This is a genomic window from Capnocytophaga genosp. AHN8471 (genome assembly GCF_016806945.1).
Lineage (GTDB): Bacteria > Bacteroidota > Bacteroidia > Flavobacteriales > Flavobacteriaceae > Capnocytophaga > Capnocytophaga periodontitidis.
Genome location: NZ_JAESPJ010000007.1, coordinates 57,214 through 164,091 on the forward strand (window position 1 = coordinate 57,214; position 106,878 = coordinate 164,091).

Genomic DNA, 106,878 nt, shown 5'->3' on the forward strand with positions numbered 1-106,878 from the left:
GCTAATACTCGAGATTTAGATGGGCAAGGAGAAAAACGTAATCCTCAGGACTTTGCGCTTTGGAAAAAGGCTTCTCCAGCTCATATTATGCGCTGGGCATCGCCTTGGGGTGATGGTTTTCCTGGTTGGCACTTAGAATGTACCGTGATGAGTACTAAATATCTTGGCAATCAGTTTGATATTCACGGAGGAGGTATGGATTTGAAGTTCCCACACCACGAATGTGAAATTGCACAAGGGAAAGCAGGACACGGAGAAAGTCCCGTTCGTTATTGGATGCACGCTAATATGCTCACTATGAATGGACAACGTATGAGTAAATCTATTGGTAATTATATATTGCCAATGCAACTCATCAGTGGAGAGAATAGTTTCTTTGAAAAACCTTTTGCTCCTGCTGTGATACGCTTCTGCTTTATGCAAGCCCACTACCGCAGTGTGCTTGACATTTCTAATGAGGCAATGCTTGCTGCTGAAAAAGGCTTCTCAAGGCTTATGGAAGCTGTAAAAACATTGAATGAAATGTCTACCGATTTAGAACACCCAGGACCTCTTTCGTATGAAATTGATCAATGGAAACAAAAATGCTATGATGCCCTTTTAGACGATTTCAATTCACCTATACTTATAGCTCATCTTTTTGAAGCTGTAAAATGGATTAATGGTGATGAAAAGATTTCAGTAGCTGAACTCAATGAACTGAAAACTCTAATGAATGCTTTTGTTTTTGATGTTTTAGGTCTACAAAGTGAGCAACAAACTGCTAATAACAACGACAAACTCGATGGAGTGCTCCAATTGCTTATTAATATGCGAATGGAAGCTCGTGCTAATAAAGATTGGGCGCTTTCTGACAAGATTAGAGATGAACTTCTTGCAATGGGTATCCAACTCAAAGACGGTAAGGAAGGAACAAGTTACATTGTAAATTAAAAAGAAGAATCTTTAAGCTAACTGCTATGTACAAGTTATTCATACGTCCGTTACTTTTTAGTCTCGACCCCGAGAAGGCACATCATTTTACTTTCAAATATTTGAAGTTGATACACAAAATACCTTTTGTACCCTCTCTCATTCGGTCTATCTATCAAGTAGAGCATCCTTCTTTGCACCGAGAAGTTTTTGGATTACAGTTCAAAAACCCTGTGGGATTAGCAGCTGGGCTCGACAAGGACGCTACTTTATACCAAGAGTTATCCAACTTAGGCTTTGGTTTTATAGAAATAGGTACCATCACCCCTAAACCACAACCAGGAAACCCCAAAAAACGACTTTTTCGCCTTATAGATGATCAAGGTATTATCAATCGTATGGGGTTTAATAATGAAGGAGTAGCAGCAGCTGTAGAGAGACTCAAAAAAAACAAAGGTGTATTAATAGGAGGCAACATAGGGAAGAATAAAATTACTCCTAATGAGGAAGCTGTAAATGATTATCTCATTTGTTTTGAACAGCTTTTTAATTATGTGGATTATTTTGTAGTGAATGTGAGCTCTCCGAATACCCCTAACCTACGTTCGCTACAAGAGAAAGAACCTCTAAAGCAGTTACTAAACACCCTTCAAGAAAAGAATTCATCCAAAGAAAACCCCAAACCTATTCTCCTAAAAATTGCTCCAGATCTCACTGATGAACAGTTGTTAGACATCATAGAAATTGTAAAAGAAACACATATTGCTGGGGTAATTGCTACTAACACTACTATCAGTAGAGAAGGATTACACTCCGATAACAAGAAAGAAACTGGTGGACTTAGTGGGAAACCACTTCGTGAGCGCGCTACCGAAGTAATTCGCTTTTTGAGTGAAAAAAGTGGTAAAGCCTTTCCTATCATAGGTGTAGGAGGTATTTTTAGTGAAGAGGATGCTCTTGAAAAATTAGAAGCAGGAGCTTCATTAGTACAACTTTACACTGGATTTATCTACGAAGGAGCTGGACTTATAAAGCGCATTAATAAAAAACTTATAAAAAAGAACCACGCCTTATAAATGGGGCGTGGTTTTAATTAAACAATTGTTGAAGTGTGTAGTGTTGCGGTTACACGAAAATTTTCTATTTATTTTTCAATAAATCTCTAATTTCAGCCAATAGTTCTTCTTGAGTAGGACCTGCAGGAGCTGCTGGAGCTTCTTCTTCTTTTTTCTTCAATTTGTTAATACCTTTTACAAGCATAAACAATACAAAAGCTACAAACAAGAAATTGATCACAGCAGCAAGGAACTTACCATAAGCAACCCCATTCCAAATTAGTTTTTCTAATTCTTGAACTTGAGCAGCTTTAAGTGCTGGAGTCAATAACAAAGGAGTAATTACATCAGATACTAATGATGATACAATAGCACCAAAAGCAGCCCCAATGATAACCCCAATGGCTAAATCTACTACGTTGCCTTTTACTGCAAACTCTTTAAATTCTTTTAAAAATCCCATAATAATTCAATTTTTAAGTTAAAAAAAGATTTGTTTTTATTTCGGGGGCAAAAATAATATTTTTTTCTGAAATACAAAAAAGAAAAGGGACGAATTTCACAACTGTCCCTTTTCATCACTAACTAAAAAACTCAATCACTATGACGGTTAAGTATAACTTTTTAAACTGTCATACTAAATATTTTGGTGTTAGGCATTTTGCGCTGCAAATGCAAATCGAAAGCCATACAGATATTTCTAATAAAAGGTTTTCCTGCATCAGGGACTTCTATATGATTGCCTGCTATATGCAGTAAACCATCGTTTTGCATCTCCTGTAAGTGAGTTATTACTTCGTTTATTTTAGGAAATTGAAGTGCCTCATCATTCCAAGAGGTCTCAAACTGACACATTAGATTAAGAATGTGACGCCTGATAATCAAATCTTCTTTATTGAGAATATGCCCTTTACAAACAGGAATTTCATTCTTTTCAAGACGTGCATAATAGTCGTCTAAGTCTTTTTCATTCTGAGCAAAACCATACCAACTATCACTGATAGATGACATTCCTAAACCTATCATCACTTGAGTTTTAGAGGCGGTATACCCCATAAAATTACGATGTAATTGTTTGTTTTTGAATGCGTGATACATACTATCAGTAGGTAAAGCAAAGTGATCCATCCCTATTTCTATATAGCCTGCCTCAAGTAGATGCTGTTTACCCACTTCATACAATTGACGCTTCACTTCTCCTGTAGGTACATCTTCATCTTTAAAACCACGTTGCCCACTACCTTTTATCCAAGGTACATGTGCATAACTATAGAAAGCTATACGATCTGGACGAAGGGTATTACTCTTATCAATAGTAAAGAGTACATCGTCTAAGGTTTGAAACGGCAAACCAAAGATCAAATCGTGGCTTACAGAGGTATAGCCGATAGTTCTGGCTTGTTCGGTAACACGGTGTACATTTTCAAAAGGTTGAATGCGGTGAATGGCTTTTTGTACCTTAGGCGAATAATCTTGTACACCATAACTCACACGTTTGAAACCTAAATTGTAAAGTGTTTGTAAATGAGCTTCAGTGGTATTATTAGGATGCCCTTCAAAGCTAAACTCATAGCTTTTCACTCTATCAGCACGCTCAAAAATACCTTCTATCAATCGGCGTAATTGATAGGGTTGAAAAAAGGTAGGAGTACCACCTCCTAAATGTATCTCTTTAATACGAGGGCGTTCTTTCAAAAAATCAGTATACAATTGCCACTCTTTGAGTACTGCTTCTATATAAGGTATTTCCATTTCGTGACGTTTGGTAATACGCTTATGACAACCACAAAAAGTACAAAGGCTCTCACAAAAAGGTAAATGAATGTAGAGACTAATACCTTCAGTACTATTACTCTCAGAATATGATTTGGATAAACTCTCTAACCATTTTTCAGTGGAAAAAGTACTACTATCCCAATAAGGGACAGTAGGGTAGCTAGTATAGCGAGGACCTGCTACATTGTATTTTTGAATAAGAGATATTGGCATTTTTGTACAAAAAACGAGGCAAAGGTATAAAAAAAAGTGAAAAATGAAAAATGAAAAATGAAAAATAAATAGCATCAACAATATAATCTTCTGAAAACCAATACTTCATATAGATTTTTGTATTTCTCCAAAGAAGTTTCCAAACTCTTTTTCATATAAACTTTCATCCTTGCACAAATCATTGGCAGCATATTGCATTTTGGAAATAAATCCCGTACGCCTATCCATTTGATAGAGTATTGATGCTATTCCTTCAATAGTCTGATATTTTTCTAACCAATGTTCTGCTATGATATATTTGCTCAAATTCTGTGCTTTTTTACTTAACAAGAGTTGATGTTTTTGTAAAGAGTTGTAAAAACGTTGGGCATATTGTTCTAAAGATATAGTAGAATATTCTTTCCAATGTTTAGCAAGACAATAGTCGTAAAAAATATCTACCAGCACCCCTGCGTAATGGTTGTAAGTAGGCACCAATCGGTGTTTACTTTTCCGGAAAATGGCGTGTGCATCAGTGAAAGTATCTATTCTCCGATGTAATAAAATACCCCGTTGCATTGCTTCGGGGTATTGTAAGTATTCTTTGCCTCGTACGGTATCGGCGATAAAGTTGCCAATAGTGAGCAGTTCATTGCCTTCGCCTGAAAGGTAAATATGAGCCAAAAAATTCATTATAAATAATCTTTTACCTTAGAAAGTGCTTCGGTAATACCACTAGGGTTTTTACCTCCTGCGGTTGCAAAGAATGGCTGTCCGCCACCTCCTCCGTGAATGTATTTGCCCAGTTCTCGTACTATCTTACCAGCATCTAATCCTTTGGCTTGTGCCAATTCTTTATTGATATAGCATAACAAGAGTGCTTTACCTTCTTCGTGAGCTGAAGCAAAGAAAACAAAAGCATTTTTTACCTCACTACCTAATTCAAAAGCAAGGTCTTTAAGCGTTGCTACCTCAGCATCTACTTGTTTGATAAGACATTGAATACCATTAATTTCAGTAAATTCAGCTTTGAGATTAGCTTTGAGTTGTTTAGCTTGTTCTTTTTTCAGTTGTTCCAATTCTCTGTGCAAAGCCGCATTTTCTTCTTGTAAGTGCGTAATAGCTTTCACAGGGTCTTGTGTATTTTTAACTGTTTCTTTGATACGTTCTACCAGCTGTTCTTGTTCTGTAAAATACTTCATAGCTCCTCCACGGGTAATCGCTTCAATACGGCGAATACCTGCTGCTACTGCACCTTCTGAGATGATTTTGAAATACCAAATATCGCCTGTGTTCTTTACGTGAGTTCCTCCACAAAGCTCTTTGCTATCACCAAACTGAATCATACGGACACGGTCGCCGTACTTTTCACCAAAGAGTGCCATAGCGCCAGATTCTACCGCTTGTTGGATAGAAATATTTCGGTGTTCTTGCAAAGGAATTTTCTCAAAAATACGTTTGTTTACCAATTGTTCTACTTCTTTAAGTTCATCAGAAGTGAGTTTAGCAAAGTGAGAGAAGTCGAAGCGCAAAGCTTCAGGAGCTACACGTGAACCTTTTTGCTCTACGTGAGTACCTAATACTTCACGGAGGGCTTGGTGTAACAAGTGAGTTGCACTATGGTTAGCTTCTGCCATTTCACGTGCTACTGAATGTACTTCTGCTTTGAACGGGTCGTTGAGTTCTGTAGGAAGATGCTCGGCTATGTGAATGATGAGGTTGTTTTCTTTTTTAGTGTCTAAAATATAGATAAGTTCACCATTAGCAGCTTGTAATATACCTTTATCACCTACTTGCCCACCTCCTTCCGGATAGAAAGGAGTAGTGTTGAATACCAGCTGAAAATGAGTACCGTCTTTCTGACTTTCTACACGACGATATTTCACTAAACGCACTACAGCCTCTAAGGCGTCATACCCTATAAACTCTTCTTCATCGTCGTCACGAAGCACTACCCAATCATCAGTTTTTACTTGAGCAGCAGCACGCGAACGTTCTTTTTGCTTTTGTAATTGTACTTCAAACCCTTCTTCATCCATAGTGAGCCCTTTTTCAGAAAGAATGAGCGCAGTTAAATCTTTAGGAAAACCATAAGTATCATATAATTCAAAGGCTTTTCCACCCGATAGTTGCTTATCAGGGCTATTTTGAATCATCACATCAAGCATCAACAAACCTTGTTCAAGAGTACGCAAGAAAGAAGCCTCTTCTTCTTTTATAACACTCATAATCAGGAATTGCTGTTTCTCCAATTCGGGGAAAGTACCTCCCATTTGGTTAGAGAGTGTCTCTACTAATTTGTAGATAAACGGTTCTTTTTGGTTTAAGAAAGTAAAACCATAGCGAATAGCACGGCGCAAAATACGGCGTATCACATAACCAGCACCATTGTTAGAGGGCAACTGACCATCGGCTATGGCAAAAGCCACAGCCCTAATATGGTCTGAAATCACACGAATCGCAATATTTACTTGTTCTTGTTCAGGAGTCACACGGTCGCCTGAGGTATATCTACTTTGGGTAATCTCTTCCACTTTGTGAATGAGAGGGGTAAACACATCGGTATCGTAATTTGATTGTTTCTTCTGCAAAACCATACAGAGGCGTTCAAACCCCATACCTGTATCCACGTTGCGAGAAGGTAGTTTTTCGAGACTGCCGTCGGCTTTGCGGTTGAACTCCATAAACACATTATTCCAAATCTCAATTACCTGAGGGTGGTCGTTATTCACAAGGTCGCGACCTGGCACTTTGGCTTTTTCTTCATCTGAACGGATATCCACGTGAATTTCGGTACAAGGACCACAAGGACCTTGGTCTCCCATTTCCCAAAAGTTATCCTTCTTATTCCCAAGCAAGATATGATCTTCAGCAATCCGTTCTTTCCAAATATCGAATGCTTCTTGGTCAAAAGGCACACCGTCTTCTTCACTGCCTTCAAAAACGGTTACATAGAGGTTTTCTTTGGGAATTTTGTATATTTCGGTGAGCAATTCCCACGCCCAACTAATGGCTTCTCTTTTGAAGTAATCACCAAACGACCAATTGCCGAGCATCTCAAACATCGTGTGGTGATAGGTGTCGCGACCTACCTCTTCCAAATCGTTGTGCTTGCCCGATACACGCAAACATTTTTGAGTATCAGCCACACGTTTGTGTTTAGGTTTTGCGTGTCCTAAGAAAAACTCTTTAAACTGGTTCATACCTGCGTTAGTAAACATCAAGGTAGGGTCATTTTTGATTACCATAGGAGCTGAAGGAACAATGGTATGTCCTTTGCTTTCGAAGAATTTTAGGAATAGATTTCTTATTTCTTGTGAAGTCATATATTTTCGATTAACAGTTGATAATTAACTTTTTCAGGGCGCAAAAGTAACAATATTTTTTTCAATTAGCAAATTTGCTCATTTACTAATTATTCACTACTTTTGCCCTTATGATTCCAGAAAATATCCTACATACTTCTATAAGTCATCTACGCGGGGTGGGCACTCAGCGAGCTGAACTCCTGAAAACGGAACTCGGCATTTATGAGTATCAAGATTTGTTGAACCTCTTCCCCAATAGGTATATCGATCGAACTAAGTTCTACAAAATCAATGAGTTACAAAATAATAATGCTGAGGTACAACTTGTGGGTAAAATAGTAAATCTACGTACTGTAGAGTCAGCTCATCAAAAAGGCACCCGCCTTGTCGCTACCTTTGTAGACGAGACAGGGACTATGGAACTCGTGTGGTTCAAAGGGCTAAAATGGTTGCGTGATTCTCTAAAAATCAACGAGCCTTACGTTATTTTTGGCAAGTTGAATTTCTTTGGAGGAACTTTTTCTATGCCTCATCCCGAAATGGATTTACTCAGCGAGTTCAAAAAAACAGGACATAGCAGTATTCAGCCCGTTTATCCATCTACTGAAAAATTAGCTAAACGCAACATTACCAATAGAGTAATGCGCCAATTAGTACAAACCGTTTTTGAAGAAATAGGATATAATTTCACAGAGAATCTACCCGATACAATACTCACTGCTATGAATCTCATTTCTAAGCAAGAGGCGATGCGTAATATTCATTTTCCTACCAACCAATCCTTGCTTACCAAAGCCTCTATACGATTGAAATTTGAAGAACTCTTTTATATACAAGTACAATTAGTACGCAAAAATCTGTTACACAAACAGAAATTTCAAGGACAACCTTTCAAAAAAGTAGGTGATGCTTTTATGAACTTCTACAACCATCACCTCCCTTTTCCTCTCACCAATGCCCAAAAGCGAGTACTGAAAGAAATACGTGCTGATGTAGGCTCCAATGCCCAAATGAACCGTTTGTTACAAGGCGATGTTGGGTCTGGAAAAACAATTGTTGCTCTAATGACAATGCTTTTGGCAGTAGATAATCATTGTCAAGCTTGTTTAATGGCTCCTACCGAAATTCTCGCTAACCAGCATTACCAAACCATTAGTGAGTTGCTAAAAAACACTGGGGTAACCGTTGCTCTACTCACAGGCTCCTCTAAAACAAAAGAACGCAGAATATTAGATGAACAATTACAATCTGGTGAACTTTCTATTCTCATAGGCACTCACGCTCTATTAGAAGAGAAGGTACAATTTCAGAATTTAGGACTTGCTATTATTGATGAACAACACCGTTTTGGGGTAGAACAAAGAGCAAAACTATGGCGTAAAAATACTATTCCTCCCCATATTTTGGTAATGACAGCTACTCCCATTCCACGTACTTTAGCAATGAGCGTATATGGCGATTTAGATGTATCGGTAATTGATGAACTTCCTCCTGGGCGCAAACCTATCAAAACTTTACACCAATATGAAAACCGACGTGCAGAGACTTATGAATTTATCAAAAGAGAAATAGATAAAGGCAGGCAGGCTTATGTGGTATATCCTCTCATAGAAGAATCAGAAGCTTTAGATTTTAAAAATCTTACTGAAGGTTATGAGTATATCACAGCAAGTTTTCCATTACCAAAATACAAAGTATCGATTGTGCACGGGAAACTTAAACCTGCTGAAAAAGATGCTGAAATGGAGCGTTTCCTGCGCAATGAAACACAAATAATGGTAGCTACCACCGTAATAGAAGTAGGAGTAAATGTACCTAATGCTTCAGTAATGGTAATTGAAAGTGCCGAACGTTTTGGTCTTTCACAACTACACCAATTGCGCGGACGTGTAGGTCGTGGTAGTGAACAGAGTTATTGCATATTGCTCACAGGCAACAAAATGAGTAACGAAACTCGCATCCGTATGGAAACAATGGTACGCACTAATGATGGTTTTGAAATTGCTGAAGTAGATCTTAAACTGCGAGGTCCTGGCGACCTGATGGGAACTCAACAAAGTGGAGTGCTTGCCCTAAAAATAGCCGATCTCGTGAAAGACCAAGATATACTAAAAGCTGCTCGCTTTCAAGCTATCGACCTACTCAAAACTGACCCTAATTTAGAATTACCTCAAAACCAACGGGTTGCCTATACTCTTAATCAGTTACAACGACACAAGAATTTATGGACATATATTTCGTAATCCTACAAAATATATGAAAATATTCAGCATAAAAGAAACTACTGATAACTCATTTGAAGCACTAAAGAAATTCGAAAATAGTTTACCTTATTAAAAAGAAAATGAACAAAATAAAAATTTGGATAGGTACTTTTGAAGGTACTGATGAGGAGTTTCAATCTTATTTTGATGAAGATAATAACTGCCTTTTTTGTAAAGATATTAACGAAGAAGAATATGACCCCGACTTTATAGGTATCATTCCTTTATTTGATAGAGTTTTAGATGTAGAATTCTTAACAAAAGAAACACCTTTAGGAGCTAAAAGTAGAGCTTTATTGGTAGAAAAATGTAAAGAAATGAGTATTTATCAAGGGAATGCTGTTTTTTTCTATTCAGGAGATACTCGCGATATTGTAGAAGGTGAAATTTTTAACCAATTGGTATATGTAGGACAGTATGATTTGTAATAAGAAACCTATTAAAATAGAAGAAATTACAAGAGGAAATATTATATATCTTACAAAGGTAATTACTATAAAATTTTAGGAGAAGGATTGTTGTTATCAGCAAAAAAACATTTACAGTTATGTTATTTATCGCAATTCAATAGATAATACCCTCTCTTATATAGAACAAGAAGAAATATTACAAACTATTATAGATTATTTCTCTTACAAAGGACCACTAGTGTCCACTAAAAAATGATACTAATCAAAATTAAATAATAGCGGTTCGTTTGAACTATTTCGTTCTTTGTCATTATTGAATATAGTTTTGTCAAAAAGTTCTCTCAAAGGAGTTTTATCAGTCAACGAGATACTGAGTATCTGTAAGAGTTCATAAGTACTTCTCTTAAGTTTCATATCATGTTGTATGATAGCAACCAAACAGTAAGCTGATATAGCTGCATAGATTTGTATTCTTACAGCATTTTCTGTTGTTCCCCAGAATTTCTTAATTTTGAGATGTTGCTTGAGCCATTTAAAGAAAAGCTCAACTTGCCATCTGTTTTTATACAAATTTGCAATTTGTTGAGCCGTTAGATGTTTAGCATTGGTAAGATAGGTAAACTCTTTGTTTGACTCGTTATCCCAATAACGAATAAGCCTAAGAGATTCTGGATAGTATTGATGAGGATTGTATCCAGTCAATTCAATCTCTGCAGCAGACAATATGTTCTTAGGAAGTCGACATTTCCATTTAATACACTTATATTGAAGGTTTTTCTTGGATCTGATGACAAAGAAAGAGTCTAATGTTTTGATTTTATAGAGACGTTTGAAGTCGTTGTATCCTCTATCAAATACATAGTACGATCCTATCTCATAAGGAATTACATCCATAGCATTTACATCATTTACTTTGGCATTTGTAACATGAAAAAACGTTGGTGTTTGAGTCTCAATATCATAGAGGGTATGTATCTTGATGCCTCCCTTATATTTACGGAACTTAGCCCACCAAAATACATCTAAACATAAGTCTATAGTAGTTGAATCAAACGCATATATATTGCCTCCTAACTTGAAGATATCTACAGCTCGTTTACGTCTAGCTTCATTAACAAGGAAGTAAGCAAAATCCTCAAAGATATGATAGTCTCGGTTTTGATTTGCTTTTGCAAGATTACTCTTAGTTACATGTTTACCAAATCCAAGATGATAACTCTTTTTCTGATGAGCATTAATAGCTACTATCAGGTCACGAAGACTTTCACGATTACTAAGTTGACCAAACATGAGTGTAAGTAACTGATTCCAACAGCTGAAGAACTTGATATACTTATCACCCTCATACTTACGGACTAGATAATTAAAATGATTTCTGTTAAGAAATGAGACTAACTGAGCGAAAACAAATTTATCTTGATGCATATGCAGAATCTTATGATGCTCTGCAAAGGTATGAAATCAAATCCGTTGACTCAGAAATACTATATAACTAACTATATTTCAATTATTTCAAAGAACAATTATTAATTTTAAGTGGACAGCAGTGACAAAGGACAAAAAATAACAGTTGAATAGTGTAATGAATGTAGATAAATATACACCTTTTAAAGACTTTAGCTTCTATCTAATAGTAGCCCTCTTATTATTGCTCACTAGTTATATAACACTCTTTCCTTATCTGCTACAATATGAAGAAAGTAACCATCCCTCAAAAAGAGCAATCTTGAGCAATTCTATTTTTGAGATAGTTTTTTTCTCTTATAACTTCTTGGAAAAGATTACTATTTATGCTCTACCATTGGCTTTTATCACCTCTTTGTTTTCAATAGCAACATTACTATCAATTTTAACAAATCTGATAAAATATGTATACCATAAAAACAACTGATTTCTTTACAGATAAAGGCATAAATAAAGTCTTATATGATAAAACTCTTATTCAAACTATAGCCGATGTGTGGTCTGAAAACCAAAAAATTTTAGCTATCTACAATACTCATTACAAAATAGAATTTAGCTTTACTAAAAACAACATACTTCGTTATGTAATGATTGAAGAAATAACTCCTCAAGAGCAAAAACAGCCCTTTCAATGTGAATTTATTGACGATATAGATATTTTTAAAAAGAGTTTAAACGATATTAAAACACTTTTTAAACGAACTACTACTGATAACAACATTACTATAGACAAAGTCCTTATCCATTTTGAAGATGAAAAAGTAGATAGCTTGTACTATTTCCCTTATTCTGCAAGTACAACAAACACTGAAATTAGAACAACAGATGCACCACTGTAGGAGCTAATACAGCTGTAAAAATACCATTGAATATCATCCCTAAACTTGCGTATACAGCATATTTTTCACTGAGGTTAAACGCTGCCATTATACCCAGCGCGTGAGAAGCTGTACCTAAAGAAATTCCTTTTGCCATCGGACTCTTGATACGAAACCAATTGAGAAAAGTAATTCCAAAAATATTCCCCAAAAAGCCCGTAGTCATCACTGCCATCACGGTGATAGGCTCAATGCCGTGGAGCACACGCGATACTTCTAATGCAATAGGAGTTGTTACCGATTTTGGTGCTAAAGAAATAGCAATATCATTGGATAGTCCTAACCATTTAGCTGTTAAACATACTGTTATAATCCCCACTAAACTACCTGCAAACTGAGAAACTACTAACGGGATAAGTTGTTTTCTTATCTTAGAAAGTTGAAGATAAAGAGGTACCCCTAAGGCTACAATAGAAGGTTTGAGCCAAAAATCAATATACTGTCCAGCTTCTTCATATTTTTCAGGAGATATTTTAAAGATGATAAGATATGAAACTAATACTAAAACAGTAATGAGTACAGGGTTTAAGAATACTGAATTATATTTTTTTTGTAATAGCAATACCCCATAATAAAGGATAAAGGTAATACCTAATAAAACTACTTGATTTTCTGCGAGTGCTTTCATTTTATTTAAGACGTTTACGGAAAAATTGATATACGTGACCAGTAACTACAATCACTACTATAGTACTGATAATAATAGAAATAAAAATAGCTAAAAAGTTTTCACCTATCTGCTTGAAATAAGCCATAATACCTATGCTAGGAGGAACAAAAAAGAGACCTAAATTGGAAATTAGCAAATCGGAGAGAGCTTTAATCGATTGCAGTTTTATCCATCCGAGTTGTAAAAATAAGGTAAGAAAAAGCATTCCGATGATACTAGAAGGAAAAGGAATATGTGTAAGAGCTACAATCAATTCACCTATACCCAAACAGCCAAAAATAATAGCAAAATAACGTATTAACATAACTTGTTTCCATTAAAAAACGGTGGCAAAATTACAACTTCTTTTTTTAATGTGAATAAAAAAATGTAAAAAATTTGCATTATATACATTTTTATTACTACATTTGCAAGATTTTAAAAAGTGACTTATGAGCAATAACTACGACAAACCCCTTTTTTTAGAACAAGCTAACAACAGTTTAGCTGAAAGAGGAAGCGATCAATCTCTTCCTGCTTATGGACTCCCTGATGACGACAAGCCTAAAGGAGGCGGTGTTTTATCAAAAATACTCATCGCTATATTGGCTATTGCAACTGGTGGTTTAGGATATTACACCTATTCTCTCAATAAAGATAGACAAATTACTGAAAATGAGCTCACCTCACAAAAAAAACAAGTGATGAGTGATTTAAAATTACTGAGAGATAGCTACGACAAAGTTGTAATTGAAAACAAAGATGTAAAAGAAGATTTATTGCAAGCGCGCAATAAAATTGACCAATACATCGACTCTTTACAAAATATGAAAGTGAGTATCTCTTCTTTAGCTCGCTTCAAAAATCAAGCTTTCACTTTAGCTAAAGAACGCGACCTTTTGATAAGAAAGAATGACTCTTTAATGCGTGTGAACTCGGCTATCAAAAAAGATTTGGATAGTGTAAGCGTGAAATTAGATTTAGCAAGTGCTAAAGTAGACTCTCTCGCTCGTCAAACTAATCAACTTAAAAAGGTAGTGGAAACAGGGTCTGCTTTGCAAATTGGCAAACTCATTGCTGAAGCAGTGAAAGGCTCTAAAAATAAAACTACCGATAGAGGTAGAGCTGCCGATAAACTGAAAATATGCTTTACTGTAGGTGCTAATAAAATTGCTAAATCGGGATCAAGATACTTCTACATACAAGTAAATTCACCCTCTGGAACTATTTTAGGTAGCAATGAGAGTTTCTCTTCTGGATCAGAAAGTGTGAACTATAGCACTGCTACTCACTTTATTTACGACAACAAAAGTGTAGATATTTGTGACTTTATTGCCAAAGTAGGTAAAGAGTTTGAAAAAGGTACTTATAAAGTAACTGTTTACGACGATAAACTCAACCAAGTAGGTACTACTGATTTACTTCTGAAATAATACAACCTTTTATAAATTATGAAAACTATTAGTTTCTTTATATCATTACTAATTGGATTATTTCTTTATGCACAACCTCAAGATGTTTCAGTAGTGTTTCACGAACCTGCTAAACATTTTATCGAAAGTTTACCTATTGGCAACGGGCGCTTAGGAGCTATGCTTTTTGGCAAAACTGATATTGATAGAATTGTACTCAATGAAATCTCACTCTGGTCTGGAGGAACACAGGATGCTGATGATCCTGATGCTCATATACATCTAAAAACCATACAACAATTTCTATTAGACGGTAAAAATTTAGAAGCTCAATCCCTTTTGCAAAAACACTTTATCGCTAAAGGAAAAGGTTCTTGTAACGGTAATGGGGCAAATGGCAACTATGGTTGTTACCAAATATTAGGCGAGTTACAATTAGATTGGAAAACTAACCTCCCTATAGAAAACTATCAACGCATTCTTCGTTTAGACCAAGCTACTGCTTTTACTTCATTCAAGCGGGGTGATAACCATATTCAACAAATTGCTTTTGCTGATTTTAAAAATGACCTTATCTGGATAAGAATTACAGCTTCTCAGCCCTTAGATATGGATATTTTTCTAAATCGCAAAGAGAATGCTACAACATCTTATAAATCAAATAAAATCATACTCTCAGGTGCCCTCCCTAATAATGATATACAAGGAATGCAATTTGCTTCAGTAATAGATATTCAAACAGATGGAAATCTTCAAAATACAGCCTCTGCTACCTCTGTACAAAAAGCCAAAGAAATAGTATTTAAAATAAGTGCTGCAACCAATTATGATTTTACTAAAGGAGGGCTTACACAAGATGATGTACTACAAAAAGCTAATAATTATCTACAAAAAACAACCATTCCTTTTGATAATGCTATTATAGAAAGCCAAAAGGCTTATCAAGTACTTTTTAATCGTAATCGCTGGTATAGTGATGCTAATACTGACACAAGCTCCTTCAGCACTTTTGAGCGATTACAGCGATTTTACAAAGGTAAAAAAGATGCTTTACTACCTATATTGTATTACAATTTTGGTAGATATTTACTCATCTCTTCCTCTCGTGAAGGTCTCTTACCCGCTAATTTACAAGGCTTATGGGCTGAAGAGTACCAAACCCCTTGGAATGGCGATTACCATTTGAATATCAATCTACAAATGAACTATTGGTTAGCTGAAAGCACTAATCTTTCTGAACTCACAACACCTTTACATCAGTTTACTAAAAACTTAGTTGCTAACGGACGCAAAACTGCAAAAGCTTATTACGATGCTAAGGGCTGGGTGGCACACGTGATTAGCAACCCTTGGTTTTACACCTCCCCAGGTGAATCGGCTGAATGGGGTTCTACACTTACCGGAGGTGCGTGGCTATGTGAGCACATCTGGCAACATTACCTCTACACCCTCAACACTGATTTTTTAAAAGAATATTATCCCGTACTAAAAGAAGCAGCCGATTTTTTCCAAAGTTTGTTAATCAAAGACCCTAAAACAGGCTACTGGGTAACAGCTCCCTCTAACTCACCCGAAAATGCCTATATAATGCCCCAGCTAAAAGATGGCAAAAAGCAAATAGGTAACACTTGTATTGCCCCTACTATGGATATGCAAATAGTGCGAGAACTCTTTAGTAACACTCTACAAGCTGCCAAAATATTAGGTGTCGATAGTGATCTTTACTCTCAATGGCAAGAAATTATAACACATACTGTCCCTAATCGCATCGGTAGGAAAGGAGACCTCAACGAATGGTTAGATGATTGGAAAGACGCTGAACCCAATCATCGCCACGTATCACATCTCTATGGACTATACCCTTACGACGAGATTACCCCTTGGGATACACCAGCTTTAGCTAAAGCTGCTAAAAAAACACTCAAAATGCGAGGAGATAGAGGTACTGGTTGGTCACGTGCGTGGAAGATAAATTTCTGGGCGCGATTACAGGACGGCAATCACGCTCTAGTGTTATTACGACAATTGTTACATCCTGTAGATCCCAATAGTACCAGCGGACAAAATGGAGGTACTTACCCTAATCTCTTTTGTGCTCACCCTCCTTTTCAAATAGATGGCAATTTAGGAGGAGCAGCGGGTATTGCTGAGATGCTTTTGCAAAGTCACGGAAAGAATTATACCATTCGTTTTTTGCCAGCACTCCCGTCCCACCCCGATTGGGAAAAAGGTACTGTGGAAGGAATGAAAGCTCGCAATGGTTTTGAAGTGAGTTTTAATTGGAAAAAACACCGCTTAAAAACAGCTACTATCACCTCTCTCTATGGCGCTGATTGCAGTGTTTTACTTCCTGCAGGTAAAAGCATTTACTACAAACAAACTTTATTAATCCCCTCTAAAAAGAAATCACAAGTAGTGAGTTTCCCTACTGAAAAAGGTGCTACTTATAGTATTCTATAAAGCAAAAAAGGCTGTACAGCAATCCGCTATACAGCCTTTTTTGCAAACAAATTAATATGTTATGCTTCGCAACTACTACAGTTCACAAAGTTCATTATCATCTCTTTAGCTACTGATTGACTGCGTTGGTAGTACAAGCTTTTTACTCCTAACTTCCACGCTTCTATCATCACTTTATTCACATCTTTGATAGGCATCACCGATGGAATATTTAAGTTCAAACTCTGTGTTTGATCTATATACGCTTGGCGCTGTGCAGCCTGCGATATAATTTCCATAGGAGATATTTCTTTAAAAGTTTTAAACACGTTCTTCTCTTGTTGTGTAAGTTCTTGCAAGTGTTGTACCGAACCATTATTCAAACGAATGGAACGCCATACATCCTCGTTGTTAAGTCCTTTTTCTTCTAACAGTTGAGTGAGGTATTTGTTTTTGCGCATAAAGTTTCCTTTGGAAAGACCTACCTTATAGTAATTACTTGAATAAGGTTCAATACCAGGGGAAACTTGCCCTAAAATAGCTGAACTAGAAGTGGTAGGAGCAATTGCCATAGTAGTGGTATTACGTCTGCCATAACCTTTTAGCACTTCAGGTTCTCCGTAAATATGCGCCAATTCTTTAGTTGCTTTTTCTGCTTCCTCACGAATATATTTAAAAGCACGCGCATTGAATTGAGTAGCTTCAAAACTTTCAAAAGGTATCATATTGCGTTGCAAATATGAGTGATAACCTAATACTCCTAAGCCTAAAGCACGGTGGCGAATAGCAAAGTTGCGCGCTGCCTGCAAATAGTAATTCCCTTTTGTTTTCTCTATAAATTCTGAAAGTACAGCATCTAAGAAGAAAACTGCCAATTTCACTGCTTTAGTATCTTTCCACTCATCAAAAAGTTCTAAGTTCATTGATGAAAGACAACAGATAAACGATTCATCTTCACTTGAAGGCAGCATAATCTCACTACACAAATTACTTGAGCGGATAATCATATCTTTATCTTTGTACACCTGAGGGCGATTGCGATTAGCATTATCTGTAAAGATAATATAAGGCAAACCTTTTTGTTGGCGAGATTCTAATACCCGAGCCCACAAACGGCGTTTTTCTACATCTCCATCTATCATCTCCTGCATCCAATAATCAGGTACACAAATCCCGAAGAAAAGGTTTTGAATAGGGAACTCTACATCTTTAATCTGCAAAAACTCTTCAGCATCGGGGTGGTCGATATCGAGATAAGCCGCAAAAGCACCGCGTCTTACCCCTCCTTGTGACACCACATCCATAGCCGAGTCGAACAATTTCATAAAACTCACTGCTCCGCTTGATTTACCATTATCGGTAACTGCCGAACCGCGACTGCGCAATTCACCAAAATAACCAGAAGTCCCCCCTCCTATTTTGGTTTGCATAATCACCTCGCCGAGTTTGTGAGTAATTCCCTCAATGCTATCAGGCACGTGCACATTAAAGCACGAAATAGGTAAGCCGCGCTCAGTACCCATATTTGCCCAAATAGGAGATGAGAAACTAATCCAACCTTTGGTGATCATCTCTTTAAAAGCTGGTTGTAATTCAGGTTTGTACAAACGTTGTGCAGCGGCGCGTGTGATACGATCTATTGCTCCCTCCACACTCTCACCTTTTAATAAATAGCCTCTATTGAGGATTTGTTCAGACTCTTCGTTGAGCCACCAAATATCTTTTTCTTCGTTCATAACTTTTTATTTTCGGGCTGCAAAGTAACGGCTTTCTATTCGATTTTCACACCCTCTAACGAATAAGTTATTAACAAAGTTTTCAACAATCCATAAAAATCAGTGATTTTGAGTTGGGTATTTCAATTGAATGCTATACCTTTGCAGTCTCATTCTCACAAATATGAAAATAATCACTCTTACCACCGATTTTGGATTGCACGATTATTCAGTTGCTGCTGTGAAGGGCGCTCTCTACAGCAAGTGCCCTGATGCCACTATTGTAGATATTTCTCATTTCATCTCTCCTTTCAACATCTTAGAAACTTTTTATATCCTCCAAAATAGTTACATACACTTCCCTGAGGGCAGTATTCACATCATAGGGGTAGATACTGAACGCTCTGTTTCAAAAAAACACCTATTAATGTCACTCAACGGGCATTACTTTATAGGTGCTGATAATGGCATTTTCCACCTCCTTTCTGAAAATTATACTAATGTAGCATTGTATGAGTTTAATACCCAACCTCCTACCCCTCTTTTTTCTACACTTTATAGTTTTACTTCAATAGCCGAACAAATTTGCAAAAACACTCCTCTTAACCAAATAGGTACTCCTATTGAAAAGTGTAATCCTGTATCATATTTCAGGCCAGAAGTATCTACCGATGAAGCTTTCATTCACGGAATAATTATCTATATAGATCATTATGGTAATGCTGTGAGTAATATTTCGCGTTCTCTTTTTGAGGAAACAAGAAAAGGACGCAAATTTGAAGTTATATTCAACTTGTATTCTTTTAAAAAAGTATACAACAGCTACAGCGAAATGAACGATGATGGCAATATGATGATTCTCTTCAACGAATTGAATTTTCTACAATGTAGTATTTACAAAAGCGATACTCGTTCAGTAGGAGGAGCATCTTCTTTATTAGGTATCAATTGCCTTGATAGAGTAATTGTTCAATTCAAATAAAAAATATTTTTGGAAACTTTTTTTGTTTATTAAGTTTTTTATCGTACCTTTGCCCCCGATTTAGAACACTTAATATATTATTGTAAGAAAAATGAAAAAAGTAATTACTATAGTTGTAATAGTAGCCCTTATGGGATTAATGGCTTTCCGCCTATATTCTAACAAGCAAAAGAATGCTGAAGAAGTGGCTATCGTTGCCCAAAAAGAAGCCCAAGTAGCCGTACGTGCTGCCAAGGTAACAGAAGAAAAAGTAGCTGACCTTTTTACGTCCAATGGTACTTTTGTAGCTGAACAAGACCTAAATGTCTCTTCAGAAATGGGGGGGCAAGTAATAAAAATCTTCGTAAAAGAGGGTGATTTTGTGAGAGCAGGACAAGTATTGGCACAAACAAAAGCTGACAGAACTAATGTGCAGTTAGACAACGCTAAAGCAGCACTCGAAACAGCAAAATCGGACTTGAAACGCTTTGAAAGTGCTTTCCAAACGGGAGGTGTTACTGCTCAACAATTAGAGCAAGCGCGCTTGCAACTCAAAAATGCTCAAGCTAATTACAACTCAGCTGCTATTGCCTCAGGAGATACTGCAATCCGCAGTAAAATCAACGGGATTGTAACCAGCAAAGAAGTAGAAGAAGGAACGCTTGTAGCAGCAGGACAAACCCTCTTCAACGTGGTAAATATTGACAATCTGAAATTGAAAATTACGGTAGACGAAAATCAAGTAGGAGAACTAAAAGTGGGGGATGTTGTTAAAATTAAACCCAGCACTTCTTCTGAATTAGTAGAGGGAAAAATTACTTTTATTGCTCCCAAATCTAACAGTGCTCTCAAATTTCCTGTAGAAATATTAGTAGCTAACAAAGATAAAAAGCTAAAAGCGGGAATGTATGCGACTGCACAGTTTGGCAGTGGTAATGATGAGGTTACAGCTCTTGTGGTACCTCATTCTGCTTTCGTGGGTAGTATTAGCCAAAACAAAATTTTCAAAATTGTAAACAACAAAGCTGAAATGGTAAACGTGAAAAGTGGTCGTAACTTTGGTGATAAGGTAGAAATCATCAGCGGACTTACTGTTGGTGAAGAAGTGATTACCAGCGGTCAAATTAATATAGATAACGGAACACCTGTGAAAATAGTAGAGTAACTTACTATTTATCTTAATATTTGAATCTCTCCGTCTGTATCAAACCTAATCAGGCGTGAGGGATTTTTTATTTGGGTATCGTCTTGACGGTAAGGTACTACATAATCACATTGCGCAATAATTTGGGGATTAATGAGTTGATAATACAAAGGTGTTGGCTCTCCACTGATATTAGCAGAGGTAGAGACTATGGGTTTGCCAAAATCGGCAATCATCTGTTGGCAGAACACATCTTGCACGACCCTAATGGCTACTGTATTATCAGCAGCTATCACATTCTTAGCCAAATGCAAAGGGTGACTATAAATAATAGTGGTAGGCTCTTGCAAGGTTTGAAGATAAGCGAGCACCTTAGGAGGTATATCCGTTACATAGTGTTGTAACATCTCTGTATCACTCACTAAAATGATGAGGCTTTTACTCTCACTGCGTTGTTTTATTTGGAAAATCTTAGCTACCGCTTCAGGATTTGTAGCATCACACCCCAAGCCCCAAACTGTATCAGTAGGATACAGAATTATCTTCCCTGCCTTTAATATTTCAGTTATCAGATGGTTATTTGCCATTAGTTTTGTAATTTTGCCCGCAAATATATGTAAAAAAATGTATACCTCCATCATATCTTTCTTTAAAAGTTTTTCTTTCTTCAAAGGGTGCCTCAAAACCATTGCGGTGCTTATTCCCTTGGGGTTGGGCTATTGGTTCGACCTAATGGATATTGGCATACCTATAGCTTTGAGTGTGATTGCGATTTCGCCCAGTGATATTCCAGGAAATCAAAAACACCTTTACGGAGGTCTTTTGATAGCTACGCTATTAGCAATTCTCAGTTGTGTTTTAATAAATCTCACGGCTCCTTACGAGTACTTATTACTGCCTACCATATTTCTACTCACCTTCGGAAACGCTTATATTTCGTTATACGGACATCGCGCTACAATGGTAGCTTTCGCGGGATTATTTGAGATAGCCTCTACTTTAGCCCACTTGCAAACAGGGTGGGGTATTGTTTTATACAGCGGTTGTGTGCTATTAGGAGGTTTGTGGTACAGTGTATTAGTGTATATATTCCTAAAAATACGTCCGCGTTTGTACAGTGAACAGCTGTTAGGGAAGTGCTTTGCTCTTACGGCAGAGTTTTTTTCGGTAAGAGCTGATTTACTCATCGCCAAAGACAGAAGCGAGGGACTCAAAAAGCTCATCAACCTGCAAACAAGCCTCAACGAAAAATATGAAAAGCTCCGTGAAGCCGTACTTGATTCACGGAGCAAATCGGGTAAAACCGATTACCTGCAACGCCAATTTTTGATGTTTATAGAGCTAGTGGATATCTTCGAGCTAGCTTTAGCCAACCCCGTACAATATGAGAAAGTGGACAAGGTTTTTGCCGAGCATCGCGAATATTTACAAACTTATGTAGATTTCCTCAAAGAACTATCGAGACAGCTACAACAAATGTCCGAATACATTGGGTCACGCAAAAAGATACAATTAGACAACTGTTTAAAAGACTTATTAGCGCAAACCAAAGAGAAGAACGAAGCCTTGAAAGCACTTTCAGAAGTATCGGAAGAAGATAAAGAACGCGCTTTGCTGTTGCGAAATTTTTATATTTATATAGAAAGTCAATATCATTCTATTGAAAATATCCGACATATTTTTGAGAACTATTATAGCAACGATGCAGGGGTACGCGATGAGAGTACTTATCGCAAGTTTGTGAGTTACCAAAACTACTCGTGGCGACGGCTCAAAGACCATATATCTTTAAAATCTACCTTTTTTAGGCACGCAATGCGCCTATCTATAGTGGTATTTTTGAGTTACCTCATAGGTGATATATTCCCTATCAACAATGCCTACTGGATTATCCTTACCATTTTCATTATTATGCGCCCTGGTTTTGGGATTACCCAAGAGCGCTCACTCAGCAGAGTTTATGGCACTATGATTGGTGGGGTTGCCTCGTTTGCAGTGATTTACCTACTACCCTACCCTAGCTTGTACCTCTATGTCGCTATTTTGTGTATGCCTATTGCTTTTGGGTTGATTCAAGAGAACTATATGTACGCCTCTATATTCATCACTATCAGTGCGATATTTATTTTTGCACTGATTACACCTAATGTTTATAGCCTTATTTATGACCGCCTATTGGATACCGTTATAGGGGTTGGACTATCGTTTGCAGGTAATTATCTCATTTTGCCTACGTGGGAACACAATACTTATAGAGAAGCGGTTACCAAATCAGTAAAAGCTAATATTGGTTACTTACAGCGAGTAAAAGAGATTTTTAATACCGGAGAAGGGATTACCACTGCCTATAAAGTATCGCGCAAAGAAGCTGTGTTGGCACTTTCAAACCTAAATACCACCTTCCAACGAATGTTACAAGAGCCAAAGTTTATGCAGTACAAAAATCCATCAGTATACGGGATTATCGTGATACAGCAAGCCTTCTTAGCCTCTGTGGCTTCGTTTGGCATTAGGTTGAACAGCAAGAAAGTAACCTTCCCTAAAGCGGTATTCAACGAGGCAATTGAGAGTCTTATAGCAGCCTTGCAACACTGTTTGACGTTACTTGTTGAACCTATGGCTACTGTTCAAACCGATTATAAAACACCTATTGAGAAATTCAATCAAGCAATTAAAGAAATTATGGATACCTCTCAAAATACAAATAATTCTTTACCAATTTCAAGGCGTGAGATACAATTCTATGGAGAGCAGTTTAATTATTTATTTGGATTAGCAAAAAACTTAGAACAAAGTATAAAAACAATTAACAATTGATAATTATTAACGGAATTTAAAGATAATACGAGATTGAAAATAAGAAGGTATTGGTCTGCCTCTGTGTTGAGCTGGTATAAACTTAGGAAGTTTTTGAACTGCAAGAATAGTCTCTTTACGAGCATATTCAGTAGTACCTATACAATTAAGTACCTTCACAGATCCATCAGTGTTTACACAAAATTGAATAACAGCTTCTCCAGCATCCTCAAAAGGTCTTTCAAGATGTACTACCGATTGCAAATGCCTGTTATAGTATTCATTAAAACACTTATCTTCTTCAGATTCAGGAACAGCTTTACATTCCATAAATCTAACTTTTCGAGTAATCAATGGATAGTTACAAGCTGCCTTTTCAGATACTTCAAAAACAGAAGGATCAACTATAATATTATTAGATATTTTATCTTTTAATTGAGCATAATTTTTAAGACTCAAAAAACAACAACATAAACATATAAAGATTCTCATAGTAAAACATTTTTTAAAACTATGAACAAGGAATATGCCAAGAATTATACAATCATAAAGGAGAATATATGTACGAAAAAGTTGAAGCTATTGTAATATCAAACTTAAAATACAGTGATAACAGTCTCATTGTAAAGTGTTTTACTAAAACGCTTGGCACACGTAGTTATCTACAGCAAGGTATACTTTCTGCTAAAAAGAACAGCCAAACCATAGCACTTTTTCAACCTTTTACTCTCTTAGAGCTCGTTGCTACTCATAAGAGTAATGGTTCCTTAGGGCATATCAAAGAAGCAAAAGTAACTACCCCTTATCTCACTCTTCACACCGATATATACAAGAGTACTGTAAGCTTATTCCTCTCTGAAGTATGTGCTTATATATGTACCTCCGAAGCTCCTGATATAGAACTTTTTAACTACTTAGAAGAAAAACTCATCTATTTAGACCGCAATAATTTTTCGGCTAATTTTCATTTAAAATTCTTGCTTGACCTCAGCAAATATCTTGGTTTTTACCCCGATGATAGCGATTCATACCTTCCTTTTTTCAGTTTAGAAGAAGGCCATTTTACAACTACTGAAAATAATACAGCGGTTATTTCAGGAAATGCTCTTTCCTTGTTCAAAACACTTTTAGAAACAGATTATCCAACTCTAAATCAAATTAGAACTAACAAAAACGAACGCAATGCCTTATTGTATCTATTGCTAAAATACTACGAATGGCACTTTCCTAATTTTAAGAAAATAAAATCATTAGAAGTATTACAAGTACTTTTTTAAAATTCTTATCTGCGTTGATTTATAGATCTTTACAATAGACTATAAAAAGTTTGTATCACTAAAAAATTGTCAGTTTGTAAAAAAAGTAGTACTTTTGGAAAATTTTTAGTTTAAAGATTAAAACAATGAATGCAGAATCGCTTGCTATCAATAATATAGAAACTGAAGTAACTTTTACCAAAAAACCTGAATGGATACGCGTAAAGCTCCCTACTGGAAAAAAATACACCGAATTGAGAAGCGTGGTAGATCGCTATAATCTTCACACTATCTGTACTTCAGGTAGTTGCCCTAATATGGGAGAATGCTGGGGAGAAGGTACTGCTACCTTTATGATTTTAGGAAATATTTGTACTCGTTCTTGTGGATTTTGTGGTGTAAAAACTGGACGTCCTGAAAGTTTAGACTGGGAAGAACCTGAAAAAGTAGCACGCTCTATCAAGTTGATGAATATCAAGCACGCCGTACTCACTTCAGTAGACCGTGATGATTTAAAAGATATGGGAAGCATCATTTGGGCAGAAACCGTAAGAGCAGTACGCCGTATGAATCCTAATACTACTATGGAAACCCTCATCCCTGATTTTCAAGGAGTAGAACGTAATTTAAACCGCATTTTAGATGCTGCACCTGAAATTATCTCTCACAATATGGAAACTGTACGCCGATTAACGCGTGAGGTACGCATTCAAGCTAAGTACGACCGCAGTTTAGGAGTATTGCGCTATTTAAAAGAAAATGGCGCTAATCGTACCAAATCAGGAATTATGTTAGGGTTAGGAGAAAAAGAAGAAGAAGTGATAGAAACCCTTCATGACTTAAAAGAAGCTAAAGTAGATATTGTAACTATAGGTCAATATTTGCAACCCTCTAAAAAACACTTACCTGTGAAACGATTTATAACTCCTGAACAATTTGCTAAATACAAAGAAATAGGCTTAGAATTAGGATTCCGCCACATAGAGAGTGGAGCATTAGTTCGCTCGTCCTACCGTGCTCATAAACACTTATTATAATAATAGGTAATGATACAAACAAAAAAGGCTGCCCCTTTGAAAGGACAGCCTTTTGTTTATAATAATAACATATTCTCCTATGCGAGCATTGTTACAGGGTTCTCAATGTATGTTTTGAGAGTTTGTAAAAATTGAGCACCTGTAGCACCATCAATAGTACGGTGGTCGCAAGCAAGTGTTACTTGCATAGTATGACCTACTACTATTTGTCCATTTTTCACTACGGGTTTCTCTACAATTGCACCTACTGAAAGAATAGCTGAGTTAGGCTGATTGATAATAGAAGTAAATACATCTACACCAAACATACCTAAGTTAGACACAGTGAATGTGCTACCTTCCATTTCGGCAGGAGTCAATTTTTTGTTGCGTGCCTTACCAGCCAAGTCTTTTACCAAAGCACCTATTTGAGTAAGCGTTAAAGTATCCGTAAACCTGATAACAGGTACTACCAAGCCATCTTCAATAGCTACAGCCACCCCTACATTCACGTGTTTGTTGTAAAGGGTTGTATCGCCTTTCCAAGAAGTATTTACTTGAGGGTGTTTTTTAAGTGCCATTGCGCAGGCTTTCACTACCATATCGTTAAAAGATATTTTGGTGTCTGGTAAATTGTTGATTTGAGCACGAGATTCCATCGCGTTATCCATATCAATTTCTATTGCCAAATAGTAGTGAGGTGCAGTGAATTTAGACTCTGCCAAACGTTTCGCAATCGTTTTGCGCATTTGTGAGTTCTTCACTTCCTCAGTTACTTCTACACCTACAGGAATTACTGTTGGGATAGCTGGATTTGCTGAAGCTGTAGCAGGAGCTGCTGTCGCTTTAGCACTTGGAGTAAAGTTTTCTACGTCTTTCTTCACAATACGTCCGTTTTCTCCACTTCCTTTTACTTCAGTAAGGTTAATACCTTTATCTTGAGCAATTTTCTTAGCCAAAGGTGAAGCAAACACACGGTCGTTAGCATTAGCTACTGGAGCAACAGCTGGAGCTACTGTTTCAGTAGGTTTGCTTTCGGATTTAGGAGCTGCTGCTGGAGTACTAACCCCTCCTTGTAATGCTGCTAATACTGCATTCACATCAGTACCTGCAGGACCTATAATAGCCAACAATGAATCCACTGAAGCACTTTCTCCTTCTTTTAGACCTATATACAATAAGGTTCCTGAGTAGAAAGATTCAAATTCCATTGTAGCTTTATCAGTTTCAATTTCAGCTAAAATATCGCCTTCTTTTACTGTATCTCCTACTTTTTTAAGCCAAGAAGCTACAGTACCTTCTGTCATTGTATCGCTGAGTCGAGGCATTGTTACCACCTCTACACCTGCAGGCATAGCAACACCTGCAGCGGGAGTATTAGTTACCTCAGCAACAGGTTTTGCTTCTTCAGCTTTAGGAGCTGCTGCAGGAGCTCCACCTCCAATAAGTGCTGAGATATCTTCACCTTCTTTACCTATGATAGCCAAAAGTGTATCTACTTTGGCTCCTTCACCTTCTTGTAACCCTATATATAATAAGGTACCTGAGTGAAATGATTCAAACTCCATTGTAGCTTTATCAGTCTCAATTTCAGCTAAAATGTCGCCTTCGTTTACTTTATCGCCTACTTTTTTAAGCCACTTTGCAACAACACCTTCTTCCATAGTGTCGCTCAGGCGTGGCATAGTAATAATTTCTGCCATTTATGTTCTTGTATTTAATTAGTGTTTTTAGTTTATTTAAAGTCTACTTGGCAAGAAAGGATAATTTTCTTGTTCGTAAACCACATCGTACATAATGTGTTTTTCTGGATAAGGTGATTCTTCAGCGAATTTTTCACACTCTGCCACACGTTCTTTTACACGTTCATCGATAGCTTCTAATTCAGCATCGGTAGCGTATTTTTTCTCTTTGATAACAGCAAGTACATTGGTGATAGGATCTTGTTTTTTGTACTCTTCTACCTCTTCTTTAGTACGGTAGTGTTGTGCATCCGACATAGAGTGACCTCGATAACGATATGTACGGATATCAAGTAAAGTAGGACCATCGCCACGGCGAGCTCGTTCTATAGCTTCGTATACAGCTTCTGCTACGGTTTCAGGGTGCATACCATCTACCTCTTGGCTGGGCATTTCATAACCCAAACCAAGTTTCCAAATATTTACGTGGTTTGCAGTTCTTTCTACGGAAGTACCCATTGCATAGTGGTTGTTTTCTACGATGAAAACTACTGGCAATTTCCACAACATTGCCAAGTTAAGTGTTTCGTGGAAAGCTCCTTGTCGCACGGCACCATCTCCCATAAAAGTAAGAGTTACTGCTTCACGATTGAAGTATTTATCGGCAAAAGCTAAACCTGCTCCAAGAGCAATTTGTCCTCCTACGATACCGTGTCCACCATAAAAGCGGTGCTCTTTAGAAAAGATGTGCATAGAGCCTCCCAAACCGTGAGAAGTACCTGTACCTTTACCGTACAATTCAGCCATAATACGTTTAGGGTCTACACCCAAACCTATGGGATGCACGTGGCAACGGTAAGAAGTAATCATCTTGTCTTTGGTCAAATCCATTGCATGGAGGCAACCAGCAGCTACAGCTTCTTGTCCATTGTAGAGATGCAAGAAACCTCTTACTTTTTGTTGGATATAAACTGCGGCGAGTTTATCTTCAAATTTTCTCCAAAAAAGCATATCCTCGTACCATTTTAGGTACACTTCTTTATCAAATTTTTTCATTTGTTAATGTATATAAAAGTCGATTCGTTTTAAAAATATTTGCAAAGGTGCAAAAAAAAAATAACGTAACCAAAAAATATTTAAAAAAAATTTATACCTTTGTCCCATTAATTCAAATTTATAAACGTAATGAAGATAAAATTAACTTCCGCACTTTTGTTATTGATGACGATGATTTCTTGTAAATCAACGACTACCAATGAGGAGGGGAGTACTGCTAACTACGAAATAGTTCCAGCTCCCGAAATGATTACCACCCTTCAAGCTGATGTCGATAAACCCTTCGTTCTTACAGCTGATACCAAGCTCACTTATCCTGAAAATGATGCTGCTTTGCAACAGTACGCTGGGTTCCTGCAAGAGTACATCAAAAAACAGGCAGGAATAGAAGTGAAAGTAGCTCCTAACCAAAACAACGAAACTAACACTATTTCTCTATCACAAAACTACTCTAACGACAACAAAGAGGCTTACCAAGTAACAATTACTGCTAACAATATTACTATAAACGGAGCTTCTAAAGCTGGCACTTTCTATGGAATACAATTTTTGAGAAAATCAATCCCTGTACAAAAAGTAAATAAAATAACTTTCCCCGCTAAAAAAATCACCGATAAACCTTACTTTGCTTATCGCGGTGCTCATTTAGACAGCGCTCGCCACTTCTTTTCTGCGGACTCTGTGCGCATCTATATAGATATACTTGCTCTTCACAATATCAACAAATTTCATTGGCATCTCACTGATGATCAAGGTTGGCGTTTTGAATCTAAAAAATATCCTGAACTCACTGTGGTAGGTAGTACCCGTAGTCAAACAATGTTAGGTAAAGAATGGGATAAATTCGATGGCAAACCACACGGTGGTTTTTATACCCAACAAGAGATGAAAGAGCTTGTAAAATACGCTGCCGATCGCAATATTACTATCATCCCTGAAATCGATCTCCCTGGTCACATGGTAGCTGTTTTGGCAACTTATCCAAAATTAGGCTGTACTGGAGGCCCCTACAAAGTGAGAGAAACTTGGGGAGTTGCTGAAGATGTACTTTGTGCAGGTAACGACGAAACGTACGATTTTATCAAAAATATATTGGAAGAAGTAACCGATATATTTCCTTCTGAATACATTCATATCGGGGGAGATGAATGCCCTAAAAACAGTTGGAAAAAATGTCCTAAATGTCAAGCTAAAATAAAAGCTTTAGGTATCAAAGGCGACACAAAACACACTGCTGAAGAATATTTACAAAGCCACGTAATCAGCTTTGCTGAAGAAGTGTTAGCTAAAAAAGGTCGCAAGATGATTGGCTGGGACGAAATTCTCGAAGGTGGTTTAGCTCCTAATGCTACAGTGATGTCTTGGAGAGGTATTGGCGGTGCTATAGAAGCTGCCAAATCTAACCACGATGCTATTATGACCCCTATGTCATTCTGCTATTTTGATTTTTATCAAACGGATAAAACTGATAAAGAACCTATTGCTATAGGTAATTATCTTCCTGTAGAACGTGTATATTCTTTCAATCCTTATCCTGAAGCTCTGAATAAAGAGCAGCTAAAACATATTTTAGGAGTGCAAGCTAATATTTGGACAGAGTATATTAAAACTTTCAAACACGTTGAATATATGGCTTTGCCACGTATGGCTGCTTTAGCTGAAGTTCAATGGGTAGACCCTGCTAAACCTAAAGATTATCAAGGATTTTTACAACGCTTAATGCGCTTACTTTCTATCTATGATGTTGAAGGTTACACTTATGCTAAACATATTTTTGATCTTCGTGCAGAAGTAAAACCTGGTGTAGATGAAATCAATGTTACTCTCTCTTGTTTGCAAGATACTCCTATTTATTATACTACCGATGGTAGTGAGCCCACTAAAAATTCTAATATATACAAAGAACCTTTAAAACTCACTCAAAATACAAATTTGAAAGCCAAAGTATTTGGCAAAGAAGGTGAAAGTGAGTTTAATCAAGAGTTCTTTTTTAATAAAGCAACTGTACGTCCTATAGAGTTTTTGAGCAAACCCACTCAAAACTATGCTTATAATGGTGCTATTACCTTAGTAGATGGAAGAAAAGGAGGTACAAACTCTCGTTCTAGTGAATGGTTAGGTTTTAGTGAAGCTCCTTGTGAAGTACTTATTACCTTAAAAGATAATACTTTAGTAAAAGAAGTGAGTTTCAATGCTTTCATTGAAACTGGTGATTGGATTTATCCTCCTACTAATTTTGAAGTATGGGGCTCTAAGGATGGTAAAAACTACGTATTACTAGGCAAAGAAAGTTACGCTCTACCTAAAGAACATTTTAAAGAAATAAAAACTTATACTCTATCTTTCCCTGAAAAAGAAGTTACTTATCTAAAAGTAAAAATCAATGAAGTAAACAAGATTCCTGCTTTTCACGAAGGTGCTGCAGGCAAACCTGGTTTCCTTTTCATTGATGAAATACAAGTAAACTAAGTTTTTTATACTCATAAAAAGAAGCTGTCTGAATAGTTTTTAGGTAGCTTTTCTTTTTGTCACAAACAATCAAACTCTATAATTTTTCCCAAAAACCAAAAAAAACACCAACTTTACTTTCGTAACGGCACAATATTTGTACAATAGATAAACACTAAAAATAATTTATACTATGGAACAAAGAACATCTGTAGATATCAGTCAGATAAACGAAAAAATTGAGCGTGAAAGCGTATTCATTGATACTCTCACCAATGAAATGAATAAAGTAATTGTAGGGCAAAAGCATATGGTTAACGCCCTACTTATTGGTTTATTAGGTAAAGGGCATATCCTTTTAGAAGGAGTACCTGGATTAGCCAAAACGCTTTCTATCAACACTCTTGCTAAATCAGTACACGGGTCATTTAGTCGTATTCAGTTCACTCCCGATTTGCTACCTGCCGATGTGATAGGTACAATGACCTACAACATCAAACAAAATGAATTCTCCATTAAAAAAGGCCCTATCTTCGCAAATTTTGTCTTAGCCGACGAAATCAATCGTGCTCCTGCTAAAGTACAATCTGCCCTATTAGAGGCTATGCAAGAGCGACAAGTAACCATAGGTGACTCCACTTTTAAACTCGATGCTCCTTTTATGGTAATGGCCACTCAAAACCCTGTAGAGCAAGAAGGTACTTACCCACTCCCTGAAGCCCAAGTAGACCGTTTTATGCTCAAAACAGTTATCGACTATCCTAAATTAGACGAGGAACAACAGATTATGCGCGATAATCTTAGCAATAGTTATGCTGTAGTGAATCAAACGGTGAGTTTAGAGCAAATTCTCAAAGCTCAAACAGCAGTACGTGAAGTGTATATGGATGAAAAGATTGAAAAATACATCTTAAACATCATTTTTGCAACTCGTTATCCTGAAAAATATAATTTAGCTGAACTTAAGCCTCTTATTAGCTTTGGAGCATCACCTCGTGGTAGTATCAATTTAGCTATGGCTGCTAAATGTTATGCTTTCATCAAACGTCGTGGTTATGTAATTCCTGAAGATGTACGAGCTGTAGTGTTCGATGTATTGCGCCATCGTATTGGCATCACCTACGAAGCAGAGGCTGAGAATATTACCTCAGTAGAGATGATTCACAAAATAGTGAATACCATTGAAGTACCATAAAATATTAAATATTAATAATTAAACGTTAATAATTAATAAATGGCATACACATTAAAAATCAGTATTGAAGGCTCAAGAAAGCCTATAATATGGCGACGTGTGAAGGTGAATAATAACATCACTTTTGAAACACTACATTATATCATTCAAACCCTTTTCAACTGGGACAATGCGCATTTATATCAATTTTACAAATTTCCGAAAAACGACTCTCGTTTGTTTATCAAAACTGAAAAGGATATGGAGTTTGGGAGAGAAATGGGCTTTGTAGGTAATGAGGATGAGGACGATAACTTCGACCCTAATGACCCTATGTCTGTTTTCTTGCACTCACACCGAGATATTTACAAACTGGTGAACAAGCCCCTCCTTTCTGATATATTAAAAAAAGAAAAGGATTATATTATCTATGAGTATGATTTTGGTGATTCGTGGGAACACAAAATTGTGTTAGAAGCTATTGATGATGAAACTCTTATCTACCCTATATGTATCAAAGGAAAAGGTAAAACTCCCCCTGAAGATTGCGGCGGTATTTGGGGTTACCAAGCAATGCTTGAAGTATTTAAAGCTGGTAAACCTAAAACTGAAGTAAAAAATTACAAGGAATGGCTATCTTTCTGTGGTTACAGCTTCCCTTGGGACGAAAATGAGTTTGATATCAATGCCATCAATGAAACTCTCATTATTGATGCTCAAAATAATTACGAAGATTTTCAGTTGGACTTTCAATAATCCCTAACTACATAATTGCTAATTAATTTTGGATACTAAAGAATTATTAAAAAAAGTACGCAAGATAGAGATAAAAACGCGTAAACTCTCCGATAATATCTTCGGAGGGGAATATCACTCTACTTTTAAAGGTCGTGGTATGACTTTCAGTGAAGTTCGCCCCTATCAATTTGGTGACGACATTCGCAATATCGATTGGAATGTAACAGCTCGCTACAACGAGCCTTTCGTAAAAGTATTTGAAGAAGAACGCGAACTTACCCTTATGTTGATGATAGATGTGAGTGGTAGTGAGCTCTTTGGTACCGAACAGCAATTCAAAAGTGAACTCATCACTGAAATAGCAGCTACTTTAGCTTTTTCTGCCCTACAAAACAACGACAAAACAGGTTTGATTCTCTTCTCCGACCAAATAGAACTGTATATACCCCCTAAAAAAGGAAAATCTCACGTATTACGTATTATCAGAGAACTTATAGAGTTTCAACCCAAAAGTTTAAGAACAAATATTTCTGAGGCTCTACAATTTCTCAGCAGAGTGAGCAAGAAAAAAGCTATTGTGTTTATGCTCTCCGATTTTATGGACAAAGGTTATGAGAAACCTATACAAATAGCCGCTAAAAAGCACGATATTACAGGGATTCGAATTTACGACAAAAAAGAAACTGAATTACCTAATTTAGGCTACATAATGGTAAAAGATGCTGAAACAGGAACATTGATGCGTGTCAACACCTCTTCAGCTGCTGTGCAAAATGAGTACACCAAACAATATCGTGAAACGGTGAACTACTTTGAAGCTCTTTGGCAGAAATCGGGTGCTGGTGTAGTGAGTTGTAGAGACGATGAGAGTTACACCCAAAAACTATTAGGATACTTCAAAAATAGAGGTTAGGTCTTTAGCAATAAGCAATAGGTCTTAGAAATTTATAAAGATAAAGGACTAAAAAATGAAACGAATATTATATTTCATACTAATATTATTTGTATTGCCTACTCTTCACGCACAAGAAGTGAAAGTAGCAACTAGTACAAAAAACATAAAGATAGGAGAACAAATAGAGTATAAAATATCCGTACAAGCTCCTGCCGATGCAGTCGTGGTATTCCCTGAAGGTCAAACTTTTGGAGCTTTGGAAATGGTAAAAACTAATCCTACCGATACCTTAAAAGAGAAAGGTAAATTCCGTTTGGAAAAAGCCTATTACCTCACTCAATTCGACGAGGGTAAATACACCATTCCACAACAAAAAATACAGATTAGCCATAAAGATTTTTATACTGATTCACTACTCGTAGAAGTACATAATGTAGCCGTAGATACGCTCAAACAGCCTTTATATGACGCTAAACCTATTGCCGAAGTAACCTCTCCCTCCTCTTCTCACCTTTGGTTATGGATTGTTTTAGGTATAGTTACTCTTCTTTTAACTGCTGCCGCTTTATACTTTTTTGTATTTCGCAAGAAAAAACTATCTGCTGAAGAAGAACGTAAAAAACTACCTCCTTTTGAACGCGCTATTCAGGATTTAAAAGATTTACAGAACTCCAAATACCTTATAGAATCACAACATAAAGCCTATTACACACGCCTTACGGATATTGTAAAAGAATATTTGGAAGACGAGGTACATATTTTAGCTAAAGAAAGTACTACTGATGAACTCTTAGCTAAAATCAACAACTTACAAAAAACTGGAAAATTATACTTATCGACAGAAACTATCAATAATCTCAAACGTGTATTACAAAATGCCGATTTAGTGAAGTTTGCTAAGAGCAAACCTTCAGATAACAACGCTGAATACGACCGTGAAACTATTGAAAATGTAGTCATTAAAACTAAAGAAGCTATCCCTATTGTAGAAACAGAAGCTGAAACAAATCAAATAGCAGAAGAAGCGAAGGTTACACGCCCTAATAGAAAATTAAGTCGTTGGCAGAAACGCTTAATTATTGGTCTATGTTCATTAGTATTATTTCTCATTTTTATATTTGGCTACAATAAGATACGATTAAAATATTTCAGTATATATGCTCAATATAATAAAGTGGAGTGGGTAACAAGTGATTATGGCTATCCTATTACCGAGCTTACTACCCCCGAAGTACTCATTCGCAAGCAAATAGTAGATATAGTTGAGTATAAATCGATTATAGACAAACAATACACTTTCTATTACGGTAGTCTCAATTCACCACTCTATATAATGACTAATATCATTACCTTCAAGAAAGATGCCCAAAATACAGCATCTCAGCAAGAAGGACAAGACGGTGGACTTACTTTAGACCCCAAAAAAGTGAATGAAATTGTACTTTCACAATTGGATAAAGCCAAAGCAAAAAACATCACTACCTTAACGGAAGAATATACTTCTCCGAATGGAGCTAAGGGTATGAAAGTATTTGGTAAAATGAGTATCCCTAATGAAAAAGGTAAGTATTTTAATGCTTCGTATGAGCTCTATAGTTTTACTGAAAACAATGCACTCCAACAAGTACTTATTACCTACATCAACGAACCTAATGCTAATAAAATAGCTCAAAGGGTCATCAATTCTATAGTTTTTAAAACAGAATAATATGCTTAAAAATATTACATTTGCCAATCCTCAGTTCTTTTGGTTGCTGTTAGTTTTACCGCTAATGGTAGCTTGGTATGTGTATTGGAATAAAAAATCTAAACCAAATGTTACACTATCGTCTACCATCGCTTTTAGAAAGATAAGTTCGTGGAAGGATTACTTATACCATTCTCTTTTTGCTTTGCGTCTATTAGCCGTTGCCTTAATTACTATAGCTTTAGCACGCCCTCAAACACATTCTGAAAATGCACAAACTAAAATTACTGATGGGATAGATATTGTGATGGCAATAGATGTTTCATCAAGTATGCTTTCTCAAGACTTGAAACCTAACCGCTTTGAAGCCTTGAAAAAAGTAGCCTCTCAGTTTGTTAAAGATCGTCCTAATGACCGCATTGGATTGGTAGTATACGCTGGAGAAAGCTATACCAAAACACCTGTAACTACCGATAAGAGTATCATTCTTAACTCATTAGCTGAACTTACTTATGGACAAGTAGAAGATGGAACTGCTATAGGTATGGGGTTAGCAACTGCTGTAAATCGACTCAAAGAGAGCAAAGCTAAAAGTAGAGTGATTATCCTCCTTACCGATGGGGTAAACAACACTGGGGTAATCGACCCGCTTATCGCTGCCGAATTAGCTGCCGAATATGGTATCAAAGTATATACCGTAGGTATTGGTACTAATGGTATGGCGCTTTCGCCTTACGCTCTCAACCCCGATGGTAGCATAATGTACCGAATGCTACAAGTAGAAATAGATGAATCGTTGATGAAAAAAATTGCACAAATAACTCACGGACGTTATTTCCGCGCTACTAACAACCAAAAACTCCAACAAATTTACGACGAAATCAACAAATTAGAAACCTCTAAAATTGAAGAGTTTAAATACACTGAAGTAGACGAAAAATTCCGCTTATTAGTAATCATTGCTACTGTACTATTGTTACTTGAATTCCTTTTAAAACACACTGTTTTTAGGAATGAAATATAATACAAATGAAAAAAAAAGAAAAAGTAAAATTCATCATTGATACACTTGAAAGTATCTATCCTGAAATTACTATACCCCTACAACACAAAGACCCTTATACGCTACTGATAGCCGTACTCTTATCGGCACAAACTACCGATGCACGGGTGAACCAAATCACGCCTATTCTATTTAACAAAGCGGACAATCCGTATGATATGGTACTACTTTCGGTAGACGAAATACAGGAGATTATCAAACCCTTAGGGCTTGCCCCTATGAAATCTAAAGGTATTCACGGGCTTTCCCAAATACTCATAGACAAATACAACGGTGAAGTTCCTCAAACCTTTGAGGCTTTAGAGGCTCTCCCCTCAGTAGGACATAAAACTGCCAGCGTTGTTCTTGCACAAGCCTTTGGCATTCCGACCTTCCCCGTTGATACCCATATACACCGACTGATGCACCGCTGGAAGCTTTCCGACGGTAGTTCGGTAGTGCAAACTGAGAAAGATGCCAAACGACTTTTCCCCAAAGAAAAATGGAACAAACTGCACGTGCAAATCATCTTGTACGGACGTGAATACAGTCCGGCGAGAGGCTGGAATATGGAGAAAGATATTATAACCAAAACCATTATACAATCGAAAAAATGAATTTACAACAGCGAGACGAAAAACATTTGTGGCACCCGTATACCCAACATCAAACGGCTGCCAAACCTATCGGAATTGTGAAAGGGAAAGATGCTCTCCTTTGGGACGAGGACGGCAAAGAATACATAGATGCTATTGCCAGTTGGTGGGTAAACCCCTATGGGCATAGCAACGAGCGATTAGCCCAAGCTGCCTACAAACAACTCACCCAATTAGAGCACGTGCTCTTTGGTGGCTTTACACACCGACCTGCGGTAGAGCTTGCTGAAAAGCTCATCAGTATCCTGCCTAAAAACCAACAGAAAGTATTCTTCTCGGACAACGGTTCGACAGCAGTGGAAGTAGGTATCAAAATGGCGTTACAGTACTTTTTCAATAAAGGCGAGAAACGCTTTACGGTAGTTGCTTTTGAAGATGCATTTCACGGAGATACCTTTGCCGCTATGGCAGCTTCGGGTATTTCATTCTTTACTGATGCTTTTAAAGAACATTTGTTGAAAGTAGTGCGCATACCGTTACCCAAAAAAGGAAGCGATGAAGCTGCTAAAAAACTCAAAGAAGTGATTGCCGAACATCATCCTGCCGCCTTTATATTTGAAGCCTTAGTACAAGGAGCCTCAGGAATGCAAATCTATGAACCAGAAGCCTTAGACAAGCTGATTCATATCGCACAAGAAAATGGTGTGATTACCATTGCCGACGAGGTAATGACAGGCTTCGGACGTACAGGACGCACTTTTGCTTCGGACTATCTCACTCATAAACCCGATATTATGTGCTTATCGAAAGCTCTTACAGGAGGAACGATTCCGTTGGCGGTAACTACTGCTACCCAAGAGATATTCGACGGTTTTTACAGTGAAGACGTGAACAAAGCTCTTTTCCACGGACATACCTTTACGGCAAATCCCACGGGCTGTGCGATTGCCTTAGAAGCTATTCGCATATTGGAAAGTGACGAAATGCAAGCCAACTTAAAACGTATTGCACGCCGTCATCAGGAGTTTTTAGCCCGTATTGCGAAATATCCATCGGTAGAAAATGCACGTACCTTAGGTGTTATTTTGGCATTCGACCTCAAAACCTCTCAAAATACTGAATACTACGGCTCATTCAGAGATAAACTGTACAACTTCTTTATCTCAGAAGGCGTAATACTGCGTCCGGTAGGAAATATTATCTACATTTTGCCCCCTTACATCATTACAGATGCTCAATTAGACCGAGTGTACGATGTTTTAGAAGAAGCGATACAAAAGTTTTCTAATTTGTAAAAAACATAACCTTGCCAAAGATTTGATTATCTCTTTACAAGGTATATATCTTTAGCAAGGTCATTTTATTATCATTTGTTTAAGTGAAAAAAAAAGAGTACTTTTGCCGCTTAATTGTAACATTTTTTTCATACAATGAAATTTAAACTCTACTTTTTAATAGCTGCTCTTGCTATACTCCAAAGCTGTAAGAAAAATCCTGCTTCACACCCTGATTCATCACTGAGAGAAACTGGTGAAGAAATTTATGCCGAAGCTCTTACTATAGCAGTAGATACTACGGCTGCTACTTTTGAAAATCTTCCCATCTTGGACACTCACAACAAAAAAGGTATCCAATCTGAAACTTACACCTATTATATACAAAATGGTGGCAAAACACGTTGGCTCTACCAAGATATTCCTTCACGCCTATTTAAAGAGTATCTTTCTGTTTTAGACAGTGTTGCTAACGATGGCTTGGCACCTGAAACTTATAGGCGTACTGCTCTGAAAAAAGCAGTGGATAGTAGTTATGCTCACCAGTTATCCGATGATTACAAAGCTTCCTTAGACAAGGAAATTACTGCCTCGTTCTTATTGTTTACCAAACACCTTACCAGCGGTAGATTTACAAGAATTGCTTATGGCAAACACACTTGGATCAAGCCTAAATATGATGCTCAGAAAAATATTGACCTATTATTGTATATAGGTGATAAAACTTCTTTAGCAAGCGTTATTATACCACTGTTTCCTCAAAACAAGCAGTATGAGCAGATGAAAGCACTCTATCTACAACTCAAAAAACAAGCGGTAGATACTTTTATTACCATTGATTTTCCCGCAAAGGATTTTGTATATGGCTATACTTCCCCTATAGTGGTACATTTGCGCAATGGACTCAAACAGAAGGGTTTTTATGCTACTCCTGAAATTGAGGCTCAAATGGTAGATAGTACCCTTATCAAAACAGTACAACGTTTCCAAAAAAGCAACGGACTTACAGCTGATGGCTTGTTAGGAAAACAAACACTTTACTTCCTGAATATGAATAAAAGTCGTAAACGCGATTTGTTACAACTGAATATGGAACGTATGCGCGTGTTCAATAACGATTTAGGCGAACACTACGCTTTGGTGAACATCCCCGATTTCAAATTATTGCTCTTTCACAAGGACTCGTTACAATTTCAAACACGTGTAGTAGTAGGTAGAACAGAAACCCCTACACCTATTTTTACCGATACCATTCGCTATGTAGAATTCCGCCCTACGTGGTCGGTTCCACAAAGTATTATAAAAAAGGAAATGCTCCCACAGATTATATCACAAGCCGATCCCGAAAAATACCAAAAAAGAGGTTATACTATGTATGAAAAGGGCAAAAAGGTAGACCCTACTACCATTGATTGGACAGACCCTTCTGTACACAAACGCGGTTTCCACTTTGTAGAAGCTCCATCAGCCTATAACTCCTTGGGGTTAGTGAAGTTCATACTCACTAATGGTATGAGTATTTACCTGCACGACACTCCTTCTAAATATTTCTTTCAGCGTGATGATCGCGCCTTAAGTCACGGTTGTGTGCGTGTGCAAAACCCTAATGAATTAGCTTATCAGCTATTGAAAAATGAAGCTACTGAAACACCTTGGACTTTAGAAAAAGTAAATGAAGCTATGAATGGCAAGCGATCTCAATATCGCATTGCTTTAAAAACGAAGTACAAAATAAATATTCTTTACTACACCGCTTTTATAGATGAAAACGGCGAATTGACTTTAAAAAACGACATCTATGATCTCGATAACGAACAGTTAAAAGAAATAAAGCGATTTGAAAGTTAATCTTTCAAATCGCTTATTGCTTTTTTCAATTCTTCTGATGCCTCTACTAAAGGCAAACGCACATAAGGTTCGCACAAACCTTTAGCCGCTAACATAGCTTTAATTCCTATAGGATTTCCTTCTTTAAAAGCTAATGCTGTTCTAGGAAGCAATTTATATTGAAGTTTGTTAGCCTCAACTGTTTTTCCTTGTCGTCCTAAACGCACCATTTCTGAAAATTCTTTAGGATAAGCAATTCCTATCACAGAAATTGCTCCACTTCCTCCCATATACACCGCAGGCAAAGTAGTAGCATCGTCACCAGAGAGCAAAATAAAATCTTTAGGCATATCTTTGATGATATTCATATCGAGCAGCAAATTGCCCGATGCTTCTTTAATTGCTACAATATTCTCAAAATCATTTGCTAAACGCACGACAGTTTCAGTCGTCATCGATACTCCTGTACGTCCTGGTACATTATACAAAATAATAGGGAGTGTACTTTCTTTCGCAATGGCGGCAAAGTGTGCATATAAGCCGTTTTGCGAAGGCTTGTTGTAATAAGGTGTTACTGATAAAATTGCTACAAACGGAGACAAATCGGTCTGTTTGATTTCGTCAATTACATTTTGGGTATTGTTACCACCTATACCTAAAACTAAAGGCAAACGTCCTTTATTAGCCTTGATAATTGTCTCGCGTACGATGCGTTTTTCATCTTTAGTAAGCGTAGGGGCTTCACTGGTAGTACCTAAGGCTACTATAAATTCCACTCCGCCTTCGGTTACATAGTCCACAATGCGGGCAAGTGCTTCAGTATCCACCTGATTGTCTTTTGTAAAAGGTGTAATGAGAGCTACACCAGTTCCTGTTAGTTGGTTTGTCATAACTTCTTATTTATGAATAATGGTTCCTAATACTTTTTTTACTTCTTCAGTAAAAACTCTTTCTTCAGTAAGAGGGCAAGCAATAGTAATATCGTTATACTGCATATCAATTCCTTGAAACCCTATTCTCAATTTTGCTTTTATTGATGAGGATAGTAAGAGCAAGGGCAATTTAGGTTCATTGAAATAGTTGATGAGCAAATCATATTCCTGTTCTGCTAAACGATCAGCATGATAATTTCTCACCTTTCCTTGCCAATTAATTTCTTTATCTACTAAAAAAGGAACTCCATTAGCGTGAGTTTCTTCTGAAGTGTGCTTATATCCTAAAACAATATAGTTTTCAGGACGTATGGAATAGTATTTCATTAACTCTAACAGAGGGTTAACTTCCTTCACTACATCCATATCCACAATACAGCCTACTTTCACTAAGTCGCTGTCTAACCTTTTGTTATACTTTTCTAAGGCTTTAAAATTCTTGCGAATTTTATTTTTTAGGTAAAAATTCTTTATGATGTCCAAAATATATTGTAATTTTGCGTGTGATTGCAAAGGTAAAAATAATTTTTAAAATAAAAACATATTTATGAGAAAGTTTGATATAATGAAGCATTATTTTTTTGTATTATTTGTAACATTTGCCTTTTTAGCCTCTTGTACTCCTGCTAAATACACTGTTACAAAAGAGCGTAGCAAAAACATTCCCGTTACCGAATCTATATCACAAAAAACTGATATAGAAAATTTTATAAGTCCGTATAGAGAGCGTATCAAAGCAGAAATGTCTACCGTTTTAGCTGAAAATGCTCGTGATTTAGTAAAGGATAGGAAAACCACCTTGCTTAACACAGGAATCAGCAATTTTATGGCTGATGCTACCTTTGAAATTGTATCCGAGGCATACAAAAAGCGCACAGGCAAGGAGGTTGATTTTGTGATGCTCAACTGGGGAGGTATCCGCTCCGATTTGCCTAAAGGCACCATCACAATGGAATCAGCTTTTAATTTGATGCCTTTTGAAAATGAGGTAATTGTACTCACTATGCCAGGAACTAAAGTAAAAGAACTCGCTGATTACCTCATACAGCACCGTCTCCCCCACCCTCTTTCTAAACAAGTGTCGTTACAAATCACTAAGGATGGTAAAATCACGCACTTCACCATTAACGGAAAGCCTTTTGACCCTAACAAAACTTATGTAGTTGTCACTTCCGATTACCTATACAATGGAGGCGATGAAATGTACTTTTTTAAAGGCGCTTTAGACGCTGATAAAATAGGCTATAAACTCCGCAACGTACTTATCGATTACTTCAAAAAAATAGATATTTTAAACGCTACTGAAGACCATCGTTTCGAATATAAACCTTAATATATTATGGAAAGAAGAACTTTTTTAAAACATATAGGCGCTTCCTCTCTATTGGTAGGGATGGGAGGATTGGGTTCCTTATCAATGAAACCCGCTAATACCAAGCAAATTACTATCTTGCACACTAACGATGTGCACAGCCATATCGACCCACTACCTGCTACCGACCCCTTTAATCCTAACAAAGGAGGGGTAGCACGCAGGGCTGCCCTCATAGACCAAATACGTCAAGAAAACCCTTATACTCTCCTCTTTGATGCAGGAGATATTTTTCAAGGTACTCCTTATTTCAACTTCTACGGAGGTGAATTAGAGTTCAAACTGATGTCTATGCTCAAATACGACGCGGCAACTCTTGGCAATCACGATTTTGACAATGCACTCGAAGGCCTCTATGCTCAATTACCTCACGCTAAATTCGATTTTATCATCTCTAATTATGATTTTAGCAATACCATTTTAAACGGACATACACTCCCTTATAAAATTTACTATCTTAATGGTATCAAAATAGGTGTTTTTGGTATAGGAGTAGAGTTAGAAGGCTTAGTTAACAAACAGATGTACGGTGAAACTGTATATCTCAACCCTATAGAAATTGCCCAAGATATGGAACGCAAACTGCATAACGAAGAACATTGCGACCTCATTATCTGTCTTTCACACATAGGCTATGAGTACAAAGATAATCCTAATAAGGTGTGCGACCTAAAAGTGGCAGCACAAACATCGTATATCGATTTGATTATTGGCGGACATACACACACTTTCTTGCCAAAGCCTACTTTGGTAACCAATCGCCGTGAAAAAATAACTTTAGTAAACCAAGTGGGATGCTATGGTATCAATCTAGGGCGTATTGACTTCTTTTTTGAAGATGAAAAGCTGGTGAAAAATAAATCTGTTAGCATTGAAGTTTAATAAGTTAAAAAATATTTAGCAAAAAAGTTAGGCTTTTTTTTGCATATTCAAAAAACTTATGTACCTTTGCACCCGATTTAAAAAGCAAGCCTGAGTGGCGGAATTGGTAGACGCGCACGACTCAAACTCGTGTTCTTCGGAGTGAGGGTTCGATTCCCTCCTCAGGTACAACAAAAAAAGCTATCCTAATAGGATAGCTTTTTTTATAACAATTAACTTTCAATACAATGAATATCCATTTTATAGTAGCCCCCAGCACTCACTTGCGCCCCTTGATGATGGCTCTAAATGAACAGCACCACATCACTACCTTACCAGAAGAATTATCTTCTGAAACTCATTATGTAATTGCTGATCCTCACCTATCACCTACTCACCCCGATTTGTTATTGGCTCAAAACTTAGGGCTTTCACCTATATCACCTAATGCTTTTCTATACGAATATTTCAAAAATAAAACCCGTGTAGTACTCAGTGGTGATAAGGGTAAGAAAGAGTGTTTGGCACGTGTGCTACACACTATGGATTTTTATAACCAACCTTTGAGTTATTGTTTAGAAACTCCTATTAATGACAAACAAGTACATTTTGTAGATACCGAATTTGTTCTTTTTGAAGGAGGGGACAACAGTGCCGCACTACATCCTACCATTGCCCTCATCAGTGATATTAACAATGAAAAAGTAGAAGAATATCAAAACTTTATAGAATCGATTACTAAAGGAGGCATCCTTATTTACAATGAAGATGATGAAGCTCTCAAAACACTTGTAGAAAACAACGAGAGGGCGATACGTAAAATGGAGTACCGCACCCCTCTATTTGAAACGCACAATGGCGAAACTTTTCTTATTACTCCCGAAGGAGAATTGCCCTTAGGCGATACGTCGGCTACCCAAATAAGCTACATTGAGGCTGCCAAATGGGTATGCCAAAATATGGGCATTGATGAAGCCGATTTCTATGAAGCTATGGTGAGTTTCTAATCCTATTGGAGTTCATTAAGCACGGCTACTGTATGGCAGGCTACTACAGCTGCTGTTTCGGTACGCAAACGCGTATCACCCAATGATATAGGTATAAACGATTGTTGCAAAGCGGTGTTGAGTTCAGTTGTTGAAAAATCACCTTCAGGTCCTATTAGTACTGTGATACGCTCAGGGAACGGAGTGAGTGTTCGTGAGAACAACCGCTTCTCATTTTCGTAACAATGGGCTATATATTTAGCTGAAGTATCTGTCTTCATCACTTTAAAAAACTGAGTTGATGCAATAGGAGCATTGAGTTTAGGCAAATAACATTGCAGCGATTGTTTCATCGCCGAAAGAAGTATCTTCTCAAAACGCTCTACTTTAATAGTCGTACGCTCAGAATGTTCACAAATAATAGGTGTAATTTCATCTACCCCTATTTCAGTAGCTTTCTCTAAAAACCATTCGTAACGTTCATTCATTTTAGTAGGGGCTACTACCAAGTGTAAATAATAAGAACGCGGTGATTGGGTAGTGCATTTCAGTATTCTTACTTCACATTGTTTAGGAGACGCAAAATCTAATTGTGCTTCAAAAAGTTGTCCCTTCCCGTTAGTAATATGTAACACATCACCCGCTTTTTTGCGTAATACCTTTACTATATGCTGGCTTTCTTCCTTATCAAAAAAGCAATTTGTACTATCTAATTGCAATGCTGGGTGATAAAATAATTGTATACTCATAGTTTAATTTTCTTAGAAATCATAAGCATTTTTCGGGGGCAAAGATACTACAAATTAAAAAAAAATACGTTTTTTATTTTGTAATTATAAAATTTAACTTACTTTCGCCCCGTGAAAAGTAATATTAATATGAAACGCGTAATAGTAGACTACAACAAACTAACCAATGAGATTCTCTCTATGTTAGTAGAAAAATACCCTGATGGGTATACTGATGCAGATGTAATTCGTTTTAAAAACGCCAAAAATGAGACCGTTGATGCCTTAGAAGTACGCACCGAGGACACTATCTATTTAGTGAAAGTAAGTACTCGTTTAGCCGATACAATGGAAAACTTCGACGAGGACGACGACTTTATGAACAATAATGACGATGAAATAGGGGTAGGCGGTTTAGACATCCCCGACGATTCTTCATTAGACGACGAATAAAAACACTTCAAGCGTATGATTTCCGCTTATATTCCTTACTCCAATATTCGGTTTTTCTCTACGCTCATCACCGATTATGTAGATGAGCAAGAAAAACTACGCCCTTTCTACAATCACTTTCCTTCAATAGCAGAATTTGAAAAGCAAATAACTGAAAAAGAAGCTAATTTCAGTCAAGAAAAACGCAATGTTTTAGTAAGTAGCTTAAAAGCACAATACGCCGAGCTAAAAACGACCCCTAAAGTACTCAAAAATATAGAACTTTTAGCTCAAAGTAATACGTTCACAGTTACTACAGGACATCAGTTGAGTCTTTTTACAGGGCATCTCTATTTTATCTTCAAGATAATTTCAGTAATTAATACTGTTAGACAGCTCACTGAAAAGTACCCCGATAAACATTTTGTTCCTGTGTATTGGATGGCTACAGAAGACCACGATTTTGAGGAAATCAACCATTTTCACCTCAGCAATCGCACCATCTGTTGGAATAGCGACCAAACAGGAGCAACGGGCAACTTTTCTACCAATACACTCGAAGCGGTATTTCAAACGTTTGATAGAGCAATAGGATTGGGTAAAAACGCTGATGAATTGCGAGCTCTCTTCCGCGATAGCTATCTAAAAAACAATAATTTAGCTGAAGCTACTCGCTATTTAGTAAATGCCCTATTTGAAGATTATGGAGTGGTGGTAATCGACGGTAACGACAAGGCTTTAAAAAAGGAATTTATTTCCTATATAAGGAATGATTTGTTACATAGTGTTGCTCATCGTGAAGTAACTAAAAGTATTGAGGCTTTACAAAAGGTGAATAGCACTTATCCTGTGCAAGTAAACCCACGTGAGGTGAATATGTTCTACCTCACCCCTAACGGCAGACACCGCATCATACGTACCACCGAAGGTTTTGAGGTACACGATACAAATATTCACTTCTCTAAAGAAGCTATTTTAGAAGAACTCAATACCTATCCTGAACGGTTTTCTCCTAACGTTATCTTGCGCCCTTTGTATCAAGAGGTGATATTGCCTAATTTGGCTTATATAGGTGGTGGTGGAGAAATAGCTTATTGGTTAGAATTAAAAGGATTTTTTAATACGGAAAAAGTACCCTTCCCCATACTGATGTTGCGCAATTCGGCAATGCTCGTTTCACAACGACAAGCTGAGAAAATTGAAAAACTACAGTTTTCTCTAAACGATTTATTCTTAAAACCAGAAGAGTTAAAAAATAAAAAAGTACGACAACTCAGTGAATTTCCTATAGATTTTACTCCTGAAAAGGAATTACTCCAACAGCAATTCACTCATCTATACCAATTAGCTGAACGTACTGACATTACCTTTAAGAATGCCGTAAAAGCCCAAGAAGTCCGACAGTTAAAAGGTTTAGAAAAACTTGAAAAACGACTTTTAAAAGCCCAAAAAAGGAAGTTTAGTGAGGAATTAGAGCGCACTACTATTTTGCAAAGTGAACTATTCCCTAATAACATCTTACAAGAACGTTTTGCTAACTTCACCGATTTCTATTTGCTGAAAGGTAAGGAATTCATCCCTGAATTAGTGAAAGACTTTAATCCCTTTGATTTTAGATTTGTAGTCATACAATACTAACAATATAAAAAAGACGCTCTTTAGCGTCTTTTTTTTGTTGTAAATAGGCATAAAAAAAGCTCCCTAATTTCTTAGAGAGCCTTTTTCACAATGCATATAAATACTACTACTAACTCCAAAATGAAGAAAATTTTTCAGTTTAGAAAAATGTTATTCTATTACCATTGAGTAATAAAGTCTTTTTCACAAGATTTGTTTTAATGAGTATCACACTTAAGGTGATGATGTTTAATTTAGCATTTTTCTGTTTAGTATATAGAAAAATCTGTGCCAAACTTTTTGTTTAATTCACTAAAACATTCAATACACTGACTATCAATAACTAAAATAAAAATTAACTATAACACTTATTTCAAAAGCCTATAACAAAACGTGTAATTATACACCTTTAAATGTGTAGTTGCACACTTTATTACACTATACTATTACCTTCGCCAAATAGTCTTGGGTATTAGGTCCTTCGTGAAACAATAAATCCAATATTGATAAGTTAGGAATAAACCCATATTTATCTGAGAATATTTGATGATATGGAGGCATTGTTATAGGGTATTCTTTTTTAGCGCTACTTAAAAAGCGATAGTCTTTTACTCCTTGAGGCTCGGCTTCATACACTTTTGTCTTATCAAAATTGATATGTACCAATAGGCACGCTAAAATAGTTTCAATAGTATCAAGGTTTACATCAAGTAAATAAGTATATTGTTTTTCAAAAATACGTGCCAAATCGTCCTCGTAATACTCAAAATAAGGTGATGTGCGATAAGCAGTTTCTAAGCTCTTCCAATGCAATCGTTGCCAAGGAAAATTATTTTCTACCTTTACATCTTTAAACAGCTGTCTGCCAGTATCCCCTCCTACGTGTTTGATAGGTAAATTAAGGGCTTGTTTACCATTCGCACCATAAATATAAGCCCTATTGCGCAAAGTTTGCTTCTGATAATTATCCGAAACTTCTAATACACAAGGGTTGTTCAATATCAAATGAAATTGAGCTATTGAAGGAAAATAAGTGGGGTGCAATAATACTTGTGTTACCATTTATTCTTTTTCTTTTTTCTTTTTCAGCAAACTATAAGCTAACCACAAACCGAGCAAAGCAAACACGATATAACGATACGATACGGGCTCTCCATCACCATTCACAGTGGTGAACAGACGATTCCAACGTATTTTCTTAAAGCCTGAAGCGTTTTGGTCTAAACTCATCCAAACGAGTACTGGTTTTCCTAATACGTGATCTTCAGGTACAAAGCCCCAAAAACGGCTATCTTCAGAATTATGGCGATTGTCACCCATCATCCAATAATAGTCTTGTTTAAAAGTATAGCTATTAGCTTTTTGTCCGTTGATATAAATCTCATTACCTTTTACTTCCAATTGGTTGTGTTCATACACGCTGATAATGCGTTTATACAAAGGTAAATTCTCAATAGTAAGTGTTACACTTTTTCCTTTAGCAGGGATGGTAATGGGACCATAATTATCCTCATTCCAAGGGAATGCAGGACTATGAGGGAAGATAGCCTTATTGTACACTCCCGCCTTATTCACATTGCGAGTTACAGATACAATATTAGGATTAGCAGCTAATGCTTTTGCCACATCGTCAGTAAGAGAAGAAAAAATATAGGTATCGTTATTGATAGGATAAGCGCGATCGGTCACACCAAATTGTTGGTACATAGCACTCCAAACTTCTTCTATAGAGTTAAACAAATTAGGCTGTGTTACCACTATATACGATGTTTGTAGTTTAGCACGTATAGGGTAAATTTCTTTTTTGCCATTGATCCATACATCACCATCTTTTATCTCAAGTACATCACCTGGGATAGCTACCGTGCGTTTCACATAGTTTGATTTCTTATCAATAGGTTTATCAACGTGAATACCCGAATTATCACGGAAGTATCTTACCGTATCAGTAGGCCAGTTGAATACAGTAATATCATTTCGTTGTACTTTTTGCAAAGCAGGCAAACGCAAATAAGGTAATTGTGGTGTTTTGATGTATGATTTTGTACCTATTATAGGAATAGAATCGTGTACCATAGGTAATGATAAAGGCGTCATAGGCACACGCACTCCGTAATGGAACTTGCTCACAAAGAGGAAATCACCTACTAAAAGTGTTTTTTCTAAGGAAGAAGTAGGAATCATATAAGGTTGTATGAAATAGGTGTGAATACCCGAAGCTGCTACCACAGCAAAGAGTACAGCACTTACCCACGACGATACATTTTTCTTGATTACCTCTACATCCTTACCTACATATTGTGTAGAGGGCAAATAAGTTACGTAAGCAGCAAACAAGCCTAAAGTCACTACTGAAAGCAAGGTATAGCGTTTTTTGCGATAGTTAAACACGTGTAACCACTCGTAGGTCATCACTACTACCATAATATTGCCTATTACAGGTAAGTACAACAAGAAGACCCACCACCACGGACGTGAGATGATACGCAAAAAAATGACAGTATTATAAAAAGGTACAAAGGCTTGCCACGCTCTGTAACCTGCTTTTTCATAACCTTTCCAAAAAAATAGCCCATTGATGAGCTGTGCAATAATTAAAATGTATAAATATATCATCTTTAATCTTTAATCGTTAATTATTAATTATTTAATTGTTTTAAAAATTCGGCTACACCATCTTTTGAGTGGTGTAATGTTATATGTTTGGCAACGGCTTTCACCTCATTGCGTGCATTATCTACTGCTACGCCACAGCCAACGCCTTCTAACATTTCTAAATCGTTGTAGTTATCGCCAAAAGCAATTGCTTCACTCAGCGACAAATGGTATATTTCGCTCAAAACTACTTTTACCCCTGTGAGTTTAGAAATACTGATATCTGATAATTCGATATAAGTTTCTTTTCCGCGATAAATTTGCATTACCTTAGTATATTTCTCATTTAATAGTTGGAACATACGCTCAATAAGAGTTTCTTCCCCCATTAGCATCAGTTTGTGAGCTCCGTGCCCTGCTTGTTGCCACGTTGTGAGCACTTCTCGGTTAGGACGTACTACAGGAGTTACTTTGGTAATAGTTTCTTCACGTTGTGCCCATTGATCGTATTGAGGTACATACCACTCATCGTTGTAATAAAAACTAATATGTATTTCTGAAGCAAACTCTTTTTCGTTGAGAGTAACCACCTCTTCCAATATCTGAAGAGGAATTGCTACTGAGTGCAGTACTTTTTCACCATTGAGCACTAATCCTCCATTATAAGCGATAAGAGGTAAACCTGCTATACCTAAATCTTTTTGTATGTGATACATTTGCTGAGGCATACGTGAAGATACTAAAATGAAAGGCATTTTGTCTTTCAGTTTTTTCACTTCGTGAATGGTATTTTGAGTAAGAGTACGTGAACCGCTTAAAAGAGTTCCATCAATATCAGAAAATATAATTTTATACATTCTTTAGTTATGAGTTAAAAAATTATGAGTTATGAGTTTGCAAAGATAATGCCTTTTTCTTAAAGAAAATAAGTTTCTTGCATTTTAGTTATGTAATATTGTTGCTTGAACTAGATAAAAATACTGATTACTATATTCTATAAACATCATTTTCAATTGTTAATTCCAAGTACATCACTCATCGTGAAGACTCCTTGTTTTCCTACAATCCACTCCGCTGCCATCACAGCGCCAAGAGCAAAACCATTGCGATTGTGAGCCGTATGTTTAATTTCTATAGTATCCACCTCACTGCTATAAGTGATGATGTGAGTACCAGGGGTATTATCAATGCGTTTGGCTACAATGGGGATTTCGTTTTCCGTAGCGGTATCTAAATGCCAGCCAGTTTTATCTGTCTCTGCGATGATACCTTCAGCCAAAGTTATTGCTGTACCACTAGGAGCATCGAGTTTTTGGGTATGATGGATTTCCTCAATAGCTACCTCATACTCCTTAAGTCCTGACATTAGTTTAGCTAAAGTTTTATTGAGAGCAAAAAATACATTCACCCCTATACTAAAATTAGATGCATACAAAAAAGCGGTTTGTTGTGCTTTACACAATGCCACCGCCTCGTTATATTGGGATAACCACCCTGTAGTACCTGCTACCACAGGTACTTTATGTGTCAAACTATTGCTGATATTTGCAAAAGCACTATTGGGCGTGCTGAACTCTATAGCTACATCGGCTATAGTAATGTCGTAAGGAGTTTCGGCATTATCTATTTTCAAAACAATCTCGTGACCACGCGCAACAGCTATTTGTTCAATGGTTTTACCCATTTTACCATATCCTAATAAAGCAATTTTCATATAATTAATAAATTAATAGTCAATGTTTTATTTTCTTATTTCTTATCAAATACAACTCTTTTTAAAAGTCGCAACTGATGTGTATAGTTTCTAAGTTCATTATTGAATATTCCTATATGATCCAAACGATCAATTCGCACTTTCCCAAAAGAATGAATAATTTTATTATCACCTAACAGAATTCCTACGTGGATGATATTTCCTTCTTCATCATCAAAAAAAGCCAAATCACCTGCCTCACATTCTTCTATAAAACTAATGAGTTCCCCGTATTTCGCTTGTTTCTCAGCAGTGCGAGGTAGATGTATATTATTGAGTTTAAACACCATCTGTACCAAACCTGAAGCATCTATGCCAAAAGGAGTTTTCCCTCCTGCCAAAAAAGGTACATTGAGATATTCTAAAGCGGTGGAAACTACCCCTTGATGAGGAGTTCTTTGGGTAGATTGAGAAGTGTGTAAAAGATGATTATGAGAGAAAGTTGCCCCTTTGGGTATGTGCAAAAAGAGATCATCTCCTGTTTTCAAACGGAGTTTAGTAAGCCATCGATGTGCGTATTTCTCTTTCTTCTTAAGACATTTTTTGTAGTCCTTATCCGAAATTTCTGTAAACTGACTGTTGTCTACCCAGCCTTCTACATTGTCGAATAACAAGCGCACATAGCTCCAATGTTCTTCTTTATCAATCACTTGCAGCAATTCACCGAATAGTAATTGCGTAATCATCTCGGCTCCTTCAAGGGGCTCTAAGCGTACTGGAACAACGCTCAAATGGCATATTCCATAAGGGGTTTCTAATATTTTCATACTCATCACGCGCGCAAAGGTACAAATTAATCAGCAATTAGCAAATAACAATGAACAAAACTTACACCTCACCCTCTCCTACCTTCCTTACAACAACTCTTTTTATAAAAAATCTCACTCCTCTTATCAAACCTATTATCTCATTCAATAAACACACAATTAACAAAGATTTAACACCAACCATTTGGTTAATACAAATGTTTAACTTACCTTTGCCCCCGAAATAGAATGACAATGAGTAACACTAAAGACACATCCACTGAAGATCGCATCAAAGCTGCTGCTCGCAAAGTCTTTCACCAGAAGGGTTATGCAGGCACTCGTACCCGTGATATTGCCGAGGAAGCAGGTATCAACCACGCGATGCTCAACTATTATTTCCGCAGTAAAGAAAAACTCTTTGAGATTGTAATGACCGAAACAATGGCGTATTTCTTTCAAGGAGTAGGTACTATCCTCAACGATGAGAGCACCTCTTTAGAAGAGAAAATAGAGCGCGTAGTGGCTAACTATATCGATTTGCTCTTGGAAGAACCTGAATTACCGACCTTTATGTTCAACGAGGTGCGTGCTAATCCCGAACCTTTTGTTGCCAATACCCCTATCCTTCAGGCGTTAGAGCACTCAGTCTTAGCCCGCCAATACGCCGAGGCAGTAGCGCAAGGACGAATCACCGAACCCAACCTTATGCATACCGTGCTCAACGTGATCAGTTTAGTGATATTCCCCTTCATCGCCCAGCCTATCTTTACCGCCCTGAGCAGAACCGACAAAGAGGTGTATAAAGCCCTAATGCTCCAGCGCAAAGCCCTTATCCCTCAATGGATTAAAGCGATATTATTCCTCCCCTAACCCCTCCCAAGAAGGAGAATGGGGGTAAACAATATATTTTTTATCTATACCCTAACCAAATGGTTAAACACACTGTATAACGTAAACAACATCTATATATGAGATTTATAGCATTACTTTTACTCTTCCCCATAATAGGTATCGCACAAGAAACGATTACCTTGGAGGATTATTATCACTTGGCGCGAGAGAATTATCCTACCGTCAAAAAGCTCGATTTGATAGCCAAAACCGAAGGCTATACCCTTGCTAATGCCAATCGTGCTTACCTCCCACAGGTCTCTATCTTGGGGCAAGCCACTTACCAGTCTGAAGTAACCGACCTCTCTAAAACCATTGTAGGAGCACTCCCACTGCCTCCTAACGTCTTTTTGCCTACGATTGACAAAGAGCAATACAAGGTCGTGGGCGAGGTAAGCCAACTCCTATACGGGGGTGGTACGATTCACAGTCAGAAGGCAGTCGCCAAAGCCCAGAGTGCTGTCCAAGCGCAAGCGGTCGAAACGCAGTTATACACCCTGAAAGAGCGTGTGAGCAACCTATATTTTGGAGTGCTCCTCATCGATGCCCAGTTATCGCAAAACCGCCTCAATATCGAAACGCTCGAGTCGCAACTTAAGAAGGCGGAAGTAGCCCTAAAAAACGGTACGACCCTTCCCAGTAATGTAGACGAGCTGAAAGCCGAAATCCTCCGTGTAAGAATGCAAACTACCGAGTACGAAGCTACCCAAGCTACCTACTTGCAAATGCTGTCTACTTTTATAGGCAAAGAGCTCACCAACGCTTCCCAGCTCGCACAGCCTGCGCCTCAATCCCAGTCTCAAACCCTAAGTACCGATATTTTTCGTCCTGAACTCAAAGGATTTCAGCTACAGGAATCGTTGCTTAAAGCGCAAGAAAAACAGCTCAATAGCGAATATATACCTAAGCTCAGTGCGTTTTTTCAAGGCGGTTACGGGCGTCCCACACTCAATATGCTCAGCAACCAAGCGGATTTCTACTACATCACAGGGCTCCGTTTGCAATGGAATCTAAGTCCGCTATACAACCTGTCAAGTAAGAGACACATTTTGCGCCTCAATCGCGAAAGTATCGCAACCGATCGTCAAGCCTTTTTACTCAACACAAAACTCGAACTCACTCAGCAGTCCGAGCAACTCAAAAAGCTACAAAAGCTGATAGAACAAGATGAAGCATCGGTAACTTTGCGCCACTCTGTCGCTAAATCTGCTGAAGTCCAGTTGGACAACGGGGTTATCACCACTCACGAATACTTGCAGAAAGTCAATGCTTGGCATCTTGCTCAGCAAACCCTTATCCTGCACCAAATACAACTCCTCCAAGCTCAAGAGAATCAAAAACTAATTACAGGACAATCCTCCCCCAACCCCTCCCAAGGAGGGGAGTTATAGTGAGGCTAACAATAAACAGAACAAGAATACCTTTTACTGAATAATAACCCAATAAAAAAAAATACCCCTATCGCCTTTCCGGCTTGCCCCCTCTCCCAAGGAGAGGGGGAACGGGGGTGAGGAACTAAAATGAAAAAGATAGCACTTATTACCACATTGATAGCTTTAATAGCTTGCAATAATAAGAACAAATTCGACGCTTCTGGCAATTTCGAAGCCGACGAAGTCATTGTTTCTGCCCAACAGACGGGGCAACTCATCGACTACGATGTAGAAGAAGGCAAAACTCTTACCGAAGGTCAAAAGGTCGGTCAGATAAACGTCGCTCTCCTCAAGATACAGAAAGAGCAGGTGGAAGCCACTATTGCCTCACTCAAAGAGAAAACCCAAAACCCTGCCGACCAGGTGGCACTCATTCGTAGCCAACTCGAAGTACAGCGCGCACAACTCGCCCAACAGGAACGTGAACTCACGCGTACACAAAACTTAGTGCGTGGTGGGGCTGCCACACAAAAGCAATTGGACGACCTCTCTGCCCTCATCGACCAGCTTCGCAAGCAGATAGCCGTAACCGAAAACCAACTCAAGGTCAGTCTCACCAACATCAACACCCAGAACCGCAACGTACTCAGCCAAGAAGCCCCCTTGCAAAAGAATGCCGAAGCCGTTCAAGAGCAAATCAATCAGGGTGAAATCATCAACCCTATTGCGGGCACTGTGCTTACTAACTACGCCCTAAAAGGAGAAATGCAGACGTTCGGAAAACCACTCTATAAGATTGCTAATACCGACGTACTAACCCTAAAAGCCTACATCACCGGCGACCAACTATCCCAAATCAAATTAGGACAGCAAGTTACCGTGCGCACCGATGCTGGAAAAGGCGAATACCGCACCTATCAAGGCGAAATTATCTGGATATCCCAAAAGAGCGAGTTCACCCCCAAAACGATACAAACAAAATCTGAACGCGCCAACCTCGTCTATGCTATCAAAGTAAAGGTTAAAAACGACGGCTTTTTAAAGATAGGAATGTACGGAGAAGTGTTATTCAAATAGTAAATTGAAAAATGAAAAAACGTCTTTTATACCTAAGTATTGCGTTTTTATGCACTGCCATACTCGCACTTATTATAGTAGCAATGCGCTCACTATACCCCGATTATTGCCTCTCAGCCCTTGGAATAATCCTATCCCAAGTCGTTTTTATCATAACTTATATCATATTTCCGCTATTTTTCATCTATTTGATAATAGCCGAAATCAACCTTAATTTTATGTACCAACACAGCCTTAGAAAGAGGCAACGTAAGCGCACAACCAGCTTCAACCTATCGCTCATCACCTTAGCACTCGTGCTCCTGAGCCTTCTCGCCCGCCTTTTCCTCTAAGATTAATAACACATAAATTGAATTAGTAACAATTATAAAAAAATATGATACGTAATTATTTTTACCTTGTAGTGGGAGTATTTTGCTTACTCTCTGCCGTTACACACGAAATGAACGGCTTTGCAACTGTTTTCCCTGCCTTGTCAAACACCAATATTGATGCTGAAAGTAGGATAACATTCAATTATCTTTGGCATATCATAGCTACCGAAAACATAGTAATGGGTATTGCTTTAGTATTAATGGCACTGCGCAAGAACGACAATGCAGGCAAGTTCCTTGCTTTCTTTGTAATGGCTTTACTAGTAGTGCGTTGGGCAAGTATTGCATTTAGTACCCTAACAAGCGATGGAGGTAACCTTACCAAAATACTTCCTGAAAGTGTTATAATGTGGCTACTTATATTCCTATTGTGGTTAGGAGCAAGAAAAAAAGAACAATAAAAAGAGATTTATATATGAACATCCGAGCCATCAACCCCAATGAATACCCCTTTTTAGACGATTTTCTGTATGATGCTATCTTTATCCCCGAAGGCGTAACGCCCCCGCTGGCGCGAGCCTATGGCTCGTGTCTATCAAGAATAGAGCTTGTAGCTCACATTCTTAGCACATTTTTTGTAGCTTACTAACAAATACAACCCTATGTTAAAGAAATACGAAAAAGTAATAGCAACGGTTTTCGCCCTGCTTACCATAGTTTTTATAGTAGTCTTTCTCACTAATGACTCCTTTTTTGAGTGGACTTTTGCACGACATCACAATATATTAAGCTGGTATGTGCGCCCACTCTTTATCGTGCCTATGGTGTATTTTGCTTTGAGAAAATCGTATGCAGGAGTGTCATTGAGTATCTTTTGCCTATTTACCAGTATGTTTTGGTTCCCCACTCCACAACAAACCGACCCTAAGGTACTCGGTTTCTTAGCCTACGAAATAGACTATCTCAAAGGCACGTGGGACACAAAAAAGATACTTTTCTCACTAAGTGTACCGCTCTTTTTCTATCTGCTGATAGTCTCAGCGTGGAAGAGAAAATGGTGCTTATTGCTCTACACCGTAGTGTTAGCTGCGTTTTTAAAACTGTTATGGAGCGTGGTGAGCAGTGGTGCAAGCGGTTGGTCAGTAGCCAAACCCGCTCTTGTAGGACTGGTAATATGCGTAGTATTTATTTTGATAACAAGAAGAAAAGACAAAAAATAAGGGAAAATCAGTGTCCATTTGCCTTTGAAAAGAGGTTAATCACCACCACCCCAGCGATGATAAGCAGGGAACCCAATACAAAAGGCAAGTCTATTTTGTTTTTGAAAACAAGAATACTCACAATGGCTGTCAGTACAATCCCTACCCCCGACCAGATAGCGTAGGCTACCCCCAGCGGAATATTCTTGAGAGCTAAGGATAAAAAGTAAAAACAAACACCATAAGACAACAGCGAGCCTACGGCAAACAACCACTTGGTAAACCCTTCCGATTTACCTAAAAGAGCGGTGGCTAAGACCTCTAAAACAATCGCTAAAGTGAGGTATAGGTAATGCATATAAGTATAGTATCTAAATTCGTGGCAAAAATATAACAATTTTACTGAAGATGAAATTAAAACTCATAGAACACATAAAGCTCACTAAAGAGCTCGTAGACCGAGAACACTTTTTCTCTGTGGGCTATTGCGAAGCAATCGAAACCCATTTGATGAAAGTACTTGTAAGTTGGGTAGCAGGCTATGAACGCTATTACCGCATAAGTGCCGATGATTACGCTTTGTTCGAAGAAGACCGTCCTGTATTCTATGAATTGTACAAAAACGAGCTCGGTGAGGATAACGAATGCTTTACACAGAAGTTTATGGGAGCGCAAGCTCTACGCGATTACGATGGTCGTAAGAACTTTCAGGCGTGTTATTCCTCAAAAGAAATGAACCCTTTTGGGCATTATGCCTATTACAACGGAGTACTATATGCTCAAATTCTCTGGGACAAAGGCACGATATACGTACCCCCTTATCAGAAAGTAAAAACCGCCAACGTCGATTGGGACTATCCCTTGAGAAAAGATTGTTACATAGAAAAAGACCCCGAAGGCAAAGACCTCTGCTTTTGCCTCAATAGCAATCTCATAAACTAACCTGTAAACAACATCATTATAATAATAAAAAAGATGAATGCACTAAAACAAGTAATAAAAGAATTAAATTTTACAGAAGACTTTCAGAAATTGATTCTTCATCAAATTAAGATACCTATCCTAGATACTTATAATCCTGTTTGGGAATATTGGTATCCTCACCCGCCTTGTTTAATACCTTTGTTCTTAGGTACAGGAGCAGAATATACCGGCTTGTTATACCATTTTTTCTGCGACAGAAAACAAATATTTGTAGATGATTCGCTGGAATGGAGTTATTTTAGCGAGAGGGCAAGCAATGAAAAACAATTTGTTACTCTGATGATTTTGGATATGTTAGAAATTGAAGAAGAGCTTACTGAGGAAATTGAACAATTTTGCAAAGACATTCATTACAGTGAAGATGATTTACAAAAGATAGTTACTTATTGGGACGAATACGGTTATGGCAAGGAACACACAAGTCCACTGGTATATTTTACCGATAGGGAAACTATAATACCTTTCGGTGATATAGAAAGAAGTGGATATGAAGGAGACTTTCCTGCCTCTATGAATCATATCGATACAGCGCTGTGTTATAATGCTTGTATCTTTGAAATAGAGGATATAAATCGTATAACAGACCTAAAAAATATCCCCAATTGGCTTAGAGAAGATACCGATAAAAAAGCATTGTTCTATAATTATCTATCCCAAAACAAGCTAAAAGAAGCGTGGTTTTCCCTAAACAGCAAGGGTTGGAAGCTGAAAGATGTAGCCGAAGCACTTATGCAATTAAGGAATAAAACAAATGATAAACTGTTTCACCTTATAGCCGATTACTGGGTTTACACGTATGAACTCTCGGATTGTGATGAAACAGAGGAATATTAAGAGCTAACTTTATTAGCATATTAAGTATATGACAAGTATAAAGAATCTCCCCCGCTGACGCGAACCTGTGGCTTGTGCCTATTAAGAACAGAGCTTGTAGCTCGTGCTTGTCTAAAATAGTAACAAATTAAAAATATTAAAAATGAACCCTATAAACTATCAGAAAATAAACCAACAGACCATTAATAACTGGATTGATAACGGTTGGGAGTGGGGGCAACCTATTTCCCATACCGAATTTGAGGAAGCTAAAAACGGTAATTTTGTCGTCAAACTTACTCCAACTAAAAGTGTACCTAAGAATTGGATAGTCGACTTGCGTGGTAAAAAAGTGTTAGGGCTCGCCAGCGGTGGCGGTCAGCAAATGCCCATTTTCACCGCTTTAGGTGCAGCGTGTACCGTATTAGACTATTCCGATAGGCAAATAGAACAAGAGAGAATGGTTGCCAAACGTGAGGGGTACCTCATTACACTCCTACAAGAAGATATGAGCAAACCCCTTCCTTTCGCCGACGATACCTTTGATATGATATTTCACCCTGTGTCCAATTGTTATATTGAAGAGGTAAAACCGCTCTGGAAAGAGTGCTACCGCGTGCTTAAAAAAGGAGGCGTACTGCTTTCAGGATTAGACACAGGTGTTAATTATCTATTTGATGAGGAAGAAAAAACACTGATAAATACTCTTCCCTTCAACCCATTAAAAAACGAAGAACACCTACGTCAGATGCAGAAAAGCAATGGTGGTATACAGTTTTCACACACTTTAGAAGAGCAAATTAACGGACAGTTAGAGGCGGGATTCACGCTCTTAAGCCTTTATGACGATACCAATGGCTATGGCAACCTACACGAACACAACGTCGCAAGCTATATTGCTACAAGAAGTATCAAGTAGCAATCTCATAGTATTTGCTAATTTTCACATTTGCTAATTTGCTAATTAATAAAATGACAAGTATCACTATACATAACCTCAGCAAGTCCTACGGCGATACCCACGCCGTGCAACACCTTTCCTTAGAGGTCGAGAAAGGCGAACTTTTCGGGCTCATCGGTCCCGATGGGGCAGGCAAAACCACCGTCTTTCGTATGCTCACCACCCTCCTCTTACCTGATGAGGGCACAGCAAGCATCGAGGGCTGGGATATTGTTAAGGATTATAAAGAAATCCGTAAGCACGTGGGCTATATGCCAGGGCGCTTCTCTCTGTACCAAGATCTTACTGTCGAGGAGAACCTCACCTTCTTCGCCACCGTTTTTGGTACGACTATCGCCGAGAATTACGACCTTATCAAAGATATTTATGAGCAGATAAAGCCGTTCAGTAACCGTCGCGCGGGCAAGCTCTCAGGGGGAATGAAGCAGAAGTTAGCCCTATGTTGCGCCCTCATTCACAAGCCCAAAGTCCTTTTGTTAGACGAACCCACCACGGGGGTAGATGTGGTTTCGCGCAAAGAGTTCTGGGAGATGCTGAAGAAACTAAAGGAGCAAGGCATCAGCATACTAGTTTCCACCCCTTATATGGACGAAGCCAGTCTGTGCGACCGCATAGCCTTAATACAATCAGGCAAGGTGCTTTCCACCAGCACCCCCGAGCAAATCATCGCCCAGTACCCCACCGCACTCTATGCTATCAAGGCTCCCGACCTATACGCACTGCTCCAGCACCTGCGCGAGCACCCCAACATTGATAGCTGTTACCCCTTTGGCGAGTACCTACACGTTACTCTCAAAGAAAATACCAACATTCCCATATTTGAGCAACAGCTGAAAAACACCTTCCCCCACCTCGAATGGAAAGCCATTACCCCCACCATCGAGGACAGTTTTATCCGCCTAATGGAAGAAAATTAAAGTATAATAATTCAATAAATAAACACCCCTAAGAAGTAATTCAAATCGCTTTTGCGGTATATGCTTCCCTCTCCTTGGGAGAGGGGTAGGGGGAGAGGAACACTATGAACGCAATACACTGTCATAACCTAACAAAGCAATTCGGCGATTTCAAAGCTGTGAACAACATTTCCCTAACTGTTGAAAAAGGTGAAATCTTCGGTTTTCTCGGTGCCAATGGTGCGGGGAAAACCACTGCTATACGCATCTTCTGCGGACTTTCGTACCCTACCTCGGGCGAGGCTACCGTAGCAGGTTTCGATGTCTATCGAGAGCAAGAGCAGATAAAAAAGCACATCGGCTATATGAGTCAGAAGTTCTCGTTGTATGACAACCTCACCGTGCAGGAAAACATCACCTTCTACGGAGGCGTCTATGGCTTGAGTCGCAAGGAAATCAAAACCCGAAGTACCGACCTTATCACCAAGCTCGGCTTGGAGGCTGAAGCCAACAAACTCGTAGGGTCGCTACCCCTGGGCTGGAAGCAGAAGCTCGCCTTCTCGGTGGCTATCTTCCACCGTCCCGAAATCGTATTCCTCGACGAGCCTACCGGTGGCGTAGACCCGATAACGCGCCGTCAGTTCTGGGATATGATATACGAAGCCTCCGCGCAGGGCATCACCGTATTCGTTACCACCCACTATATGGACGAAGCCGAGTACTGTCACCGCATCAGCATAATGGTAGACGGCAAAGTGGAAGCAATGGATACGCCCACTCGCCTTAAATCACAGTTTAATACCCATTCAATGGACGAGGTGTTCTACCAACTCGCCCGTAAAGCAAAACGTAATGAATAACCCCGTAGGGGCGAATGGCAATTCGCCCATCTATTAATATGAAACAGCTCATCGCCTTTATACGCAAGGAATTCTATCACGTATTCCGCGACCGTCGCACGTTATTGATACTCTTTGGTATCCCTATAGCGCAGATTATCCTTTTCGGTCAAGCCCTCAGCAGCGAGGTCAAGAATATTGGTATCGCTGTATTAGATGAGGCAAACAACACTTATAGCCAAGAAATCACACACCGCTTGCAGGCAAGTCCGTATTTTAAGCTGAAAGAGCCTCTGCTTCGTTACGACCAAGTAGAAGACCAATTCAAGCGTGGCACCATAAAAGCAGCGCTCATCTTCCCTCCTGATTTCGGAAAAGACCTCTACACCTCCAGTGGCACCTCGCTACAACTCATCACCGATGGGAGTGACCCCAATACGGCTAAAACAGTGCAGAACTACCTTTCGGCTATGGTAGCGAGCTATCAGCAAGAGCTGAACCCTGCTGTACAACTACCCTACCAGATAACCTTAGAAAACCGAATGCTGTACAACGAGGAGCAAAATGGCTCTATGAACTTCGTTCCTGGGGTGATTGCGCTCGTCTTTATGATAGTGAGCACTGCACTTACCTCGGTAGCGGTGGTGCGTGAAAAAGAGTTGGGTACTATGGAAATCCTTTTGGTATCGCCTTTCAAACCTATAATGATACTCATTGCCAAAGCCGTGCCTTACCTTATTCTCTCGCTCATCAACTTCACCGTAATACTCCTGCTATCGGTCTATATGCTTGATGTCCCGATACGTGGCAATCTGCTGTTGCTGTACGCCGAAAGCACTTTGTTTATCATCATCTGTTTGTCGTTGGGGCTACTCATATCCACCGTTACTGCTTCACAACAAACAGCTATGCTCATCGCTATGATGGGAATGATGCTCCCTACGGCTTTCTTTACCGGCTTTATGTTCCCCATAGAGAATATGCCTCTTATCTTTCAGGGAATATCCAAAGTCTTCCCCTCTAGTTACTACTACGCTATCGTAAAGAAAGTAATGCTCAAAGGATTGGATTTCACTTACGTATGGAAAGAAACGCTGATATTAATAGCAATGGCGGTAATTTTCTTAAGCCTTGCGATGAAGAAGTTTAAAATTAGATTAGGGTAATTTGTCAATTTGCCAATATGTCAATTAGCAGATGTTAAGTAATATATCTCAGACTTTGTCAAAGTCCAAAAACTTTGACAAAGTCTAAACAAAGTAATATAAAAGAAATGAAAGTATTAGGCTTTATACTACAAAAAGAATTTAAGCAGATATTCCGAGATAAGACCATCTTGGCAATGATGCTTGTGGCGCCTATGATGCAGCTGATTATACTGCCTTTGGTTGCCAATTTCGATGTGAAGAACATCAACCTTGTGTATATCGACCACGACCAGAGTACCTATTCTCACCAACTGATACAGAAGATTACTGCGTCAGGGTACTTTAAGCTCGTAGAGGCTCCTTTCTCTTACAAAGAAGGCATCGCCCTGATAGAAGACGGCAAAGCTGATGTAGTTTTGGAAGTCCCCGAAGGTTTTGAGCGCAACCTCGTACGCGAAGGAAAGCAGACACTTGGTCTCTCTATCGATGCGATTAATGGGAGCAAGTCGTCCTTAGGAGGGGCGTATTTACTTTCGGTGATACGCGACTTCAACACTCAGCTCGATGTAAATGTAAAAACACCTCAGCGCATAGGTAATGTAGCCAAAATAGGGGTGGAGAGCACCCATTGGTACAATCCCTATATGCAATACACGCGCTATATTGTCCCAGGTATTTTAGCTATATTACTCACTATTATCGGAGGTTTTCTTTCAGCTCTCAATGTAGTCAAAGAAAAGGAAATAGGCACTATCGAGCAGATTAATGTAACGCCTATCAAGAAGTGGCAGTTTATCTTAGGCAAGCTCATTCCCTTTTTGGTAGTGGGGCTCATTCTCTTCACCTTGGGGCTTACGGTAATGTATATAGTATACGGCATCTTCCCCGCAGGCAGTTTGCTCACCTTGTATGCCTTTGCGATAATGTACCTCATCGCGATTCTCGGCTTCGGACTCCTGGTCTCCACTTATGCTAATTCGCAGTTGCAAGCTATGTTTATCGCCTATTTCTTTATAATGATCTTCCTTCTGATGAGCGGTTTCCTCACCAGTGTAGACAGTATGCCGGAGTGGAGCCGACAGGTGAGCAATGCCATTCCAGTAACCCACTTTGTGAATGCAATGCGCCTTATTGTACTCAAAGGCAGTAGTTTTGCACAACTCAGTACTGAGTTCTTATATTTAGTAGGCTTTGCAATACTGCTGAACAGCTGGGCAATTTGGAACTATAAGAAAACGAGTTAAGATAGGAGGCAATGGCAATTCGCCAAGTTAGTAAGCAAATAGACAAAAATAGTAAAAAATGTTGCTATTTATCATTTTTTCATTATCTTTGTGCCTATATAAATAAGAATAAAAATAGTCTATTGTGAATACAAACCTAAAACTCATAACCCATAACTTAAAACGAATGATGCCCGCCATCGTTTGGGTGCAGCTCATTGTCTTGGGGTTCTTCTTTTTATGTTTGGCAGGGGTCTATTGGCTGGATCCTTTTATTTGGTCTCTGACCAAAATAGAACCCTTTACTGCCCTTTCCAAGGTAGCGAACCCGCCTTTGCTTTCCTTCTTGGATGCGCTTATAGGTCATAGGTTTCACTATTCTGTTATTGCGGCTTTCTTAGTAGGGGGGTTACTTATAGGGATAAGTATCCTCATAGGCGCGGTAGTGACGAAGATTCGTCAGCTGCTAAAGAAAGAGCCGCTACCCCTGACCGAGTGGATGAAGGATATCCTTCTTTTTGAGGGAATCTTCTTGGGAGTCTTGGCTGTAGGAGCGCTCTTCTGGACACTCTTTACCTCTTTTGACGACGCTCAAGATAGGGACAATTCCAGCTATATATTCTTTGCCTTGCTACCCATAACAGCCGTATTGTTTCTCTTAGGGCGCTTTCTTAGCAGAAAAGGGTATCGCCTTATGGGGATGAGCCTCTTAGGGCTCTTTGGCGTAGGCCTATTTTATGGACTGGGAGTGAGTATCTATCTCTTTTTCAAGGGAGAACTCAATACCGATTACGATTATTTTGATCTGCTGCGTCGTCCCTCCGCCCAAGTGGTTGATGAGAGCCAGTATGACGGTAGCTATATAGGGCAAGAGCACAAGACCTTTAGCGATACAGATACCGAAGATACTTACCAAAGAGAAGAAGTAAAAGCCCCTGAGTGGGATTTTGTAGCATTTAATAAGGATTCCCTACAAAAGCTCCTAAATAATGAAGCCTATAAAAAGGTATACGATCTAAATGAATTTTTCATCAAAGAAGATAGTTATCTCTATCCTATGAGTATCTATGCAAAGGGAGATACCCTATCCAGAAAACAGCCTACACTCTATCATCTTCAGCGCTATATAGACAGAGATAACAATAAGCTCCTTGCCTTTTGGTACTATTTTGGCGATAGTGTGATGGAGGCGATGTATCAAAGCGGGCAGTTAGGGGAAAATACCTATATGCACCGTACGCTCAATGGACAAATAGCAGACCTATTGAATGTCTATGAGTTACAAGGAGACAATGACCAACTCTATAAGGATATTCTTGATGTGATGAATCGGTCTTCCTATATAGAAGACCATATAAAAGGGCTTAAAAAGGTATTCAAGGAGTATGATATCCCAGAGTTTGAAAGAGACTTAACAGATAGTAACAGCCCCAGTGATGGTTACGTCCGCTGGGTCTATACCTTTTGGGCACGGCGCTTTAGTGAAGGTAATATTAACGCCACTCTTACAATACTTAGGTCAATGAATAGTGAATAGTAGCTAAATTAAAACTTTGGTCTCTGTAGAATTCAAATCACTATTGTTTGTGTAATCTTGCAGCTCGCTCGTATCTACTAAATTATTAAGAAATTATTTTTGCTTTTTGAGCGAGTTCTATTCGCTTTTGCTCAATACAATTTTGTAACATCTGAATATATCAATTTTAACTAAAATACTGTAGATGGGGTTGTGTGATAATCATTATTTATAGTAGGTGTAATTTATCTTGTATAAGTAAAGCACGTCCCCTTCTTTATCAACTGCTTTTTCTTCAATGGGATTTCCTTTCTCATCATATTTGTAAGTTTTATCCTCATAAAAATCAATTTTTCCGTCTTTTAGATAATTAATTTCTTGTGTTTTCAAACCTTTTTCATTATAAGAATAAGTTTCCCAACGGTCTACTACAGTTCCTTTGTAAAATTCTTTCTTTATTAGATTGTATTTACTATCATAAGTATATACATATTTTTCTTCGGCTTCATCATTATCACCAATACTCGCTTTTTCTAATAAATAACCATTAATATCTATCTTTTTAATATAATGTTCCTTTAATATCCCTTTTTCATTATATTTCTTTTGAATCTCTTGTTTCACTCCTTTCAAGTTTCCCTTTTTGTTCTCTGTCCAATAGTTATAGGTTTCATCATACTTTGAAGATTTCATTTCTTGCTGAGAATAATATGTAAACGAATACTCATTTTTCAATTTATTCTTGTAGAAAACCTGTTGAAGTGTCAAGTTTTTCTTATCATCATATTGGTAGGTGATATAAGATTGTTTCTTACCATTAATAAAAATATCTTTTCTCAAACACAACTTATTTTTATCATAGGTATAGACTACTTCTTCCTTATCTTTCACCTTTTTATATTTATTGATGTTTAGAACTGTCTCTTTTAGAATATTGTTATCCTTATCATATTCTTTTTTACTATTTCGAGATATATTATTGTTTTCTAATTCTCGATGTTCATTTATGACATTTCCATTTTTGTCATAAGTATACTGTAAATAAAGCATCATCTCGTAGTTTTTGCTAAAGACCTGAGATTCTATAATATTTCCAGCTCTATCAAAAGAACAAGATATTGCAGGTTCTATAGTGATAATAGAAGAACATTCTTCAAAATCTACTACCCCCCATTCGTCTAATTCTCCTTTTTCATCAGGAAGAAAATACTGATATTCTACAGATTTGATAATTCCTTTTAGGGAATTATCTATTAATTTGTTTTTATTTACTTGGGAATACCCAACAAATATAAAGAGATTTGCACATAAAAGTACCAACAAATTTCTTGTTTCCATATTTTTATACATATAATATAGTTTCTATAATCTATAGGTTGTTTCCAGACTTATACGAATATATAACCAAAACCCTATTACAGTTATTACAAGTAACATAATTGTAATCCAAAGCCCTTTCTTTGCCCATCTATAGAAAAAACTATAAAAGGCAAAGAACAATAAAGCTATAAGAAAAGGAATTATAATACAATTTTTGTAGAAGTATATCATATGGATATGCAAATTACTAAAATCAATATATCTCCAATCGGAAGGGTGTTTTATAATGGAGTAACAGAAATTGATAAGTAAGAGAATCAAACTTATAACAATTCCTACTGAGATACTTGGCTTCTTTTTCATAAATTCTAATTATTCTTTTTTATTTTTATCAAAAGTTATTTATTTTCTAACTTCTTTTTTTGATAAGTTTGGTAAGAAATAAGCAATAAGTCCCATTAGGGGTAGGAATGAGCAGAGTTTATAAACAAAATCGATATCGGTTATATCTATCAATTTGCCTAATACTGCCGAAGCCAATCCGCCCATACCAAAGGCAAAACCGTAGAAAAATCCTGAAATCATTCCTATTTTCTGGGGTAATAATTCTTGTGAATAGACTAAGATAGAAGCAAAAGCCGATGAGATGATGAAGCCTATCAGTACGATGAGTATTGCCGTAGTGGTAGCATCGGCATAAGGCAACCAAAGCGCAAATGGGGCTGCTCCTAAGATTGAAAACCAAATGATAAATTTTCTTCCTACTTTGTCACCCAAAAATCCTCCAATAAGTGAACCTGCTGCTACTGCTCCCAAAAAATAAAATAGGTATACTTGTGCCTCGGCATTGCTAAATCCGAACTTTTTAATGGTGTAAAACTGAAAGTAATTGTTGATAGCTGCTGTATAGAAGTTTTTAGAGAATACTAGCAACATCAATATAATCATAGAGTTGCGTATTTGCGCACGGGTGAGATTGGGCAGTACTACTGGTTTTTTAACCTTCTTTTTGAGTAATTTAAGCAAGATGCTGCGCCATTTGCCTATGAGAAGCAAAATGAACATTGCAAAAATAGAGAAGCTCGCAAACCATATCAAATTACCTTGATGACTCTCTTCTACAACTCTCCCGTCGATTACTTTTTTGCTCAACAATAGCAATATCACTAACAGAGGAGCTAAGGCTGTGCCAAAATTTCCTCCTAATTGAAAGATAGCTTGAGCAAATGAGCGCCTACCACCTGAGGCTAAAAAGGCTACTCTGGACGATTCGGGGTGAAATACCGATGAACCTACCCCTATAAACACTACCGAGCACAATATAGCTGCATAACTACTCGCCAATGATAAACTTACAATTCCTATAGTGGTAAACGCCATCCCTAATACTTGTGAGTAAGGTTTAGGGTGTTTATCGGTGTAGTTACCTACTAAAGGTTGTAATATAGAGGCTGAAAGTTGGTAACAGAGTGTAATTACCCCTACTTGTGTCATAGTGAGAGCATATTTGCTTTGTAGGGTGGGGTAAATAGACGGAATGACCCCTTGTATGAGGTCATTGAGTCCGTGTGCTAAAGCTATCAGTAGTAAAATGCGATATTGCGGTTTGTTTTCTTGATACATTTTAAGCGTAGAACAATTGTGTAAGCACTGAGTTAGCAAGGATAATCACTATACTCGTCCATACAAATGAAACCGTACTGGCTTTTCCAACATCTAAAGCGCCTCCCTTCATATAATAACCGTGATAGGACGGAATAGTAGCTAAGAAAAATGCAAAAACTACGGTTTTAGTGAAGGCATACACCATACTATAAGGTTTGAAGTCGTATTGCACTCCTTGTACAAATTCGGCAGAGGTGGTATAGCCACTCATCACCGCAGAAGCCCAACCTCCTAATACCCCTAAGTACATACCTAAGGCGATGAGGAAAGGCATTAACATTAGGGCTACTATTTTGGGGAATATCAAATAATTCACCGAGTTTACCCCCATAATATCAAGGGCGTCAATCTGTTCGGTTACGCGCATTGTACCTATGCTGGAAGTGATAAACGAACCAATTTTCCCTGCTAAAATTACTGCTGTAAAGGTAGGAGCAAACTCCAATACAATAGATTGACGAGTAGCGAAACCTATGAGGTATTTAGGGATAAAAGGGTTGTCGATATTCAAAGCGGTTTGTACAGCTACTACCCCTCCCACGAAGAAAGAGATAAAAGCTACGATACCTATAGATCCAAAGATGAGGTCGTCTATCTCACGCAATATGAGGTCTTTAGTAATCGACCAGCGGGTGCGTTTGCGAAAGACATCATAAAGCATTATAAAATAGCCTCCTACGGCTGCAATGTGTTTCATACGTTGTTTAAATAGCGTTTAATTAGTGTTTAAAGTGTCGTATTCCTGTGAATACCATTCCCATTTGGTGGGCATCACAATAGTCGATACTGGCTTGATCTTTAATAGAGCCACCAGGTTGTATTACTGAGCGAATTCCTTCGTTGTGAGCAATTTCCACGCAATCGGGGAAGGGGAAGAAGGCATCACTTGCCATTACGGCATTGTTGAGATCAAATTTGAATTCTTTAGCCTTTTCGATAGCTTGTTTGAGTGCATCAACGCGGCTGGTTTGTCCTGTACCACTGGCGATGAGCTGTTTGTTTTTAGCTAATACAATAGTATTCGATTTGGTGTTTTTACATATTTTAGAAGCGAAGAAAAGGTCGTCGAGCACTTCCGTTGAAGGCTTTACAGCAGTTACGTATTGTACATCAGCTATGCTATCAGTTTTGAGGTCTTTTTCCTGCACCAAATAGCCATTGAGACACGAACGCACACTTGTTGTAGGCATTTTGGCTTTCTTCTGTACTAAAATAATACGGTTTTTCTTCTGTTCGAGTATTTTTAGAGCTTCATCACTATAAGAAGGTGCAATGATTACCTCAAAAAACAGTGAGTGAATAGTTTCGGCAGTAGCCGAATCGATTTTTGTATTAGAAATAAGAATACCTCCAAAAGCTGAAACGGGGTCACCTGCGAGCGCATCTTTATAGGCTTCGTGTATCGTTTTGCGCGTTGCTACGCCACAAGCATTGTTGTGTTTTAGTATAGCAAAAGTAGGATCATCGCCTACAAATTCAGCCATTAGATTTATAGCAGCATCTACATCTAACAAGTTGTTGTATGAGAGTTCTTTGCCGTGTAATTTATCAAAAAGGGCATCGAAATTACCGTAAAATTCTCCTTTTTGGTGAGGATTTTCGCCATAGCGCAATACTTGTCCGTCGCACTCGTTGATAGCCAAAGTAGGAATTTCTTCGGTTTGGTTGAAGTAGTTGAAGATAGCAGTATCGTAGTGAGACGATACGCGGAAGGCTTTAGCAGCAAAGTGGCGGCGCTGTTCTAAAGTAGTGCTGCCGTGTTGTTCGTCTAAAATCTGCAAAAGGTCACTGTATTCATCAACTGAGGCTACACAAAGCACATCTTTATAGTTTTTAGCAGCAGCGCGGATGAGCGAAATACCACCTATATCAATTTTTTCAATAATTTCTTGTTCATTAGCACCGCTTGCCACTGTTTTTTCAAAAGGATATAAATCCACAATCACTATGTCAATTTGAGGGATAGCATATTGTTTCATTTCTTCAGTATCCTGCACATTGTCCTGACGGTTGAGGATGCCTCCAAAAATTTTAGGATGGAGCGTTTTCACACGTCCTCCAAAAATGGAGGGATAATCGGTAATACTTTCCACTGGAATCACTTCTACACCAAGTTTTTTGATAAAATCTTCAGTACCTCCAGTAGAGTAGATAGTAATACCTAAAGTTTTCATTCTGTGAATGATAGGTTCTAATCCTGTCTTGTCAAAAACAGATATTAAAGCAGATTTTGCTTGTTTTGTAGTGCTCATTTGAAAAAAAAGTTTTATTTTTGGCTACAAAAATACTACTTTTTACTAATACGAAGCAAACAAAAGAGATTAAAATTTGTTAATGAGCTAATTTGTTAATTAGCAGATTAGCAAATTGGCAAATTCTTAAATCAATCCTATATCCTATGAAGAAAGCAGTTTTATTTTGTGTTGTTCTGTGTTTTTCACTACAGGCTAAAGCGCAAGATAGTATCGTGTCTCACAATAATTTAGACTTTTATTTTAGAGGTGGTTTCTTAAGTGAGTGGTATAATGGAGCACCATCATCTCATTTTCAGTTAGACGAAGCGCGCTTGCATTTTTATGGCAATTACAACGAGTCGCTTTCGTATCACATTAGGTTTCGATTGAATAAGCCTTTTACTGCTACTTCTTTAGATAATGGAACTTTGGCATTAGATTTTGCTTTTTTGAGTTATCGTTTTGGAGCTTCTAAACGTTGGGAAGTAAGTTTAGGAAAACTGTATGCAATGGTAGGTTCTTATGAATTAGATATACACCCTTTATATGAGTTTGTATATGCCGATCATCTTGGGTATGTAGTTAGTCCTTTTATAGCAGGAATGAGGTTAGCAGTCTCACTTACCGATACTCAAAACATAGGGTTGCAATTGCATAATACACTCAATAATACTTTTGAAAAGCACCTGCAAAACAATGGTTTTAGCACAACTTCTTTTTCAGCGTCTAAAACACCTATAGGAGCCTATGCGTATTGGCAAGGCAAATTTGCTAAGGGTAAGTTCAATACTCATTATTCTTACAATATTTCGCAATTTGCCAACGGATATTACAGTCATTCCATCGCTTTGGGGCATCAGTATAAAAGTGATAGACACAACGCCTATTTAGACCTTATGTATGTCAAAATGGGGGCTGATTATCCGCTGTTGGGCTCTAAAATTATCAGCGATTACGAAGGATTGACAGCTGGTAACTACCTGATGCGTGAAGATATCACCTATAAAGGTATCGTAGGGCGGTATGAATACCTTTTTACCGATTGCTGGAGTATGGCTTTAAAAGCAGGCGCTGAGAGCGTAGCAAGTGGTAAAACACCACAAGGCAATTTGCGTTATAACTATATCTATTCATTAGCAGCTTTATACGCTCCTATCCCTACCCAAAATCTACATTTTTATGTAGCTTATGCAGGGAATACAATTCGCTATCCTTCTGAAATTTCCACAGAAAAAACACAATATCACAGCGTTTCGGCGGGGGCTTATTATAGTCTGCCGCTATTGAAAAATAAGACATTTAGAAATTAATGTAAAAAATACGATATGTTCATTTATCTACAACTATTAAAAGAGAGTTTTAACTTTGCTATCAAGTCACTGCGCGACAACAAGCTCCGCACTTTCCTATCGCTATTAGGTGTAACAGTGGGTATCTTTTCTATTATCTCGGTGTTAGCAGCGGTTGATTCACTCAATAGGAGCATTCAGGAGAGTCTTTCGGGTTTGGATAAGAATATGATTAACCTTTCCAAATATTCTTTTGCGCCCTCGTCTGTGCCTCAGTGGCAACGCTTGAGCTTTCCGCAAGTTACTTATCAGGAATACGAATTTCTCAAACGTGAATTACCTAATACCGAAGCAGTGGTGTACGAGTTATTCGGACTCAATTCGGCGGTGAAGTACGGCGGTAAAACTATTCCCTCAATGTCCGTGCAGGCTACCTCAGCGGGGGTGGAACAGATTAGCGACATTCGTATGGGCAAAGGGCGTTTTTACAACGATGCGGAAGCTAACGCAGGAACGGCAGTAACGATATTAGGCTATGAAGCTGCTGAACAACTTTTTGGAGAAGAAGATCCTCTCGATAAAGAAATACGCGTGTTTGGCAGGCGACTCACGGTTATTGGAGTACTGAAAAAATACGGAGAATTAAGTGGAGGTCCTGATAATAATGCCTATGTAACAGCTAATTTCGTCCGAAGTTTTATGAATACAGGTCCGCAAGGGATACCCAGTGGGGTTGTACTCAAACCTAAAAAAGGAGTGGATATGGCAGAATATGAAGCCGTATTGCGACAAAAATTCCGTACTTATCGCGGACTCAAACCTGAGGATATCGACAATTTTTTCCTCAACAAAATCTCATCGTTTACTGATATGATAGACGAAACCATTGGAATGATGAATGTAGTAGGTTGGATTATTGGGGGCTTTTCTATCTTGGTAGGGGGCTTTGGGATTGCCAATATTATGTTTGTGAGTGTGAAAGAACGCACCAACCTCATCGGGGTACAAAAGTCGTTAGGCGCTAAAAATCAGTTTATTTTATTTCAGTTTTTGTTTGAAGCAGTACTTTTGGCGATTATCGGTGGACTTTTTGGGTTGCTATTCGTATGGTTGCTCACCTTTGTAATCCCGAGTAGTGAAGAAGGTTTTACTTTTATACTATCGTTTAAAAATGTAGCCATAGGTTTGAGTATCTCGTTTGTAGTAGGCTTGCTTTCGGGCATCATTCCTGCTTCCTCAGCAGCGCGACTCAATCCTGTAGAAGCCATTCGCATGGGGTCATAATCGTGGCACGATGAGCTTTTTGTATTACAAATTTTGATTACTAAAAAATCTAAAAATGAAAACACTCTTAATCGCTTTATTTTCCATCACTTGTCTTTCAGCTCAAGAGTTTATAGGCAAAGATTGGGATATTGATAATTTCTTAGGAGAATTCCCTGATGTAACGGATGTTTATTTTCTAAAAAAACCACGCCAGAAAAATCCTTGTGTAGCTGATAATACGATTCTATTTCGCCCTGATGGTACTTTTTTTCCACCTTGTATAATAGATAAAGATCATTATGATGGTCAATACCAAATGGTGGGGGAAAACTATCTGAAGGTAGCTATTGGCAGTTACTACATTCATAAAGTATCTAATGATGAATTTTATCTTATCAAAAGTACAGGAAACCTCATTACCGATAAACAAAAGGCTAAAAATGCGGAGGCTTTAGCACGCTTTATGAAAATATATAGCCGAAATGGTAAATCGCCCAATCCTTCTTTCCAACTGAAAAGTGATGTACCTAAGGACGAGCGCATTGGCAAACTTGTACGCAAACTCTTTCACATTATCTCTTACGAAATCCTCAAAGGATACCCAAATGATTTTAGTACTCTTTACCTTGTGAAAGACTTGAAAACCAATACCTATTACTACCTGCGAGAGGAATATTATAAAGATAAAGTAACAGTTTATTACTTTACTGAAAAAGACTTAAAACAACGTGCTAAAGAACAGAAAAAACAACAATAATACAATGAAATATCTATTTTTGCTATTCTTTTTGCCATTTTACACTTTTTCGCAATCTAAGGGAGAGACTTATTACACTTATGTTATTAGAGACAAAAAAGAGCAAAGGAAAGTGATCAATAGCCCTCACCAACTTGTGTTAAAGCAAGATACCTTATGTATTGTAGAACCATTAATATTCGATCGAACTTATTGTTATCCTTATGTAAAAGAAGAGAAGAAAATACGCTTGCTTAACAACGGCAATAAATCTCAACCTGATAAAGTAGTAGGGATAAAGCTACATAACAACGAACTTGTAGCGCTCTTTCTCGATCACCCTATTGAAGTTGTCTCCAAAGATGAATTGCGACTAACGGGGGAAGACCGACCTTATTATTCCGAGAGTGCTATCAAAGCAGTATTTGGCAACGACTATCCCCGAATATGGAGCTTGTTCTATCTGAATGGCAAGTTACTCAGTGAAGATAATGAGGAAATAAAAAATCTATTGGAAAAATATGATAAAGGCAAATTCAAAGCCTACTATTCAGAAGGTGCTAAAGCTATAAAAAAATACGGACTCAAAGGCATTTGGGGAGTATTTGAAATTAATTGTAAAACAAAGAAGAGAAAACAATGATGAAAACACTTTTTATAACACTCAACTTTCTCTGGGTAGGAATACTTTCTGCTCAAGACCTTATAGGTGCCAAATGGAGGATTAACAATATATTAGGGGCTGATATTAATAAAGAGGATTTTTATATCCTTACACCCGAGTGGAGTTATGGCAATCACCTACAATTATCTACCGATGGAAATTTTGAATCGTGGTACTCAGCCCCGTGTGGAAATGATTGTTTTACTCGCTCTTACGGTACTTATAAAAAAATCAGTGAGGAATATATTAGTTTTCACATTCAAAAAGTGGAACGTTGGGGGTGGTGCCGTGATGAATGGGAGGTAGAAAAGAATGAGACTAATACTTATTATGTGTATAAAAAATCAGAAAGTGAAATCTATCTTCTCAAAACTACAGGCAACCATTCAAAAGATTTACAAAAAGCTACTTATGCAAAAGTATTAGCCGATAACATTAGGATAATCCCTAACAACAACTATAATAGTTTTGGAAATATTACGCTGCCTTCCAAACTGACTTGGCAACAACGTGCAGATAACTACACATCACAATACTTAAAACTCACGAACTATGAACTATGTGTTACAGGGAGTGAAGATTTTTTTATTTCAGTTCATTTAGTAAAAGATTTAGATAAAAACGCCTACTATTACATAGTAGAACGTCCTCTAAAAGAAGGTTATGGTTTATTTCATTATACTGAAGATCAAGTAAAAGAATTTAAAGATTACTATGAAAAACACTATGGTAAGAGAAAATGAGTCGCTACACTTTGGCAAAGTTTCATACTTTACCAAAGTTATTGCTCTAAAAATCAATTACTTTTAGAGTATGTTATGTAGGGGCGTTTTGCAAACGCCCATACAGATAGAACTTTTTCGGACACCTTCAGTAGAAAACCTTAATTGAGAAAATAAAAACATTATGGATTTAGAAAAATACATTAATCGCTCTAAAAGCAATGATAAAGAAATTTGGTTATATAATTTGTCAAATGATGAGACTTTGTTTGATGTTATTGATAACCTTCGCAGACAATATAATAAGTTTGAATATACTTTTGTTATTAATCAAGAGATTAGAATCACAGAAATAACAATTGATAGAGATGTAGATTTTTCAAATTGTATTTTTAAGAAAGATGTGGATTTTTCAGGTTGTACATTTAATAAAAAATTTTTACTTTCATATATTAAAAACAATCAAGAAAAAATAATTGCTAAAGCTTCTATATTTGAAAAGGGAGTAAACTTTTCTAAGGCTATTTTTAAAGAAGCTGTTAATTTTTCAGGTGCAAAATTTGGAATCAAGCAAGAGGACAATTTAAATGAGAATAATTCAGAGGTTAAATTTCTTTTTGAAAATGCTAAATTTCAAAAAGAAATAGACTTCTCTCAAGCTATTTTTTATGATACTATTTATTTTTCAGGAACAGAATTTTGTACTGATATAAAAGAGTATAAAAAAGAATCTATCAATTTTGAAAATGCTCATTTTCGTAAAAAAGTACGTTTTCACCATTGTAAGTTTTATAATACTGTTCGGTTTGAAAATACCTTATTCAATAAATTAGCAGACTTTTATAGTGCTCATTTTCATAAAGCGCAGCAGTTTCACTTTACAGATTTTTTGGATAGGGCAATTTTTTCAAATACAGAATTTGATCAAGAAGTTCAATTTCTACATTGCAAAGTTACTAAAGATTCATACGTAAGATTTGAAAGTGCTATTTTTAATAAAGGATTAGATATATCTCGTAGCAATTTCAATGATAAAGTTAATTTTTGGAATATTGAAATAGAAGAAGGAGATATATTTATATCTTCAAAGTATGCAGATGATTTTGAAGTTCACAAAAACGAAATTAATCCCGAGAAAAATATCCCTTCTGTTTATAAACAACTTCGTGAGACTTATCGCATTATAAAGGATAATTTGTACAAGCAAAATAATAAAATAGAAGGAGGAAATTTCTATAAAAAGGAAATGAATATTTATTTAAAAGAACTAAATAACATAATTAAAGATAAAAAAAGAAAAGAAAAATCTGATTCAACAAAGAAAAAAGTAGGTTCTAACCCATTTATTGTTTTAGGCTTCTATTTATCGGGAATTTTTACGTCCTTATATTTGTTTCTTTATTCTGTTAATTTTAATGATAAACATTGTTATGCTTCTTTTGTGTGCTTTTTTGTACTTTTTATTGTTTTTGCTTATAACAAATGGAATACAAAAGTTCCTATAAATAAGCTTCATAAAGTCAGAAAATTTTGGTATTGTTTTTTTCTTAGTTTATATATTGGAATATATCTTTTAACATTATACTATTTTCCAATGTATTTTTCCACAATATTTATTTTTGAGTATTCATTTTTGTTTATAATTGTATTATTGTCTTATTTATTTCTTGATAATGATAGAATATTATTATACTTTAATAAATATTCAAACAATTTTGGAACTAATTGGGCTTTAGGAGTTATTTTTACAATAGTTTCAAGTCTTGTTACATATATCTTAATTCTGCAACAAATTTTTAATGAATTAGAATTTCAATTAAATTTGGTAGGAATAGGAAACTTTTTAAGAGGATTAGTGAATGTGCTTAATGTAACAGAATGGAGAACTGTTCAATTTTTTGAAGAAACACCTACTAATTGGCAGTATATTATTCTCTTTATAGGTCGTATTTTGGTTGCCTATGGTATCTACCAAACCATTCAAGCCTTTAGAAAATTTGGTAAATCGTAACTTATTCTTTATCTTTGTCGCAACATTTGTTAATTATTAATTTAAAACAATATTTTAATGGAAACATTCACTTCACCAATTGGACTTATCGTTATTTTGGCGGTTGTCCTCTTTGTTACTATCTCATCGCTCGTGGCGCGCTACAAACGCTGTCCGTCCGACAAAATTCTCGTAATCTACGGTAAAACCGGTGGTTCATCTGCCAAGTGTATCCACGGGGGTGGTGCCTTTGTGTGGCCTGTAATTCAGGATTATGCCTATTTAGATTTGCGTCCGCTTTCTATTGAGGCAAACCTTACCAATGCGTTGAGCCGTCAGAATATTCGCGTAGATGTACCTTGTCGTTTTACAATTGCGATTTCTACTGAACACGAGAATATGAATGCAGCTGCCGAACGCCTCTTAGGGCTCTCACCTGAGCAAATTCAAGAGTTGGCAAAAGATATTCTTTTCGGTCAGTTGCGTTTGGTCATCGCTACTATGACTATTGAGGAAATCAATTCCGACCGCGATAAATTCCTCGAAAACATTTCTAAAAACGTAGATAGTGAGCTCAAAAAAATAGGTTTAAAACTCATCAACGTAAACGTAACCGATATCAAAGACGAGTCGGGTTATATTGAAGCTCTTGGTAAAGAAGCGGCTGCGAAAGCTATCAACGAGGCAAAAATTAGTGTGGCTGAACAAGAGAAAATAGGGGAAACTGGTAAAGCCCTTGCCGACCGTGAGAAAGATACCCAAATAGCCGAAACACACCGCGATAGAGATGTGAAAATCGCTATCACCCAAAAAGATAAAGAGATTAGCATCGCCGAGGCTAAGAAAGATGAAACTGTAGGGATTGCCGAAGCTAAGAAGTTTGAGTCTATTGGTAAAGCAGAAGCCGACCGTGATAGTCGTATCAAGATTTCAGAAGCCAATGCATTGGCTATCAGAGGGGAAAATGAGGCTAAAATTGCGATTGCTAACTCTGAAGCGCTACGTCGTGAAAAAGAAGCCGAATCGTTGCGTATTGCTATTTCGGCTGAAAAAGTACAACAAGCTAAAGCCTTAGAAGAAGCCTATTCAGCTGAAGAAAAAGCTGAAACTGCTCGTTCTGAACGCGAACGTGCTACCCAAGTGGCAAACATCATTGTCCCTGCTGAAATTGACAAACAGCGCGCTATTATCGAGGCACAAGCTGAAGCTGAACGCCTCCGCGAGAAAGCCAAAGGGGAAGCCGATGCTATTTATGCTAAAATGGAAGCTGAGGCAAAAGGTCTCTTCCAAATCCTTACCAAACAAGCTGAAGGTTATAAAGATGTGGTTAGTGCAGCAGGAGGCGACCCTACCAAAGCATTCCAATTGCTCCTTATTGAGAAGTTGCCTGAACTCGTTAAAACCCAAGTGGAAGCCGTTAAGAATATCAAAATCGATAAGATTACAGTATGGGATTCTGGCAAAGGTGAAGATGGCAATAACTCCACTGCCAATTTCGTATCGGGGATGATGAAAACTGTCCCACCTCTCAACGACCTCTTCAATATGGCAGGATTGAACCTCCCTACCTATTTGGCTAAAGAAGGAAAGCAAATTACGAATGACGAGGGACGAATTGCGAATGACGAGGGACGAATTGCGAATGACGAGAGACGAATTAAGAATGACGAGAAACAAAAAACGAATAATGCGTAGATGAAACAGTTTATTACCTATATTTTATTGTTTAGTTCAGCTTTTGTGTTAGCACAAAAAGCACAATTTGCTAATGCTAAACTCGATGCAGCTACAGTATATTTTAATTCAGCTGAACTTACTCATTATTTTAGCGCGAATCTCAACAAGGGCACTAATGAAATTGTAGTGAAAAACGTTGCTAATAGGCTGAATGAGAATACGCTTCGCATTGTAGCTCCCAAAAATGTAACGGTACTTTCAGCTCAATTTACCACTCAGTATACTACTGATGGTGACAACCTCTTGCCCAAATCGAAACAAGTGAAAGATAGTATCGACTTGCTGACTTCTCAAATCGATAAACTCAGCAACCAAATTGCTGCTGAAAAGCAGGTGGTAGAGCTCATCAAAGAAAACAAATCGGTGTTAGGAGGTGGTACCGGACTTAATGTAGCTGAGTACGCTAAGTTTCTCGACTATTCAAAGGATAAGATGACTACTTCTCTCGATAAAATAGATACGATGACTGATAAGCAAAACAAATTGCGTAGCATTCGTTACAATTTGGAACAACGTCTTAAAGGAGAAGTTACTAAAGAAGAGACGCTCTCCGATGGCAAATTGGTGTTGCAAGTAATGGTTGATGCTCCTGTTAAAGCTGATTTTAGTGTGAGTTATATTACCCCCAATGCGTCGTGGGTGCCTTTTTACGATCTGCGTGCCGATAATATCTCTCAACCTATCAATTTGGTGTATAAGGCGCAAGTGCGACAAAACACTGGGGTAGATTGGAAACATATCAAACTGAGTCTTTCTAGTGGTAATCCTAATCAGAATAATCAGTTTACGCTACTAAAAGCGTGGTATCTCTATTTTGGCAGGCGATATGATAGCGACTACGACTACGTGAGAGCTAATGCCTATCTTTCAGGAGCAGTAAAAAAAGAAGCAGTGGTAGAACAGATACAAGAAGAAGCTACTATTTCTGATTATACAAATCTAAACGAAAATCAACTCAATACCTCGTTTGAGATTACTACGCCTTATGATATACTCTCTAACAACAAAGAGCACAGTGTATCACTCAAAGAGCTTAAAATCAAAGCTAAATATGAGTATTACACTGCACCGCGCATAGATAATGGGGTGTATTTAGTAGCTTCGGTTGACGATTATTCGCAGTATAACCTGCTTACTGGTCAGGCAAATGTGATTTTTGAAGATATGTATGTAGGCAAAACACTGATAGACCCTAATCAAACCTCAGAGAGTATGCAACTCACTATGGGGAATGATAAGAAGATAAGTGTAAAACGCGAAAAAATAGCTGACAAATCGGCAACTAAGTTTATTTCCAGCTATAAAGAGCAGACTTTTACCTACGAAATTACCGTTAAGAACAATAAAAAAGAGGCTATAGACCTGAAACTAAAAGATCAATATCCACTTACCACTGATGATAAGATACAAATAGAACTCTTAGAAGCCTCAAAAGCTGAAGTGAATAAGGAAACGGGTATACTCACTTGGGATACCAACCTCAAAGCAGGTGAAACTAAAAAATTCCGCATTAGCTATAAGGTAAAATACCCTAAAAATGAAGTAATCGGAAATTTGTAATGACGAATGACGAAATACGAATGACAAGTTACAAAAAAGCAGTTGGATAAAATAAGTATCCAACTGCTTTTTAGTTATTAGGACTTTTCACTTTTCACTAAAAAAGTCCTTCTACTGACCAGTAGCGTTCTCCTGTGTCGTAATTTACAGTGAGGATACGCGCTTTAGGGTCTTTTTTGAGTACTTTAGCTACGGCAGCTAAAGCAGCACCTGTAGAGATACCTCCTAAAATACCTTCTTCTTTAGCCAATCGGCGAGCGTAATCAAAAGCTTCTTCTTTAGAGATAGGGATAACTTCATCTACTACAGCAGGGTTATAGTTATCGGGTATGAAGCCAGTGCCCAATCCTTGTAAGGCGTGAGGACCTGGAGCACCTCCACTCAACACCGCCGATTGATCGGGTTCTACAGCAATAGTTTTGAGGTTAGGGAAGTGTTGTTTGAGCACTTTTGACACCCCAGAGATATGTCCGCCAGTACCTACTCCTGTTACGAAATAGTCAAAACCTTCGGGGAAAGATTTTAGTATTTCCTGAGCAGTTGTTTTTTCGTGTACATCAGGATTAGCAGGGTTTTTAAACTGTTGAGGTACCCAATAGTTAGGTTTGCCTTCGGCTATTTCCAGAGCTTTAGCGACAGCTCCCCCCGTACCTTTTTCTTTAGGCGTGAGTACTACTTCAGCACCATAAGCGGCTACCAACTTGCGGCGTTCAATACTCATTGATTCAGGCATTACCACGATGAGTTTATAGCCCTTTACAGCCGCTACTAATGCCAAGCCCACTCCCGTGTTGCCAGAGGTAGGTTCTACAATTACACTATCTTTTTTGAGGATACCTTTAGCTTCGGCATCTTCAACCATAGCGAGCGCAATACGGTCTTTGATACTACCGCCAGGGTTCAAGCGCTCTAATTTGATAAATACGTTGGCATCATTGCCAAACAATCTGTTGATTTTCACCTCGGGAGTATGCCCGATGACTTCTAAAACATTTTTGTACGCCATTATATAAATTATTTATTAGTTACGTGTTTAGGAGTTAGAAATTAGGAATCAGGAGTTAGTTTGATGACGCATAGTGGATAGCATCTTTCCTATTTCTAATATTAAATCTTCTATTTCTTTATAAGATTGAACAAATCCTAGTTCTTTTGCAATAATTAATTGTGTTTCTAACTCACTTAGTGAACCTTGAGAAACACTTAAAAAGTATTGAAAGTGATTGCTACTATTCCTTCCCCAACCTTCAGCAATATTGGAGGGTATAGATACTGCGCAACGTCTGATTTGTGAAGTAAGACCGAATTTCTCTTCTGTAGGAAAATAGTAAGTTAGCTGATATATTAATTTTACTAACAAAATAGATTTTTGCCATACAATAAGCTCCTTAAAAGATTTTATTTTACTCATATTCTAATTTCTAACTTCTAATTTCTAATCAGATAACAAAATTAATCGGTTCTTCATATACTTCGTTGTCCTTCACAATAATCTGACTTTTGTGGAAAACCTTAGTAAAAGGTTCGATGCTATTGGTGAGCCATACATTCCCGCCGATGATACTATCGTGTCCTATTACGGTTTCACCACCTAAAATAGTAGCACCAGAGTATATCACCACATTATCCTGAATAGTAGGGTGGCGCTTGGTATGAGCCTTATCTACTGATACTGAGAGAGCCCCTAAGGTAACTCCTTGATATATCTTTACATAGTTGCCTATTACTGTAGTTTCTCCAATTACAATACCTGTACCGTGGTCAATCATAAAAGGGACTCCAATGCTTGCCCCTGGGTGAATGTCGATACCCGTTTTGCTATGAGCGTATTCAGTGAGCATACGCGGCAAGAGAGGTACTTTGCGCAAGCACAATTCGTGAGCAATGCGATATACCATAATAGCAAAGAAACCAGGGTAGGTGATTTGTACTTCTCTGATAGAAGTTGCTGCAGGGTCGCTATCGATAAAATACTGAGCATCTTCTCGCAATTGCTGATATATATTAGGCAAAATGCAATCGTAATAATCGGTTGTTTTTGCTTTTTGAGATTCATTTAACAGAAAATCGTCTACAATATTGATAAAATCCCAACGCAATTCCTCATAGCGGGCTTCTATACTCACTTTTGATAAGCAAGTGCGTTCGTCAATAAGAAATAAGAACTGAAAAAGGTCGTTTACAAAGCGTGTAATACGCTGTTTGCTTACGTGATGTTTGATGTTTTTACTTTCGTGATAGAGTTCATTGATGAGACTCTCAGTACAATTTATTTTTGTCATCGTTATAAAAAAATACCCCCACTACCTTTATAAAGCAGTGGGGGTTGTTATTTCGTTTGTTAAAATATAGTAACTGACATATCTTTAAGAAATAACGAGCCTTGCACTGCTCAAATTGAGTGTGCAACACATCGTCATTATATTTAAAGTGTACAATGTCATATAATATTGTTCTATTTGATGGGGCAAAGGTAAGAATATTTTTCTAACTACCAAATAAAAAGTGAAAAATTATTTCATTTTTTTTATTTTTCAGCAAAAAGAATTGCGTCCAAACGGCGTAGTGTTTCTTCTTTACCTATAACCTCTATAATATCGAATACGTGAGGACCTTTGAGTTCACCCACTAATGCTAAGCGCAATGGAGGCATTACTTGACCAAAGCCTAAGCCCTTTGTTTCCATATATTGCTTTACCGCCTCTTCTAAGGCAATTGAAGTAAAATTAGCAGTATTTTGGAGTACTTCAGCTACTTCTTTCACAATGGTAGGAGTTTGTTCTTTCCATTGTTTTTTAATTGCCTTTTCGTCGTATTGGGTAGGTGCTTCAAAGAAGAATTTGCTGAGTTCCCAGAAATCACTTACAAAGGAAGCGCGCTCTTTGATGAGCCCAACTACTTTTTCTACTGTAGCAATTGGGGCAGTTACACCTCTTTTGGTAAGGTCTTTTTGGAAAAGAGTCGCCAATTCGGCATTGGGTTTCATTTGCAAATATTGGTGGTTGAACCATTTGATTTTCTCAGGGTCGAAGCGAGCTCCAGCCTTGTGTACTTTTTCTAAATCAAATAGTTGAATGAGTTGTTCCATTGAGAAAATCTCCTCATCATTCCCTGGATTCCACCCTAAAAGTGCTAAAAAGTTGATAAGAGCTTCAGGAAAATAACCTTCTCCACTAAATCCTTTTAGCGTTTCGCCATTCTCTGTCCAATCCATTGGGAAGACAGGAAAACCGAGTTTGATACCATCGCGTTTGCTGAGTTTGCCATTCCCCACAGGTTTGAGGATAAGAGGCAAATGAGCAAAAGCAGGAGCTTGCCAACCAAAAGCGCGGTAGAGCATTAGGTGCAAAGCCATAGAAGGCAACCATTCTTCACCGCGTATTACGTGAGTAATTTCCATTAGGTGGTCGTCTACGATGTTTGCTAAGTGGTAAGTAGGCATTCCGTCACTTTTGAAGAGCACTTTGTCGTCTAAGGTACTCGTATCGATAGTTACTTCCCCACGAATCATATCGTTCATTTTCAACTGTTCGTTGTGGGGCATTTTGAAGCGAATTACGTACTCATCACCGCGTTGTAGGCGTTGTTGTACTTCTTCAGTACTCAGCGATAGAGAGTTTTGCAAAGTATCGCGTGTTTCCCAATTGTATATAAAGGTTTCCCCTTTGGCTTCAGCCTCTTTGCGCGCGTTATCCAATGCCTCGGCGGTATCGAAAGCGTAATACGCCCAACCATTCTCAATAAGAGCATCGGCGTATTGTTTGTAGAGCGGCTTGCGTTCACTTTGGCGGTAGGGAGCGTGTTTGCCCTCTTTGCCTATCCCCTCGTCGTAAGTAAGCCCTAACCAGTTCAGTGAGTTGATGATGTATTGCTCAGCGCCTGGTATATAGCGATTTTGGTCGGTATCTTCAATGCGAAGTAAGAAGTCGCCACCGTGTTTTTTGGCGAATAAATAATTGAATAAGGCGGTACGCACGCCTCCAATATGCAATGCTCCTGTAGGACTTGGAGCAAATCTAACTCTAACCATTTATTTTTATAATAATTTTAAATCTTTAATCACTTTAAAAGCAATATCCACGTGATATTCGGGGATTACGATAGTAAATTCATTGGCGGTGGAAATCACCTCGTTCATACTCACACCTTCCCACGCTAAGCGTTGGAAGATGAAATAATAAATACCTGGTACTGAGATGTTTTCTTCAGGTAATTTCACACTGATAGCCCCCAAATTAGTGAATTTGTGCAACAGTCGTTCTTTTTTAAAAATATCTTCTACAAGACTCTCCATTGTACTACTTACAATGAGATTGGTTTCGTTCACCCCACGAGTAGCGGCGTAGAATGCATCTTTGTTGTTTCGAATTTTTTGAAGCAATTCAGCTTGATTGTTCATAAAAGTATCCGATAACAAGAAAGTATAATCGGTAAGATTGGAGCGCACGATAATATCGCCTATATTCTTCAATATTTTTACGATACGATGCGTAGAGCGAAATTCCATATCAACCGATAATCGTTTGAGAGCCATTACTATAGCCCCATTACGCACTTCGCGTGTGGTGGTTTCGCTTTGTATATCTTTGCGAATCACCCTTGCGAGCGACGTGAGGTTGATAATCCCTTGAGAGAGGGCAGTTTGCAAAAAAGGTTTTGATTTGATGTATTGTTCAACGGCTGAGGCTACTGTTTTCATTTTGCTGAGGCTTAAATTTGTTACAAAAGTACTAAAAAAAATAATTCTATAACAATAAAGAGCAAAAAATTATATTTATTTAACATTCTTAAAAAGGATAAAAAGCATCCTCAATATAGTTGATAGTAAACTCAACATTGTTTTTTACAATTGAAATGATATCAAACTGTACCTCTAAATCTAAATCGGTTTTTTGTATATAGTAGTTGGTTGCTCTTACTAAAAGGTCGATTTTTTGTTGGTTCACAAACGATTCGGGTTCGCCATAAGCACTTGAATTACGGGTTTTTACCTCTACAATGTGCAAAATATTGTCCTTTCGAGAAATTATATCAATCTCGGCGTGACCGAATCTAAAATTGCGTTCTAAAATAGTATGACCATTTTCTATAAGGAAGTTTACAGCATCTTGCTCACCTTCTTTTCCAAAATCATTATGTGCTGCCATAGTTTAGGTGTTAGGTTTCAGGTATTAGGGTTTAGGTGAGGCAAAAGTAGCAACTAATTAGTAAATGAGCAAATTTGCTAATTAGAAAATTGGCAAATTAACTAATTATTATTATTTTTGCCCCATTGTTTTAATATTTTATTATGGATTATATGGCACCGCAGTGGATTGCGTTCCCTGCTTATACTGAATTTACGATAGGCTGGCGTATGGGCGCTGGCGAAGGTTATAAATGGGAGTTTTGGGACTGGTATGAGTCCCTTACCCCAGCACAACAAAAAGAGTACCAAACACTTTTTCCGTATCCTTGTTTTTGGCATTACAACAGATGGGAAGATGATGACCAAGATATAGATGACGAAGAGGATTATTACTACAAAGGAATTCCGGTTTGGCAACCCAAAGGCGCTTATAAATATTCTAAAGCAACCTTTATCAATTCGGCAAAGAAGCTCAAGTTTGTTTTCTTTTGGAAACCCAATGCAGAGGTAGTAGATGAATCTTGTTTTTCGCAATGGCAACCCTCACCTTTTTCTGTAGATGGTGATAAATATTATTGTGCTGAGCAGTATATGATGGCTGAAAAAGCGCGTTTGTTTGACGATGAACAGGTGAGGGAGGAAATAATGAACACTTCCGACCCTAAACTGATGAAAGCCTTAGGAAGGAAAGTGCGTAACTTTGACCCTCAGGTGTGGGACAAAGCTAAATATAGTATCGTACTGAATGGGAATTACTACAAATTCACTCAGAATAAGGAAATGATGGACTTTTTGCTCTCTACAGGCGATAAAATATTAGTAGAAGCAAGTCCGATGGATACCATTTGGGGGATAGGCTTGGGCAAAGACAATGAGAAAGCGCATAACATCGCCTCGTGGCGTGGCAAGAACTTGTTGGGATTTGCGCTAATGGAAGTAAGAGACGAGATTAGAAAAGTATATCAGAATGTACATTTGCTGAAAAATAGAAATGAATAGACTCAAAATCAATGTAGTTACACTAAAAGAAGATGAATACCTTATTCGCGATAGTATTCGTTTTGAAAATTGTAGTTATCTACAGCTTTTCATTGACGATGAGGATATAGCTACTTATCCTGATTTTGAAGATATACTGATAGTCCCCACTGAATTATACAAAAGTAGCTTACAAAGTGGTGAATATCTATTGTTTACTTGTGCTTGTGGTGTTGCAGACGATGGAGGATGGGCAACAATTAAGGTAACACATTCAGAAGCTATTGTTCAATGGGATTTTTTGAGAGACAAACCTTATTGTTTTAAGTTTTCTAAAGAAAATTACTTAAAAGAGGTTCAAGTTATCAATAAAGAAGACTATACTTTCATTCCTAAAGAGATTATTTTTCCTGAAATTTAGTCTTTAATATGAGTTTAATAAGAAAATGAGTTCTTTTTAGCTTTAACTTTGCCAAAGTCTAAAAACTTTGGCAAAGTGTAGCGATGCAAATACGATTTTGAGACTTTTTAAATAGTCTTTCTGTGATATAGAAACAATAAGTCTGAAGTAGAATATAGCTAAAAATAATATTAAAATGAATGAACGATACGAAAATATCAAGAAAATGAACGATATCCTCTTGCGATTGGAGGGTATTCTTAGCAAAGCTGAAACTCTTTTAGAAGAATGGAAAGCCATACAACCCGAGTATGAGGCTTTGGAGGCATATTACGACAGCCCTCAATGGCGAGAAGACTATTTCGATAGCAATGACGGCAAAATACCAGATGAGGTACCACAATGGGTACTCACCCAAGATGCTATTTTTGACGCTATAGGCACTCAGTTCGACCTTGCTGACGGTTTCCAACCGCTATTGGAGAGCATCAATGCTAGAAAGTGGAATGAGTAATTTCAAAACTTAAACATTTTAAAGTAGAAGAAAGGGGTAGTCATAGAGGTTCTACTATTGGGGGCGATTCCATATCTCATCTTAGTACTAGGGAAAAAGGGATCTTATTCTTCAAACTACAAGTAAACGGACAAACTTTTGCTCTTAAAAACAAAGAAAGTATATACAATCATAGAAATATAATGAAAGATAAGACCAGCTACTTTCGTATGTACGGAGGTATCTTAGAAAATTGTGGCGAATACGATGTATATACCCATCCATAGTTAGAATATGCTTTATTTATACCTGATAATGTCTTTTCTTATCGAGGTTATATTGTATTTATTATCAAAAACATGTTAGTGTAAAAAATATTTGTAAATTTGCACTACTAATAATGCGAATCAAGGTTTAAAATAAATTTTCAAAGAGTAATTCAGTAGCTATTTTTCCAAAGATATGGACAAAAAGACCTTTGCTAGAGCGCACTTTTCCAGCATATTGTATCTGAGTCTTTTCATTTAACCAATTAAAGAACGATTCAATAGGTTGTCTTATAGATGAAACAGCCTTATTATACAAAGATTCAAAAGCAAAATCTCTCTGTTTTAATACTTCTGACTTGTTCTTTTTCATTTTTATAGGTGTTATCATTTCACTATTATTTGATTTCAAAACTTCATTAACAGCAGCACTTTGATAAATCTTGTCAGCAATAAAACAAGTATCTGTTAGCTCTTGCCAATTTTCTTTGAAAACACTTAAATCATTTTCACTAGCTTTGGTAACAATATAATCTTTCAAATAAGGAAGAGTACTTTTTTGATAAGCTCCTAAGGCGTGTAGTTTCACACCATAATACCACATTTTTTTCGAGGAACAATAGCTTTTATCAGTAAAATCACGAGCTACTTTTCCTTTGCCATTTCCTTTACAAGTAACAATAGGACAAGAGTCTAAAATATTGATAGACATTTCTCTTTGCTCTGACATTCCTATTAAAATTTGTTCAATAGATATATGCTTAAAGACTTCGCTAAGTCTGTTTAAACGATTATTAAAGGCTTGATAAGAAGGTATTTTAGGGAACCAATCAAGCCAGTAATCTTTGATGAAATTATACATTTCTTTTATTTTGTACTTGTGTTCAACACCAGTGCAAAATAGATAAATTGTAATAACTTCTTGATCTGTAAATACAGGTTTGTTGTTATTGCTAAATCGCTGACAAAAATATTGTAAATAATTATCGTATTTTTGACATATTGTTAAATATATTTTTACTAATTTTGTCGCCGTAGTCTGATTTATCATTTATATCTGATTTTTTTTTTTTTTGACACCACAAAGATAGTGATTTATCAGACTACTTTTATTTTTTTCTACTTTTTCAACTCTTGACTTGCATTAGTAATAATCACTAAAGTAGTAGCAACTTTTTTGCCTATTCCTTTAATGGAAGTAAGTAGTTGAACTTGTTTTTCAAACTCTTCCTCAGTGATAGAAACAATGTCTTTTTCTAGATTATCGATGAGTTTATCTAAGTTGTCTATATTGTTTTTGAGCATATCAACAGCTAAATTATCTTTTTGAGGTGTAAAAATATTTATAGATTACTTAGGAATACCTGATGACAAGTAAACAAGAGCTCTAATAACAAAAAATCCAGTATAGCAACTCACTATACTGGATTTTTTTGTTTAATACACAATATCAACATCTCCTTTGCCTTCTCGCAGCACAACAGGTGCATCACCTGAGAGGTCGATGACGGTGGAGGCTACATTATCACCATAACCACCATCAATAACGATATCCACGCGGTTTTGCCATTTCTCGAAGATAAGCTCTGGGTCAGTGGTGTACTCAATCACATCATCGTCGTCGTAAATAGAGGTAGAGACTATAGGGTTACCTAACTTTTCTACAATAGTACGCGCAATAGTGTTATCGGGCACACGTATCCCTACGGTTTTCTTCTTTTTAAAATCCTTAGGAAGATTGTTATTTCCTTGCATAATAAAGGTATAAGGACCTGGTAAAGCGCGTTTCAACAGTTTGAAAGTGCTCGTATCTATCTGTTTTACATAGTCAGATAGATTTTTTAAATCGGAGCATACAAATGAAAAGTTTGCTTTTTCGAGTTTTACTCCTTTGATGCGAGCAATTTTCTCAAGGGCTTTGGTATTGGTAATATCACAGCCCAAACCGTAAACGGTATCAGTAGGATAGATAATGAGTCCGCCGTGACGAAGCACTTCCACTACCTTAGCAATCTCCTTTTCGTTGGGATTTTCGTTGTATAATTTAATAAAATCAGCCATTGTTCTAAATATTAGGGGTAATTCTAATAGTGGTAAATTTGCAATAAGAAATCAGTTTTCTCTCCTGATTTGTTACTTTTATTTCCCAAAGTTGAAGCGTACGTCCTGCATTCACACATACAGCTTTGGCGTAAAGGGTATCCCCTACTCTACCCGCTCTCAAGTGATTAGCACTGAGTTCAATACCTCGAATTTGTTCATCATCATTGCGGTAAAGTAAGTACGCCCCTATGCTGCCTGCTGTTTCTGCTAAAGCTAAAGTAGCCCCTCCGTGTAACACCCCATCTACCTGAGTAACTTTCTCGGTAACAGGCATCGTTATAGTAACACTATCTTCGGTTACTTCGGCAATTTCCATTTGCCAATCGCGCATCAAGTTGTTTGGAGGTAACGCCTGCCACTTCTGTAATAAAGTTTCTTTGTTGAGCATAGCATATCCTTTTTGTTACTTCAACCCACGTGCTTTGAGTAGAGGCTCAATAGCAGGAGCTTTCCCTCTGAAAGCTAAATACATTTTTTCGTAATCCATTGTATTTCCTTTGGAGAGTATCAAATCTCTAAAACGTTGTCCATTAGCACGAGTGAGTCCGCCGTTTTCTTCAAACCATTGGTAGGCATCGTGGCAAAGCATTTCTGTCCATTGGTAAGAGTAATAGCCTGCTCCATAGCCTCCGCCAAAAATATGAGCAAAGTAAGACGAACGGTATCTTGGAGGTACTTCTTTCACCCATAAGCCTGTTCTTTCAAGGGCTTTCTTCTCAAAATCACTTACATTATTGATGATAGTATCTGAAGGAATAGTATGCCATTGCAAGTCTAAATTGGCAGCAGCCAAAACTTCGGTAAAAGCATACCCCTCATTGAAGGTACTCGCTTTTTTTATCTTATCAATAAGTGCTTGTGGAATAGGTTGTTTGGTCTCGTAATGTACTGCATAGTTTTTAAGTACCTCAGGATACAAAGCCCAATGCTCATTGAATTGCGAAGGAAACTCCACAAAATCGCGTGCTACTGCTGTTCCTGATAAACTTGCATACTGTTGGTTAGCAAAGAAACCGTGCAATGCGTGACCAAACTCGTGGAAGAGCGTTGTAAGCTCGTCGTAAGTAAGTAAAGCAGGTTTACCTTCGGCAGGTTTCACATAGTTGCACACATTGTAAATAACAGGTTTAGTGCCTAATAACTTCGATTGGTTTACAAAGTTGCTCATCCACGCACCACCGCGTTTGCTTTCACGAGCAAAGAAATCGCCATAGAAGAGTCCTAATGGCGTACCGTCTTCTTCAAAAAGCTCATACACTATTACATCGGGGTGATATACGGGTATATCTTTGCGTTCTTTAAAGGTAATGCCATAAAGTTTGGTAGCTGCATAGAATACACCATTTTCAAGAGCATTTTTCAATTCAAAATAAGGTTTGATTTCATTCTCATCGAGGTCGTATTTAGCTTTGCGAACTTGTTCGGCATAAAAGTTCCAATCGTAAGGCTCTAAAGTAAAATTACCTCCCGTTTTAGTGATTTGTGCTTGTATTTCTTTAGCTTCTGCTTTGGCTTTACCTACTGAAGCGGGCACTAAATCTTTAAAGAATTGAGCAATAGCAACAGGTGTTTTAGCCATAGTGCGTTGCAAGCTCCATTCGGCATAGTTTTTAAAGCCCAAGAGTTCAGCTTTTTTAGCGCGTAGTAAAGCAATGCGTTTTAGGATATCATTAGTATTATGAGCTCCCCCATCGGTGCGATTCCAACTTGCTTCAAACAATTGTTTACGAGCGTTGCGGTCGGCTAATTCACTAAGGAGCGGTTGCTGGGTAGTATTCACAATCGCTACTTTCTGACCATTGATAGTTTGAGCAGCTGCCAACGAGCCTTCTAAAAGCGTTTGGTTGAAATCAGTTTCTAAAGAAGCTAACTCGCTGTTATATTTCTTTAGGGTTTCTTTATCAGTAGCTGATAGATTAGCACCTGCTACTACAAAATCTTCGTAGTAATTTTCTAACAATTTAAGCGATTCAGCATCTAATTTCAAGCTCTCACGTTTATCGTATAAGGCTTTGATACGCGCAAAGAGTTTTTCGTTCAGGTGAATGCCATCGGCGTGCTCGGCAAACTTAGGCGATAGTTCTTTTTGCAATACTTTTAAGGTATCATTAGTATTTGCCTCAGTTAAAGCATTGAATACCGCTGAAGCACGTTCCAATTCTACTCCACTTTTTTCTAAAGCGATAATCGTATTCTCAAAAGTAGGCGCTTCGTTGCTATTAGCGATAGCGACAATACGTTCGTTTTGCAAAGCCATTCCTTTGAGCAGGGCGAGACGGTAATGCTCGTCTTTAATTTTTGAGAAGTCGGGAGCACCATAAGGCAAAGTGCTTTCTACCAATAGCGGATTGTTATCTGTATTCTCTGTCATTTTTGAAGTCTTTGAGTCGTTGCAGGCTACCAAAGCAGTGAGCAATATAGCTGCTGAAAATAAAGGTAATTTCATAGTTTTTAGGTGATTATAAAAGGGGTGTTCGAGGAAAAAGTTCCTCAAACACCCCTTTTGAGGTTATATAGTAACTAAAATACTGTTATTTAGCAGTCAAACGTATGTCGATACGTCTGTTTTTAGCTTTGCACTCAGGAGTATCGTTAGCAGGACAAAGAGGGTGTTCTGCACCATAACCTTGAGCGCTCAATTGAGCTTTGTTAGCACCCAATGCTACCAATTTGTTTAGCACTGAATTAGCACGTCTTTCTGAAAGTTTTTTGTTACCTTCAACACTACCCGTATTATCAGTGTAACCTCCTAAACGAATAGCAGCTTTAGGATAAGCTTTCAAAATAGCTACAATGTTCTTTAATTGTTGTTCTGAACCTTCAGTAAGTTCATCGCTACCTGTTTTGAAGTAAGTTCTATCCAAAGTAATCCAGTTATCTTTGAACTGTTCTGGAGTAGTAAGTTTTTTATCTTCTATCAATTTCACGAGGTGTGCTTCAGATGAGTTCTTTCCTACTTCTAACATTGTATTGTCAAAAAGGCTCAATTGGAATAAATCACCTACATTGTACTCAAAGTCACCATCGGCGTTAAGCTTACCTTCTTCAATAACTACTACTTCTTCCACAGGCATCACTCCCTCACCTTCCCCTTGACGAATTTGAGCTTCTATAGGAGTACCTGAAGCATCAGCGGTATGTCCACCCAAGATAGGAGCAATTACCAAACCTACCAAGCAAGTGAGTTTGATAAGGATATTCATTGAAGGGCCTGAAGTATCTTTGAATGGGTCACCTACAGTATCACCAGTAACGGCAGCTTTATGAGCGTCAGAACCTTTGTAAGTCATTTGTCCGTTGATTTCAACACCTGCTTCAAATGATTTTTTAGCATTGTCCCAAGCACCACCAGCGTTGTTTTGGAAGATAGCCCATACAACCCCTGATACAGCTACACCGGCCATATAAGCGCCAAGAGCTTCAGCACCCATCACAAAACCGATGATAATAGGAGTGATGATAGTAATTGCACCAGGTAACATCATTTCGCGCAAAGCAGCTTTAGTAGAAATATCTACACATCTGCCATACTCTGGAGTACCTTTACCTTCCATAATACCAGGAATTTCGCGGAATTGGCGACGTACTTCGTTCACCATATCCATAGCAGCTTTCCCTACTGATTGCATTGCCAAGGCTGAGAAAATTACTGGAATCATACCTCCGATAAACAAGGCTGCTAATACGTTTGCTTTGAAAATATTGATACCAGAAATGCCTGTAAAGGTCACATAAGCAGCGAACAAGGCTAAGGCGGTAAGAGCTGCTGAAGCAATGGCAAAGCCTTTACCTACCGCAGCAGTAGTATTACCTACTGAGTCTAAAATATCAGTACGCTGACGTACTTCTTTTGGTAATTCACTCATTTCGGCTACACCACCAGCGTTATCGGCAATAGGACCAAAAGCATCGATAGCCAATTGCATAGCTGTAGTTGCCATCATTGCTGATGCTGCAATCGCTACACCATAGAAGCCAGCTAAAGAGTAAGAACCCCAAATAGCTACAGCAAAAAGCAATACAGAACCAAAGGTAGATTTCATACCAGTTGCCAAACCTGCAATAATATTGGTAGCAGCTCCAGTAGATGAATTGCGTACGATATTCAATACCGGTTTTTTACCCAAAGCGGTAAAGTGTTCAGTAATAGCTGAAATGAGCAAGCCTACTGCCAAACCTACAATAGTTGCGTAGAATACATTGATACTTGCGATTTCTTTTACTCCTTCACCAAAGAAACTCATTTGGATAGTTTCGGGCAACATATATTTGATAAGGAAATAGCAAGCTACTAAAGTAAGTGCTAAAGCTACATAGTTACCTGTATTTAGTGAACTTTGTACTTGTTTTTCTTTAGCATCGTTGTTTTTGATACCTACACAGAAAGTACCAATAATTGAAGCAATGATACCTACACCAGCAATTACCAACGGCAATAAGATAGGGCCTAAACCACCGAAAGCATCGGTAAAAGCACCACCATTGGCAGTTGCTATGTCTTTAATCACATAGTTACCCAATACCATTGAAGCGAGTACAGTAGCCACATACGAACCGAACAAGTCAGCACCCATACCAGCTACGTCACCTACGTTATCACCTACGTTATCGGCAATAGTAGCAGGGTTACGAGGGTCGTCTTCAGGGATACCAGCTTCTACTTTTCCTACGAGGTCAGCCCCTACGTCGGCAGCTTTGGTGTAAATACCACCACCCACACGAGCAAAGAGCGCAATTGACTCAGCACCGAGTGAGAAACCTGCTAAGGCTTCGAGTACAAGAGTCATTTCGTCATAGAAAGGTTTGCCTCCTCCTACAAAAGTGTTTACAAAGAGAATAAAGAACAAGCTCAAGCCCAATACAGCCAAACCTGCTACTCCTAATCCCATTACAGTACCACCACCAAAAGATACTTTCAAAGCTTTTGGCAAGCTAGTGCGAGCTGCTTCGGTAGTGCGTACGTTAGCATTGGTAGCGATACGCATTCCGATATTTCCCGCTAAGGCAGAGAAGAAAGCTCCACACACAAAAGCTACTACAATAAGCCAGTGAGAAGTTTCTACCATACGAGAAACAATAAATAGAGCAATAGAAGCAATAATCACAAAAATACCTAAAATGCGGTACTCAGCATTGAGGAACGCCATTGCCCCTTCTTTGATACTTTTGGAAATACTTTGCATTCGATCGTTGCCTGTGGTTTGTTTGTTCACCCACGAAGCTTTCGCAATCATAAAGATAAGTCCAAGAATAGCAAGGACTAACGGTAAATATAACATCATTTTATCCATACAAATATTATAATTAGTTAAATTTAGGGCGTAAAAGTACGAAAGATAATTGTAACGAAAAAATAATAGTTAAAAAAACATTAATTTTTTTAGGAGTTAGGGAATAGAGATTAGGGGGATAGAGGATAGTTGTTGTGTCTTGAAATAGTTTTACATTAAAAAAGTAAATTTTTCATTCTCTTTATTCTACAAACAGATTGTGAATAAATAAGCTTACTTTTAAGGGCGTTTACAACCATAGGTTTTCCTACGTAACATACTCTAAAAGTAATTGATTTTCAGAGTAATCAACTTTGCCAAAGTTTCAGACTTTGGCAAAGTGTAGTGATGCAAAATTTGTAAACCAATTCTGATTTACTATAATAGAGAAAACATTTCGGTATTCTCGCAGATATAAACATCTTTTAGTTGGCAATCTATATAGCCCCATTTTTGCCAATTTTCCTTTAGCCAATCTGCTCTTAGTCCGAATTTGTAACCTTCTGGTATAGATTCTTTAGGGAAAAGCACGTAAGTTAATCCTGCTTTATAACCCGAAATTACCATTAAACCGTAACTATCACCTAATTCACACAATAGAAAATATACAACTTCTTCATAAGGATATACTCCTTTACATTTAAATATAGTTCCTCTTGGAATAGATGTTTCTTTATAATCTATCAATTTTTCCATTAATAACTATTGTAAGAAACCTATAAAAGTAGTCAAGATAAAGGCGTTGATAAAATCTATAAAGAACGCTCCTACCATTGGTACAATTAAAAAGGCTTTGTGTGAAGGTCCAAAACGCTCGGTAACCGACTGCATATTAGCTACTGCCGTAGGGGTAGCACCCAAACCGAAACCACAATGCCCTGCACAGAGTACCGCCGCATCGTAATTAGCCCCCATCAAGCGGAAAGTAACAAAATAGGCGTACGTACACATCACAAAAGTTTGTACCGCTAAGATGATAAACATCGGTAATGCTATGTCAAACAGTTGCCAGAGTTTTAAGTTAATTAGAGCAATTCCTAAAAAGAGACTTAATGAGGCATTCCCAAATACATCTATAGCACGATCGAACATATTCACTTTGAAGGCATTAGTAAGAATATTACGCAAGAATACCCCAAAGAATAAAGCCCATACAAATTGTGGAATAGTAAGTTTTTCAGGCAACCAAGCCGTTACCGTAGGAGATACCATTATAGCCGAAAACGACAGACAAGCGGCAAACAGCGCCATTGTTTCTATTGCCGATTTTGAAGTAATCAAACGCTGTTTACCCGCATTTTCAAATACTTCTACTACAGCATCAAGAGTATTGTCATTTTGTTTTTCTACAGGTTTTCTTCCTAAATTGTTCACCAATTTACGCGCTACAGGACCTCCTATGAGTCCGCCGAGTATCAACCCAAAAGTAGCCGAAGCCATACCGAGGCTTGTTGCCCCTTTAATACCATAGTCAGTCTCTAATATTTTGCCCCACGCCCCTGCTGTGCCGTGTCCGCCCGTAAGTGTGATAGAACCTGTAATCAAGCCCATAATAGGATTTTGTCCTAAACTTGTAGCTAATGTAACTCCTACTGTATTCTGTACTACAATAAACAGCGCTACTACTCCTAAGAAAATGATAAGTCCTTTACCACCAGCTTTTAGTCGGGAGAAATCAGCACTAAGCCCAATAGAAGAGAAGAAAAAGAGCATAAAAGCGTCTTGTAGGTTTGTATTGAAGTCTAACGAAATCTCGTATTTGATATACAACAGATAGATGATAACAGCAGCCAAGAGTCCGCCTGCTACAGGTTCAGGGATATTGAAATCACGCAAGATTTTTATTTTTGTTACTAATAAGCGTCCTACCAGTAATACAAGGGTAGCAATAATTAGGGTATAATAAGGGTCGATGATAATGGATTTCATTATGTTGGGTTTTAAAAAAGTTTTTTATTCTTTGAAAAGGACTTTATAAGCAAGCATTCCCACCCCTAAGTACAGTAAAAGGGTGGGAATGCCAAATTTAGAGGTTAAACTCATTGTTACTCCTCACTTTCTTTCATAGTGTGATATACATTTTGGACATCCTCGTCTTCTTCGATTTTTTCCAAAAGTTTCTCTACATCAGCCTGTTCTTCAGGGGTGAGTTCTTTGGTTACTTGTGGAATACGCTCAAATCCTGAGGATAAGATTTCAATACCTCGGCTTTCCAACTCTTTTTGGATAGCTCCAAAACTCTCAAAAGGAGCATAGATAAGGATTCCATCTTCATCTACAAACACTTCTTCAGCTCCAAAATCTATCATTTCGAGTTCCAACTCTTCAGGGTCTATACCTGTAGCATTGATACGGAAGTTACAAGTGTGGTCGAACATAAATTCTACAGAACCTGAGGTACCTAAAGTACCATTACACTTGTTGAAGTAACTACGAATATTCGCTACAGTGCGGTTATTGTTGTCGGTTGCGGTTTCGATAAGCAAAGCAATACCGTGAGGGGCATAGCCTTCAAAGAGTACTTCTTTATAGTTAGCAGTATCTTTTTCACTTGCTTTTTTAATAGCACGCTCAATATTTTCTTTGGGCATATTGGCGGCTTTGGCATTCTGTATTACGGCACGCAAGCGTGAGTTAGTTTCAGGGTGAGGTCCGCCTTCTTTTACTGCCATTACGATGTCTTTCCCTATGCGGGTAAATGTCTTTGCCATTGCAGCCCAACGTTTAAATTTACGGGCTTTTCTAAATTCAAATGCTCTTCCCATTTATATTACTTAGTTTTTAGTTATTAGTCGTTAGGGGTTAGGGGTTAGGGGTTAGGGGTTAGGGGTTAGGAGTTAGTTAGTTATAGTTTTTAGTTGTATTTTGTCGTTTTCAAAGTGCAAAGGAGTTTCAGGAAAATCGAGTTTGGTAAGGCGTTTCATCTCTTCAAATACCTTACAATCATCGTCGAGTAACAATCCATTGGCTTTAGTTTGCTTTACAGAGAGTACATCGGCATACAGAAAGTCGCCTTTGCGATTGATTTTAATATTTAGCAAAGGGGCAATTCCATTAGGACCTTGCAAGCTAAATCGTCCGTAGGTGTTGAAATTTCCCATACTATAAGCGATAAACTTACCGTTGTACACTTCTACAGCACGTGTTACGTGAGGGCCGTGCCCCAATACAATATCAGCACCTGCATCGATTACTGAGTGCGCAAATTTATAGACATTTCCTCTATTTTCACCAAAAAAGATCTCATTGGCACGTGGTACACGGGTACTTTTAGAGCCTTCAGCCCCTCCATGAAATGATACAATCACAATGTCTACTTGCGGGCGTAATTCCTTTACTAAATCAGTAGCTTGGTCGATATTGTTCACCGATAACATATTGCTATTAGGCGAGAAAGCACAAAAACCGTATTTCACTCCATCTTTCTCAAAGATAACCGATTTATTTTCTACGGGGCCTGCGTGATATATACCTACTTCATCTAATATTTTAGCTGTATTGTGTCGCCCTTTCTCACCAAAGTCATTAGCGTGGTTATTCGCAGTACTCATCAGGTTAAAACCTGCCTCTTTGATAATTTTGCCATAACGGTTAGGCATCCGGAAAGCGTAACAAGTACCTTCAGCTGAGTTTTTACATTTATCAGAAGTACCTGTATCAAGAATCGCTCCTTCTAAATTGCCGAATACAATATCTCCTTTTAAATAAGGTTTTACATATTTAAAGCTCTCAACAGCATCATCTTTTGGGAGATATCCTTCAGGAAATCCTGAACCTATCATCACATCACCTACTGCCACTATACTGAGAGTATCCTTAGTAGTGGCAACTGCAAGACTATCTGTTTGTGCCGAAATATAAGAAGTTATTATGAGAGCTATTGAGAAGAAATATTTTTTCATAGTAATATAGTTCTATTTTTCAGCAATTACTTGCACGCCTCCTTTTACCTTGTCGCCTAACTTTACTTTCACTTTAGTTCCCAAAGGCAAATACACATCTACACGTGACCCAAATTTAATAAATCCAGCATCCTCTCCTTGTACAGCGGTATCGCCTACTTTAGCGTAATTTACAATGCGTTTAGCCAAGGCTCCTGCTATTTGTCGGTATAACACTTCACCAAATACAGGATTATCAACCACTACAGTAGTACGTTCGTTTTCTTCTGAAGCCTTCGGGTGCCATGCTACTAAGTATTTACCTGGGTGATACTCACTATAAGTAATTTTACCCCCTAAAGCATAACGTGTTACGTGCACATTGATAGGCGACATAAAGATGGATACCTGCAAGCGTTTATCTTTGAAATACTCTTTTTCAAACACTTCTTCTATCACCACCACCTTGCCATCTACAGGGGCTATGATGTGTTGGTCATTTCGAGGTGTTATGCGTTTAGGATTTCTAAAAAACTGCAAAATAGCTACCAAAAATAGGAGAGCTACTACCTGAATGGATTTTTTAAGCCATAGTATATCAACGAAATAATGCGCTATTAGCGATACTCCTATCACTATAAATAGCGTTACGAGAATAATCTTAAAACCTTCTTTGTGAAACATTATTATTTATTTTAGGGGGCAAAGATAAGAAAAAATTGACAATTAGCAATTATCAATTACTAATTGTCAATCAAAAGGCTAATAGCTATGGATAACAACTCTTAGCTCTACACGTCGTGCTTCGGCAGGTGTAACCTGCGGGTCTATTCCTTTAAAAGCAGTTAGTATACGTTCGCTACTTATTCCTTTAGCTTTTAATATTTGAGCTACATTTACAGCACGTTGCATTGACAATACATTGTTATATGCAACACTTCCTACCTCACTTGCGTACCCTTCTAAAAGTATTGATAACTCGGGATGTGTTTTTAGCATTGTTACCATCTCATCTATAGTAATAGAGTCGTAAGTTAAGGGCTCTGACTTGTTATTAGCAAAATAAAGTACAGCTTTTTTATGTCCATACGCAGCTAACAACTGCTCCAATTCACTTCGTCTTTCAGCCGAAATTTGCTTAGGTACTCCTGTAGCTGTTACATTTTGTACCACTATAGGAGTTTGAGATGCTGTTGTAGGTGTAACTGTTGTTGCACGTGCATTTTTTGTAGCTATTCCTACTCCTGTATTGGCAGCCAAAGCCGCTAAAAGCAATTGTTGTTGCTTGCGTAACTGATCTACACTTTTCGACAATTGCGCCACCTGTTGTGCGATAGCAGTAGTACTACTTCCTGTTTGAGATACTGCCATAGGAGCCACTGTAGTGCGAGGCATTACACGAGAGGTAGTAGTACTTGCTGTGCGAGGTATTGCAGTGTTATGCGCGATAGCGGTGTTTGTAGCTGTACGCATTGCAGCAGTATTAGTTGCTGTACGTGCTACTGCAGTATTACTCGTTGTTCCTACTGCTACTGTTGAACTTTTGGTGGCAAATTTACTTTCATCAGCTACTGCCGAAGTGTAAGGCATCTCTTTTTGTTTATATTTTACAGCCGATAGCATACTGTCCAACTCCTTATCTCTGAGATTAGTGAGCTCTGCTCTCCCTATTTGTTCTAATAAGTATTGCAGTTCATCTACCGTCATTACTATCTCTGTTTTTGTTTTATTAGGGGCTACTTGTGCATACATACTATGTACACACAATAATAGCCCCCCTATAATGTAATAGATATACTTCATAGTTATTTTGATGCAGGTATTTCTATTTTCTCTTCTTGAATTTCACCTTTTGAATCTTGCATTTCCAAAAGAAGTTTTTCCAATCGGTCGATACGTTGTTCAGGACTTTTTACTTCTCCCTCTCTAATGCGTTTTACTACATCGTTTATTAGCTGTTGTAGTTCTTCAGGAGTCATACGCACTAAGCGCACTTGCTCTGAGGCAGGATAAGGCAAACGCTCAGCTACATAGGTGTTTCTAAGATTTTCCCACTGTTGTTTTTCTTTTAACAAACGGTTAGCATTTGCAGTATCACCATTTTGGTAAGCCATTTGTAGTTGCTTTTCAGTGGCAGTTATCTGGCTGTTGTAGTAAGCTAAGTTTCGTTTTTCAGGAGAAATAGTAGAAGCAACATTTGTTGTAGTTGTAGTTGTAGGAGTAGCAGCCCAAACTGTAGCCGCTTCAGCTGCTCCTAATTCCTGTTCATACAGTTCTTTTTCTACTGATTTAGCCAACTTAATTCTTACCCCTGCATTATAAAATACATTGCTTTGCAATTTATGTACTGAACTCAAGGCTGAAGATACATTCTCATTACGAGTAGTATACATTAAATTGGCTATTCCAAAAAGTTCGACACGCTTTCCTAAGGGTATTGCTAATCCTACACCTCCTTTGGCAAAAATACCTGAGGTATTGGTATTGCTGGCTACTTTGCCTACATAGTCATCGCCTACTTTCATATAGCCTACACCTATTTGCAAATAAGGAACTACTCCTTTGGCTACATTCAATCGGGCTAAGAAATCTCCCCCATATATTGATAGTTTATCAAAATCAGCAGAGAATTTCTCATCTTTCATAGCACGGTGATAGTAACCTCTAACACCTATGTACTCAGTGAAATCTACCCCCAATGCCAAACCTCCAAAGTAGGCATCACGCAAATTGCTATCATCGCTGAAGTTTAAGTAACCGAAAGTAGGTTCTATCACTACTTTAAAACCTTTTAGACTTGTATATACCTGGTCTAACTCGGTTAATTCATTAGGATTACGACCTCCTAAGTAAAGTTCTAAGCCTGCTCCTACACTCCACGCCAAATGACTTTTATCTTCTACATTATTGTTTATCCAACTATTGTAAGCCGATGTATTAACTTCTGTTGGTTTATAAAGTATATTTCTAGAGTCTAATGAAAAGTGAGTAGCTTTAGCTTCTACATTCAAAGTAAGACGGCGGGCAAGATTAAATTTAGAACCTATCCCTAAACCAAAATACACTTGATTTTGACTCAAATCATTAGCTTTGATAGTTTGCACACCTGAACCTAAAGTAACATAAGGCTGAAAAGAATAAGCCATTGGGATATTGCCTTTTAGCTCTCCACCCCAGCGATATATAGATACATCTTTAGCTTCAAATACATTGCTAATAGCAGCAGGAGCATCATAACCATCAAGAGTTGATTTCAGCCCTATTGAATGCTTATAAGAACCTAATAGTTCTAAATTTCTACCAAAACCAAAGCCTACATAACCTCCTGCCATAAAGCCATTAGTTACAGCTGTTTTCTTTGGCAACCACACATAGTCAGCAGTAGGTGCTACAGCAAAACTAATGTCCTTTACTTGTGCAACAGCCGAAACTGATAAAAGCACGAAAGCGCTAACGCTTAAAAAAGTTTTTCTCATTTCTTTTTAAATAATTTTTATAGTATGTTTTTTAGTTATAAAACCTAATTTTTAAATTTAGGTTAATTCTCAATTGCAAAAGTACAAACTAATTAGTTAATGAACAAATTTTCAAACTCTTAATTTGAAAAATATTTTGCTATTCAAAAAAAACTTCGTACTTTCGCAACCTAATTAATTTATTTCATCAAATCGCAATGAAAAAACTATTTATTTTGTCGTTAGCCTCTTTAGGCTTTGTAGCTTGTGGTGAACGAGCTGATTACATCGTGCTATCTGGTAAAATTGATAGCTATAACGGTCTGCCTCTGAAAATTACAGGAGGTGATTTCAAGTCCGATTTACATATCAATCAAGACGGGACTTTCCGCGATACTTTGAAAGTAGATACTAACTACTTCTATTACACTATTGGTAACCCTATGTACGGTGTTCAAGTGCCTGTTTATTTGGAAAAAGGAAAAGAAACAGCTGTGAATATCAACCTCAACAGCAATCCTATTGCAGCCACTTTCACTGGAGCTAATGTAGATATCAATAACTATTTACAAAAGAAAAATGCTCTTTACTTTCAAGTGCAAAACGGATTGGAAAAAACTTTTGCTCAAAAACCTGAAGACTTCAAAAAGAGTATTATAGCAATAGGACAACAATACCTCAACCTTCTCAATGGTGAAAAAGAACTCTCTAAAAAATTCGTAACTACAGAAGCTAAAGCCATCAATTATGAATTGCTTTATATGAAAAGCCTTTACGAGGGTGCTCACCAAGAACTTACTGGTGAAGAGGTAAAACTCCCTAAAGAAATAGCTGATGAATTGGCTCGTGTGGACTACGACCTCTCTCAAGACTTTGACATCTATGCTTATTACAAAGCTTTGGTTATAAGTAACTTCTATGAAAAATACCAAAGTGCTAAAGAGAATGAAAATCCTTGGGATAAAGTCATCAAATACTTTAAAACTCTCAAATCTGAAAACATCAAAAAAAGCCTTTCTCGTTCACTTATCAGCGGTATTTCAGTAGCAAATACTCCAGAAAACAACAAAAAGCTCGCTGAAATAGTAAAAGCTAATGTGAAAGATGCTGAAGGTGTTGCAGAAATTAACAAACGCTTAGCTAACCTCGAACGCCTAAAAGAAGGTAATCCTTTCCCTGCTTTTGAAGCGCAAGATATACAAGGCAACACTGTTAGTTCTGAAAGCCTCAAAGGCAAATTAGTTTACATTGATATTTGGGCTACTTGGTGCTTACCTTGCCGTAAAGAAATACCTGCGCTCAAAGCACTGCAAGAAGAGTATAAGGATAAAGATATCACTTTCGTAAGTCTTTCTGTTGATGATGATAAAGAGGCTTGGAAAAATGCAGTAACCACTGAAAAATTAACTGGTGTACAATTGCACAAAAACGTACAAATGTCACCTGATTTTGCTGAAAACTACGACCTTACAGGTATTCCACGTTTTATCTTGGTAAACAAAGACGGAAAACTTATCAGTATCAATGCTCCTCGTCCTTCTGAGGCTAAGATAAAAGAACTTATCAACGCAAATCTATAACAGAGACTTTTTTCATATTGATTGATAACTTTGCTAAGGCTATAAAAGGCTTTAGCAAAGTTTTTTTCTGATTAACTCATCGACAAATTCACAAATTAACTATGGCTCAATCTCTCATATTTGAAGAATACAACCTCCCTAATGGACTACACGTGATTCTTCACCCTAATAATGCCGCCCCTGTGGTAACTATAGGGGTAATGTATCACGTAGGTGCTAAAGACGAAGATCCTACCCGCACCGGCTTTGCTCACTTTTTTGAACACCTCCTCTTTGAAGGTACTCAAAATATTGCACGTGGCAAATGGTTTGATATTGTATCGGCAAATGGCGGGCATAACAATGCCTTTACAACACAAGACAAAACGTATTATTACGAAGTTTTTCCCTCTAACAACCTGCAATTAGGCTTGTGGATGGAAGCTGAGCGTATGCTCCACCCTGTTATCAATGAGATTGGAGTAAGTACTCAAAATTCAGTGGTAAAAGAAGAGAAAAACCAACGTATAGACAACGCTCCTTACGGTAGAATAATGTATCGTTCAGCTATCAATCCTTACCTTTTTAAAAAACACCCCTACTCCGGCACTGTGATTGGTGAAGTAGAGCATTTAGATGCTGCCAGCTTAGAAGAATTCATCGCTTTCAAAAAGAAATTCTACAATCCTAACAATGCGGTATTAGTAGTCGCTGGCGATTTTGATACCCCAACTACCAAAGAATGGATAGAGCAATACTTAGCAACAATTCCTAATACGGGCAATGTGATACAACGCACAAAAATAGAAGAAGCTCCTATCACTGAAACTATCGAGGTAACCGAATATGACCCTAACATTCAAATTCCTCTTAAACTATATGCCTATCGCACTCCTGCAATGACGGACAAAGATTCGTATACTATAGACTTGCTTTCTAATATCCTTACCGATGGTAAAAGTGCTCGCCTCTACAAAAAAATGATTGACGAACATCAAACTGCTTTACAGGTATTAGCATTTTCGGATGCTCAAGAAGATTATGGCGTTTATATAATGGGAGCGCTCCCTATGGACGGGGTGAGTTTAGAAACTTTAGCACAAGAAATGGATGAGGAAATTGAAAGACTACAAACTGAACTCATCAGTGAACGAGAATATGAAAAGTTACAGAACCAAATAGAGGCTAACTTTGTGGCTCAAAACAGCAATATGGAAGGAATTGCCCTTTCTTTAGCTGATAACTATACTTTCTATAAAGATACAAACCTCATCAACAAAGCAATAGACCACTACCGTGCTATTACTCGTGAGGATATTAGAGAGGCTGCTCGCAAGTATTTAGACAAAAAACAACGTTTAGACCTCAATTATTTACCTTCAGTTCAATAAGTAAACAAAAATGACACATATAGACCGCTCTATACAACCTACCCCAGGAGCTGCTCCTATTATCAATTTAGGAACTCCTATTACACATAGTCTTCCGAACGGACTTACGCTATTGATAGTAGAAAACCACCAACTTCCTCAAGTAGGCATCCGTCTCTCCTTAGACGAATGTCCAGAATTAGAAAAAGAAAAAAAGGGAATTTCCGACCTTATTTCACTAATGGCGGGCAATGGCTCTACCTCTATCAATAAAGACGATTTTAACGAGGAAATAGACTACCTCGCTGCAACACTCTCTATCGCTCCTAATAGTGCATACGCTCAAGTACTCTCTAAATATTTTCCGCGAGTATTAGCACTCATTGCTGATGCTGCCCTGCACCCTAACTTCACTGAGGAGGATATGGAAAAAGAAAAAGCGCGCATTATCCAAAGTATCCGCGCCAACGAAAGTAATGCTGAAGTGATTATGAAACGCGTACGGCAAACCTTGCGCTACAGTACGGCTCACCCTTACGGCGAATACATTACCGAAGCACACATCGCTGCCCTCACCTTAGACGATGTAACTAACTATTACCGCAAACGTTTTGTACCTAACAACGCCTATTTGGTTGTTACAGGTGATGTAAACCCCGAAGAGGTAATTACTTTAGTAAAACAACATTTCGCTGATTGGCAACCTTATTCAGAAGAAACTCCTGCTTTATATATCCCTGAGAATGTGAGTGAAACGCAAATCAACTTTATAGATTTGCCCAGCGCGGTACAATCGGAAATACAAGTTACAAACCTCATTGACCTCAAGATGTCTCACCCTGATTACTTCCCTCTGTTGGTAGCCAACAGTATTTTAGGTGGAGATTTTGGCAGTTATATCAATATGAATTTGCGGGAAGAACACGGCTATACTTATGGAGCTTTTTCTACTTTCAAAACGGATAAATGGACAAAAGGCAATTTTAGCATCAAGACCAAAGTAGGGAATGCCGTAACAGCACCTGCTATTAGGGAGATACTCAAAGAAGTGAAGCGCATACAAACTAGTGTAGTGAGTGAAGAAAAGTTGGCACAAGCCAAAGCACAGTACTTGGGTCAGTTTGTACTGGCTACCGAGCGTCCGCAGACGATTGCCAATTACGCTATCAATGTAAAAGTGCGTAACCTACCTGAAGATTTTTACAAGAACTATATCGCCAAGATTAATGCAGTAACTAAAGAAGATGTACAACGAGTTGCTAATAGTTATTTTCTATTAAAAAACTTCAGAATCATCATCGTAGGCAAAGGTAGTGACATAGCTGATGAACTTAAAAATATCAACTTCGATGGAAAGAAAATCCCTATGAAGGAGTTTGATAGCTATGGGAATGAGAAGTGAAAGGTGAAAAAAGAGGCTGTCCAAAAAGTTTAGTTTAAACTTTTAAGGACAGCCTCTTTTTTTTT

99 protein-coding genes and 1 tRNA gene (1 of these 100 only partly in view) are annotated in these 106,878 nt (G+C 37.7%); 56 read left to right on the forward strand and 44 right to left on the reverse strand.

Annotated features, from left to right (window positions below; genetic code table 11):
- Positions 1 to 933 carry the 3' portion of a cysteine--tRNA ligase gene (cysS, locus tag JMN12_RS03460; RefSeq protein WP_203137153.1) on the forward strand. It extends 540 nt beyond the left edge of the window, so 933 of the gene's 1,473 nt are visible here — the last part of the coding sequence; the start codon falls outside the window, past its left edge; its stop codon occupies positions 931 to 933.
- 26 nt (positions 934 to 959) lie between these two features.
- Positions 960 to 1,988, forward strand: a complete 1,029-nt coding sequence (locus JMN12_RS03465; protein ID WP_203137155.1) for a quinone-dependent dihydroorotate dehydrogenase — start codon at positions 960 to 962, stop codon at positions 1,986 to 1,988.
- Positions 1,989 to 2,052: 64 nt separating this feature from the next.
- On the opposite strand, the gene mscL is transcribed toward JMN12_RS03465, so the two are convergent.
- The 4 genes from mscL to alaS form a co-directional block, all read right to left on the reverse strand.
- Entirely contained in the window at positions 2,053 to 2,430 is a 378-nt protein-coding gene (gene mscL / locus JMN12_RS03470) for a large conductance mechanosensitive channel protein MscL (RefSeq protein ID WP_009412106.1), read from the reverse strand.
- Between the two features lie 161 nt (positions 2,431 to 2,591).
- Entirely contained in the window at positions 2,592 to 3,956 is a 1,365-nt protein-coding gene (gene hemN / locus JMN12_RS03475; protein WP_203137157.1) for an oxygen-independent coproporphyrinogen III oxidase, read from the reverse strand.
- A 105-nt stretch (positions 3,957 to 4,061) separates the two neighbouring features.
- On the reverse strand, positions 4,062 to 4,628 hold the full coding sequence (locus tag JMN12_RS03480; RefSeq protein ID WP_203137159.1) for an ACP phosphodiesterase: 567 nt from the start codon (positions 4,626 to 4,628) through the stop codon (positions 4,062 to 4,064).
- Positions 4,628 to 7,261, reverse strand: coding sequence for an alanine--tRNA ligase (gene alaS, locus JMN12_RS03485; protein WP_203137161.1), 2,634 nt, complete (start codon positions 7,259 to 7,261; stop codon positions 4,628 to 4,630). The genes JMN12_RS03480 and alaS overlap by 1 nt, the downstream gene beginning before the upstream one ends.
- A 110-nt stretch (positions 7,262 to 7,371) precedes the next feature.
- On the opposite strand from alaS, the gene recG reads away from it, so the two are divergent.
- The gene (recG, locus tag JMN12_RS03490) at positions 7,372 to 9,486 is read left to right on the forward strand and encodes an ATP-dependent DNA helicase RecG (RefSeq protein ID WP_203137163.1); all 2,115 of its coding nucleotides are present in this window, start codon (positions 7,372 to 7,374) and stop codon (positions 9,484 to 9,486) included.
- A gap of 101 nt (positions 9,487 to 9,587) precedes the next feature.
- The gene (locus JMN12_RS03495) at positions 9,588 to 9,935 is read left to right on the forward strand and encodes an immunity 22 family protein (protein ID WP_203137173.1); all 348 of its coding nucleotides are present in this window, start codon (positions 9,588 to 9,590) and stop codon (positions 9,933 to 9,935) included.
- 240 nt (positions 9,936 to 10,175) lie between these two features.
- Here JMN12_RS03495 and JMN12_RS03500 read toward each other — a convergent pair whose 3' ends face one another.
- A complete protein-coding gene (locus JMN12_RS03500) occupies positions 10,176 to 11,342 on the reverse strand; it encodes an IS4 family transposase (RefSeq protein WP_203137175.1) in 1,167 nt (388 codons plus the stop codon).
- Between the two features lie 443 nt (positions 11,343 to 11,785).
- Here JMN12_RS03500 and JMN12_RS03505 point away from each other — a divergent pair, with 443 nt between their 5' ends.
- Positions 11,786 to 12,220, forward strand: a complete 435-nt coding sequence (locus tag JMN12_RS03505) for a hypothetical protein (protein WP_203137177.1) — start codon at positions 11,786 to 11,788, stop codon at positions 12,218 to 12,220.
- Here JMN12_RS03505 and JMN12_RS03510 read toward each other — a convergent pair.
- Both JMN12_RS03510 and JMN12_RS03515 read right to left on the reverse strand, forming a co-directional pair.
- Positions 12,195 to 12,887, reverse strand: a complete 693-nt coding sequence (locus JMN12_RS03510) for an LrgB family protein (protein ID WP_009412115.1) — start codon at positions 12,885 to 12,887, stop codon at positions 12,195 to 12,197. The genes JMN12_RS03505 and JMN12_RS03510 overlap by 26 nt on opposite strands.
- A gap of 1 nt (position 12,888) precedes the next feature.
- Positions 12,889 to 13,233 (reverse strand): CidA/LrgA family protein, encoded by a 345-nt coding sequence (locus JMN12_RS03515; protein WP_009412116.1) that lies wholly within the window; start codon positions 13,231 to 13,233, stop codon positions 12,889 to 12,891.
- A 127-nt stretch (positions 13,234 to 13,360) separates the two neighbouring features.
- Here JMN12_RS03515 and JMN12_RS03520 point away from each other — a divergent pair, with 127 nt between their 5' ends.
- On the forward strand, positions 13,361 to 14,341 hold the full coding sequence (locus tag JMN12_RS03520) for a hypothetical protein (RefSeq protein ID WP_009412117.1): 981 nt from the start codon (positions 13,361 to 13,363) through the stop codon (positions 14,339 to 14,341).
- An 18-nt stretch (positions 14,342 to 14,359) separates the two neighbouring features.
- Positions 14,360 to 16,780, forward strand: a complete 2,421-nt coding sequence (locus JMN12_RS03525; RefSeq protein WP_203137179.1) for a glycosyl hydrolase family 95 catalytic domain-containing protein — start codon at positions 14,360 to 14,362, stop codon at positions 16,778 to 16,780.
- Positions 16,781 to 16,839: 59 nt separating this feature from the next.
- On the opposite strand, the gene JMN12_RS03530 is transcribed toward JMN12_RS03525, so the two are convergent.
- Complete coding sequence (locus JMN12_RS03530; RefSeq protein WP_002681210.1) at positions 16,840 to 18,495, reverse strand: ribonucleoside-diphosphate reductase subunit alpha; 1,656 nt, start codon at positions 18,493 to 18,495, stop codon at positions 16,840 to 16,842.
- A 163-nt stretch (positions 18,496 to 18,658) separates the two neighbouring features.
- Between JMN12_RS03530 and JMN12_RS03535 the strand changes: the two genes are divergently transcribed.
- Positions 18,659 to 19,456: an S-adenosyl-l-methionine hydroxide adenosyltransferase family protein gene (locus tag JMN12_RS03535; RefSeq protein ID WP_009412119.1), complete on the forward strand. Its 798-nt coding sequence runs from the start codon at positions 18,659 to 18,661 to the stop codon at positions 19,454 to 19,456.
- A 91-nt stretch (positions 19,457 to 19,547) separates the two neighbouring features.
- On the forward strand, positions 19,548 to 20,600 hold the full coding sequence (locus JMN12_RS03540) for an efflux RND transporter periplasmic adaptor subunit (protein ID WP_203137181.1): 1,053 nt from the start codon (positions 19,548 to 19,550) through the stop codon (positions 20,598 to 20,600).
- An 8-nt stretch (positions 20,601 to 20,608) separates the two neighbouring features.
- On the opposite strand, the gene JMN12_RS03545 is transcribed toward JMN12_RS03540, so the two are convergent.
- A complete protein-coding gene (locus JMN12_RS03545; protein ID WP_009410796.1) occupies positions 20,609 to 21,166 on the reverse strand; it encodes an L-threonylcarbamoyladenylate synthase in 558 nt (185 codons plus the stop codon).
- 37 nt (positions 21,167 to 21,203) lie between these two features.
- Here JMN12_RS03545 and JMN12_RS03550 point away from each other — a divergent pair, with 37 nt between their 5' ends.
- Positions 21,204 to 23,396: an FUSC family protein gene (locus tag JMN12_RS03550; RefSeq protein WP_203137183.1), complete on the forward strand. Its 2,193-nt coding sequence runs from the start codon at positions 21,204 to 21,206 to the stop codon at positions 23,394 to 23,396.
- Positions 23,397 to 23,402: 6 nt separating this feature from the next.
- On the opposite strand, the gene JMN12_RS03555 is transcribed toward JMN12_RS03550, so the two are convergent.
- Positions 23,403 to 23,867, reverse strand: coding sequence for an energy transducer TonB (locus JMN12_RS03555; RefSeq protein ID WP_198466432.1), 465 nt, complete (start codon positions 23,865 to 23,867; stop codon positions 23,403 to 23,405).
- A gap of 68 nt (positions 23,868 to 23,935) precedes the next feature.
- On the opposite strand from JMN12_RS03555, the gene recO reads away from it, so the two are divergent.
- Complete coding sequence (gene recO / locus JMN12_RS03560; RefSeq protein ID WP_203081801.1) at positions 23,936 to 24,652, forward strand: DNA repair protein RecO; 717 nt, start codon at positions 23,936 to 23,938, stop codon at positions 24,650 to 24,652.
- Positions 24,653 to 24,777: 125 nt separating this feature from the next.
- Positions 24,778 to 25,668, forward strand: coding sequence for a lipoyl synthase (gene lipA / locus JMN12_RS03565; RefSeq protein ID WP_009412125.1), 891 nt, complete (start codon positions 24,778 to 24,780; stop codon positions 25,666 to 25,668).
- A gap of 77 nt (positions 25,669 to 25,745) precedes the next feature.
- Here the strand turns inward: lipA and JMN12_RS03570 are convergent, their stop codons facing one another.
- Positions 25,746 to 27,350, reverse strand: a complete 1,605-nt coding sequence (locus JMN12_RS03570; RefSeq protein ID WP_203137184.1) for a pyruvate dehydrogenase complex dihydrolipoamide acetyltransferase — start codon at positions 27,348 to 27,350, stop codon at positions 25,746 to 25,748.
- Between the two features lie 36 nt (positions 27,351 to 27,386).
- The gene (gene pdhA / locus JMN12_RS03575) at positions 27,387 to 28,385 is read right to left on the reverse strand and encodes a pyruvate dehydrogenase (acetyl-transferring) E1 component subunit alpha (protein ID WP_009412127.1); all 999 of its coding nucleotides are present in this window, start codon (positions 28,383 to 28,385) and stop codon (positions 27,387 to 27,389) included.
- A gap of 129 nt (positions 28,386 to 28,514) precedes the next feature.
- Between pdhA and JMN12_RS03580 the strand changes: the two genes are divergently transcribed.
- From JMN12_RS03580 to JMN12_RS03620, 9 genes are all read left to right on the forward strand, one after another.
- Positions 28,515 to 30,854, forward strand: coding sequence for a beta-N-acetylhexosaminidase (locus JMN12_RS03580; RefSeq protein WP_203137186.1), 2,340 nt, complete (start codon positions 28,515 to 28,517; stop codon positions 30,852 to 30,854).
- Positions 30,855 to 31,026: 172 nt separating this feature from the next.
- Positions 31,027 to 32,028 carry an AAA family ATPase gene (locus JMN12_RS03585; RefSeq protein WP_088594415.1) on the forward strand — a complete coding sequence of 334 codons (1,002 nt, stop codon included), beginning with the start codon at positions 31,027 to 31,029 and terminating at the stop codon, positions 32,026 to 32,028.
- Between the two features lie 39 nt (positions 32,029 to 32,067).
- Complete coding sequence (locus JMN12_RS03590) at positions 32,068 to 32,763, forward strand: plasmid pRiA4b ORF-3 family protein (RefSeq protein ID WP_088594416.1); 696 nt, start codon at positions 32,068 to 32,070, stop codon at positions 32,761 to 32,763.
- A 28-nt stretch (positions 32,764 to 32,791) separates the two neighbouring features.
- Entirely contained in the window at positions 32,792 to 33,658 is an 867-nt protein-coding gene (locus tag JMN12_RS03595; protein WP_203083396.1) for a DUF58 domain-containing protein, read from the forward strand.
- A gap of 55 nt (positions 33,659 to 33,713) precedes the next feature.
- Positions 33,714 to 35,348: a hypothetical protein gene (locus JMN12_RS03600; RefSeq protein WP_203137188.1), complete on the forward strand. Its 1,635-nt coding sequence runs from the start codon at positions 33,714 to 33,716 to the stop codon at positions 35,346 to 35,348.
- A 1-nt stretch (position 35,349) separates the two neighbouring features.
- Positions 35,350 to 36,351: a vWA domain-containing protein gene (locus JMN12_RS03605; RefSeq protein WP_009412133.1), complete on the forward strand. Its 1,002-nt coding sequence runs from the start codon at positions 35,350 to 35,352 to the stop codon at positions 36,349 to 36,351.
- Positions 36,352 to 36,356: 5 nt separating this feature from the next.
- Positions 36,357 to 36,986 carry an endonuclease III domain-containing protein gene (locus tag JMN12_RS03610; RefSeq protein WP_203137197.1) on the forward strand — a complete coding sequence of 210 codons (630 nt, stop codon included), beginning with the start codon at positions 36,357 to 36,359 and terminating at the stop codon, positions 36,984 to 36,986.
- A complete protein-coding gene (gene bioA / locus JMN12_RS03615; protein ID WP_203137199.1) occupies positions 36,983 to 38,260 on the forward strand; it encodes an adenosylmethionine--8-amino-7-oxononanoate transaminase in 1,278 nt (425 codons plus the stop codon). The genes JMN12_RS03610 and bioA overlap by 4 nt, the downstream gene beginning before the upstream one ends.
- 135 nt (positions 38,261 to 38,395) lie before the next feature.
- Positions 38,396 to 40,087, forward strand: coding sequence for a murein L,D-transpeptidase (locus JMN12_RS03620; protein WP_198472521.1), 1,692 nt, complete (start codon positions 38,396 to 38,398; stop codon positions 40,085 to 40,087).
- On the opposite strand, the gene dapA is transcribed toward JMN12_RS03620, so the two are convergent.
- Entirely contained in the window at positions 40,084 to 40,956 is an 873-nt protein-coding gene (gene dapA / locus JMN12_RS03625) for a 4-hydroxy-tetrahydrodipicolinate synthase (RefSeq protein ID WP_009412137.1), read from the reverse strand. The two genes, JMN12_RS03620 and dapA, sit on opposite strands and share 4 nt — an antisense overlap.
- Positions 40,957 to 40,962: 6 nt before the next feature.
- Entirely contained in the window at positions 40,963 to 41,481 is a 519-nt protein-coding gene (locus tag JMN12_RS03630) for a DUF6913 domain-containing protein (RefSeq protein ID WP_225879469.1), read from the reverse strand.
- Between the two features lie 64 nt (positions 41,482 to 41,545).
- Between JMN12_RS03630 and JMN12_RS03635 the strand changes: the two genes are divergently transcribed.
- The 4 genes from JMN12_RS03635 (at position 41,546) to JMN12_RS03650 (ending at position 44,238) form a co-directional block, all read left to right on the forward strand.
- Positions 41,546 to 42,331, forward strand: a complete 786-nt coding sequence (locus JMN12_RS03635; RefSeq protein ID WP_009412139.1) for a 5'-nucleotidase C-terminal domain-containing protein — start codon at positions 41,546 to 41,548, stop codon at positions 42,329 to 42,331.
- Between the two features lie 6 nt (positions 42,332 to 42,337).
- A complete protein-coding gene (locus tag JMN12_RS03640; protein ID WP_034555053.1) occupies positions 42,338 to 43,252 on the forward strand; it encodes a bifunctional metallophosphatase/5'-nucleotidase in 915 nt (304 codons plus the stop codon).
- Between the two features lie 88 nt (positions 43,253 to 43,340).
- Positions 43,341 to 43,420, forward strand: a tRNA-Leu gene (locus JMN12_RS03645).
- Positions 43,421 to 43,479: 59 nt separating this feature from the next.
- Positions 43,480 to 44,238 carry a Mur ligase gene (locus JMN12_RS03650; protein WP_203137201.1) on the forward strand — a complete coding sequence of 253 codons (759 nt, stop codon included), beginning with the start codon at positions 43,480 to 43,482 and terminating at the stop codon, positions 44,236 to 44,238.
- Positions 44,239 to 44,240: 2 nt separating this feature from the next.
- On the opposite strand, the gene JMN12_RS03655 is transcribed toward JMN12_RS03650, so the two are convergent.
- On the reverse strand, positions 44,241 to 44,966 hold the full coding sequence (locus JMN12_RS03655) for a 16S rRNA (uracil(1498)-N(3))-methyltransferase (protein WP_009412142.1): 726 nt from the start codon (positions 44,964 to 44,966) through the stop codon (positions 44,241 to 44,243).
- 129 nt (positions 44,967 to 45,095) lie between these two features.
- On the opposite strand from JMN12_RS03655, the gene JMN12_RS03660 reads away from it, so the two are divergent.
- Positions 45,096 to 45,398, forward strand: coding sequence for a hypothetical protein (locus tag JMN12_RS03660; RefSeq protein ID WP_002681550.1), 303 nt, complete (start codon positions 45,096 to 45,098; stop codon positions 45,396 to 45,398).
- A gap of 15 nt (positions 45,399 to 45,413) precedes the next feature.
- Entirely contained in the window at positions 45,414 to 47,015 is a 1,602-nt protein-coding gene (bshC, locus tag JMN12_RS03665; RefSeq protein WP_203137216.1) for a bacillithiol biosynthesis cysteine-adding enzyme BshC, read from the forward strand.
- A gap of 417 nt (positions 47,016 to 47,432) precedes the next feature.
- Here the strand turns inward: bshC and JMN12_RS03670 are convergent, their stop codons facing one another.
- From JMN12_RS03670 to JMN12_RS03690, 5 genes are all read right to left on the reverse strand, one after another.
- Positions 47,433 to 48,056 (reverse strand): WbqC family protein, encoded by a 624-nt coding sequence (locus JMN12_RS03670; RefSeq protein ID WP_009412144.1) that lies wholly within the window; start codon positions 48,054 to 48,056, stop codon positions 47,433 to 47,435.
- A complete protein-coding gene (gene lepB / locus JMN12_RS03675) occupies positions 48,057 to 49,610 on the reverse strand; it encodes a signal peptidase I (protein WP_088594428.1) in 1,554 nt (517 codons plus the stop codon). It abuts the gene before it with no gap.
- Between the two features lie 23 nt (positions 49,611 to 49,633).
- On the reverse strand, positions 49,634 to 50,446 hold the full coding sequence (locus JMN12_RS03680; protein WP_203137218.1) for an HAD family hydrolase: 813 nt from the start codon (positions 50,444 to 50,446) through the stop codon (positions 49,634 to 49,636).
- A 152-nt stretch (positions 50,447 to 50,598) separates the two neighbouring features.
- On the reverse strand, positions 50,599 to 51,303 hold the full coding sequence (gene dapB / locus JMN12_RS03685; RefSeq protein ID WP_203137220.1) for a 4-hydroxy-tetrahydrodipicolinate reductase: 705 nt from the start codon (positions 51,301 to 51,303) through the stop codon (positions 50,599 to 50,601).
- Between the two features lie 35 nt (positions 51,304 to 51,338).
- Positions 51,339 to 52,115: a C40 family peptidase gene (locus JMN12_RS03690; RefSeq protein WP_009412148.1), complete on the reverse strand. Its 777-nt coding sequence runs from the start codon at positions 52,113 to 52,115 to the stop codon at positions 51,339 to 51,341.
- Between the two features lie 228 nt (positions 52,116 to 52,343).
- Here JMN12_RS03690 and JMN12_RS03695 point away from each other — a divergent pair, with 228 nt between their 5' ends.
- The 7 genes from JMN12_RS03695 to JMN12_RS03725 all read left to right on the forward strand — a co-directional run bounded on the left by JMN12_RS03695 (position 52,344) and on the right by JMN12_RS03725 (position 56,966).
- Entirely contained in the window at positions 52,344 to 52,961 is a 618-nt protein-coding gene (locus JMN12_RS03695) for a TetR/AcrR family transcriptional regulator (protein WP_203083388.1), read from the forward strand.
- A gap of 98 nt (positions 52,962 to 53,059) precedes the next feature.
- A complete protein-coding gene (locus tag JMN12_RS03700) occupies positions 53,060 to 54,373 on the forward strand; it encodes a TolC family protein (RefSeq protein ID WP_203137223.1) in 1,314 nt (437 codons plus the stop codon).
- 129 nt (positions 54,374 to 54,502) lie between these two features.
- Positions 54,503 to 55,432, forward strand: coding sequence for an HlyD family secretion protein (locus tag JMN12_RS03705; protein WP_203083386.1), 930 nt, complete (start codon positions 54,503 to 54,505; stop codon positions 55,430 to 55,432).
- An 11-nt stretch (positions 55,433 to 55,443) separates the two neighbouring features.
- The gene (locus JMN12_RS03710; RefSeq protein ID WP_238423811.1) at positions 55,444 to 55,764 is read left to right on the forward strand and encodes a hypothetical protein; all 321 of its coding nucleotides are present in this window, start codon (positions 55,444 to 55,446) and stop codon (positions 55,762 to 55,764) included.
- 44 nt (positions 55,765 to 55,808) lie between these two features.
- Positions 55,809 to 56,207, forward strand: a complete 399-nt coding sequence (locus tag JMN12_RS03715) for a hypothetical protein (RefSeq protein ID WP_181830957.1) — start codon at positions 55,809 to 55,811, stop codon at positions 56,205 to 56,207.
- Between the two features lie 14 nt (positions 56,208 to 56,221).
- Complete coding sequence (locus JMN12_RS15170; protein ID WP_238423812.1) at positions 56,222 to 56,395, forward strand: hypothetical protein; 174 nt, start codon at positions 56,222 to 56,224, stop codon at positions 56,393 to 56,395.
- 13 nt (positions 56,396 to 56,408) lie between these two features.
- Complete coding sequence (locus JMN12_RS03725) at positions 56,409 to 56,966, forward strand: hypothetical protein (protein WP_203083385.1); 558 nt, start codon at positions 56,409 to 56,411, stop codon at positions 56,964 to 56,966.
- 7 nt (positions 56,967 to 56,973) lie between these two features.
- Here the strand turns inward: JMN12_RS03725 and JMN12_RS03730 are convergent, their stop codons facing one another.
- Positions 56,974 to 57,303, reverse strand: a complete 330-nt coding sequence (locus JMN12_RS03730; protein ID WP_009410711.1) for a DMT family transporter — start codon at positions 57,301 to 57,303, stop codon at positions 56,974 to 56,976.
- A gap of 50 nt (positions 57,304 to 57,353) precedes the next feature.
- On the opposite strand from JMN12_RS03730, the gene JMN12_RS03735 reads away from it, so the two are divergent.
- The 8 genes from JMN12_RS03735 (at position 57,354) to JMN12_RS03770 (ending at position 65,346) form a co-directional block, all read left to right on the forward strand.
- A complete protein-coding gene (locus tag JMN12_RS03735) occupies positions 57,354 to 57,887 on the forward strand; it encodes a hypothetical protein (RefSeq protein WP_203137225.1) in 534 nt (177 codons plus the stop codon).
- A 33-nt stretch (positions 57,888 to 57,920) separates the two neighbouring features.
- The gene (locus JMN12_RS03740) at positions 57,921 to 58,763 is read left to right on the forward strand and encodes a hypothetical protein (RefSeq protein WP_203137227.1); all 843 of its coding nucleotides are present in this window, start codon (positions 57,921 to 57,923) and stop codon (positions 58,761 to 58,763) included.
- Between the two features lie 142 nt (positions 58,764 to 58,905).
- Positions 58,906 to 59,661, forward strand: coding sequence for a class I SAM-dependent methyltransferase (locus JMN12_RS03745; protein ID WP_238423813.1), 756 nt, complete (start codon positions 58,906 to 58,908; stop codon positions 59,659 to 59,661).
- A gap of 53 nt (positions 59,662 to 59,714) precedes the next feature.
- Positions 59,715 to 60,620 carry an ABC transporter ATP-binding protein gene (locus JMN12_RS03750; RefSeq protein WP_203137229.1) on the forward strand — a complete coding sequence of 302 codons (906 nt, stop codon included), beginning with the start codon at positions 59,715 to 59,717 and terminating at the stop codon, positions 60,618 to 60,620.
- A 104-nt stretch (positions 60,621 to 60,724) separates the two neighbouring features.
- Positions 60,725 to 61,459, forward strand: a complete 735-nt coding sequence (locus JMN12_RS03755) for an ABC transporter ATP-binding protein (protein ID WP_203137231.1) — start codon at positions 60,725 to 60,727, stop codon at positions 61,457 to 61,459.
- Between the two features lie 14 nt (positions 61,460 to 61,473).
- The gene (locus JMN12_RS03760) at positions 61,474 to 62,604 is read left to right on the forward strand and encodes an ABC transporter permease (protein ID WP_203137233.1); all 1,131 of its coding nucleotides are present in this window, start codon (positions 61,474 to 61,476) and stop codon (positions 62,602 to 62,604) included.
- 107 nt (positions 62,605 to 62,711) lie between these two features.
- Positions 62,712 to 63,830, forward strand: a complete 1,119-nt coding sequence (locus JMN12_RS03765; protein WP_203137235.1) for an ABC transporter permease — start codon at positions 62,712 to 62,714, stop codon at positions 63,828 to 63,830.
- 124 nt (positions 63,831 to 63,954) lie between these two features.
- A complete protein-coding gene (locus JMN12_RS03770) occupies positions 63,955 to 65,346 on the forward strand; it encodes a hypothetical protein (RefSeq protein ID WP_317193601.1) in 1,392 nt (463 codons plus the stop codon).
- Positions 65,347 to 65,550: 204 nt separating this feature from the next.
- Here the strand turns inward: JMN12_RS03770 and JMN12_RS03775 are convergent, their stop codons facing one another.
- The 4 genes from JMN12_RS03775 to purH form a co-directional block, all read right to left on the reverse strand.
- Positions 65,551 to 66,663, reverse strand: a complete 1,113-nt coding sequence (locus tag JMN12_RS03775; protein WP_203137237.1) for a hypothetical protein — start codon at positions 66,661 to 66,663, stop codon at positions 65,551 to 65,553.
- A gap of 384 nt (positions 66,664 to 67,047) precedes the next feature.
- On the reverse strand, positions 67,048 to 68,268 hold the full coding sequence (locus tag JMN12_RS03780) for an MFS transporter (protein WP_203137239.1): 1,221 nt from the start codon (positions 68,266 to 68,268) through the stop codon (positions 67,048 to 67,050).
- A gap of 1 nt (position 68,269) precedes the next feature.
- On the reverse strand, positions 68,270 to 69,007 hold the full coding sequence (locus JMN12_RS03785) for an MlaE family ABC transporter permease (RefSeq protein ID WP_009412167.1): 738 nt from the start codon (positions 69,005 to 69,007) through the stop codon (positions 68,270 to 68,272).
- Between the two features lie 22 nt (positions 69,008 to 69,029).
- Entirely contained in the window at positions 69,030 to 70,562 is a 1,533-nt protein-coding gene (gene purH / locus JMN12_RS03790) for a bifunctional phosphoribosylaminoimidazolecarboxamide formyltransferase/IMP cyclohydrolase (RefSeq protein ID WP_203137241.1), read from the reverse strand.
- A gap of 146 nt (positions 70,563 to 70,708) precedes the next feature.
- On the opposite strand from purH, the gene JMN12_RS03795 reads away from it, so the two are divergent.
- From JMN12_RS03795 to JMN12_RS03830, 8 genes are all read left to right on the forward strand, one after another.
- Positions 70,709 to 71,854 (forward strand): porin, encoded by a 1,146-nt coding sequence (locus tag JMN12_RS03795; RefSeq protein ID WP_203137243.1) that lies wholly within the window; start codon positions 70,709 to 70,711, stop codon positions 71,852 to 71,854.
- A 15-nt stretch (positions 71,855 to 71,869) separates the two neighbouring features.
- Positions 71,870 to 73,117: an ABC transporter permease gene (locus JMN12_RS03800; RefSeq protein WP_203137245.1), complete on the forward strand. Its 1,248-nt coding sequence runs from the start codon at positions 71,870 to 71,872 to the stop codon at positions 73,115 to 73,117.
- Between the two features lie 55 nt (positions 73,118 to 73,172).
- Positions 73,173 to 73,856, forward strand: a complete 684-nt coding sequence (locus JMN12_RS03805; protein WP_203137247.1) for a hypothetical protein — start codon at positions 73,173 to 73,175, stop codon at positions 73,854 to 73,856.
- 4 nt (positions 73,857 to 73,860) lie between these two features.
- Positions 73,861 to 74,478, forward strand: a complete 618-nt coding sequence (locus tag JMN12_RS03810; protein ID WP_203137249.1) for a hypothetical protein — start codon at positions 73,861 to 73,863, stop codon at positions 74,476 to 74,478.
- On the forward strand, positions 74,475 to 75,242 hold the full coding sequence (locus JMN12_RS03815) for a hypothetical protein (protein ID WP_203137251.1): 768 nt from the start codon (positions 74,475 to 74,477) through the stop codon (positions 75,240 to 75,242). Before JMN12_RS03810 ends, JMN12_RS03815 begins: the two co-directional genes overlap by 4 nt.
- 163 nt (positions 75,243 to 75,405) lie before the next feature.
- Positions 75,406 to 77,232, forward strand: coding sequence for a pentapeptide repeat-containing protein (locus JMN12_RS03820; protein WP_203137271.1), 1,827 nt, complete (start codon positions 75,406 to 75,408; stop codon positions 77,230 to 77,232).
- A 57-nt stretch (positions 77,233 to 77,289) separates the two neighbouring features.
- Positions 77,290 to 78,906, forward strand: coding sequence for a flotillin family protein (locus tag JMN12_RS03825; RefSeq protein WP_238423814.1), 1,617 nt, complete (start codon positions 77,290 to 77,292; stop codon positions 78,904 to 78,906).
- Entirely contained in the window at positions 78,907 to 80,508 is a 1,602-nt protein-coding gene (locus JMN12_RS03830) for a DUF4139 domain-containing protein (RefSeq protein WP_203137273.1), read from the forward strand.
- Positions 80,509 to 80,605: 97 nt separating this feature from the next.
- Here the strand turns inward: JMN12_RS03830 and cysK are convergent, their stop codons facing one another.
- The 6 genes from cysK to JMN12_RS03860 all read right to left on the reverse strand — a co-directional run bounded on the left by cysK (position 80,606) and on the right by JMN12_RS03860 (position 85,655).
- Complete coding sequence (gene cysK, locus JMN12_RS03835; RefSeq protein WP_203137275.1) at positions 80,606 to 81,514, reverse strand: cysteine synthase A; 909 nt, start codon at positions 81,512 to 81,514, stop codon at positions 80,606 to 80,608.
- 48 nt (positions 81,515 to 81,562) lie between these two features.
- A complete protein-coding gene (locus tag JMN12_RS03840; RefSeq protein WP_193433067.1) occupies positions 81,563 to 81,919 on the reverse strand; it encodes a four helix bundle protein in 357 nt (118 codons plus the stop codon).
- Between the two features lie 28 nt (positions 81,920 to 81,947).
- On the reverse strand, positions 81,948 to 82,790 hold the full coding sequence (locus JMN12_RS03845) for a serine O-acetyltransferase (protein WP_203137277.1): 843 nt from the start codon (positions 82,788 to 82,790) through the stop codon (positions 81,948 to 81,950).
- A 245-nt stretch (positions 82,791 to 83,035) separates the two neighbouring features.
- Positions 83,036 to 84,538: a glutamate--tRNA ligase gene (gltX, locus tag JMN12_RS03850; protein ID WP_203137279.1), complete on the reverse strand. Its 1,503-nt coding sequence runs from the start codon at positions 84,536 to 84,538 to the stop codon at positions 83,036 to 83,038.
- A 6-nt stretch (positions 84,539 to 84,544) separates the two neighbouring features.
- A complete protein-coding gene (locus tag JMN12_RS03855; protein ID WP_203093860.1) occupies positions 84,545 to 85,207 on the reverse strand; it encodes an aspartate kinase in 663 nt (220 codons plus the stop codon).
- A gap of 88 nt (positions 85,208 to 85,295) precedes the next feature.
- A complete protein-coding gene (locus JMN12_RS03860; protein ID WP_203137281.1) occupies positions 85,296 to 85,655 on the reverse strand; it encodes a YraN family protein in 360 nt (119 codons plus the stop codon).
- Positions 85,656 to 85,798: 143 nt separating this feature from the next.
- Here JMN12_RS03860 and JMN12_RS03865 point away from each other — a divergent pair, with 143 nt between their 5' ends.
- The 3 genes from JMN12_RS03865 to JMN12_RS03875 all read left to right on the forward strand — a co-directional run bounded on the left by JMN12_RS03865 (position 85,799) and on the right by JMN12_RS03875 (position 87,528).
- Positions 85,799 to 86,635, forward strand: coding sequence for an NADAR family protein (locus tag JMN12_RS03865; RefSeq protein ID WP_203137283.1), 837 nt, complete (start codon positions 85,799 to 85,801; stop codon positions 86,633 to 86,635).
- Positions 86,628 to 87,035 carry a hypothetical protein gene (locus JMN12_RS03870; RefSeq protein ID WP_203083374.1) on the forward strand — a complete coding sequence of 136 codons (408 nt, stop codon included), beginning with the start codon at positions 86,628 to 86,630 and terminating at the stop codon, positions 87,033 to 87,035. The genes JMN12_RS03865 and JMN12_RS03870 overlap by 8 nt, the downstream gene beginning before the upstream one ends.
- A gap of 175 nt (positions 87,036 to 87,210) precedes the next feature.
- Positions 87,211 to 87,528: a DUF4298 domain-containing protein gene (locus JMN12_RS03875; protein WP_088594503.1), complete on the forward strand. Its 318-nt coding sequence runs from the start codon at positions 87,211 to 87,213 to the stop codon at positions 87,526 to 87,528.
- 393 nt (positions 87,529 to 87,921) lie between these two features.
- On the opposite strand, the gene JMN12_RS03880 is transcribed toward JMN12_RS03875, so the two are convergent.
- The 13 genes from JMN12_RS03880 to JMN12_RS03940 form a co-directional block, all read right to left on the reverse strand.
- On the reverse strand, positions 87,922 to 88,824 hold the full coding sequence (locus JMN12_RS03880; RefSeq protein ID WP_088594504.1) for a transposase: 903 nt from the start codon (positions 88,822 to 88,824) through the stop codon (positions 87,922 to 87,924).
- A 68-nt stretch (positions 88,825 to 88,892) separates the two neighbouring features.
- A complete protein-coding gene (locus tag JMN12_RS03885) occupies positions 88,893 to 89,078 on the reverse strand; it encodes a hypothetical protein (protein ID WP_088594505.1) in 186 nt (61 codons plus the stop codon).
- Positions 89,079 to 89,210: 132 nt separating this feature from the next.
- Positions 89,211 to 89,834 (reverse strand): L-threonylcarbamoyladenylate synthase, encoded by a 624-nt coding sequence (locus JMN12_RS03890; protein WP_088594506.1) that lies wholly within the window; start codon positions 89,832 to 89,834, stop codon positions 89,211 to 89,213.
- A gap of 4 nt (positions 89,835 to 89,838) precedes the next feature.
- Positions 89,839 to 90,264, reverse strand: coding sequence for a PaaI family thioesterase (locus tag JMN12_RS03895; RefSeq protein WP_088594507.1), 426 nt, complete (start codon positions 90,262 to 90,264; stop codon positions 89,839 to 89,841).
- A 15-nt stretch (positions 90,265 to 90,279) separates the two neighbouring features.
- Entirely contained in the window at positions 90,280 to 92,322 is a 2,043-nt protein-coding gene (locus JMN12_RS03900) for a M3 family metallopeptidase (protein ID WP_203137285.1), read from the reverse strand.
- 85 nt (positions 92,323 to 92,407) lie between these two features.
- The gene (locus JMN12_RS03905; protein WP_203137287.1) at positions 92,408 to 95,167 is read right to left on the reverse strand and encodes a sodium-translocating pyrophosphatase; all 2,760 of its coding nucleotides are present in this window, start codon (positions 95,165 to 95,167) and stop codon (positions 92,408 to 92,410) included.
- 357 nt (positions 95,168 to 95,524) lie between these two features.
- Positions 95,525 to 95,842 (reverse strand): Imm45 family immunity protein, encoded by a 318-nt coding sequence (gene imm45 / locus JMN12_RS03910; RefSeq protein WP_203137289.1) that lies wholly within the window; start codon positions 95,840 to 95,842, stop codon positions 95,525 to 95,527.
- A 6-nt stretch (positions 95,843 to 95,848) separates the two neighbouring features.
- On the reverse strand, positions 95,849 to 97,075 hold the full coding sequence (gene gltS, locus JMN12_RS03915; protein ID WP_203137296.1) for a sodium/glutamate symporter: 1,227 nt from the start codon (positions 97,073 to 97,075) through the stop codon (positions 95,849 to 95,851).
- Positions 97,076 to 97,191: 116 nt separating this feature from the next.
- Positions 97,192 to 97,911 (reverse strand): YebC/PmpR family DNA-binding transcriptional regulator, encoded by a 720-nt coding sequence (locus JMN12_RS03920; protein WP_009414036.1) that lies wholly within the window; start codon positions 97,909 to 97,911, stop codon positions 97,192 to 97,194.
- Positions 97,912 to 97,983: 72 nt separating this feature from the next.
- On the reverse strand, positions 97,984 to 99,048 hold the full coding sequence (locus JMN12_RS03925) for a CapA family protein (RefSeq protein WP_203081291.1): 1,065 nt from the start codon (positions 99,046 to 99,048) through the stop codon (positions 97,984 to 97,986).
- A 12-nt stretch (positions 99,049 to 99,060) separates the two neighbouring features.
- On the reverse strand, positions 99,061 to 99,711 hold the full coding sequence (locus JMN12_RS03930; RefSeq protein ID WP_009414034.1) for a phosphatidylserine decarboxylase family protein: 651 nt from the start codon (positions 99,709 to 99,711) through the stop codon (positions 99,061 to 99,063).
- 78 nt (positions 99,712 to 99,789) lie between these two features.
- On the reverse strand, positions 99,790 to 100,830 hold the full coding sequence (locus JMN12_RS03935) for an OmpA family protein (protein ID WP_203137298.1): 1,041 nt from the start codon (positions 100,828 to 100,830) through the stop codon (positions 99,790 to 99,792).
- A 2-nt stretch (positions 100,831 to 100,832) separates the two neighbouring features.
- The gene (locus JMN12_RS03940; RefSeq protein WP_203137300.1) at positions 100,833 to 102,503 is read right to left on the reverse strand and encodes an outer membrane beta-barrel protein; all 1,671 of its coding nucleotides are present in this window, start codon (positions 102,501 to 102,503) and stop codon (positions 100,833 to 100,835) included.
- Between the two features lie 197 nt (positions 102,504 to 102,700).
- Here JMN12_RS03940 and JMN12_RS03945 point away from each other — a divergent pair, with 197 nt between their 5' ends.
- From JMN12_RS03945 to JMN12_RS03955, 3 genes are all read left to right on the forward strand, one after another.
- Positions 102,701 to 104,062: a TlpA family protein disulfide reductase gene (locus JMN12_RS03945; RefSeq protein ID WP_203137302.1), complete on the forward strand. Its 1,362-nt coding sequence runs from the start codon at positions 102,701 to 102,703 to the stop codon at positions 104,060 to 104,062.
- A 101-nt stretch (positions 104,063 to 104,163) separates the two neighbouring features.
- Positions 104,164 to 105,432: a M16 family metallopeptidase gene (locus JMN12_RS03950; protein WP_203137304.1), complete on the forward strand. Its 1,269-nt coding sequence runs from the start codon at positions 104,164 to 104,166 to the stop codon at positions 105,430 to 105,432.
- A gap of 10 nt (positions 105,433 to 105,442) precedes the next feature.
- A complete protein-coding gene (locus JMN12_RS03955; RefSeq protein WP_203137306.1) occupies positions 105,443 to 106,813 on the forward strand; it encodes a M16 family metallopeptidase in 1,371 nt (456 codons plus the stop codon).
- Positions 106,814 to 106,878: the final 65 nt, after the last annotated feature.

What these genes read in the sequence shown, in the direction of transcription:
- JMN12_RS03465 (WP_203137155.1), top strand. Translation starts at nt 960, where the DNA reads ATGTACAAGTTATTCATACGTCCGTTACTTTTTAGTCTCGACCCCGAG.
- mscL (WP_009412106.1), bottom strand. Translation starts at nt 2,430, where the DNA reads ATGGGATTTTTAAAAGAATTTAAAGAGTTTGCAGTAAAAGGCAACGTA.
- hemN (WP_203137157.1), bottom strand. Translation starts at nt 3,956, where the DNA reads ATGCCAATATCTCTTATTCAAAAATACAATGTAGCAGGTCCTCGCTAT.
- JMN12_RS03480 (WP_203137159.1), bottom strand. Translation starts at nt 4,628, where the DNA reads ATGAATTTTTTGGCTCATATTTACCTTTCAGGCGAAGGCAATGAACTG.
- alaS (WP_203137161.1), bottom strand. Translation starts at nt 7,261, where the DNA reads ATGACTTCACAAGAAATAAGAAATCTATTCCTAAAATTCTTCGAAAGC.
- recG (WP_203137163.1), top strand. Translation starts at nt 7,372, where the DNA reads ATGATTCCAGAAAATATCCTACATACTTCTATAAGTCATCTACGCGGG.
- JMN12_RS03495 (WP_203137173.1), top strand. Translation starts at nt 9,588, where the DNA reads ATGAACAAAATAAAAATTTGGATAGGTACTTTTGAAGGTACTGATGAG.
- JMN12_RS03500 (WP_203137175.1), bottom strand. Translation starts at nt 11,342, where the DNA reads ATGCATCAAGATAAATTTGTTTTCGCTCAGTTAGTCTCATTTCTTAAC.
- JMN12_RS03505 (WP_203137177.1), top strand. Translation starts at nt 11,786, where the DNA reads ATGTATACCATAAAAACAACTGATTTCTTTACAGATAAAGGCATAAAT.
- JMN12_RS03510 (WP_009412115.1), bottom strand. Translation starts at nt 12,887, where the DNA reads ATGAAAGCACTCGCAGAAAATCAAGTAGTTTTATTAGGTATTACCTTT.
- JMN12_RS03515 (WP_009412116.1), bottom strand. Translation starts at nt 13,233, where the DNA reads ATGTTAATACGTTATTTTGCTATTATTTTTGGCTGTTTGGGTATAGGT.
- JMN12_RS03520 (WP_009412117.1), top strand. Translation starts at nt 13,361, where the DNA reads ATGAGCAATAACTACGACAAACCCCTTTTTTTAGAACAAGCTAACAAC.
- JMN12_RS03525 (WP_203137179.1), top strand. Translation starts at nt 14,360, where the DNA reads ATGAAAACTATTAGTTTCTTTATATCATTACTAATTGGATTATTTCTT.
- JMN12_RS03530 (WP_002681210.1), bottom strand. Translation starts at nt 18,495, where the DNA reads ATGAACGAAGAAAAAGATATTTGGTGGCTCAACGAAGAGTCTGAACAA.
- JMN12_RS03535 (WP_009412119.1), top strand. Translation starts at nt 18,659, where the DNA reads ATGAAAATAATCACTCTTACCACCGATTTTGGATTGCACGATTATTCA.
- JMN12_RS03540 (WP_203137181.1), top strand. Translation starts at nt 19,548, where the DNA reads ATGAAAAAAGTAATTACTATAGTTGTAATAGTAGCCCTTATGGGATTA.
- JMN12_RS03545 (WP_009410796.1), bottom strand. Translation starts at nt 21,166, where the DNA reads ATGGCAAATAACCATCTGATAACTGAAATATTAAAGGCAGGGAAGATA.
- JMN12_RS03550 (WP_203137183.1), top strand. Translation starts at nt 21,204, where the DNA reads ATGTATACCTCCATCATATCTTTCTTTAAAAGTTTTTCTTTCTTCAAA.
- JMN12_RS03555 (WP_198466432.1), bottom strand. Translation starts at nt 23,867, where the DNA reads ATGAGAATCTTTATATGTTTATGTTGTTGTTTTTTGAGTCTTAAAAAT.
- recO (WP_203081801.1), top strand. Translation starts at nt 23,936, where the DNA reads ATGTACGAAAAAGTTGAAGCTATTGTAATATCAAACTTAAAATACAGT.
- lipA (WP_009412125.1), top strand. Translation starts at nt 24,778, where the DNA reads ATGAATGCAGAATCGCTTGCTATCAATAATATAGAAACTGAAGTAACT.
- JMN12_RS03570 (WP_203137184.1), bottom strand. Translation starts at nt 27,350, where the DNA reads ATGGCAGAAATTATTACTATGCCACGCCTGAGCGACACTATGGAAGAA.
- pdhA (WP_009412127.1), bottom strand. Translation starts at nt 28,385, where the DNA reads ATGAAAAAATTTGATAAAGAAGTGTACCTAAAATGGTACGAGGATATG.
- JMN12_RS03580 (WP_203137186.1), top strand. Translation starts at nt 28,515, where the DNA reads ATGAAGATAAAATTAACTTCCGCACTTTTGTTATTGATGACGATGATT.
- JMN12_RS03585 (WP_088594415.1), top strand. Translation starts at nt 31,027, where the DNA reads ATGGAACAAAGAACATCTGTAGATATCAGTCAGATAAACGAAAAAATT.
- JMN12_RS03590 (WP_088594416.1), top strand. Translation starts at nt 32,068, where the DNA reads ATGGCATACACATTAAAAATCAGTATTGAAGGCTCAAGAAAGCCTATA.
- JMN12_RS03600 (WP_203137188.1), top strand. Translation starts at nt 33,714, where the DNA reads ATGAAACGAATATTATATTTCATACTAATATTATTTGTATTGCCTACT.
- JMN12_RS03605 (WP_009412133.1), top strand. Translation starts at nt 35,350, where the DNA reads ATGCTTAAAAATATTACATTTGCCAATCCTCAGTTCTTTTGGTTGCTG.
- JMN12_RS03610 (WP_203137197.1), top strand. Translation starts at nt 36,357, where the DNA reads ATGAAAAAAAAAGAAAAAGTAAAATTCATCATTGATACACTTGAAAGT.
- bioA (WP_203137199.1), top strand. Translation starts at nt 36,983, where the DNA reads ATGAATTTACAACAGCGAGACGAAAAACATTTGTGGCACCCGTATACC.
- JMN12_RS03620 (WP_198472521.1), top strand. Translation starts at nt 38,396, where the DNA reads ATGAAATTTAAACTCTACTTTTTAATAGCTGCTCTTGCTATACTCCAA.
- dapA (WP_009412137.1), bottom strand. Translation starts at nt 40,956, where the DNA reads ATGACAAACCAACTAACAGGAACTGGTGTAGCTCTCATTACACCTTTT.
- JMN12_RS03635 (WP_009412139.1), top strand. Translation starts at nt 41,546, where the DNA reads ATGAGAAAGTTTGATATAATGAAGCATTATTTTTTTGTATTATTTGTA.
- JMN12_RS03640 (WP_034555053.1), top strand. Translation starts at nt 42,338, where the DNA reads ATGGAAAGAAGAACTTTTTTAAAACATATAGGCGCTTCCTCTCTATTG.
- JMN12_RS03650 (WP_203137201.1), top strand. Translation starts at nt 43,480, where the DNA reads ATGAATATCCATTTTATAGTAGCCCCCAGCACTCACTTGCGCCCCTTG.
- JMN12_RS03655 (WP_009412142.1), bottom strand. Translation starts at nt 44,966, where the DNA reads ATGAGTATACAATTATTTTATCACCCAGCATTGCAATTAGATAGTACA.
- JMN12_RS03660 (WP_002681550.1), top strand. Translation starts at nt 45,096, where the DNA reads ATGAAACGCGTAATAGTAGACTACAACAAACTAACCAATGAGATTCTC.
- bshC (WP_203137216.1), top strand. Translation starts at nt 45,414, where the DNA reads ATGATTTCCGCTTATATTCCTTACTCCAATATTCGGTTTTTCTCTACG.
- JMN12_RS03670 (WP_009412144.1), bottom strand. Translation starts at nt 48,056, where the DNA reads ATGGTAACACAAGTATTATTGCACCCCACTTATTTTCCTTCAATAGCT.
- lepB (WP_088594428.1), bottom strand. Translation starts at nt 49,610, where the DNA reads ATGATATATTTATACATTTTAATTATTGCACAGCTCATCAATGGGCTA.
- JMN12_RS03680 (WP_203137218.1), bottom strand. Translation starts at nt 50,446, where the DNA reads ATGTATAAAATTATATTTTCTGATATTGATGGAACTCTTTTAAGCGGT.
- dapB (WP_203137220.1), bottom strand. Translation starts at nt 51,303, where the DNA reads ATGAAAATTGCTTTATTAGGATATGGTAAAATGGGTAAAACCATTGAA.
- JMN12_RS03690 (WP_009412148.1), bottom strand. Translation starts at nt 52,115, where the DNA reads ATGAGTATGAAAATATTAGAAACCCCTTATGGAATATGCCATTTGAGC.
- JMN12_RS03695 (WP_203083388.1), top strand. Translation starts at nt 52,344, where the DNA reads ATGAGTAACACTAAAGACACATCCACTGAAGATCGCATCAAAGCTGCT.
- JMN12_RS03700 (WP_203137223.1), top strand. Translation starts at nt 53,060, where the DNA reads ATGAGATTTATAGCATTACTTTTACTCTTCCCCATAATAGGTATCGCA.
- JMN12_RS03705 (WP_203083386.1), top strand. Translation starts at nt 54,503, where the DNA reads ATGAAAAAGATAGCACTTATTACCACATTGATAGCTTTAATAGCTTGC.
- JMN12_RS03710 (WP_238423811.1), top strand. Translation starts at nt 55,444, where the DNA reads ATGAAAAAACGTCTTTTATACCTAAGTATTGCGTTTTTATGCACTGCC.
- JMN12_RS03715 (WP_181830957.1), top strand. Translation starts at nt 55,809, where the DNA reads ATGATACGTAATTATTTTTACCTTGTAGTGGGAGTATTTTGCTTACTC.
- JMN12_RS15170 (WP_238423812.1), top strand. Translation starts at nt 56,222, where the DNA reads ATGAACATCCGAGCCATCAACCCCAATGAATACCCCTTTTTAGACGAT.
- JMN12_RS03725 (WP_203083385.1), top strand. Translation starts at nt 56,409, where the DNA reads ATGTTAAAGAAATACGAAAAAGTAATAGCAACGGTTTTCGCCCTGCTT.
- JMN12_RS03730 (WP_009410711.1), bottom strand. Translation starts at nt 57,303, where the DNA reads ATGCATTACCTATACCTCACTTTAGCGATTGTTTTAGAGGTCTTAGCC.
- JMN12_RS03735 (WP_203137225.1), top strand. Translation starts at nt 57,354, where the DNA reads ATGAAATTAAAACTCATAGAACACATAAAGCTCACTAAAGAGCTCGTA.
- JMN12_RS03740 (WP_203137227.1), top strand. Translation starts at nt 57,921, where the DNA reads ATGAATGCACTAAAACAAGTAATAAAAGAATTAAATTTTACAGAAGAC.
- JMN12_RS03745 (WP_238423813.1), top strand. Translation starts at nt 58,906, where the DNA reads ATGAACCCTATAAACTATCAGAAAATAAACCAACAGACCATTAATAAC.
- JMN12_RS03750 (WP_203137229.1), top strand. Translation starts at nt 59,715, where the DNA reads ATGACAAGTATCACTATACATAACCTCAGCAAGTCCTACGGCGATACC.
- JMN12_RS03755 (WP_203137231.1), top strand. Translation starts at nt 60,725, where the DNA reads ATGAACGCAATACACTGTCATAACCTAACAAAGCAATTCGGCGATTTC.
- JMN12_RS03760 (WP_203137233.1), top strand. Translation starts at nt 61,474, where the DNA reads ATGGCAATTCGCCCATCTATTAATATGAAACAGCTCATCGCCTTTATA.
- JMN12_RS03765 (WP_203137235.1), top strand. Translation starts at nt 62,712, where the DNA reads ATGAAAGTATTAGGCTTTATACTACAAAAAGAATTTAAGCAGATATTC.
- JMN12_RS03775 (WP_203137237.1), bottom strand. Translation starts at nt 66,663, where the DNA reads ATGGAAACAAGAAATTTGTTGGTACTTTTATGTGCAAATCTCTTTATA.
- JMN12_RS03780 (WP_203137239.1), bottom strand. Translation starts at nt 68,268, where the DNA reads ATGTATCAAGAAAACAAACCGCAATATCGCATTTTACTACTGATAGCT.
- JMN12_RS03785 (WP_009412167.1), bottom strand. Translation starts at nt 69,007, where the DNA reads ATGAAACACATTGCAGCCGTAGGAGGCTATTTTATAATGCTTTATGAT.
- purH (WP_203137241.1), bottom strand. Translation starts at nt 70,562, where the DNA reads ATGAGCACTACAAAACAAGCAAAATCTGCTTTAATATCTGTTTTTGAC.
- JMN12_RS03795 (WP_203137243.1), top strand. Translation starts at nt 70,709, where the DNA reads ATGAAGAAAGCAGTTTTATTTTGTGTTGTTCTGTGTTTTTCACTACAG.
- JMN12_RS03800 (WP_203137245.1), top strand. Translation starts at nt 71,870, where the DNA reads ATGTTCATTTATCTACAACTATTAAAAGAGAGTTTTAACTTTGCTATC.
- JMN12_RS03805 (WP_203137247.1), top strand. Translation starts at nt 73,173, where the DNA reads ATGAAAACACTCTTAATCGCTTTATTTTCCATCACTTGTCTTTCAGCT.
- JMN12_RS03810 (WP_203137249.1), top strand. Translation starts at nt 73,861, where the DNA reads ATGAAATATCTATTTTTGCTATTCTTTTTGCCATTTTACACTTTTTCG.
- JMN12_RS03815 (WP_203137251.1), top strand. Translation starts at nt 74,475, where the DNA reads ATGATGAAAACACTTTTTATAACACTCAACTTTCTCTGGGTAGGAATA.
- JMN12_RS03820 (WP_203137271.1), top strand. Translation starts at nt 75,406, where the DNA reads ATGGATTTAGAAAAATACATTAATCGCTCTAAAAGCAATGATAAAGAA.
- JMN12_RS03825 (WP_238423814.1), top strand. Translation starts at nt 77,290, where the DNA reads ATGGAAACATTCACTTCACCAATTGGACTTATCGTTATTTTGGCGGTT.
- JMN12_RS03830 (WP_203137273.1), top strand. Translation starts at nt 78,907, where the DNA reads ATGAAACAGTTTATTACCTATATTTTATTGTTTAGTTCAGCTTTTGTG.
- cysK (WP_203137275.1), bottom strand. Translation starts at nt 81,514, where the DNA reads ATGGCGTACAAAAATGTTTTAGAAGTCATCGGGCATACTCCCGAGGTG.
- JMN12_RS03840 (WP_193433067.1), bottom strand. Translation starts at nt 81,919, where the DNA reads ATGAGTAAAATAAAATCTTTTAAGGAGCTTATTGTATGGCAAAAATCT.
- JMN12_RS03845 (WP_203137277.1), bottom strand. Translation starts at nt 82,790, where the DNA reads ATGACAAAAATAAATTGTACTGAGAGTCTCATCAATGAACTCTATCAC.
- gltX (WP_203137279.1), bottom strand. Translation starts at nt 84,538, where the DNA reads ATGGTTAGAGTTAGATTTGCTCCAAGTCCTACAGGAGCATTGCATATT.
- JMN12_RS03855 (WP_203093860.1), bottom strand. Translation starts at nt 85,207, where the DNA reads ATGAAAACAGTAGCCTCAGCCGTTGAACAATACATCAAATCAAAACCT.
- JMN12_RS03860 (WP_203137281.1), bottom strand. Translation starts at nt 85,655, where the DNA reads ATGGCAGCACATAATGATTTTGGAAAAGAAGGTGAGCAAGATGCTGTA.
- JMN12_RS03865 (WP_203137283.1), top strand. Translation starts at nt 85,799, where the DNA reads ATGGATTATATGGCACCGCAGTGGATTGCGTTCCCTGCTTATACTGAA.
- JMN12_RS03870 (WP_203083374.1), top strand. Translation starts at nt 86,628, where the DNA reads ATGAATAGACTCAAAATCAATGTAGTTACACTAAAAGAAGATGAATAC.
- JMN12_RS03875 (WP_088594503.1), top strand. Translation starts at nt 87,211, where the DNA reads ATGAATGAACGATACGAAAATATCAAGAAAATGAACGATATCCTCTTG.
- JMN12_RS03880 (WP_088594504.1), bottom strand. Translation starts at nt 88,824, where the DNA reads ATGATAAATCAGACTACGGCGACAAAATTAGTAAAAATATATTTAACA.
- JMN12_RS03885 (WP_088594505.1), bottom strand. Translation starts at nt 89,078, where the DNA reads ATGCTCAAAAACAATATAGACAACTTAGATAAACTCATCGATAATCTA.
- JMN12_RS03890 (WP_088594506.1), bottom strand. Translation starts at nt 89,834, where the DNA reads ATGGCTGATTTTATTAAATTATACAACGAAAATCCCAACGAAAAGGAG.
- JMN12_RS03895 (WP_088594507.1), bottom strand. Translation starts at nt 90,264, where the DNA reads ATGCTCAACAAAGAAACTTTATTACAGAAGTGGCAGGCGTTACCTCCA.
- JMN12_RS03900 (WP_203137285.1), bottom strand. Translation starts at nt 92,322, where the DNA reads ATGAAATTACCTTTATTTTCAGCAGCTATATTGCTCACTGCTTTGGTA.
- JMN12_RS03905 (WP_203137287.1), bottom strand. Translation starts at nt 95,167, where the DNA reads ATGGATAAAATGATGTTATATTTACCGTTAGTCCTTGCTATTCTTGGA.
- imm45 (WP_203137289.1), bottom strand. Translation starts at nt 95,842, where the DNA reads ATGGAAAAATTGATAGATTATAAAGAAACATCTATTCCAAGAGGAACT.
- gltS (WP_203137296.1), bottom strand. Translation starts at nt 97,075, where the DNA reads ATGAAATCCATTATCATCGACCCTTATTATACCCTAATTATTGCTACC.
- JMN12_RS03920 (WP_009414036.1), bottom strand. Translation starts at nt 97,911, where the DNA reads ATGGGAAGAGCATTTGAATTTAGAAAAGCCCGTAAATTTAAACGTTGG.
- JMN12_RS03925 (WP_203081291.1), bottom strand. Translation starts at nt 99,048, where the DNA reads ATGAAAAAATATTTCTTCTCAATAGCTCTCATAATAACTTCTTATATT.
- JMN12_RS03930 (WP_009414034.1), bottom strand. Translation starts at nt 99,711, where the DNA reads ATGTTTCACAAAGAAGGTTTTAAGATTATTCTCGTAACGCTATTTATA.
- JMN12_RS03935 (WP_203137298.1), bottom strand. Translation starts at nt 100,830, where the DNA reads ATGAAGTATATCTATTACATTATAGGGGGGCTATTATTGTGTGTACAT.
- JMN12_RS03940 (WP_203137300.1), bottom strand. Translation starts at nt 102,503, where the DNA reads ATGAGAAAAACTTTTTTAAGCGTTAGCGCTTTCGTGCTTTTATCAGTT.
- JMN12_RS03945 (WP_203137302.1), top strand. Translation starts at nt 102,701, where the DNA reads ATGAAAAAACTATTTATTTTGTCGTTAGCCTCTTTAGGCTTTGTAGCT.
- JMN12_RS03950 (WP_203137304.1), top strand. Translation starts at nt 104,164, where the DNA reads ATGGCTCAATCTCTCATATTTGAAGAATACAACCTCCCTAATGGACTA.
- JMN12_RS03955 (WP_203137306.1), top strand. Translation starts at nt 105,443, where the DNA reads ATGACACATATAGACCGCTCTATACAACCTACCCCAGGAGCTGCTCCT.